General features: G+C 69.7%; 98 protein-coding genes (2 of these 98 running past the window's edge). 41 read left to right on the top strand and 57 right to left on the bottom strand.

Annotation, left to right across the window (positions count from 1 at the left end; genetic code table 11):
- The 5 genes from ACG00Y_RS09470 to ACG00Y_RS09450 form a co-directional block, all read left to right on the top strand.
- On the top strand, window positions 1-93 hold the end of the coding sequence (locus ACG00Y_RS09470; RefSeq protein ID WP_394478188.1) for a hypothetical protein. It extends 333 nt beyond the left edge of the window; only the last 93 of its 426 coding nucleotides appear in the window; its start codon lies beyond the left edge, outside the window; its stop codon occupies window positions 91-93.
- A 116-nt stretch (window positions 94-209) separates the two neighbouring features.
- Window positions 210-2,600 (top strand): glycoside hydrolase family 3 N-terminal domain-containing protein, encoded by a 2,391-nt coding sequence (locus ACG00Y_RS09465; protein ID WP_394478186.1) that lies wholly within the window; start codon window positions 210-212, stop codon window positions 2,598-2,600.
- A 5-nt stretch (window positions 2,601-2,605) separates the two neighbouring features.
- Window positions 2,606-5,485 (top strand): TIM-barrel domain-containing protein, encoded by a 2,880-nt coding sequence (locus ACG00Y_RS09460; protein WP_394478184.1) that lies wholly within the window; start codon window positions 2,606-2,608, stop codon window positions 5,483-5,485.
- 127 nt (window positions 5,486-5,612) lie between these two features.
- Window positions 5,613-7,481, top strand: coding sequence for a YncE family protein (locus ACG00Y_RS09455; RefSeq protein WP_394478182.1), 1,869 nt, complete (start codon window positions 5,613-5,615; stop codon window positions 7,479-7,481).
- Between the two features lie 101 nt (window positions 7,482-7,582).
- Window positions 7,583-9,439, top strand: coding sequence for an ABC transporter ATP-binding protein (locus ACG00Y_RS09450; RefSeq protein WP_394478180.1), 1,857 nt, complete (start codon window positions 7,583-7,585; stop codon window positions 9,437-9,439).
- Between the two features lie 82 nt (window positions 9,440-9,521).
- On the opposite strand, the gene ACG00Y_RS09445 is transcribed toward ACG00Y_RS09450, so the two are convergent.
- Both ACG00Y_RS09445 and ACG00Y_RS09440 read right to left on the bottom strand, forming a co-directional pair.
- Window positions 9,522-10,508, bottom strand: a complete 987-nt coding sequence (locus ACG00Y_RS09445; RefSeq protein ID WP_394478178.1) for an alpha/beta hydrolase — start codon at window positions 10,506-10,508, stop codon at window positions 9,522-9,524.
- A 41-nt stretch (window positions 10,509-10,549) separates the two neighbouring features.
- Window positions 10,550-14,041, bottom strand: coding sequence for a beta strand repeat-containing protein (locus ACG00Y_RS09440; RefSeq protein WP_394478176.1), 3,492 nt, complete (start codon window positions 14,039-14,041; stop codon window positions 10,550-10,552).
- A gap of 87 nt (window positions 14,042-14,128) precedes the next feature.
- On the opposite strand from ACG00Y_RS09440, the gene ACG00Y_RS09435 reads away from it, so the two are divergent.
- The 6 genes from ACG00Y_RS09435 (at window position 14,129) to ACG00Y_RS09410 (ending at window position 19,922) form a co-directional block, all read left to right on the top strand.
- Complete coding sequence (locus tag ACG00Y_RS09435; protein WP_394478174.1) at window positions 14,129-15,328, top strand: GGDEF domain-containing protein; 1,200 nt, start codon at window positions 14,129-14,131, stop codon at window positions 15,326-15,328.
- Between the two features lie 28 nt (window positions 15,329-15,356).
- The gene (proC, locus tag ACG00Y_RS09430; protein WP_394478172.1) at window positions 15,357-16,169 is read left to right on the top strand and encodes a pyrroline-5-carboxylate reductase; all 813 of its coding nucleotides are present in this window, start codon (window positions 15,357-15,359) and stop codon (window positions 16,167-16,169) included.
- A gap of 1 nt (window position 16,170) precedes the next feature.
- Complete coding sequence (locus ACG00Y_RS09425) at window positions 16,171-16,710, top strand: chorismate--pyruvate lyase family protein (RefSeq protein ID WP_394478170.1); 540 nt, start codon at window positions 16,171-16,173, stop codon at window positions 16,708-16,710.
- 185 nt (window positions 16,711-16,895) lie between these two features.
- Entirely contained in the window at window positions 16,896-17,444 is a 549-nt protein-coding gene (locus tag ACG00Y_RS09420; RefSeq protein WP_394478168.1) for a hypothetical protein, read from the top strand.
- Window positions 17,445-17,755: 311 nt separating this feature from the next.
- Complete coding sequence (locus ACG00Y_RS09415) at window positions 17,756-18,907, top strand: HPP family protein (protein ID WP_394478166.1); 1,152 nt, start codon at window positions 17,756-17,758, stop codon at window positions 18,905-18,907.
- Window positions 18,897-19,922, top strand: a complete 1,026-nt coding sequence (locus tag ACG00Y_RS09410) for a Gfo/Idh/MocA family protein (RefSeq protein ID WP_394478164.1) — start codon at window positions 18,897-18,899, stop codon at window positions 19,920-19,922. The genes ACG00Y_RS09415 and ACG00Y_RS09410 overlap by 11 nt, the downstream gene beginning before the upstream one ends.
- Before the next feature lie 19 nt (window positions 19,923-19,941).
- On the opposite strand, the gene ACG00Y_RS09405 is transcribed toward ACG00Y_RS09410, so the two are convergent.
- Window positions 19,942-20,358 carry a 4-oxalocrotonate tautomerase gene (locus ACG00Y_RS09405; protein ID WP_394478162.1) on the bottom strand — a complete coding sequence of 139 codons (417 nt, stop codon included), beginning with the start codon at window positions 20,356-20,358 and terminating at the stop codon, window positions 19,942-19,944.
- 120 nt (window positions 20,359-20,478) lie between these two features.
- Between ACG00Y_RS09405 and ACG00Y_RS09400 the strand changes: the two genes are divergently transcribed.
- A complete protein-coding gene (locus ACG00Y_RS09400; RefSeq protein WP_394478160.1) occupies window positions 20,479-21,060 on the top strand; it encodes a TetR/AcrR family transcriptional regulator in 582 nt (193 codons plus the stop codon).
- Between the two features lie 6 nt (window positions 21,061-21,066).
- Here the strand turns inward: ACG00Y_RS09400 and ACG00Y_RS09395 are convergent, their stop codons facing one another.
- Together ACG00Y_RS09395 and ubiA are read right to left on the bottom strand one after the other, a co-directional pair.
- Window positions 21,067-22,668 carry a S41 family peptidase gene (locus ACG00Y_RS09395; protein ID WP_394478158.1) on the bottom strand — a complete coding sequence of 534 codons (1,602 nt, stop codon included), beginning with the start codon at window positions 22,666-22,668 and terminating at the stop codon, window positions 21,067-21,069.
- Window positions 22,669-22,756: 88 nt separating this feature from the next.
- Window positions 22,757-23,662, bottom strand: a complete 906-nt coding sequence (gene ubiA, locus ACG00Y_RS09390) for a 4-hydroxybenzoate octaprenyltransferase (RefSeq protein ID WP_394478156.1) — start codon at window positions 23,660-23,662, stop codon at window positions 22,757-22,759.
- A 39-nt stretch (window positions 23,663-23,701) separates the two neighbouring features.
- On the opposite strand from ubiA, the gene ACG00Y_RS09385 reads away from it, so the two are divergent.
- Both ACG00Y_RS09385 and ACG00Y_RS09380 read left to right on the top strand, forming a co-directional pair.
- On the top strand, window positions 23,702-24,190 hold the full coding sequence (locus ACG00Y_RS09385; RefSeq protein ID WP_394478154.1) for a metal-dependent hydrolase: 489 nt from the start codon (window positions 23,702-23,704) through the stop codon (window positions 24,188-24,190).
- Window positions 24,191-24,261: 71 nt separating this feature from the next.
- Window positions 24,262-24,966 (top strand): glutathione S-transferase N-terminal domain-containing protein, encoded by a 705-nt coding sequence (locus tag ACG00Y_RS09380; RefSeq protein WP_394478152.1) that lies wholly within the window; start codon window positions 24,262-24,264, stop codon window positions 24,964-24,966.
- Window positions 24,967-25,247: 281 nt separating this feature from the next.
- Here the strand turns inward: ACG00Y_RS09380 and ACG00Y_RS09375 are convergent, their stop codons facing one another.
- Window positions 25,248-26,594 (bottom strand): aminotransferase class I/II-fold pyridoxal phosphate-dependent enzyme, encoded by a 1,347-nt coding sequence (locus ACG00Y_RS09375; protein ID WP_394478150.1) that lies wholly within the window; start codon window positions 26,592-26,594, stop codon window positions 25,248-25,250.
- A 160-nt stretch (window positions 26,595-26,754) separates the two neighbouring features.
- Between ACG00Y_RS09375 and ACG00Y_RS09370 the strand changes: the two genes are divergently transcribed.
- A complete protein-coding gene (locus ACG00Y_RS09370) occupies window positions 26,755-28,047 on the top strand; it encodes a DUF1444 domain-containing protein (protein WP_394478148.1) in 1,293 nt (430 codons plus the stop codon).
- 4 nt (window positions 28,048-28,051) lie between these two features.
- On the opposite strand, the gene ACG00Y_RS09365 is transcribed toward ACG00Y_RS09370, so the two are convergent.
- The 9 genes from ACG00Y_RS09365 to pbpC form a co-directional block, all read right to left on the bottom strand.
- The gene (locus ACG00Y_RS09365) at window positions 28,052-28,933 is read right to left on the bottom strand and encodes a DUF2145 domain-containing protein (RefSeq protein WP_394478146.1); all 882 of its coding nucleotides are present in this window, start codon (window positions 28,931-28,933) and stop codon (window positions 28,052-28,054) included.
- Window positions 28,930-29,373 (bottom strand): hypothetical protein, encoded by a 444-nt coding sequence (locus ACG00Y_RS09360; RefSeq protein ID WP_394478144.1) that lies wholly within the window; start codon window positions 29,371-29,373, stop codon window positions 28,930-28,932. Before ACG00Y_RS09360 ends, ACG00Y_RS09365 begins: the two co-directional genes overlap by 4 nt.
- A gap of 119 nt (window positions 29,374-29,492) precedes the next feature.
- On the bottom strand, window positions 29,493-31,157 hold the full coding sequence (locus ACG00Y_RS09355) for a ShlB/FhaC/HecB family hemolysin secretion/activation protein (protein WP_394478142.1): 1,665 nt from the start codon (window positions 31,155-31,157) through the stop codon (window positions 29,493-29,495).
- A 62-nt stretch (window positions 31,158-31,219) separates the two neighbouring features.
- The gene (locus ACG00Y_RS09350) at window positions 31,220-36,910 is read right to left on the bottom strand and encodes an MBG domain-containing protein (RefSeq protein ID WP_394478141.1); all 5,691 of its coding nucleotides are present in this window, start codon (window positions 36,908-36,910) and stop codon (window positions 31,220-31,222) included.
- 252 nt (window positions 36,911-37,162) lie between these two features.
- A complete protein-coding gene (locus ACG00Y_RS09345; RefSeq protein WP_394478139.1) occupies window positions 37,163-37,720 on the bottom strand; it encodes a dihydrofolate reductase family protein in 558 nt (185 codons plus the stop codon).
- A 45-nt stretch (window positions 37,721-37,765) separates the two neighbouring features.
- A complete protein-coding gene (locus tag ACG00Y_RS09340) occupies window positions 37,766-38,200 on the bottom strand; it encodes a hypothetical protein (protein WP_394478137.1) in 435 nt (144 codons plus the stop codon).
- Between the two features lie 60 nt (window positions 38,201-38,260).
- Window positions 38,261-38,791: a tetratricopeptide repeat protein gene (locus tag ACG00Y_RS09335; RefSeq protein WP_394478135.1), complete on the bottom strand. Its 531-nt coding sequence runs from the start codon at window positions 38,789-38,791 to the stop codon at window positions 38,261-38,263.
- Window positions 38,792-38,814: 23 nt separating this feature from the next.
- Entirely contained in the window at window positions 38,815-40,017 is a 1,203-nt protein-coding gene (locus ACG00Y_RS09330) for a response regulator (protein WP_394478133.1), read from the bottom strand.
- A gap of 97 nt (window positions 40,018-40,114) precedes the next feature.
- Entirely contained in the window at window positions 40,115-42,484 is a 2,370-nt protein-coding gene (gene pbpC, locus ACG00Y_RS09325) for a penicillin-binding protein 1C (protein WP_419964749.1), read from the bottom strand.
- A 66-nt stretch (window positions 42,485-42,550) separates the two neighbouring features.
- Here pbpC and ACG00Y_RS09320 point away from each other — a divergent pair, with 66 nt between their 5' ends.
- Window positions 42,551-42,838, top strand: coding sequence for a type II toxin-antitoxin system Phd/YefM family antitoxin (locus tag ACG00Y_RS09320; protein WP_394478129.1), 288 nt, complete (start codon window positions 42,551-42,553; stop codon window positions 42,836-42,838).
- The gene (locus ACG00Y_RS09315) at window positions 42,835-43,254 is read left to right on the top strand and encodes a type II toxin-antitoxin system VapC family toxin (RefSeq protein ID WP_394478127.1); all 420 of its coding nucleotides are present in this window, start codon (window positions 42,835-42,837) and stop codon (window positions 43,252-43,254) included. Before ACG00Y_RS09320 ends, ACG00Y_RS09315 begins: the two co-directional genes overlap by 4 nt.
- Before the next feature lie 22 nt (window positions 43,255-43,276).
- Here ACG00Y_RS09315 and ACG00Y_RS09310 read toward each other — a convergent pair whose 3' ends face one another.
- Complete coding sequence (locus ACG00Y_RS09310; protein ID WP_394478125.1) at window positions 43,277-43,654, bottom strand: YfeK family protein; 378 nt, start codon at window positions 43,652-43,654, stop codon at window positions 43,277-43,279.
- A 270-nt stretch (window positions 43,655-43,924) separates the two neighbouring features.
- Here ACG00Y_RS09310 and ACG00Y_RS09305 point away from each other — a divergent pair, with 270 nt between their 5' ends.
- Both ACG00Y_RS09305 and ACG00Y_RS09300 read left to right on the top strand, forming a co-directional pair.
- Window positions 43,925-45,478 carry a methyl-accepting chemotaxis protein gene (locus tag ACG00Y_RS09305; protein WP_394478123.1) on the top strand — a complete coding sequence of 518 codons (1,554 nt, stop codon included), beginning with the start codon at window positions 43,925-43,927 and terminating at the stop codon, window positions 45,476-45,478.
- 411 nt (window positions 45,479-45,889) lie between these two features.
- Complete coding sequence (locus tag ACG00Y_RS09300) at window positions 45,890-48,253, top strand: hybrid sensor histidine kinase/response regulator (RefSeq protein WP_394478121.1); 2,364 nt, start codon at window positions 45,890-45,892, stop codon at window positions 48,251-48,253.
- Between the two features lie 97 nt (window positions 48,254-48,350).
- Here ACG00Y_RS09300 and ACG00Y_RS09295 read toward each other — a convergent pair whose 3' ends face one another.
- From ACG00Y_RS09295 to ACG00Y_RS09250, 10 genes are all read right to left on the bottom strand, one after another.
- Window positions 48,351-49,910 carry a hypothetical protein gene (locus ACG00Y_RS09295; protein ID WP_394478119.1) on the bottom strand — a complete coding sequence of 520 codons (1,560 nt, stop codon included), beginning with the start codon at window positions 49,908-49,910 and terminating at the stop codon, window positions 48,351-48,353.
- Between the two features lie 134 nt (window positions 49,911-50,044).
- Window positions 50,045-51,340, bottom strand: coding sequence for a chymotrypsin family serine protease (locus ACG00Y_RS09290; RefSeq protein WP_394478117.1), 1,296 nt, complete (start codon window positions 51,338-51,340; stop codon window positions 50,045-50,047).
- A 205-nt stretch (window positions 51,341-51,545) separates the two neighbouring features.
- Window positions 51,546-51,677, bottom strand: a complete 132-nt coding sequence (locus tag ACG00Y_RS09285; RefSeq protein ID WP_394478115.1) for a hypothetical protein — start codon at window positions 51,675-51,677, stop codon at window positions 51,546-51,548.
- The gene (locus ACG00Y_RS09280; RefSeq protein WP_394478114.1) at window positions 51,674-56,752 is read right to left on the bottom strand and encodes an alpha-2-macroglobulin family protein; all 5,079 of its coding nucleotides are present in this window, start codon (window positions 56,750-56,752) and stop codon (window positions 51,674-51,676) included. Before ACG00Y_RS09280 ends, ACG00Y_RS09285 begins: the two co-directional genes overlap by 4 nt.
- Window positions 56,753-56,847: 95 nt before the next feature.
- Window positions 56,848-56,979, bottom strand: a complete 132-nt coding sequence (locus ACG00Y_RS09275; RefSeq protein WP_394478112.1) for a hypothetical protein — start codon at window positions 56,977-56,979, stop codon at window positions 56,848-56,850.
- Window positions 56,980-57,089: 110 nt separating this feature from the next.
- Window positions 57,090-58,067, bottom strand: coding sequence for a branched-chain amino acid ABC transporter permease (locus tag ACG00Y_RS09270; protein ID WP_394478110.1), 978 nt, complete (start codon window positions 58,065-58,067; stop codon window positions 57,090-57,092).
- Complete coding sequence (locus tag ACG00Y_RS09265; RefSeq protein WP_394478108.1) at window positions 58,067-58,954, bottom strand: branched-chain amino acid ABC transporter permease; 888 nt, start codon at window positions 58,952-58,954, stop codon at window positions 58,067-58,069. The genes ACG00Y_RS09270 and ACG00Y_RS09265 overlap by 1 nt, the downstream gene beginning before the upstream one ends.
- An 18-nt stretch (window positions 58,955-58,972) precedes the next feature.
- Window positions 58,973-60,181 carry an ABC transporter substrate-binding protein gene (locus ACG00Y_RS09260; RefSeq protein WP_394478106.1) on the bottom strand — a complete coding sequence of 403 codons (1,209 nt, stop codon included), beginning with the start codon at window positions 60,179-60,181 and terminating at the stop codon, window positions 58,973-58,975.
- A 28-nt stretch (window positions 60,182-60,209) separates the two neighbouring features.
- Entirely contained in the window at window positions 60,210-60,923 is a 714-nt protein-coding gene (locus ACG00Y_RS09255; RefSeq protein ID WP_394478104.1) for an ABC transporter ATP-binding protein, read from the bottom strand.
- 118 nt (window positions 60,924-61,041) lie between these two features.
- A complete protein-coding gene (locus tag ACG00Y_RS09250; RefSeq protein WP_394478102.1) occupies window positions 61,042-61,812 on the bottom strand; it encodes an ABC transporter ATP-binding protein in 771 nt (256 codons plus the stop codon).
- A 171-nt stretch (window positions 61,813-61,983) separates the two neighbouring features.
- On the opposite strand from ACG00Y_RS09250, the gene ACG00Y_RS09245 reads away from it, so the two are divergent.
- On the top strand, window positions 61,984-62,925 hold the full coding sequence (locus ACG00Y_RS09245; RefSeq protein ID WP_394478100.1) for an MBL fold metallo-hydrolase: 942 nt from the start codon (window positions 61,984-61,986) through the stop codon (window positions 62,923-62,925).
- Between the two features lie 61 nt (window positions 62,926-62,986).
- Window positions 62,987-63,436, top strand: a complete 450-nt coding sequence (locus tag ACG00Y_RS09240) for a hypothetical protein (RefSeq protein WP_394478098.1) — start codon at window positions 62,987-62,989, stop codon at window positions 63,434-63,436.
- A 114-nt stretch (window positions 63,437-63,550) separates the two neighbouring features.
- Here the strand turns inward: ACG00Y_RS09240 and ACG00Y_RS09235 are convergent, their stop codons facing one another.
- Window positions 63,551-64,048, bottom strand: coding sequence for a YgjV family protein (locus ACG00Y_RS09235; RefSeq protein WP_394478097.1), 498 nt, complete (start codon window positions 64,046-64,048; stop codon window positions 63,551-63,553).
- Window positions 64,049-64,085: 37 nt separating this feature from the next.
- Window positions 64,086-65,261, bottom strand: coding sequence for an AI-2E family transporter (locus ACG00Y_RS09230; protein ID WP_394478095.1), 1,176 nt, complete (start codon window positions 65,259-65,261; stop codon window positions 64,086-64,088).
- A gap of 190 nt (window positions 65,262-65,451) precedes the next feature.
- On the opposite strand from ACG00Y_RS09230, the gene ACG00Y_RS09225 reads away from it, so the two are divergent.
- A complete protein-coding gene (locus tag ACG00Y_RS09225) occupies window positions 65,452-66,420 on the top strand; it encodes a DnaJ C-terminal domain-containing protein (protein WP_394478093.1) in 969 nt (322 codons plus the stop codon).
- Entirely contained in the window at window positions 66,417-66,707 is a 291-nt protein-coding gene (locus ACG00Y_RS09220) for a chaperone modulator CbpM (protein WP_394478091.1), read from the top strand. The genes ACG00Y_RS09225 and ACG00Y_RS09220 overlap by 4 nt, the downstream gene beginning before the upstream one ends.
- Window positions 66,708-66,751: 44 nt before the next feature.
- Here the strand turns inward: ACG00Y_RS09220 and ACG00Y_RS09215 are convergent, their stop codons facing one another.
- The 4 genes from ACG00Y_RS09215 to ACG00Y_RS09200 all read right to left on the bottom strand — a co-directional run bounded on the left by ACG00Y_RS09215 (window position 66,752) and on the right by ACG00Y_RS09200 (window position 68,988).
- Window positions 66,752-67,342, bottom strand: coding sequence for a hypothetical protein (locus ACG00Y_RS09215; RefSeq protein ID WP_394478089.1), 591 nt, complete (start codon window positions 67,340-67,342; stop codon window positions 66,752-66,754).
- Window positions 67,343-67,554: 212 nt separating this feature from the next.
- Window positions 67,555-68,040 carry an ASCH domain-containing protein gene (locus ACG00Y_RS09210; RefSeq protein ID WP_394478087.1) on the bottom strand — a complete coding sequence of 162 codons (486 nt, stop codon included), beginning with the start codon at window positions 68,038-68,040 and terminating at the stop codon, window positions 67,555-67,557.
- Between the two features lie 80 nt (window positions 68,041-68,120).
- Window positions 68,121-68,504, bottom strand: a complete 384-nt coding sequence (locus ACG00Y_RS09205) for an STY0301 family protein (protein WP_394478599.1) — start codon at window positions 68,502-68,504, stop codon at window positions 68,121-68,123.
- Between the two features lie 76 nt (window positions 68,505-68,580).
- Window positions 68,581-68,988, bottom strand: a complete 408-nt coding sequence (locus ACG00Y_RS09200; protein WP_394478609.1) for a hypothetical protein — start codon at window positions 68,986-68,988, stop codon at window positions 68,581-68,583.
- Between the two features lie 303 nt (window positions 68,989-69,291).
- Here ACG00Y_RS09200 and ACG00Y_RS09195 point away from each other — a divergent pair, with 303 nt between their 5' ends.
- The gene (locus ACG00Y_RS09195; RefSeq protein WP_394478085.1) at window positions 69,292-70,308 is read left to right on the top strand and encodes an IS110 family RNA-guided transposase; all 1,017 of its coding nucleotides are present in this window, start codon (window positions 69,292-69,294) and stop codon (window positions 70,306-70,308) included.
- Between the two features lie 424 nt (window positions 70,309-70,732).
- Here the strand turns inward: ACG00Y_RS09195 and ACG00Y_RS09190 are convergent, their stop codons facing one another.
- On the bottom strand, window positions 70,733-71,305 hold the full coding sequence (locus tag ACG00Y_RS09190) for a hypothetical protein (RefSeq protein WP_394478083.1): 573 nt from the start codon (window positions 71,303-71,305) through the stop codon (window positions 70,733-70,735).
- A 509-nt stretch (window positions 71,306-71,814) separates the two neighbouring features.
- Here ACG00Y_RS09190 and ACG00Y_RS09185 point away from each other — a divergent pair.
- Window positions 71,815-72,276: a YccF domain-containing protein gene (locus ACG00Y_RS09185; RefSeq protein WP_394478081.1), complete on the top strand. Its 462-nt coding sequence runs from the start codon at window positions 71,815-71,817 to the stop codon at window positions 72,274-72,276.
- Between the two features lie 10 nt (window positions 72,277-72,286).
- On the opposite strand, the gene ACG00Y_RS09180 is transcribed toward ACG00Y_RS09185, so the two are convergent.
- Both ACG00Y_RS09180 and ACG00Y_RS09175 read right to left on the bottom strand, forming a co-directional pair.
- Window positions 72,287-73,534, bottom strand: coding sequence for a glycosyltransferase (locus tag ACG00Y_RS09180; RefSeq protein ID WP_394478079.1), 1,248 nt, complete (start codon window positions 73,532-73,534; stop codon window positions 72,287-72,289).
- 34 nt (window positions 73,535-73,568) lie between these two features.
- Window positions 73,569-77,624, bottom strand: a complete 4,056-nt coding sequence (locus ACG00Y_RS09175; RefSeq protein ID WP_394478077.1) for a hypothetical protein — start codon at window positions 77,622-77,624, stop codon at window positions 73,569-73,571.
- Between the two features lie 137 nt (window positions 77,625-77,761).
- Between ACG00Y_RS09175 and ACG00Y_RS09170 the strand changes: the two genes are divergently transcribed.
- On the top strand, window positions 77,762-78,055 hold the full coding sequence (locus ACG00Y_RS09170) for a nucleotidyltransferase family protein (RefSeq protein WP_394478076.1): 294 nt from the start codon (window positions 77,762-77,764) through the stop codon (window positions 78,053-78,055).
- Window positions 78,024-78,404, top strand: a complete 381-nt coding sequence (locus ACG00Y_RS09165) for a HepT-like ribonuclease domain-containing protein (protein WP_394478074.1) — start codon at window positions 78,024-78,026, stop codon at window positions 78,402-78,404. Before ACG00Y_RS09170 ends, ACG00Y_RS09165 begins: the two co-directional genes overlap by 32 nt.
- A 35-nt stretch (window positions 78,405-78,439) precedes the next feature.
- On the opposite strand, the gene ACG00Y_RS09160 is transcribed toward ACG00Y_RS09165, so the two are convergent.
- From ACG00Y_RS09160 to ACG00Y_RS09150, 3 genes are read right to left on the bottom strand one after another with little or no spacing between them, the layout of a single operon-like run.
- On the bottom strand, window positions 78,440-80,413 hold the full coding sequence (locus ACG00Y_RS09160; protein ID WP_394478072.1) for a TonB-dependent receptor family protein: 1,974 nt from the start codon (window positions 80,411-80,413) through the stop codon (window positions 78,440-78,442).
- Window positions 80,410-81,513: a PQQ-dependent sugar dehydrogenase gene (locus tag ACG00Y_RS09155; protein ID WP_394478070.1), complete on the bottom strand. Its 1,104-nt coding sequence runs from the start codon at window positions 81,511-81,513 to the stop codon at window positions 80,410-80,412. Before ACG00Y_RS09155 ends, ACG00Y_RS09160 begins: the two co-directional genes overlap by 4 nt.
- A gap of 31 nt (window positions 81,514-81,544) precedes the next feature.
- Complete coding sequence (locus tag ACG00Y_RS09150) at window positions 81,545-81,898, bottom strand: hypothetical protein (RefSeq protein WP_394478068.1); 354 nt, start codon at window positions 81,896-81,898, stop codon at window positions 81,545-81,547.
- Between ACG00Y_RS09150 and ACG00Y_RS09145 the strand changes: the two genes are divergently transcribed.
- Entirely contained in the window at window positions 81,897-83,081 is a 1,185-nt protein-coding gene (locus ACG00Y_RS09145; protein WP_394478066.1) for a hypothetical protein, read from the top strand. The genes ACG00Y_RS09150 and ACG00Y_RS09145 overlap by 2 nt on opposite strands.
- A gap of 10 nt (window positions 83,082-83,091) precedes the next feature.
- Here the strand turns inward: ACG00Y_RS09145 and ACG00Y_RS09140 are convergent, their stop codons facing one another.
- The gene (locus ACG00Y_RS09140; RefSeq protein WP_394478064.1) at window positions 83,092-83,823 is read right to left on the bottom strand and encodes a zf-TFIIB domain-containing protein; all 732 of its coding nucleotides are present in this window, start codon (window positions 83,821-83,823) and stop codon (window positions 83,092-83,094) included.
- 95 nt (window positions 83,824-83,918) lie between these two features.
- On the opposite strand from ACG00Y_RS09140, the gene ACG00Y_RS09135 reads away from it, so the two are divergent.
- Together ACG00Y_RS09135 and ACG00Y_RS09130 are read left to right on the top strand one after the other, a co-directional pair.
- Window positions 83,919-84,209 (top strand): nucleotidyltransferase family protein, encoded by a 291-nt coding sequence (locus ACG00Y_RS09135; RefSeq protein ID WP_394478063.1) that lies wholly within the window; start codon window positions 83,919-83,921, stop codon window positions 84,207-84,209.
- Window positions 84,202-84,570, top strand: a complete 369-nt coding sequence (locus ACG00Y_RS09130; protein WP_394478061.1) for a HepT-like ribonuclease domain-containing protein — start codon at window positions 84,202-84,204, stop codon at window positions 84,568-84,570. Before ACG00Y_RS09135 ends, ACG00Y_RS09130 begins: the two co-directional genes overlap by 8 nt.
- Here ACG00Y_RS09130 and ACG00Y_RS09125 read toward each other — a convergent pair whose 3' ends face one another.
- The 11 genes from ACG00Y_RS09125 to ACG00Y_RS09075 all read right to left on the bottom strand — a co-directional run bounded on the left by ACG00Y_RS09125 (window position 84,571) and on the right by ACG00Y_RS09075 (window position 94,985).
- Window positions 84,571-86,223, bottom strand: coding sequence for a peptide chain release factor 3 (locus tag ACG00Y_RS09125; RefSeq protein ID WP_394478059.1), 1,653 nt, complete (start codon window positions 86,221-86,223; stop codon window positions 84,571-84,573).
- A gap of 74 nt (window positions 86,224-86,297) precedes the next feature.
- The gene (locus ACG00Y_RS09120; RefSeq protein WP_394478057.1) at window positions 86,298-87,266 is read right to left on the bottom strand and encodes a hypothetical protein; all 969 of its coding nucleotides are present in this window, start codon (window positions 87,264-87,266) and stop codon (window positions 86,298-86,300) included.
- Between the two features lie 3 nt (window positions 87,267-87,269).
- Window positions 87,270-87,956 carry a hypothetical protein gene (locus ACG00Y_RS09115; RefSeq protein WP_394478054.1) on the bottom strand — a complete coding sequence of 229 codons (687 nt, stop codon included), beginning with the start codon at window positions 87,954-87,956 and terminating at the stop codon, window positions 87,270-87,272.
- A 31-nt stretch (window positions 87,957-87,987) separates the two neighbouring features.
- On the bottom strand, window positions 87,988-88,692 hold the full coding sequence (locus ACG00Y_RS09110) for a hypothetical protein (protein ID WP_394478052.1): 705 nt from the start codon (window positions 88,690-88,692) through the stop codon (window positions 87,988-87,990).
- Window positions 88,693-88,906: 214 nt separating this feature from the next.
- Window positions 88,907-89,602: a LytR/AlgR family response regulator transcription factor gene (locus ACG00Y_RS09105; protein WP_394478051.1), complete on the bottom strand. Its 696-nt coding sequence runs from the start codon at window positions 89,600-89,602 to the stop codon at window positions 88,907-88,909.
- A complete protein-coding gene (locus ACG00Y_RS09100; protein WP_394478049.1) occupies window positions 89,599-90,633 on the bottom strand; it encodes a sensor histidine kinase in 1,035 nt (344 codons plus the stop codon). Before ACG00Y_RS09100 ends, ACG00Y_RS09105 begins: the two co-directional genes overlap by 4 nt.
- Complete coding sequence (locus tag ACG00Y_RS09095; protein WP_394478047.1) at window positions 90,630-91,202, bottom strand: hypothetical protein; 573 nt, start codon at window positions 91,200-91,202, stop codon at window positions 90,630-90,632. Before ACG00Y_RS09095 ends, ACG00Y_RS09100 begins: the two co-directional genes overlap by 4 nt.
- Before the next feature lie 134 nt (window positions 91,203-91,336).
- Entirely contained in the window at window positions 91,337-92,644 is a 1,308-nt protein-coding gene (locus ACG00Y_RS09090; protein ID WP_394478045.1) for a hypothetical protein, read from the bottom strand.
- Window positions 92,645-92,735: 91 nt separating this feature from the next.
- The gene (locus ACG00Y_RS09085; protein WP_394478044.1) at window positions 92,736-93,230 is read right to left on the bottom strand and encodes a Dps family protein; all 495 of its coding nucleotides are present in this window, start codon (window positions 93,228-93,230) and stop codon (window positions 92,736-92,738) included.
- A 36-nt stretch (window positions 93,231-93,266) separates the two neighbouring features.
- Window positions 93,267-93,986, bottom strand: a complete 720-nt coding sequence (locus ACG00Y_RS09080; RefSeq protein WP_394478042.1) for a P-loop NTPase family protein — start codon at window positions 93,984-93,986, stop codon at window positions 93,267-93,269.
- A 75-nt stretch (window positions 93,987-94,061) separates the two neighbouring features.
- Window positions 94,062-94,985, bottom strand: coding sequence for a hydrogen peroxide-inducible genes activator (locus tag ACG00Y_RS09075; protein ID WP_394478040.1), 924 nt, complete (start codon window positions 94,983-94,985; stop codon window positions 94,062-94,064).
- An 86-nt stretch (window positions 94,986-95,071) separates the two neighbouring features.
- Between ACG00Y_RS09075 and panB the strand changes: the two genes are divergently transcribed.
- The 4 genes from panB to ACG00Y_RS09055 all read left to right on the top strand — a co-directional run bounded on the left by panB (window position 95,072) and on the right by ACG00Y_RS09055 (window position 98,137).
- Complete coding sequence (panB, locus tag ACG00Y_RS09070) at window positions 95,072-95,878, top strand: 3-methyl-2-oxobutanoate hydroxymethyltransferase (protein WP_394478038.1); 807 nt, start codon at window positions 95,072-95,074, stop codon at window positions 95,876-95,878.
- A 3-nt stretch (window positions 95,879-95,881) separates the two neighbouring features.
- On the top strand, window positions 95,882-96,715 hold the full coding sequence (panC, locus tag ACG00Y_RS09065; RefSeq protein WP_394478036.1) for a pantoate--beta-alanine ligase: 834 nt from the start codon (window positions 95,882-95,884) through the stop codon (window positions 96,713-96,715).
- A 1-nt stretch (window position 96,716) separates the two neighbouring features.
- Complete coding sequence (locus tag ACG00Y_RS09060) at window positions 96,717-97,361, top strand: peptidylprolyl isomerase (protein ID WP_394478034.1); 645 nt, start codon at window positions 96,717-96,719, stop codon at window positions 97,359-97,361.
- Between the two features lie 95 nt (window positions 97,362-97,456).
- Complete coding sequence (locus ACG00Y_RS09055) at window positions 97,457-98,137, top strand: peptidylprolyl isomerase (RefSeq protein WP_394478032.1); 681 nt, start codon at window positions 97,457-97,459, stop codon at window positions 98,135-98,137.
- On the opposite strand, the gene ACG00Y_RS09050 is transcribed toward ACG00Y_RS09055, so the two are convergent.
- Both ACG00Y_RS09050 and ACG00Y_RS09045 read right to left on the bottom strand, forming a co-directional pair.
- The gene (locus tag ACG00Y_RS09050) at window positions 98,130-98,558 is read right to left on the bottom strand and encodes a type II toxin-antitoxin system VapC family toxin (protein WP_394478030.1); all 429 of its coding nucleotides are present in this window, start codon (window positions 98,556-98,558) and stop codon (window positions 98,130-98,132) included. The genes ACG00Y_RS09055 and ACG00Y_RS09050 overlap by 8 nt on opposite strands.
- Window positions 98,555-98,836 (bottom strand): FitA-like ribbon-helix-helix domain-containing protein, encoded by a 282-nt coding sequence (locus tag ACG00Y_RS09045; RefSeq protein ID WP_394478028.1) that lies wholly within the window; start codon window positions 98,834-98,836, stop codon window positions 98,555-98,557. Before ACG00Y_RS09045 ends, ACG00Y_RS09050 begins: the two co-directional genes overlap by 4 nt.
- A 170-nt stretch (window positions 98,837-99,006) precedes the next feature.
- Between ACG00Y_RS09045 and ACG00Y_RS09040 the strand changes: the two genes are divergently transcribed.
- From ACG00Y_RS09040 to ACG00Y_RS09020, 5 genes are all read left to right on the top strand, one after another.
- Entirely contained in the window at window positions 99,007-99,906 is a 900-nt protein-coding gene (locus tag ACG00Y_RS09040; RefSeq protein WP_394478026.1) for an alpha/beta fold hydrolase, read from the top strand.
- Window positions 99,907-99,922: 16 nt separating this feature from the next.
- Window positions 99,923-100,969: a sensor histidine kinase gene (locus ACG00Y_RS09035; protein WP_394478024.1), complete on the top strand. Its 1,047-nt coding sequence runs from the start codon at window positions 99,923-99,925 to the stop codon at window positions 100,967-100,969.
- Window positions 100,966-101,685, top strand: coding sequence for a LytR/AlgR family response regulator transcription factor (locus ACG00Y_RS09030; RefSeq protein WP_394478022.1), 720 nt, complete (start codon window positions 100,966-100,968; stop codon window positions 101,683-101,685). The genes ACG00Y_RS09035 and ACG00Y_RS09030 overlap by 4 nt, the downstream gene beginning before the upstream one ends.
- A 4-nt stretch (window positions 101,686-101,689) precedes the next feature.
- A complete protein-coding gene (locus tag ACG00Y_RS09025; protein ID WP_394478020.1) occupies window positions 101,690-102,808 on the top strand; it encodes a 6-phosphofructokinase in 1,119 nt (372 codons plus the stop codon).
- 137 nt (window positions 102,809-102,945) lie between these two features.
- Window positions 102,946-103,137 carry a hypothetical protein gene (locus tag ACG00Y_RS09020; protein ID WP_394478019.1) on the top strand — a complete coding sequence of 64 codons (192 nt, stop codon included), beginning with the start codon at window positions 102,946-102,948 and terminating at the stop codon, window positions 103,135-103,137.
- Between the two features lie 9 nt (window positions 103,138-103,146).
- Here ACG00Y_RS09020 and recG read toward each other — a convergent pair whose 3' ends face one another.
- From recG to ACG00Y_RS09005, 3 genes are all read right to left on the bottom strand, one after another.
- Window positions 103,147-105,195, bottom strand: a complete 2,049-nt coding sequence (recG, locus tag ACG00Y_RS09015) for an ATP-dependent DNA helicase RecG (protein ID WP_394478017.1) — start codon at window positions 105,193-105,195, stop codon at window positions 103,147-103,149.
- A gap of 72 nt (window positions 105,196-105,267) precedes the next feature.
- Complete coding sequence (locus ACG00Y_RS09010) at window positions 105,268-105,939, bottom strand: substrate-binding periplasmic protein (protein ID WP_394478015.1); 672 nt, start codon at window positions 105,937-105,939, stop codon at window positions 105,268-105,270.
- A 253-nt stretch (window positions 105,940-106,192) separates the two neighbouring features.
- Window positions 106,193-106,555: a TraR/DksA family transcriptional regulator gene (locus tag ACG00Y_RS09005; protein WP_394478013.1), complete on the bottom strand. Its 363-nt coding sequence runs from the start codon at window positions 106,553-106,555 to the stop codon at window positions 106,193-106,195.
- A gap of 117 nt (window positions 106,556-106,672) precedes the next feature.
- On the opposite strand from ACG00Y_RS09005, the gene queA reads away from it, so the two are divergent.
- On the top strand, window positions 106,673-107,734 hold the full coding sequence (gene queA / locus ACG00Y_RS09000; protein ID WP_394478011.1) for a tRNA preQ1(34) S-adenosylmethionine ribosyltransferase-isomerase QueA: 1,062 nt from the start codon (window positions 106,673-106,675) through the stop codon (window positions 107,732-107,734).
- Here the strand turns inward: queA and ACG00Y_RS08995 are convergent.
- Together ACG00Y_RS08995 and ACG00Y_RS08990 are read right to left on the bottom strand one after the other, a co-directional pair.
- Window positions 107,686-108,291, bottom strand: a complete 606-nt coding sequence (locus ACG00Y_RS08995; protein WP_394478009.1) for an IMPACT family protein — start codon at window positions 108,289-108,291, stop codon at window positions 107,686-107,688. The genes queA and ACG00Y_RS08995 overlap by 49 nt on opposite strands.
- A gap of 26 nt (window positions 108,292-108,317) precedes the next feature.
- Entirely contained in the window at window positions 108,318-109,103 is a 786-nt protein-coding gene (locus tag ACG00Y_RS08990; RefSeq protein WP_394478007.1) for a substrate-binding periplasmic protein, read from the bottom strand.
- 71 nt (window positions 109,104-109,174) lie between these two features.
- Here ACG00Y_RS08990 and tgt point away from each other — a divergent pair, with 71 nt between their 5' ends.
- Window positions 109,175-110,003: the 5' portion of a tRNA guanosine(34) transglycosylase Tgt gene (gene tgt / locus ACG00Y_RS08985; protein WP_394478005.1), read on the top strand. Its footprint extends 299 nt past the window's final position; only the first 829 of its 1,128 coding nucleotides appear in the window; its start codon is at window positions 109,175-109,177; its stop codon lies off the right edge, out of view.

Below are 110,003 nucleotides of genomic sequence, written 5' to 3'. Positions count from 1 at the left end.
ACCGGCGTCACGCTGGTGGACGAGATCTCGCTGTCGCCGGGCGTCGTGGTGCCGGTGCCGCCCATGCCGCCGGCGTCGGCGGCCAGCCAGTAGGCGCCACGCCCGGCTGGCGGGTTGCAACGCTCGGCCCCGAGAGGGCAAACCCGCGTCGCCGCTGCCCCGCGACCTGCGTTAGCGTGCGCGCCGAGATTGCCCACGAAAGATCCCCCATGAGTCGAGCCGGTGTGACGCGTCGCAACTTTGTCCAGGGTGTCGGTGCTGCCGGGCTTGCCACGGCAGGCCATGCGGTGGCGGCGCCGGCCGAGCAGCCGCTCTACAAGCAGGCGTCCGCAGCCGTGGAACTGCGCGTCAACGACCTGCTCTCCCGCATGACGCTGCAGGAGAAGGTGGCCCAGATGATGTGCATCTGGATCGCCAAGAACCGCGTGCAGGACGCGCGCGGCAACTTCGACGCCGCGCGCGCCGCGCAGGCGCTGCCGCACGGGCTGGGCATGCTGGGCCGCCCGAGCGACCGCAAGGGCGTGACCAACACCAACGCCGGTGCCGATGCCGCCGTGGCCAACCGCACGGCAGCCGAGACGGCGGCCTACGTCAATGCCGCCCAGGCCTGGGCGGTGCAGGGCACGCGGCTGGGCATTCCGCTGTTCATGCACGAGGAAAGCCTGCACGGCTACGCCGCGCGCGACGCGACCAGCTTCCCGCAGGCCATCGGCCTGGCCTCGTCGTTCGACCCGGCGCTGATCGAGAAAGTCTTTTCGGTCTGCGCGCGGGAGATGCGGGCGCGCGGCGCCCACCTCGCGCTGGCGCCGGTCGTCGATGTCTGCCGCGACCCGCGCTGGGGCCGCGTGGAGGAGACCTTCGGCGAAGACCCCTATCTGATGGGCGTGCTGGGCAAGGCGGCCGTGACCGGCTGCTCCGGCACCGAGCGCAAGCTGGCGCCGGGCAAGGTGCTGGCGACGCTCAAGCACATGACCGGCCACGGCCAGCCCGAGCGCGGCATCAACACCGCGCCGGCGCAGATCTCCGAGCGGGTGCTGCGCGAGGTCTTCTTCCCGCCGTTCGAGAAGATCATCCGCGAGACGCCCATTGCGGCCGTCATGCCGTCGTACAACGAGATCGACGGCGTGCCCTCGCATGCCAACCCCTGGCTGCTGAAGACCATCCTGCGCAATGAGTGGGGCTTCCAGGGCATCACGGTGTCGGACTACTTCGCCATCCGCGAGATGGTGGACCGCCATCGGCTGGTGCCCGACATGACCGAGTCGGCCTACCGCGCCTTCACGGCCGGCGTCGATATCGAGACGCCCGATGAAGGCGGCTTTCCGGCGCTGGTCGGCCTGGTCAAGTCGGGCCGCATCAAGGAGGTGGACATCGACGCCGTGGTGCGTCGCATCCTGGCGCTGAAGTTCCTCGCCGGGCTGTTTGAAGACCCGTATGTCGATGCCGGCAAGGCAGACGCGCTGACCGCCACGCCGGACGCGGTGGCGCTGGCGCGCGAAGCGGCGGTGCGGTCGGTCGTGCTGCTGAAGAACGACGGCGTGCTGCCGCTGAACGCGGGCAAGGTCGGCAGGCTGCTGCTGCTGGGCACGCATGCGAAAGACACGCCCATCGGTGGCTACTCCGACATCCCGCGCCACGTGGTGTCCATTCACGAGGCGCTGGCCGCAGAAGCCAAGGCCCAGGGCTTTGCCTTCGACTACCGCGAGGCGGTGCGCCTGACCGAGAAGCGCGAGTGGGCGACGGACGAGGTGCGCTTCATCGACCCCGCCGTCAACGCCCGCTTGATCGCCGAGGCCGTCGAGGCAGCAAAGCAGGCCGACACCATCGTCATGGTGTTGGGCGACAACGAGCAGACCTCGCGCGAGGCCTGGTCGGACACGCATCTGGGCGACCGCGACTCGCTGGACCTCATCGGCCAGCAGAACGACCTGGCGGCCGCCATCTTTGCGTTGAACAAGCCGACGGTCGTCTTCCTGCTCAACGGCAAGCCGCTGTCCATCAACCTGCTGCAGGCCAAGGCCAGCGCCATCATCGAGGGCTGGTACCTCGGGCAGGAGACCGGCCATGCGGCGGCCGACATCCTGTTCGGCCGCGCCAATCCGGGCGGCAAGCTGCCCATCAGCTTCCCCCGCAACGTGGGCCAGCTGCCGGTCTACTACAACGCCAAGCCGACGGCGAATCGCGGCTACCTCGGCAGCGACAACACCCCGCTCTATCCCTTCGGCTTCGGCCTCAGCTACACGACGTTCGCGCTGTCCGCGCCGCGCCTGTCGAAGACGACCATGGCGCCAACCGACAGCGTGACGGTCTCGGTGGACGTCACCAACACGGGCCAGCGCGCGGGCGACGAGGTGGTGCAGCTCTACATCCGCGACGACATTTCCTCGGTGACCCGCCCCGTCAAGGAACTCAAGGGCTTTGCGCGCGTGACGCTGGCGCCGGGCGAGAAGCGCACCGTCACCTTCACCATCACGCCGGCAGAGCTCCAGTTCTACGGCATGGACATGAAGCGCGTCGTCGAGCCCGGCAGCTTCACCTTCATGACCGGGCCCAACAGCGTCGACCTGAAGACCACCACGTTGACGGTCGTTGCGGCCTGAACGACATGACCCGCTCGCTCGCCCTGCTCGCCGCCACGTTGCTGGCCACGACCGCTGCCGTCGCCGGCACCTACCAGCCCACGCCCACGGGCGTGCTGGTGAGGCCAGACACCGGCAGCGTGAAGGAACTGCGTGTCAACGCCATCACCGAGGCCATCATCCAGGTCATCGGCGTCGACGACCCGGCGCGGCCGCAGCTGGCCTCGTTGATGACCGTCGCCAAGCCCAGCGGGCGCTTCACGGTGAAGGCCGGCGGCGACACGGTGACGCTCGATGCCGGCCAGGCGTCGGCCCAGGTGTCGCTGAAGGACGGCCGCGTCACGTTCTTCAACGCCAAGGGCGCTGCCGTGCTGACGACGGCCAGCGCCGGCATCCAGCCGGTCACGGTCGAGGGCAAGTCCTTTGTCGCGCCCTCCGCCCAGTTCAACCGGGGCACGACAGAGGCGTTCTACGGCCTGGGGCAGCACCAGAACGCGCAGATGGACCTGAATGGCGAAGACATCGAGCTGCGCCAGCACAACATGGACATCGCCATTCCCTTCGTCGTCTCCGACAGCAACTACGGCGTGCTCTGGGACAACGCCGCCGTCACACGCTTCGGCAACCCGCGGCGCTTCGGGCTGGCCAGCCGTGACCTGAAGCTCACGGCCCTGGACGGCAGCAGCGGCCTGACGGCGAAGTACTACGTCGACGACCAGTTGATGCTGACCCGCGTCGAGCCCGACATCCGCTATCAGTTCCTCAGCGATGTCAGCAAACACTGGCCCGCCGACCCAGCGCTGAGCCGTGCGGCCACGCGCGGCAAGAAGGTCAAGGTCGTCTGGGAGGGCACGGCCGCGTCCGACAAGCCGGGGCTGCACAAGATGCGCCTGTTCGCGTCCGACTATGTGACGCTGAAGGTCGACGGCAAGACGCTGTTCGACCACGGCGTCTGGCGCATGGGCTGGAACGGCTGGTACAACAACTTCGAGCAAGCGTTCAGCAAGGGCAAGCCGGTCAGCCTGCATGTCGAGTGGCTGCCGACGAGCGGCCTGATCTCGCTGCACCACTCCGACCCCGAACCCGCCGCCGACAAGCACTCGCTGCGCTTCGCGTCCGAAGCCGGCACGGCCCTGAACTACTACTTCATCGGCGCCGAGTCGATGCAAGGCGTCATCCGCGGCTACCACCACGTCACCGGCATCCCGCCGCTGATGCCGAAATGGGCCTACGGCTTCTGGCAGTCCCGGCAGCGCTACCGCACGCAGGCCGAGTTGCTGGACGTGCTCAAGACCTACCGTGCCAACCGCTGGCCCATCGACGCCATCGTGCAGGACTGGTTCTACTGGCCGGAAGACCAATGGGGCAGCCATACCTTCGACGCGGCGCGCTTCCCGGACCCCAAGGGCATGGTCGATGAGGTCCATCGCCAGAACGCCCGCATCATGATTTCGATCTGGGGCAAGTTCTACCCCAACACCGCCCACTACCAGGAGCTGGACGCCAAGGGCCACATGTGGCGCCGCAATGTCGAGCTCGGCATGAAGGATTGGGTGGGCCCCGGCTACCTCAACAGCCACTTCTCGCCCTACAGCCAGGAAGCGCGAGACATCTACTACCGCCAGTTGAAGAAGCCGCTGGTCGACCTCGGCTTCGACGCCTGGTGGATGGACAACACCGAGCCGGATGTGCGCTCCAACGTCAGCCCCGAGGAACTCGCCGAGCTGATCACGCCGACGCAGATGGGCCCCGGCGCGTTGGTGACCAACGCCTACGCCACCATGGCCACCCAGGCCGTGCACGACGGCCTGAAGCGCGACCGCCCGGACGCCCGCCATTTCATCCTGACCCGCTCCGGTTTCGCGGGCGTGCAGCGAAACGCGGCGGCGCTGTGGTCGGGCGATGTCGTCGGCACCTGGGACAACCTGCACAAGCAGATCTCGGCGGGTGTGCAGACCGGCTTCTCCGGCGTGCCCAACTGGACGCACGACATCGGCGGCTATGCGCAGGAAGCCCGCTTCCAGGACAAGTCCGTCGCGGGGCTGCAGGAGAACCGCGCCGGCGGCGGCACGCGCACCGCCGCAGACCTGAAGGAGTGGCAGGAGCTGAACCAGCGCTGGTGGCAGTTCGGCGCCTTCTCGCCCCTGATGCGCAGCCATGGCGAAGGCGTGAAGCGCGAGATCCACGAGATCTCACCCGAGGGCTCCGCCATGCGGGCCAACCTGGTGTGGTTCCTGGAGCTGCGCTACCGGCTGATGCCGTATATCTACACGGCCGCTGCGGACAGCCACTACGAGGGCGCGCCCATCATGCGCGGCCTGGCGCTGGACTTCCCGGCAGACGCTGCGGCCAGGAAGATTGCCGACCAATACCTGTTCGGCAAGTCCATCCTGGTGGCGCCGGTGACGCGGTATGGCGCGACGTCCCGCACGGTCTATTTCCCTGGTACGCCCGGCACGGCAACCTGGTTCGACGCCTGGACGGGTGAGATGGTCAAAGGCGGCGAGACGCGCACCGTGGCCGCCCCGATGGAGCAGCTGCCCCTGTTCGTCAAGGCGGGCGCCATCCTGCCCATGGGCCCCGTCACGCAATACGTGGACGAGAAGCCCGACGCGCCGCTGACCATCAACGTCTACACCGGCGCCGACGGAAGCTACAGCCTCTACGAAGACGACGGCGTCTCGAACTCGTACAAGGCCGGCCAATCCACGCGTATTCCTTTCGCCTATGACGACAAGCGCGCGGAACTCACCATAGCGCCGCGCGCCGGGGGCTATGCGGGCATGGTGACGAAGCGGACCTTCAACATCCGCTTCCTCAAGCCCGGCGACCGCACCGTCGACTTCGATGCGCCAGCGATGGCCGTGAGCTATTCGGGAGACCGCATCGTCGTCAGGGCGCGGTGAGGCGGCGCGGCGCCAGGCCGTCGGCCAGGCGCTAACCCTTGGTTCAGGGGGCGCACTGGGGCCGCGCCCACGCCGCCTGGTGACAATCACGGCGAGGGAGACCGCGTTCAGGCGGCAAGGAGAACCCATGAAGACATGGACAGGGATGGCCGCGCAGCGCTGCGTGGCCCGGTGGTACGTCGTCATCGCCTTGGCGATGCTTTCCGCCTGCGGCGGCGGCGGCGGCGGCGGCGGTAGTGGCGGCGGTGGCAGCAACAGCGGGGCCGTGACGCCACCCGTGACGCCCGCGCCCGTCGTCCCTGCGGGCAGCCGCCCGCCACCGGCCACGGTGCGCAGCGACAACAACCCCTCAGGCGCGCGCTTGGATCGGCGTGCCGACAACTATTTCCCCATGGCGGTCGGTGACAACTGGACGTATGAGCGCACCAACGGCGCGGGCGGCAGCACCCGCACGGTGACCGTGCGCATCGTCGCCGGCACGGCCGCAGGCACTGTCGGCTGGCAGGAAACCGACCCGGTCGACGGTGAAGGGACCAGCGGCTACCGGCGCACCGCCGAGGGTCTCGAAGTGGTCGGCCCGTTCACGGGCGGCCTGCCCGACGCTGCCGCGAAGCTGGTGGGTGATCCGCTGGAGTACGCCGACCCCTTCTACGCCGTGGGCAGCGTGCGCCGCGTGCTGCGCCAGGGCAGCTACGGCCAGGATGTCGACGGCGACGGCGTGAACGAGGGCTTCTCGTTCGAGCTGACGCAGACCTTCCTCGGCTTCGAGGACTACCGCATCGGCGCACGCACCGTGCAGGCGGCGCGCTTTCTAACGGCCTACCGCATCACGGCCATGTATTCGAAGCCGCTGGCCGGCGGCGGTTATCCGGCCGACTACGTGTTCAAGGGCAGCGATGAAACCTGGTGGGGCCCAGGCATCGGCCTGCTGCGTGCGGACCGCCAGTACGAAGACTCCACGCGCGGCGCGGTGGAGCCGTTGCACACGCTGCGGCTCGTGCAGGGCACGGTCGCCGGCCAGGCTGTCGTCGTCGACGACGTGTTCACCCGCAGCGTCGCGCTGCGGCACAACGCGCTGCTGTTCGACGCCCGGCGCGGCGTCTACTACGCCAGCGTGCCGGGCGCGGTCGTGGGCACGGGCAATCGCATCGCCACCATCGACCCGGCCAGCGGCGCCGTCGCGCACTCGCTACCCGTCGGCTCGGAGCCCGGTGCGATGGCGATCGCTGCCGATGGGGCTTCGATCTACGTCGGCCTGGACGGCAGCGGCGAGGTCGTGCGGCTGGCCCTGCCCGGCTTTGCCGAGATCGGCCGCGTGCGGCTGCCGTCGAGTCAGTTCTACGGCCAGTTCGTGACCGAGACGCTGGCCGCCTCGCCAGTGGATGCCAATGTCTTCGCGGTGGCGTTGGCGCGCCCCGGCGTCAGCCCCAAGCATGGCGGCGTCGCCCTGGTGCGCGCCATGCAGGTGCAGCCCCGGCAGTCCCAGGATCACACCGGCTCCAACCTCATCGTCTTCGGTGCCGACGGTCAGTCGGTCTACGGCTACAACAACGAGACCACCGAGTTCGGCCTGCGTCGGCTGGAGGTGCTGGCCGATGGTCTGGCCGAGCGCCAGGTGATCGGCTTCGGCGGTGGGTTCTACCAGCGCACGATCGACCGCATGGGGGAGCGCCTGCTCGTCAACAACCGGGTGGCCCGCACGCCGGGCCTCGAACTGGACGGCCAGTTCAGCTCCGGCAGCGGCTGTCGCTTCGCGGCAGCAGGCCGAATCCTGTGCCTGGACGCCAACGCTGGCGCCAAGACCCGCCTGCTCGTCGCAGACATGGCCAGCTACGCCTTGCTGGACACGCTGTCGTTACCGGCCAGCTCGGGACTCGACTTCGGGGCGCTGGTGCCAGGGCCTGACGGCATGGTGGCGATCCGCACGGGGATCTCGCACCCGGCCCAAGCCGAAGCGACCGGCATCCTGCTCGTCAGCAGCGTGCGGCTGCGCTGAGTGCCGGGGGGCTGGTGTTGGGCAGGAAGCGGCCGGTCGGCCGCCCTCCTGCGTCACGCTGATGCCACGCCCTGACAACGGTGTCCGGCGACACTAGCCGGATGCCCCTGTTTCAAGCCCTGGCCACGCGCTTCGAGCGCCTCGTCGACCCCTACCCCGAACCCGCCGGCACGCCGCCGCCGACCCAGTTCTTCCCCTTCCTGTGGCGCTGCGCCGATGGCGTGCGGCCACATCTGTTGGTCGTCATGCTGTTCACGGCCGGCATCGCGGCCGCCGAGGCCTTGCTGTTCAGCCTGATGGCCTCGCTGGTCGACTGGCTCTCCAACATGAAGCCCGCCGAGCTGTGGGCCAAGCCGCAGCCCGTCGTGCTGATGCTGCTCGGCGTGCTGGGCGTCAGCGTGCTGCTGGCGGGCGTGCAGGCGCTGATGAAGTACCAGGGCGTGTTCGGCAACTTCCCGATGCGCATGCGCTGGCTGTTTCACCGCCGCATGCTGAATCAGAGCCTGGCCTTCTTCGGCGACGAGTTCGCCGGCCGCATCGCCACCAAGGTCATGCAGACGGCGCTGGCCGTGCGCGACACCTGGCTCATCGTCGTCGACATCCTCGTCTACGTGGCCGTCTACTTCGGCACCATGGTCGCCATCGTCGCCAGCTTCGACGCCTGGCTGATGGCGCCCTTTGCCGTCTGGCTGGCGCTCTACCTCGTGGCGCTGCGCTTCTTCGTGCCGCGCCTGGGCAAGATCGCGCAGGCGCAGGCCGACGCGCGCAGCCTGATGACCGGCCGCATCACCGACGCCTACACCAACATCGCCACCGTCAAGCTGTTCGCCCACGGCCGCCGCGAGTCCAGCTATGCCAAGTCGGCGATGCAGGACTTCATGACCACGGCCTATGCGCAGATGCGCCTGGTCACCGGCTTCGAGGTCGTCAACGCCATCCTGTCGGCGCTGCTGGTCGGCAGCACGGCGCTGCTGTCGCTGTGGCTGTGGGGCGTGTCGGCCATCGGTGTCGGCGCCGTCGCGGCGGCCACGGCGATGGCGATGCGACTGAACGGCATCTCGCACTGGGTGATGTGGGAGATGGCGTCGCTGTTCGAGCACATCGGCACCGTGCAGGACGGCCTGGCCACGCTGTCCAAGCCGCAGTCGATCGCCGATGCTAATGGCGCCACCGAGCTGACCGTGCCGCGCGGCGAGGTGCGCTTCGAGAAGATGCGTTTTGCCTACCCGAACGGCAAGGTCGTCGTGGAAGGGCTGGACCTGACCATCAAGCCCGGCGAGAAGATCGGCCTGGTGGGCCGCAGTGGCGCGGGCAAGAGCACGCTGGTCAACCTGCTGCTGCGCCTGTACGACCTGCCGGCAGACGGCGGTCGCATCCTCATCGACGGCCAGGACATTGCCAAGGTGACGCAGGACTCGCTGCGCCGCCATATCGGCATGGTCACGCAGGACACCTCGCTACTGCACCGCTCGGTGGCCGAGAACATCCTCTACGGCCGCCCCGATGCTGCTGCCTCCGACATGCAGCGTGCCGCCGAGCGGGCGCATGCCGACGAGTTCATCGCCACGCTGTCCGACCCCAAGGGCCGCACCGGCTTCGAGGCCTTCGTCGGCGAGCGCGGCGTCAAGCTCTCGGGCGGCCAGCGCCAGCGCATCGCCATTGCCCGCGTGATGCTGAAGGACGCGCCCATCCTGCTGCTGGACGAGGCCACCAGCGCGCTGGACAGCGAGGTCGAGGCCGCCATCCAGCAGTCGCTCTACACGCTGATGGAGGGCAAGACGGTGGTGGCCATCGCGCACCGGCTGTCGACGATTGCCGCGCTGGACCGCCTCATCGTCATGGACGCCGGCCGCGTCGTCGAGCAGGGCACGCATGCCGAGCTGCTGGCGATGAACGGCATCTATGCGCGGCTGTGGGCGCACCAGAGCGGCGGGTTCCTGGGGCTGGACGCCGACTGAGGACAGGCGGCCCAACTGCTTGGGCCGACTCGCCTCAGGAGGGGCCCGAGCTCTGCGAGGGCGCGCCCTGCAAGGGGACTGATCAGCGGGCGAGCAGCGCCGCGCTGGCCGGCATCGCCGCCCCGCGCAGTTGCGCGTCCAGGAAGGCGCGGCTCAGGCGCAAGCCCTCGCCCACGTCGATCTGCGCCGCCTCCGTCGCGCTGCCGCTGCGCGGGCCGCGCCCGCCGCCGCCGGCCGGGCCTGTCGGCCCGCCACTGCCGCGCTCGGCCATGACGCTGCCGGACTTTTGGCGGTGCTGGTCCTGCGCATGCCAGCCCTCGGGCGCCAGCGTGCCCGCCAGCGCCGCATGCGTCACGCTGCCGAGGTTGAGCAGCCAGCCGCCGCCGGGGGCCAGCGTGTCGAACGCCTGGCGCCGCTCGGCGGGCTGGCGCAGCAGGCCCAGCGGGTCGTGGTCGATGTCGCTGGTGACCAGCAGCGTCGCGGCGCCCACGCTCGGCGCCTGCATGGCCGGCGGGCTGATGGCGATGACGGCCTGCCAGCCGGCGTCGCCGCGCGCGTCCAACGCGGTCTGCGCGCCGGTCTCATAGCCGGCCAGCGCGGCGCGGCCCCAGTCCAGCGCCGGTTGCGCCGCGCGCAGGGCCGGCAGCAGGCGGCGCAGCGCGGCCAGGCGCTCGGCGCGCAGCGCATCGCCGTAATGCAGCAGGCCCAGCGCGCGGAACTCGCCGGTGCGCGACAGCTCGGACCGCCATGCCGCCGCATCGGCCTCCAGTGGCTGCACGGCCAGCACCGTGTTGCCGGCCAGCGCCCAGGCGGCGGCCCAGCGTTGGCCCGCGTCGCTGCCCTGGCCCAGGCCGGGCAGGTAGACGACCACGGGTGTGGCCGCCGGAGCGCCGGCGCTGCGCGTGACGGTCACGCGCCGGCCCAGCGCCTCGAAGCTGGTCAGCGACAGCCCCAGCTCGCGCGTGGCCGTCTCGGCCCAGGGCCTGGGCGTAGGCGGGCCGCCGGCACAGCCGGCGAGGGCGAGGGTGCAGAGCAGCAGCGTGCGGCGGTCAGGGCGATGAAGGCGCATGGGCCGCGACCATACCCGCGTCGCGTCGCTGCTTTGTTTCGCTACTCGGCGCGGCGCCGCCGCCAGGCCAGCAGCCCGGCGCCCGCCAGCAGCAGTGCCCAGCTGCCCGGCTCGGGCACGGCCGCTGCGCTGAAGTCGCTCAGCACCAAGCCCTGCCCATCGCCGTAATGCACGATGAAGCTGCCAGCGCCGTCCACCGTCAGCAGCCGGCCGCCGTCGGCCACGTTGGCGAACTCGCCGAACAGCCCGCCGCCCGCGTTGATGAGCTGGAACTGCTGACCCGCCAGCGCCGTGAAGCCGCCGATGAAGCTCAAGCGCAGCACGGTGTCGCCGCCTAGGTCGACGCTGCCGCCCACGTCCAGCGCGTCGTAGCCGCTGCCGCGCGCCAGGCCGCCCAGCTCCATGTCCAGCAGCGCGCCGCCGCTGAAGCTCAGGTCGCCGCGCACGCCGAACAGGCCCGCGCTCTCGCCCGGCGCCAGCGTGGCGGCCTGCACGGCCAGCCGCTGCACCTCGCCGTGGCCGCCCAGCGTGCCGGCGTCGACGACGGTGTCGCCGCTGTAGCCCTGTTGGCCATTCAGCACCAGCGTGCCGGCGCCCGTCTTCAGCAGGCCCAGCCCCGAGGCCAGCTCGTCGATGGCACCCGCCACCACCACGGTGTGACCGTTGGTGTCGATGAAGCCGGCCCGGCTGTCCGACTCGCCGTCCAGCAGCACGCTGCGCGTGGGGCCAAGAGTGAGCGAGTCCCAGGCGCGCAGGCCGCCTTGTGCAGAGCGGGTGGATTCGCCGTCGTAGAAGCTCTTGCCGAGGATGAGCCGGTTGCCCGCCGCGCCCAGCGAGCCGTCGGCCGTGATGCCCAGCACGGCGCTGCCGAAGCCCTGCGGGTCGCCCAGCACCAGGTCGCCGGTGAAGCTGTTGGCGCGGTGGGCCAGGCGCACGTCGAACTTGTCGCCGCCGTCACCCGGCATGCTGCCGCCCTGGATGCGCAGCGGCGCGCTGCCGGTCATGGCGCTCTCCACGATGATGGACTGGCCATTGGCCACAAAGCCCGCGCCGCCGGTGCCGATCTGCAGCTGGGTGGCCGCCGTGATGACCAGCGGCGCGGCGAGCCGGTTGGTGACCTCCAGCGCGCCGTTGTCCAGCAGGATCAGGTTGCCGGCCGCGCCCAGCGCCTGTGCGTGGCCCAGCGTCAGGCGGCTGCCGTGCATGACCTCCACCGTGCCGGTGAAGCCATTCGCACCGTTCAGCGTCACGGCGCCGGCCGAGAAGCCCGCGCGGCCGACGACCAGGCTGCCCTGGCCGGTGAGTTCGCCGTCCAGCGTGCCGAACAGCGGGCGCAAGGTGCCGCCCGTGCCCAGGTCCACCACGCTGCCGGCCGCGCTGTTCAGCGTGGTGACGCTGAGCGCATGTCCACCCAGCGCCAGCCGCGCGTCGGCAGCCACCTCCACCGTGCTGCGCCTGCCAAGCGCCTCGTCCACGCCCAGGGCCAGCGTGCCTTGCTGCACGTTGACGTGGTTGTCGCCGCTGGTGTTGGGGTTGGCGGTGTTCAGCGTCCAGGTGCCGGCGCCGGCCTTGATCATGCCGAGGCCGTTGATGGGCTGGTTGAAGACGACGTCAAAGCCGTTCGTGTCCACCGTCATGTCGCGAAAGCTGGTGCTGCGCGTGGCGGCGATGCTCAGGTCGGCCGTGGCGCGCAGCGTGGCAGGCAGGTTGCGCAGGCCGTTGGCGCGGCCCAGGTCCAGCACGCCCGTAGCGGCGCCCAGGCGGGCGTCGCTGTCCAGCTCCAGCGTGGCGCTGGCCAGCTTGACGCCGCCGCTGTGGCTGGCGCTGCCCGCCAGCACGAAGACGCTGGCCGCGTTGTTGCCGCCGAGGTTCAGCGTGCCGTTGCCGGTGATGGGGCCGGTGAGGCGGTGCGTGCCCGCTGCAGCCGCGCTGAGGCTGGCGCTGGCGCCCGAGACTTCCAGTGGCCGGTCCAGCGTGAAGCCGCCCGGCAGCGCCAGGATGCCGCCCAGCGTGATGCCGCCGCCGGCCGCGCCGAGGTTGGCGTCGCGGTCGAACAGCATCAGGATGCCGCTGCCGATGGCCAGGCCGCCCTCGAAGGTGTTGGTGGCCGTCAGCGTCAGCCCGCTGCGCACGCCGAAGTTGGCGAAGGCGATGCCGCCGCTGCCGCTGATGACCGAGCTGATCGTGCCCGTCGTGTTGCCGGCCACCAGCACGGTGCCCATGCCGCCGGTGGTGAGCACGGCGCGGCTCAGCGAGGCGCTGCCGGTGAGTTCCAGCACGCCGCCCTGGTCGAACAGCAGCGTGTTGGCGGCGGCGCCGAGGTGGCTCTCATGCGTCGCCGTGACCTGGCCGCTGCCGGTCATCTGCACGGTGCCGACAAAGCTGTGCGCCTGGCTGCCGAGGTTCAGCGTGCCGCCGCTGACGCGCAGCGGGCGGGCGCCGCTGATGGCGCCGGTGCTCGTGACCTGGCCGAAGTGGCCCTCGTCAAAGGCCACGTCGAAGGCGCCGTCGCCGCTGACGGCGCCCAGGCTGACCCCGCCGCCGGCGCCCGTCGCGCGCACGGCGCCGTCACCGGCCACGGTGCCGACGACGATCTGCCCGCCGGCCGGCTTGAGCAGCAGGTCGCCGTTGCCCGTGATGTCGCCGCTGACGCGCAGCAGGTTGTTGGCGCCCCCGGTCTGCAGCGTCAGCGCATGGCCGGCGCGCTGCACCGCCCCGCTGACGATCAGCTCGGTCGCCTGCAGGCCGGCGCCACTGGCGCCGAAGGCCAGCACGCGGGCATTGCCCGCCAGCGTGACCGGCCCTTCCACGCTGGCGCCCGACACGGGCTGGCCGAGGAAGTTGCTGACCTTCCTGGCGCTGCTGGACAGCAGGCCCGCCAGCTGCAGTGGCGCGCCGACGCGGGTGCCGCTGCCGCCGGCCCCCACCAGCTGCAGCTCGGCGCCTGCGGCCACCTGCACGGCCGTGTGGCTGCCGAGGCTGGTGCCGGCGGCGCCCACCGTCGCCCCTGCGGCGATGGTGGTGGTGCCGGTGTAGCTGTTGGCGCCGCTGAGCACGACGCGACCGCTGAGCAGCGCGAGGCCGCCGCTGCCGCTGATGCCGCCTTGCAGGAACAGCTGGCTGGTCAGGCTGGGCCCGCCGGCGACCTGCAGCGTGCTGTCCAGCACCAGGTCGGCCTGCACGCGGCCGTGGCCGCCGTCGGACTGCAGGCGCAGGAAGGCGCCCTCGCCCTGGAAGCGCAGCGCCTGGCCGCCGAGCGTGGGCGCGGGGGCGTTGGCACCCAGCGTCAGGCCGCGCAGTGCGAAGCCGCCGGCGATGTCGTTGAACGTCGCGGCCCGGGCCGCGCTGTCCAGCACCAGCTCGGTCTCGCTGCCGGCCGGCGGCAGGCCGTCGACCCAGTTGGCGGCGTCGCTCCAGTTGGCGCTGGCCGTGCCAGTCCACAGGTGCACCGCCGCGCCGCCGGGGGCGGGCAGCAGGCTGATCAGGGCAAGGGCGGCGGGCAGGGCGCGCAGGGCGGGGTGGCGGTGGCTCATGGTCGGTCCTTCAGGTTGCGGCCATGCTGCCGGGCCCGCGTCTCACGAGCGTCTCAGCGGCGTCTCAAGCGGGTGGGCGCGGTTAGCATGGCCCGACCCCGTATGCCGCTGGACCTGACCACCACCTTCACCATCAGCACCATCGTCCATCTGCTGATGGCCGTGTTGCTGGGCCTGTTCTGGCGCAGCGCGCGCCGCCGCGGCGCGGTGGGCTTTGGCTGGTGGGTGGTCAACGAGGCGGTGCTGACCGGCGGGGCGTTGATGCTGCTGGCCAGCAGCACATCGCTGGGCTGGCTGGCGGTGCCGGCCAGCAACGCGGCCTTCCTGGCCGGCATGCCGACGCTGGAGCTGGGCCTGCGCATCTGGTTCCGCCGCCGTATCTGGCCGGGCATGGCGTGGCGCTGGGGCCTGGCCTTGGTGGGCTTCGCGATCTGGTTCGTCGTCTGGCGCCAGGGCCACGACTACGCCACCCGTTCCGTCATCTTCACGGCGCTCACCACCCTGCAGGCGCTGCTGTTTGGCCACTATGTGCTGACCCAGCTGCGCTCGGTCGACCGGCCGTCGCGCCTGGGCCTGGGACTGATCGGCCTGGGCGCGGCCCTGATCATCGTCATGAGCCTGTGGCGTTCGGTGCAGACCTGGCCCTACGTGGGCAGCGGCCTGCCGGCGCCGGGGCATCTGCTGGCGGTGCTGATGGTGGTCAACATCGCCGTGGCGGTGACGCGCGTGTCGGCCATGCTGCTGATGCTTCACGGCCGGGTGGAGGCGCGGCTGCAGGCGGTGGGCATGGAGCTGGAGCGGCGCGCCAACACCGACGCGCTGACCGGCGTGGCCAGCCGCGCCCACTTCGAGGCGGCCAGCGGCGTGCTGCTGAACCAGGCGCGGGCGAGCCGCCTGCCGGCCTGCCTGATGGTCTGCGACATGGACGGCTTCAAGGCCATCAACGACCAGCTCGGCCACCCCGAGGGCGACGCGGTGCTGACCCGTTTCGCGGCGCTGCTGCGCGACTCGCTGCGCCAGGGCGACCTGGCCGGCCGGCTGGGCGGTGACGAGTTTGCGGTGCTGCTGTTCAACTGCTCGCCGGCCACGGCTCGGGGCATCGGTGAGCGGCTTTGCCAGGCGGCGGGCGCGGTGCGCGCCAGCGACGGCCGCGCCATCAGCCTGAGCGCCGGCCTGGCGGTGGCGGTGCCGGGCGAGGCCTTCGAGGCCCTCTACCGCCGCGCCGATCGCGCGCTCTACGCGGCCAAGGCGGCGGGGCGCAACCGCATCGTGGCAGACCCGGCTTGAAGCTCATCGGACCGTAGACTCGCGCCCCATGAATCCAGAAGTGATTGCCTTCATCGGCGGCGGCAACATGGCCAGCGCCGTCATCGGCGGGCTGCTGCGCGCCGGCCTGAGCGCCCGCCAGATCCTCGTCGTCGAACCGTATGAGCCGCAGAGGCACAAGCTCGCGGCCGAGTTCGGCCTTCAGCCGCTGGCCGCCGGTGACGCCACGCTGGCCGCCGCCGGCACTGTCGTCTGGGCGGTCAAGCCGCAGCTCTTCGCCGAGGCCGCCGCGCCGCTGAAGGCCTGGGTGGGCGGCGCGCTGCAGCTGTCGGTGATGGCCGGCATCCGCACCGATTCGCTGGTCGCGGCCACCGGCGCCGAGCGCATCGTGCGGTCCATGCCCAACACGCCGGCGCTGATCGGCCAGGGCATCGCCGGCCTGTATGCGCGGCCGGCCGTGTCGGCCGATGAACGCGTCGCCGTCGACAAGCTGCTCGCGCCGACCGGGCAGACGCTGTGGGTGGCCCGCGAGGACGACCTCGACGCCGTGACCGCGCTGTCGGGCTCGGGCCCGGCCTATTTCTTCTTCTTCGTCGAGGCCATGATGGCCGCCGCCGTCGACATGGGCCTGACCGCCGAGCAGGGCCGCCGGCTGGCGCTGGCTACCTGCGCCGGTGCGGCCGCGCTGGGCCTGGCGTCGGACGAGTCGCCCACGACGCTGCGCGAGCGCGTGACGAGCAAGGGCGGCACGACCTACGCGGCCGTCACGTCGCTGCAGGCCGACGCCGTCGACGCCGCCATCCGCCGAGCGGTGCTGGCGGCGCAACAGCGCGCGGCAGAGCTGGGCAAAGAGTTCGGCTGAAGTGGGCATCGCCACCCGCGACAGCCTGCGCGACTGGCTGCGGGCGCCCGGCTCGCTGAGCCGCCGCCTGGCCCGGCTGGGTGAGCGCTTCAGCGTGCAGCTGCTGCGCCAACGCGTCGCGCCGTTCCGCGCCCAGGAGCGCGCTGCGTTGGGCCTGCCGCCGCGCGGGCTCACCGTGGTGCGCGAGGTCATCCTGCGTGTCGACGATGAGCCGCTGGTCTGGGCCCGCTCGGCCGTGCACCAGCGCGCCACCACCGGCCCCTGGCGCGCGCTGAAGGGCCTGGGCACCAGGCCGCTGGCGCACCTCCTCTACGACGACGACCGCATCCACCGCAGCGAGCTGCAGCCGCGCCGACTCTCGCGCCACGGCCATACGCGCCGCCATGCCGCGCGCCAGTGGCTGGCGGCCACGGGCCAGGTCATGCCGGCGCAGATGCTGTGGTCGCGCAACTCCGTGTTCAGCCGCAGCGGCGCGCAACTGCGTGTGATGGAGCTGTTTGCACCGGCACTGCAGCGCCAGCGGCCCGGTCGCCCTAGATAGTCACCCGCCCCCCCCAGTTGAGTGTTTAGCTGTCCGCCAACTGACTTTATGGCGATGGAAATGTTTTCATGGCGTCATAAATTCGCGGCAGCCCTGCTGACACTCCTAAACTCCCGCCGTAGCAGAGGGGCGTTAGACGACTTGCCGCGCACGACGACGGTGGGCATGACAAATTGGGGCAGAACATGAAAACGCGGGACGTCGTGATCTTTACCGGCGAGCGCATGCTGGTGCCGCAGTGCATCCAGCGCATCGACCATCTTTCGACGCACGGCTGGCAGCTCCGCTACGGCGGCACCAAGCTGTTCTCCGACCACAGCCAGGACGGCAGCGGCGCGAAACGCGCACTGGCCCTGGCCACCAAGGAATTGCTCAAGCGCATCGCGACGCTGCCGGCGCCGTCGCGCCTGCGCCGCACGCCCAGCCGCAAGAAGCAGAGTGACCTGCCCTCGGGCATCTCCGGCCCCATCGTTCGCCAGCGTGCGGGAAGTCGTGTCCGTGATTGCAGCTTCGCGGTAACCCTACCCCGCTTCGGCGACACGCCGTTGGCGCGCAGCGTCTACATCGGCACCGAGAACACCTACACCATCGAGCGCTACCAGGAGGCGCTGGAGCGCGCCGTCGCGCTGCGCGAGAAGGCCGAGACCGCCTACCAGCGCGCCGCCACCAAGGACCGCCGCGCCCAGGCGCTGGTGCTGAAGGCGCAGATGAGCGGCGTGCTCGGCAAGGGTTGAATTGAGCCCCTCGCCCGGTCTTGCGCCGCTGAACGCGGGCCCGCCCAGTCGGTCTTGCAGACCGCGCAGCCGACGGAGCGACTGCTCTTCGGCAGGGACGACAAGTCCACAGGACTTGCCGTGTCCGGCCTCAGCCCCCGAGGGGACGGCGATGCTCGCGGGGGAAGCCCCGCTCGCACATCGCCTACCGGGCCGGCTTGGGAGCGGCCCGGCGCTCGGCCCAGCGACGCAGCCGTAACCCCGCGTACCGCTGCGGGTCGCACAATCGGCGCCCGTCCCGGGTTCAACCCCCCGGGGTGCTGCCGCCGAACATGCTTCCTGCTGCCACCTTTTCCGCGCGGGCGCTGAGCCTGCTGAACGCGCTGCGGCCCGCGCCGCAGGCCGTCAATGCGCGCGAGCGCCTGCGCGTGCTGCTGGGTGCGGGGCTGGGCATCCTGCTGGCCGGTGCGCTCAGTCAGGCCGCCATGGCGCCGGGCCTGCCGTGGCTGGTGGCGCCGCTGGGTGCCAGCGCCGTGCTCGTCTTCGGCCTGCCGTCCAGCCCGTTGGCCCAGCCCTGGGCCGTGGTGGGCGGCAACACCGTGTCGGCCCTCGTGGGCATCGCCTGTCTGCGCTGGCTGCCGCTGCCGGCGCTGGCGACGGCGGCCGTCGCCGTGGCGCTGGCCATCGGCCTGATGTTCATGCTGCGCTGCCTGCACCCGCCCGGCGGCGCGGCCAGCCTGCTGATGGTGACGACGGCCACGACCGACTGGCAGTTCGCGCTGCTGCCCGTGGCGCTCAATTCGCTGCTGCTGGTGCTGGCCGGCATGGCCTACAACACGCTGACCGGCCGCCGCTACCCGCATGCGCAGCACGTGCAGGCGCCCGTGGCCGCGCCCGGCGCGCAGGTGGCGCCGCCGCGCTTTGGCGACGCCGAACTGGACGCCGTGCTGGCCCGCTACAACCAGGTGCTGGATGTGCCGCGCGACGACCTCGCCGGCCTGCTGCACGAGGCCGAGCTGCTCAGCTACCGCAACCGGCTGGGCGGCCTGCGCTGCGCGGACATCATGTCCACCCCCGTCATCACCACCGAGTTCGGCACGCCGCTGGCCGAGGCCTGGGCGCTGCTGCAGCAGCACCGCATCAAGGCGCTGCCGGTGGTGGACCGCGTGCAGCGCATCGTCGGCATCGTCACGCGCGCCGACTTCATGCGCGCGGCTGAAGCCGAGCAGCGCGACGGCCTGGCCGGCCGGCTGCAGACGCTGCTGAAACCGTCGCCCCACTCGCACTCGACCAAGCCCGAAGTCGTCGGCCAGATCATGAGCCGCCAGGTGCGCGTGGCCAGCGCCGAGCGCGCCATCGCCGAGCTGGTGCCACTGTTCTCGGCCACCGGCCACCACCACATTCCCATCGTCGGCGAGCAGGCTCGGCTCGTCGGCATCCTCACGCAATCCGACCTTGTGAAAGCACTCAGCCATGGCCCATGACATCTTCAACTGGGGCGTGATCGGCCCCGGCGGCATCGCCAACCGTTTTGCCGGCGCGCTCGCCGCCGTGCCGGGCGCCCGCCTGGGCGCCGTGTTCGCACGCGATGCGGCCAAGGGCCAGGCCTATGCCGAACAGTGGAAACGCGACGGCGAGCCGGCGCGCGTGACGACCGACCTGGCCGACCTGCTGGCCGACACGTCGGTGCACGCCGTCTACATCGCCACGCCGCACTCCAATCACGGCGAGTACATCCGTGCCGCGCTGCTGGCCGGCAAGGCCGTGCTGTGCGAGAAGCCGCTGGTCACGTCGCTGGAAGAAGGCCAGGAACTGATCAATCTGGCGCGCGAGCAGGGCGTGTTCCTGATGGAGGCGCTGTGGACGCGCTTCCTGCCGGCCTACGACACGGCCAGCCGCCTGCTGCGCGAAGGCGCCATCGGCGAGCTGCGCGCGATGGTGTCGAGCTTCTGCTTCACTGGCCCCACCGATCTGACGCACCGCTGCTGGAACCCGGCGCTGGCCGGCGGCTCGCTGTGGGACATCGGCATCTACAACCTGGCCGTGACGCGCTGGGTGCTGCAGCAGATGAACGACGGCGCCTGCCCCGAGCCGCTGTCCATCGATGTGGCCGCCACGCTGGCGGCCACCGGCGTGGACGCGTCCGTCACGGCAACCTTCCACTTCCCCGGCGGCGTGACCTCGCAGTTCCGCTGCGGTTTCGATGCGTCGTCGGTGAACGCCTTCGAGGTTATCGGCAGCCAGGCCGGGCTGCGCTTCCCGATGGACTTCTGGGGCTCCGAAGCCGTCGAGCTGGTCACGCGCAAGGCGCCGGCCCAGCGCTTCGAGGCGCCCTACGTCATCAACGGCTTCGAGGGCGAAGTCGCCGAGGCGCAGGCCTGCATCCGCGCCGGCCTGCTGGAGAGCCCGCGCATGCCGCACAGCGAGACGCTGGGGCTTCTTGCTTGGACGGACGCCATCCGCGCGAAGTTCCCCGGCGGCGTCAACAAGAAGGGTTGATGACGGCGGGCCGTGCTCGCTATCCCTGGCTGATGGCCTCGCCCAGCTCCGTATTGGACAGCGCCTGGCCGGCGATGCCCCAGGTGCCGTCGACGGCGTGCACGCCGTTCGTCCAGATGTTCGCAGCGGGCAGGCGACCGTTCGAGAGGCGCCGCAGGATCGCGGTCGCTTCGGCGAAGAACGCCTGCTGCACCTGGCGATCGGCGAGCGCAAAGCTGGGCGTCTTGGTCTCCACCCAGGCGCCTTCCACCTCTTCACCCGCCGCGAAGGTGTGACCCTTGGGCAGCAGGTGCAGGTGGGCGGTGACATTCGGCGTCATGACCTGGTTGCCGGTCAGGCCGTGGCTCGCGAGCAGCGCGCGGGTCAGTTCGGCAATGGCCTGCTTCTCCGTGCCGGCGGGCAGGACGCCTTCCGTGAGCGTGAGGGTGATGGGCATGGGAACTCCTTCAGTGGGCAGTGGACGGATGTTGGAATAACGACCGTTATCCAAGAATAGATAACGATCGTTATCTGGTCAACTAGAATCGTCCGTCGTCACAGCAGTCGAGGGAAGTCCATGTCGAGACAGGAGCAGAAGGCCCAGACCCGGGAGCGCATCCTGGACGCTGCGGGGCGCAGCTTCCGGCGCAGCGGCTTTGGCGGTGTGGGTGTGGACGGCCTGGCCAAGGCCGCCGGCGTGACGTCGGGCGCCTTCTACGTGCATTTCGGGTCGAAGCAGGAGGCGTTCAAGGCCGCCGTCGCGCACGGCCTGGCGGACCTTGATGCGGGCGTGCGCTACTTCCAGCAGACTTTCGCGGGCGAGTGGTGGGAGCGCTTCGTCCGCTTCTACCTGACGGACAAGCGCCGATGCGAGCTGGGCGAAAGCTGCAGCCTGCAAAGCCTGGCGCCCGAGGTGGCGCGGGCCGGCGAGGAAGACCGTGCGGTCTTCGAGGCGGGCCTCCATGTCGTGGCGCAGACCGTGGTCGAAGGCCCGGCGTCACCGGCCAAGCCGCAGGACCGTGAAGCGGCCCTGGCGGCGCTGGCCATGTTGGTGGGTGCGGTGTCGCTGGGCCGGGCCATGGCGACCGAGGCCGCAGCGCATCAGGTGGCCAGTGCCGTCGCGCGCGTGCTGCTCGAAGGCCGCGAACTCGACGCCTGAGCCCGCTCAGCGGGGCAGGAGCAGCCGGTTGCTGCGCGCGGGGTGGCGCTGCAGCTGCAATGCCGCCGCGCCTTCGCCGGCCGCGCTGCTCAGCGCCCGCGCGCTGGCCGAGACGCCCGTGCTGATCGGGCATTGCCCGGTGGCCGCGTGGTTCAGCGCGGCGGCCAGCATGGCCTCCTGCGTGTCGCCCAGCGGTCGGCCGAAGTCGTCGGCCACGGTGCAGCCGGGCACGTAGCGCGCCGTCGGCCCGCTGCCGGGCACGAAGCCGTCCGAGTAGTCGCCGAAGCCCTTGGCGTTGACGCCCGCGAACTCCATCGGGAAATAGGAGATGCCGCAGTTGTCCCGGCCCACGTAGCCATAGGGCTTGCCGCAGGTCTTGCCGCCGATCAGCACGACGTCCACGTTCACGCCGCGCAGGCCGTTGATGATGGCCTCGCTGGCCGAGCAGGTGCCCGCCTGCGCCAGCACGTAGACGCGGCTCAGATTCAGCGTGGGCAGGGGTTGCGAGCTGGTGCAGCGGCTGTTGACCAGCGCGCACGAGGTGCTGCGGAAGGGCTCCGTCTCGTTGTCGGCGCTGCGGCGCGCGTTGAAGCGCAGCGACTCGAAGGCCTGGCCGGCTGTGCGCGTGGTGCCCGCGATCATCGTCGCCAGCTGGCTGGCGATGAAGACATAGCCGCCGCCGTTGTAGCGCAGGTCCAGCACCAGTTCGCTGATGCCCTGGGTGCGGAAGTCGTTGACGGCGCTGATCAGCAGGTTCTCCGACGGCACGTTGTGGTCGTTGAACAGCAGGTAGCCGGTGCGCGCGCCGCCGGGCAGCGTCAGCACGCGGGCCTGCGGCACCGGGTTGCGCGTGAGGCGCGTCGCCGTGAGGCTGCGCGACAGCTGCACGCCGCCGCGCTGCACGACGAACGCATGCGTCGAACCGCTGGCCGGGTAGAGCCCGGCGTTCAGCGCGTCGACGCCGGCATCCGAGGTCACGTCGGCGGCGGTGCCATCGACGCTGACCAGCTCGTCGCCGCGCTGCAGGCCGGCCGTGGCGGCCGGCGAGCCGGCCTCGACATAGGCGATGCGCACGCGCCGGGGCGGGGTTTCACTGGCGATGTTCCATTCGATGCCGTAGCTGACCTCGCTGCCGCCTTCCAGCAGCGCGTTCCACTCGGCCGTCGGGTAGCTGAAGCTGAACTTGTCGCGGCGCGCGCCGGAGTCGGTCAGCTGCGGCGTCTTCAGCGCCTCCAGGTAGCTGTCCATCGCGGCATAGATGTCGCTGCCGCCGAAGCGCGGCTCGTTCGGGTCCACGCGCGGCACCTCGTCGCGCCACAGGTAGGCCTCGTCGACATAGGCGCGCAGCCACTTCTTCTCGGTGTCCAGCGAGGAATTGCGCTGGCTGGCGCTGGCGAGCGTGTTGGCGGGCGCGCATTGCTGGGCGAAGCTGGCCGACGGGCCGGCCGGGTCGGGGGAAAGGCCGCCGGTGCTGCCCGAGGAGCCGGGCGGGACGGGCGTTCCGCCCACTATCGACGTGCCGCCACCCCCACCACCGCCACCGCAACCGGCCAGCGCCAGGCCCATCACCAACGCCAGCGCGCTGCCGTGGCGCATCACATTCGTCATCGCTTCACTCCCCGCCATTTCGCGGGGCAATGTAAGCGCGTGCCTGGGTGGCCGGGCACTGAATGCCGTTGCGATGCGACGTTATTTTTCACCTCAGCGCCAAGTCCAGCGCGGTGCCCGCAAACACCGCAAAGCCCAGCCAGTGGTTGGCGCGGAAGGCGCGGAAGCACTCCGCGCGGCTGCGCTGGCGGATCAGCGTGTAGTGCCACAGCGCCTGCGCGGCCGCCACGACGATGCCGGCCAGGAACCAGCGGCCCAGGCCCAGCCGCAGCCCCAGGCCGGCCCACATCGCCAGGTAGGTGGCGTAGAAGAACATGATGCCGGCCACATCCCAGCGCCCCAGCGCGATGGCCGAGGAGCGCACACCGATGCGCAGGTCATCGTCGCGGTCCACCATCGCGTACTCGGTGTCGTAGGCCAGCACCCAGAACAGGTTGGCCAGCAGCAGCCCCCAGGCCGACAGCGGCACCGAGCGGAGGTTCCACTCCGCGCCGCCCAGCGCCGCCGCAAACGCCATCGGGATGCCGAACGAGAACGCCACGCCCAGCACCGCCTGCGGCATGGCCAGCACGCGCTTGGCGAACGGGTACGCGATGGCCACGGCCAGCGCGGCGAAGCTCAGCAGGATGGCCGGCGGGTTGGTCGTCAGCACCAGGCCGAAGGACACCAGCGCCAGCGCCGCGCCCAGGAGCAACGCCTCCTTCACCGACACCGCGCCCGTCGTCACCGGCCGTTGCGCGGTGCGCTTCACGTGCCTGTCGAAGTCGCGGTCGGCCACGTCGTTGACGCAGCAGCCGGCCGAGCGCATCAGCACCGTGCCGAGCGTGAAGACGGCCAGCAGATGCCAGCCGGGGAAACCATCCGCCGCGATCCACAGCGCGGCCAGCGTCGGCCACAGCAGCAGCAGCCAGCCGGCGGGGCGGTCCCACCGGATCAGCTGCAGGTAGAGCGCAAGCCGCGAGGGCTGCGCGGGGGCGGGGGCGGTGGTGGGCATGCGGGCATTTTCGCGCCGGCGCAGTTATCGTCGTGCGCCATGCCCATCACCCCCTTCCACTTCGGCCCCGGCGCCGCGCTGCAGGCCATCGCGCCGCGCCATGTCAGCTTCCTGGCCTTCTGCGCGGCCAATGTGCTGATCGACGTGGAGTCGCTCTACAACCTCGTGCACCGCCGCCACCCGGTGCACGCCTTCTTCCACACCTACGTCGGCGCGACGCTGGTGGCGCTGGCCATCGTGGCGGCCTTCTGGCTGCTGCGCCGGGCGGGTGTGAAGCGGCTGCTGCCGGCGCTGACGCTGCGCCAGGTGGCCATCGGCGCAGCGCTGGGGGCCTGGAGCCATGTGCTGCTGGACAGCGTCATGCATGCCGACATCCAGCCTTTGCAACCGCTGTCGGCGGCCAACGGGCTGTTGCGGATCGTGCCGCTGTCGGTGCTGCACTGGGGTTGTCTGGCCTGTGGCGTGGTGGCGATCGCCATTGCCGGCATCCGCTACCTGCTGAAAAAGCCCGGCTCCGCAAAGCCCTGACCCACCCACGGCCAATACAGGCTGTTGCCCGCGCCTCTACAGTCGCGCCGACTTCATCTCCGGCCCCTGCCATGACCCAGCTCAGCGACTTCCCCATCACCCACAAGTGGCCCGCCGCCCACCCGGACCGCCTGCAGCTGTACTCGCTGCCCACGCCCAACGGCGTCAAGGTGTCCATCGCGCTGGAGGAGCTGGGCCTGGAGTACGAACCCCACCTCGTCAAGTTCGACACCAACGACCAGCTCACGCCCGAGTTCCTGTCGCTGAACCCGAACAACAAGATCCCCGCCATCATCGACCCGCGCGGCCCGGGCGGTGTGCCGCTGCCGCTGTTCGAGAGCGGCGCCATCCTGATCTACCTGGCCGACAAGACCGGCCAGTTGCTACCCCAGGACGGCGCGCGACGCTACGAGGCGCTGCAGTGGTTGATGTTCCAGATGGGCGGCGTTGGGCCCATGTTTGGCCAGCTCGGCTTCTTCCATAAGTTCGCCGGCAAGGACTATGAAGACAAGCGCCCGCGTGACCGCTATGCCGCCGAGTCGCGTCGCCTGCTGGGCGTGTTGGACAAGCATCTGCAGGGCAAGGCCTGGCTGCTGGGCGACGAGTACACGGTGGCCGACATCGCCGTCTTCCCGTGGGTCAACAACCTGGTCGGCTTCTACGGCGCGGGCGACCTGGTCGGCTACGGCGACTTCGCCGAGGTGGACCGCGTGCTGCAGGCCTTCCTCGCGCGGCCGGCCGTGCAGCGCGGGCTCAAGATCCCTTCACGCGACTGATATGCCCCTCGCCCAGTCTCGCCGCTGAACGCGCGCGAGCCTGGTCGGTCTTGCAGACCGCGCAGCCGACGGAGCGGCTGCTCTTCGGCAGGCACGACAAGTCCACAGGACTTGTCATTGCCGGCCTCAGCCCCCGGGGGGACGGCGATGCTTGCGGCATCGAGCCGCCAGCACATCGCCAAGTGGACCGGCTTGGTGAACTGGAGTCGGACACAAGCAGTCCCTGCGGACTGCTTGTGCCTACGGAAGGCCATGGCAGGCCCGGCGCTCGGCCCGAATACTCAGTGCACCTCGCCCGTTAGCACCCGCGCCCGCTGCAGTGCATCGGCCACGATGCGCGCCGCCGTCTGGCACAGCGCCGGCGTGTGGTCGGCCATCACCTGCATGCGCAGCCGCGCGCTGTTCAGCGACACCGCCGGGTACTCCACCAGGTTGGCCAGCAAGCCGGCCTGGCCCATCTCGCGGCTGGCCACGCGGGCCAGCGCGTCGTGCCCCAGCATGACCGGCACGATGGGCGAGGGATGGCCCAGCACGGTGATGCCTTGCTCGGTCAGCGCACCGCGCAGCGCCAGGATGGCTTGCATCAGCCGCCCGCGCCGCGCGGCGCCCTCGGCGGAACGCACGATGGCCACGCAGGCGCGGATGATGGCCACCTGCACCGGCGACAGCGCATTGGAGAAGGTGTTGGGCGCGGCGTAGAAGCGCAGGTATTCCTTGATCGCCGGGTCGTGGCTGGCGACGAAGCCGCCGTTGGACGCGAAGGTCTTGGAGAACGAGCCCATCACCAGGTCCACCTGGCCCAGCTGGCCCTGCAGCTCCAGCTGGCCGCCGCCCCCCGCGCCCAGGCTGCCGAGGTCGTGGGCCACGTCCACCATCAGCAGCGCGCCATGCTCGCGCGCCAGCGCCTGCAGCCGCGCGATGTCGGGCGAGTCGGCGTCCATCGAGAAGCAACCCTCGGTGACGACCAGGATGCCGTTGCGCGGGTCGCGCTGGCGCACGCGCTTGAGCAGGCGCTCGACGTGATCCGCGTCCAGGTGCCGGTGCAGGTGGACATTGGGCGTGGCCGCGCGGGCGCCTTCGTGCAGGCAGTTGTGGGCCAGCTGGTCGATGATGACGTGGTCGGTCTCACGCACCAGGCCCTTGATGGCGCCGAAGCCGGCGGCCCAGCCGGTCGGAAACAGCAGCACCTCGGGCATGCGCAGCAGCTCGCCCAGCTCGGCCTCCAACGCCGTGGTCTCCTCGACATTGCCGGCCAGCGCCGTGGAGCCGGCGCTGTGCACGCCGTAGCGCTCCATCGCCGCCTGCGCCGCCGCGCATACGGCGGGGTGGCGGGCCAGCGACAGGTATTCCTGCGACGAGAAGTTCAGCCCCGCATGGCGCTGGCCGTCCAGCATCGTCAGCTCCGCTGTCGCGCCCGGCCGGCCGCCCAGGCGCTTGGCGTAGGGAAATACGCCGTGCGTGACCCGCGTCTGCGCCCAGGCATGGAAGGCCTGCGCCTTGGCAGCGAGGTCGGTGCCAGGTCTTGTCAGGTAGTCGAACGACGAGCCCTGCAGCTCGGCGCCGTCGTTGGTGGTGGTGGCGGTGACCTCCGGCGTCGCGTCTGCGACCCGGTCCAGCAATTCGTCCATGTGAGCCCCCGAGAGAGAAAGTGATCTTGTGGGGGCGGACTGTGCGCAGCGGCGGTGCACTTGCCATCCGCAGAACTGTCGAGTCGGGTGCCTCAATTGAGGCCATCGCATGGATTGGGCATAGTGCGGCGCTTCCACTGACTTTGCCTTCAGGGTGCGCATGCGTTCGACGACTCTCCTCGTGGCCGGGCTGTTGGCCCTCGCCGCTGGCCTGGCGCAGGCGGCCGAGATCCGCCTCGGTTCCCTGTCGCTGGACTGGCCGGCCGGCTATGCCCTCAAGTCCACGCAGTCGCCTTTCGAGCTGGCCGGCCCGAGCGGCGCCAAGGTGCTGGTGACGGTGATGCGCCTTGGCCCGTCGGCCAGCAATGGCCCCGAGGCGAGGGCCAAGATGGAGGATTCCGTTGACCGCATGGTGACGGCGCAGGCGCAGCAGGCCGGCAAGGTCGTGCTGCCGCTGGGCCGGCAGGCGCTGCCGGACGGCACGCAGCTGCGCTTCATCGGCAGCGAGGTCAGCCGGCTGCTGCGCGGCAACGGCTATTTCCTGCAGTACGTGCTGCTGGCGCCCAGCGGCCAGCTCGCCCTGATGACGTTCGAGGGCAGTGGCGAGGCGCTGCGCGAGCATGAGGCCATGCAGGGCCTGTTCCAGACGGTGCAATGGAATACCGGCGAGGGCAGCACCGCCGAGCGGGCCACCTTCACTGACAAGTTCGCGGCGCTGCTGCGCGCGCGACTGACGGACACGGCCATCACCATCGCCGCCGAGCCGTTGACGCTGAAGGTGGGCGAGCTGCAGGTCAACCTGGACCGCGTGTTCGGCTTCTGCCGTGCCAATGTCCAGGCCTGCGACGATGAACAACGGCGTTTTGTTCAGGCCGTGGTTGACGTGAGCAACAAGGCCATGGCGCCGGTGACCAAGGAAGCCCTGCGGCTCACCGTGCGCCCCGCCGACTTCGGCCGCGCCGCCGCGCCGGCCGCCGCCGCCGCCAAGGCCGCGCCGCTGCGCCGCGCCTTCGTCGCCGGGCTGGTGGCCGTGCCGGTGCTGGACAGCGAGCGCAGCGCGCGGCTGCTGAACGAGAGCGACTGCGAGACGCTCGGCCTGTCGCCAGAGCAGGCCCACGAACTCGCGCTGGCCAACGTGCGCGCGACGTTGAAGCCGCTGGCCGATGTGGCCAAACCCGTCAAGCCCGGCGCCATCCGCACGCTGGGCGGCGACTTCTACGAGTCCAGCCGCGTGCTGTCGCCCAACGACTGGGCGCCGCTGGCCAAGGCCCAGGGCGGCGTGCTCATCGTCGCGCTGCCGGCCAAGGACGCCGTGCTCTACAGCGCCGACGACTCGCCGGCCGGGCTGGACGCGTTGCGCACCTACGCGCGTGACGTCGCCCGGCGCTCACCCGCTCAGCTGACCGACATCCTGCTGCGCTGGACGCCCATCGGTTGGCAGGCCGTGCCCTGACGCGTCAGTCGAGCGGCAGCACGCGGTCGCCTGTCTGTGGCACGCAGCCCTGCGCCAGCGGCTGGCCGTCCTCGCGCATCACCACGCCCTGCGGCCCATGGCAGAACTCGATGCGCCGCGCCGCCGGCCAGCGCTTCAGCGCAAACGCCTCGACGCTCGTCGGCAGGCTGGTCTGCACCGCGCCGGCATTGAGCTGCTCGACAGGGTGGTCGCTGAAATGCAGCCAGGGCACGAAGCGCCCGGCCAGCATCAGCCAGGGCGAGGCGTGCACCGGCTCGGGCGCATAGCCTTCGCGCTTGAGCCAGGTCTGGGCATCGGCACGGGTGGTCGTGCCGGCGGTGGACGCGGCGAGCAGCTCGGCCACCCACTGGTTGCAGTTCTGGAAATCGGTGCTGAAGGGGTAGGCGTTGGCGCTGTAGCGCGCGTGCAGCAGGCCCAGCGCGACGCCCTTGTCCCGCGCGGCGGCGGCCAGTGGCGCGGCGGCCTCGGGTGGCAGCAGCAGCAAGCTGACGTAGCCGACCTCGGCGTCGTCGCTGCCGGTCACGAAGCCGGCCAGGCCCTGGTCGAACAGGCGCGCCTGACCCTCGGCGCAGGCGTAGTAGAGCTGGCGCACGGCCCACGGTGTGTCCAGGCCGTCAGCCAACGCGACAGCGGCATGCGAATAGCGCAGGCCGAAGCGCGACAGGTCGGTGCCCGAGCGGGCGATCAGCGCCGCCTTGGCGCCCGAGGCGGCAAGCGTCTCGCGGATGACGGCGGCGAAGCGCAGCAGGCGGTCCTGCTGCGTGGCGGTGACGGTGACGGGGCGGTCGCAGCCCTGGGGCAGCGAGCCGGCCTGGGCTGCGCCGGCAGCGGCCAGCAGCGCCGCCGCCAGGGAGTGACGAATCAAGGCTTGACGACGCGCGCGGCCAGCTCCCGATGCCAGGCGTCTTCCAGCACCAGGAAGAAGGCCTGGCCCGTATCGGCATGCGCGAAGGCGGTGCCATAGGGCTGAGGCGTGGCCTGCACCGAGTCGCCCACGTTGACGGCGCGGGCGGCCAGGGCTTGCTGGGGCAGGGTCAGCTCGACGGTGTCGTTCGCGTTGGCGGCGCCGTCGCGGGCCAGCGTCAGCCGCAGCTTGCCGGCTTCGGCCTGGGCCACGTCGGTGACGCGGTAGCGGCCTTCGGCGCGCTTGTCGCCGCCGGCGCTGCTGCCGGACGAGGCCTTGAAGGAGTCGGACACGCTGCCCGAGGAGGCAGACCCGCCGGCGGCGGCCGACGAGGCGAAGGAGGTGGCCTGGGCGGCGCTGGCGGCGGCCAGGGTCAGGGCGGCAAGGAGGACGAGGCGCATCGGGGGGGGCTCGTGTTGGAGGGGAGGTCGTAACGATAGCGCGGATGGCCTGCCGCTCTTTCAACTCGACCCACGCTTGGGCGTGTCGGGCCGGGCGCGGCCCGTCCGGCTGTCGCCGATCAGATCTCCTTGCTGAGCTGAATCCAGGCGCGTGAACGCGCGGCGGTGTCGAGCAGTGGCGTCAGCTTGCCCAGGCGTTGCGCGATGTTCGCCTTCACGGCCCAGCCCTCGGGGTTGCTCCATTCGAGGCCGAGGCCGGCGCCGTACAAGCGGGCGCGGTTCGGCTGGCTGGCGTCCCAGGGCTTGCGGTTGACCGTGACCTGGGCGGCGTCCACGAAGGCCTGGACTTGCCAGGCCGCGCCCAGGCGCCGTCGCAGCTCGGCCGTGGCGGTGTAGCCGCTGTCGGCGCTGAGGCTGCCCATGTCGTAGGCGCGCACGTTGTAGGCGCCGCCCACGCTCATCTTCTGCGACGGGTCGAGGTTGTCCTGCGTCCATTGGCCCGCCACGTTGAGCAGCACCGAGGTGTTGGCGTCCAGCCCTTGCAGGCGGGCGAGGCTGAGGTTCAGTTTGTGGAAGCCGCCCCGGGTCCGGGTGGTCACGGCATCTGCCTGCTGCGCCACGGCGTTGTTGAAGCGGACCTGTCCGCCGGTGAGCGCGAGGCGCCAGAAGTTCAAGCCGTTCACGTCGCGGCTGTCGCCCGACAGGCTGGCGCTCAGGGTCTCGACGCGGCGGGCCGACTGGATGCCGGCACTGTCAACCTGGTCGCGCAGGTTCAGCCGCTCGGCCTGGACCTGGCCATGGAGGTTGAAGGTGCGGCTGCGGGCCAGGGGTTGCCGGGCGCGCAGGCTCCAGGTGTCGGCCGTGCCATGGCCACCGAGGGCCTTGAAGTCGCCGCCCAGCTTGTAGCGCAGCGTGGAATAGGACGCCCCCAGGCGGGTGCCCGAGCCGGTGACGACGGACTCGTAGTCGAGCATGCCGATGCGCATGTCCGACCCGGAGGTCAGCGCGAATAGGCTGAGCGCGTCGCCCAGGCCCAGCGGCGTGTTGATGGTGACGTTGGCGCCCAGCCGCGCCCGGCCGGTGACCGGGTTGCCCAGGTTGTCGGCCTGCACGCTGCCGCTCACGGCGGGCCGGGGTTGGACCGTGGCCACGAGATCGGAGGTGGCCACCTGTTCGCCGGGCTTGAGCACGGCGTTGACGGTCAGGCCGGAGATGTCGGAGATCAGCAGCAGCGCGTGCTCGATGCGCTCCTGCTCGACGGCGCCGCCGGCCTGCAGCGTGGCCAGCGTGGCTTGCAGCAGCGACGTGGCGGCACGGCTTTGGTTGTCGAGCACCACCTTGCCAAGGCGGGCCTCGACCACCTGGAGGGTGACGATGCCGTCCTTGATGGTTTGCGCGGGCACGATGGCCTGGGACACCAGGTAGCCCCGGGCCTGGTAGTGGGCGGTGATATGGCGCGCCAGGTCTTCGAGCTGCTGCAGCGTGAGGCTGCGGCCTTCCGCAGCGGCGACGAGTGCGTGCAGCGTGGCCGTGTCGACGAGCGTGTTGCCGATGATGCGCACCTGCCGCACCGCGAAGGGCTGGCTGGCCGGCAGGGATTCGGCGCTGCCTTGCTGAACCCGCAGGCCGGTGTTGGCCGGGGCCGGCATGGGCGGCTGGGCGGGCTTGAGCTGTTGCAGGAGATCGCCGGAGCCGGGAGGTGTGCCGGCGGGCGCGGCCGCCTGGGCGGTGCCGGGCAGCGCGAGCAGGGAGGCCAGCGCGGCCGCGAGAAGGGTTTGGGTCATGGTCGATCCGGTGAGGTCGGGCCGCGCGTGAGCGGCCGTTCCGGTGCTCTGTTCTGGTGCTGTTACTTGCCGGCGTCGCCGGGGGCGGGCCGCTTGAACTGGTTGACGTTGACACCGCCGTCGCTGATCTGCAGCGTCGAGAGCCCGTTCAAGGCGAGCGGCGCGCTGACGATCGTGCCGCCGGCTGCCGCAGCCGGGTTCCCGGCGCTGGCCCCACCGCTGCCGGCACCCGAGGCCGTTGGCGGGAGGAGGCTGCCCGGGTTGGCGCCAGGGGGCATTGCCGTCGAGCTCTGGGTCGTCGTGTAGACCGCCACGGCATTCACGACCGGGGACGGCAGAACGCCTGGCTGGACCACCAGCGCCGTCGCGTTGCCGGCCGCCTGCGTGAAGACGTAGTTCGCGGCGGCCAGGCCACCGCCCTGGACCGCGTAGGCGGCGGGAGCGCCGGTCTGGCCGGCGCTGCTGCTCCAGACCAGCGAGCCAGTGGTGGCGTTGGCCAGCGTGTCGCCGCCGACGAAGCCGGTGACCGTGCCGCTCAGGCTCGGGGTGCTGGTGCCGGCAATCATGCTGGCGGGGGCCGCCACATAGCTCAGCACGGCGGGTGCGATGCTCGCCGTGGCCGTGCTCGTGCTGACGGTGTAGTTGCGGCCACCGTTGCCGTCGTTGACGGTGTAGCCGCTGTTGACCGTGAGCGTGGTCGCGCTGGCCACGTCCTTGCTGTTGTAGACCTGGCTGATGCCGCTGATGCTGTCGCTGCCCTGCAGGCCGGTGACGGTGACCGCGCCGCTGGACGTGAGCGTGCCGTCGTAGGTCTTGCTGGCGCTGGAGGCGGCCAGCGTCAGCGCGGCGGGCGTGATGGCCAGCGTGCCGCTGGTGTAGCTGATGGCGTAGTTGCTGCTGCTCAGGCCTTGCGGCGTGAGGCTGTAGCTGCCGACGTTGCGCGCGCCCTGGGCGCTGCCGCCGTAGCCGAGTGCGCCGCCGAGCACCGCTGCGCTCTCGCCGTTGACGAAGCCGCTGTAGCTCACGCCGTTGCCGCCGCTGTAGCTGCTGGCGTTGTAGCTGGGGCTGGCATTCAGCGCCGTCACGGTCAGCGTGGCGGGTGTGATGCTGCCGGCTGCGCCCGCCGTGCTGACGGTGTAGTTGCCGCCGCCATTGCCGTCGTTGACGGTGTAGCCGCTGTTGACCGTGAGCGTGCTGGCTCCCACCACGTCCTTGCTGTTGTAGCTCTGGCTGGCGCCGCTGACGCTGTCGCTGCCTTGCAGACCCGTGACGGTGACCGCGCCGCTGGACGCGAGCGTGCCGTCGTAGGTCTTGCCGGCGCTGGCGGCGGCCAGCGTCAGCGCGGCGGGCGTGATGGCCAGCGTGCCGCTGGTGTAGCTGATGGCGTAGTTGCTGCTGCTCAGGCCTTGTGGCGTGAGGCTGTAGCTGCCGACGTTGCGCGCGCCCTGGGCGCTGCCGCCGTAGCCGAGCGTGCCACCCAGCACCGCTGCGCTCTCGCCGTTGACGAAGCCGCTGTAGCTCACGCCATTGCCGCCGCTGTAGCTGCTGGCGTTGTAGCTCGGGCTGGCATTCAGCGCCGTCACTGTCAGCGTGGCGGGCGTGATGCTGCCGGCTGCGCCCGCCGTGCTGACGGTGTAGTTGCCGCCGCCGTTGCCGTCGTTGACGGTGTAGCCGCTGTTGACGCTGAGGGTGCTCGCACCCGCCACGTCCTTGCTGTTGTAGGCCTGGCTGATGCCGCTGATGCTGTCGCTGCCCTGCAGGCCGGTGACGGTGACCGCGCCGCTGGACGCGAGCGTGCCGTCGTAGGTCTTGCTGGCGCTGGTGGCGGCCAGCGTCAGCGCGGCGGGCGTGATGGCCAGCGTACCGCTGGTGTAGCTGATGGCGTAGTTGCTGCTGCTCAGGCCCTGCGGCGTGAGGGCGTAGCTGCCGACGTTGCGCGCGCCTTGCGCGCTGCCGCCGTAGCCGAGCGTGCCGCCGAGCACGGCCGCCGTCTCGCCGTTCACGAAGCCGCTGTAGGCCACGCCATTGCCACCGCCGTAGGTGCTGGCGTTGTAGGCCTGGCTGGCGTTCTGGGCGGTGACGGATAGGGCTGCGGCGGTGATGCTGCCGGCTGCGCCCGTCGTGCTGACGGTGTAGTTGCCGCCGCCATTGCCGTCGTTGACGGTGTAGCCGCTGTTGACCGTGAGCGTGGTCGCGCTTGCCACGTCCTTGCTGTTGTAGGCCTGGCTGATGCCGCTGATGCTGTCGCTGCCCTGCAGGCCGGTGACGGTGACCGCGCCGCTGGACGCGAGCGTGCCGTCGTAGGTCTTGCTGGCGCTGGCGGCGGCCAGCGTCAGCGCAGCGGGCGTGATGGCCAGTGTGCCGCTGGTGTAGCTGATGGCGTAGTTGCTGCTGCTCAAGCCCTGCGGCGTGACGCTGTAGCTGCCGACGTTGCGCGCGCCCTGGGCACTGCCGGCGTAGCCGAGCGCGCCACCCAGCACGGCCGCCGTCTCGCCGTTGACGAAGCCGCTGTAGCTGATGCCGTTGCCGCCGCTGTAGCTGCTGGCGTTGTAGGCCCGGCTGGCACCCAGCGCGGTGACGGTGAGCGGCGCCCGGGTGACCGTCCAGGCGGTGGGCAGGCTGTAGGCGCTCAGCACGTACTGGCTGGCGCCCGAGCCGCTTAGGCTCAGGCCGCTGTCGTAGCTGAAGCTGTAGCTGCCGGCCCCGGTGCTGCTGCTCGGCAGGATGGGGCTGCCCACGTAGAGGGCCGTGCCCGTGACGGAGGCGTTGGTCAGCGAGTAGGGGCTGCCGCTCGCATCGACGAGGCTGTAGCTGAAGAGGGGCGCGCTGCCGTAGACGTTGGAGCCGGTGACGGGCGCGACATAGACCCGGATGGTCAGCACGCAGGTGATGAAGGCGCAGGGCACGGGCATGTCGTTGTTCCGGCCCGCCTCGTAGCCCCAGATGGGGGTGGTGTCGAAGTCCCAGCCGGGGTTGACGTTGCCGTTGGCGCCGGTCGCCGACGTGAGGTTGAGCTTGGCCCGCAGGGCGGCCAGGCTCATGCCGTGCGTGATGCCCGCCACGTCGGCGATGCCGGCATTCGAGCTGCCGCCCGTGCGCAATGAGCCGGCGCTGCCCAGGCCGGTCACCGCACCGTTGACGCCGGACAGGTAGAAGGTGTTGTTCACGAGGCCGGTGTCCAACCGGCCCAGGACCGCGCCGACATAGCTGCCGCCGGTCACGGCGCCGGTGGCGTAGCTGTTGGTGATCAAGGGGCCGCGGTTGCCGTCGGTTTGGCCGACCAGGCCGCCGACGTAGTCGGCATTGCCGGTGCCGCCGTCGCCGACATTGCCGGTGGCGTATGAATTCGTGATCGTGCGCAGGTTTCTGCCCGCCAGGCCGCCTTGGTAGTTGCCTTGGGAGCTGACGTTGCCGGTGGCATAACTGCTGTCCACCGTGGCGCCGATGTCGTTGCGGCCGATCAGGCCGCCCAGTTCGCCGCCGTTGGCGCTGGTGACAGCGCCCGTGGCATAGCTGCCGCTGATGTCTGCGCCGTTGTGCCCGACGAGGCCGCCAATCCTGCCGCCGGGCGCCGTGACATTGCCCGTGGCATAACTCTTCGACACCGTGCCGCCCATGTAGCCAACCAGGCCACCCACGGTGTCCAGAGAGCCGGTGACGTTGCCCGTGGCGTAGCTGTTGCTAACGGTGGAATCGGTGGAGGTGTTGGCGCTGCTCATGGCGCCGACCAGGCCGCCCACGACGTTGGTGCTGTTCACCGTCATCGCTGAGTAGCTGTTGTCGATCAAGCCCCCGCCCTCCATCGCGCCGAGCATGCCGCCGACATTGCCGCCGCCCGTGCTGGTCAAGCTGCCTGCGGTGAAGCTCTCGCTGACCGTGGTGCCGGCCAGCGCGCCGATCAGGCCACCCACCGAGCCCAGGCCGCCTCCCGAGGTGACCGTGCCGCTGGCGTAGGCGCGGTTGATCGTCGAGTTGGTGGCGTAGCCCACCAACTGGCCGATGTTGCCGGCGCCCGCCACGGTGGCGGCGCTCAGGCCGACATTCCTGACGCTGGCGCCGTTGAGCCGGCTGAACAAGCCCACTTCGGTGTTGCCCGCGCGGCTGATGGTCAGGCCGTCGATGCTGTGCCCCAGCCCATTGAAAGCGCCGGTGAAGCTGCCCGAGCCCAGGCCGATGGGGTTGAAGCCGGCGCCGGCGTTCCAGCCAGCGGTCGCCGTGGCGTCGATGTTGCTGCCCAGCACGTAGCGGCCGCTCAGATTGCCGTGGATGCCCTGCAGGTCCGTGCCCGTCGTGCTGCCGGCGCTGCCGAGGCTGTTGATGACGGTGTAGGTGTTGCCGCTGATGCTCAGCGTGCCCGCGCTGTTGAAGTTGACCTGGCCGGTGAAGGCGTTGCCCGTGCCGGCGTTGACGCTGCCGGCCGTGCCCAGGCCCATCTTGACGGCACCGCCCGCGACGGCGGCATCGCTGCCATTGGCCGTGGCCGGGTTCAGCGCGAGCGAGGCGCTGCCGGTGCCGGTCATCACGGCATTGACGACGATGTCCTTGGCGGCGGTGAGCGTCAGCAGGTTGGCGCCCCAGGACACCGTGTCGTTCACATAGATGTTGCCCGCGCCGCTGCTGCCGGCACCTGCGCTGGAAAGGATGGTGACATTGCCCGAACCCAGCGACGCGCTCAGCGTAGCGCCGGAGATGCTGCCGCCGCTGCCGATGGTGAAGTCGGTCGGGTCGATGAGCCAGCTGCCGTTCTGGCCCGTGCTGGACAGCGTGGTGACCTGGGCGTCGCTCGTCACCTTGACATGCGCCGCGCTGGTGTCGATGGCGCCGCCAGTGCCGCCCGCAGGCGCGGAGGCATCCAGCGTGCCGCCCACCTGCACCGTGCCGGCGGCCATGCCGCCCAGCAACACGATCTCGCCGCCGCGCTGGTCCACCGTGCGGGCACGCACGATGCCGGTGTTGTTCACCACGCTGGCGAGCAGATCGTCCTTGGCCCCCGCGCTCAGCAGCACCCGGCCGCCGTCGGCCTGCATCAACCCGCCGTTGCGCGCCAGCGCATTCAGCACGCCCGTGTCCACCTGCAGGCCCACCAGATCGCTACCCGCGAAGCTCAGCGTCACGGCGCTGCCCGCGCCCAGGGCCGCTGTGCCGTTGGGCGTGTTGATCGTGCCATCGTTGGCCACCGTGTTGCCGACCAGCGCCACATAGCGGCCCTCGATCTGCCCCTGGTTCACCACGCTGCCCTGGCCCGCGCCGCTTAGGCTGACCGAACTGCCATGGAGCTGCAGGGAATCCAGCGTCGAGGCCACGAGGCCGCCCACATTGACCTGCGCACCCTGGCCGAACAGGATGCCATTGGGGTTGATGAGGTAGACCTGACCATTGGCGTTCAGCCGACCGAGGATCTGGCTGCCGGCGGTGTCGAAGATGCGGTTCACCGCAATCGACGAGGCGCTGGGCTGGATGAACTGCACCGTCTCGTGGGCGCCGATATTGAAGCTGGCCCAGTTCAGCGACAGCGTCGCGGAGCCCTGGTTGATCGTCGTCGTGGCACCTTGCTGCGTGATGGCGCCGGAGCCGGAGGTCACCACCCCGGCCGTAGGCGCGGCAAAGGCCATCGATGGTGCCAGCGCCAGCAGGAGCGTTGCGGTCGCGAGCGCACGGCTGGAGCCGCTCTTGCCACCGGCCCGGGTCGCCTCGGCGGCTGCGACATAGGTGCCGGACTTGGCGTTCCAGATGGATTTGTAGACGCGGTTCAAGAGCATTCCCCAGGTTTGACCTATGGCAATGCTCAACAAGCCCCTCGCGCGCAGCCCACCTCAAACCAGGGCGCGCTGCATCGTGGGGGCTTGGTCAGCGTCGCCCTAACGAAACGAGTTTAGGGACGACAAGTCGCGTCTTCCCTCTGAAGAGGGTGCAGCAAATCACGCCCTTTCTATTTAAGTTGATCTGCCTTGCTCCGCCCGGCTGCGGCCCGGCACGACTTCCCGCCGCGTGGCGCGTGTCGAGAGTCAGCGCGCGCGCCGGTAGTGCATGGCGACCGCGCCGCAGCGCAGCGGCCTGGCCGAGACCAGCTCAAGTCGTCGCGTGCTGGGCAGCCCGCTCTCGTACAGGGTCGGGCCGTGGCCGGCGATCCTGGGGTGGACGAGCAACTGGTACTCGTCGATCAGGTCCAGCCGGTCCAGCTCGGCCGCGAGCTTGCCGCTACCGAGCAGCACGCCGTCCGGGGTCGCGTCCTTGAGCTGCTGCACGCCCGCGCGCAGATCGCCGGCGAGGTGGTGGCTGTGGGTCCACGGGAAGTCCTTTCGCGTCGAGGACACCACGTACTTCGGCTTGGCCTCCAGCTTGACCGCCCACTCGCGCAGCGCTGGCGGTGCATCCGTGTCACCGCTGGCGACCGCCGGCCAGTAGCTCTCCATCATTTCGTAGGTGACGCGGCCCCACAGCATCGCTCCGCTCTCGTCCATGAGACGCGTGAAGAAGGTGTGGGTCTCGTCGTCGGCAATGCCTTCCTGGTGGTCGACGCAGCCGTCCAGCGTGACGTTGATGCTGAAGGTCAGGAGTCCCATGGTGTGCTCCGTTCGAGAGGGGCGACGAGGCGCGCGTCTTTCTGCCTACGAGTCGATGGTGTTGGACACGAGACACTCACCCTCGAACTGCATGCCGATGTACAGCCACCTGTGTGGCTTGATGGTCTCGAAGCAGACTTCCCAGTAGCCCTTGTAGAGCGAGAGCGCTGCGACTCGAAACAGAGACTCCGGCGCAGCGTCGCTGGGCAAGGAGGAGTAGCAGCCAGCGATGTAGCGCAGGTCACTCTCGCAAGCGCGCCAGTACTGGGCAAGGTTCGACATGCGTTGAAGAACTTCGGCAAGCTTCGCGGGATCAGGCTCTATTGCAGAGCCAGAGAGTCCACCGTGATAGACCGGCGCAGAGTCGACGGTCTCCCACTCCTGTGTGGTCGCGTCGTACTTGAAGGAGCCAAGAACCGGGTGCTCAAACAGGGGCACCTCCGGTGGCTTCGATCTGAACAGTCGTGTGAGCAGGCCCATGGGAGGCGGCGAAGTTGTTGAAGGCGCGCGGACCGGGCGCCGTGATGGGGAATGTATGTTTCAAATCCCCGCCGTGCCCGCCCGCAACCCGGCCAGCCCGGCCAGCGCCTTCTCGGTGGTGGCTGTGCGTGGGTCGCTCAGCTGCTGACGAATGGCCAGCGCCTCCTCGAACTTGAGCTGCGCTTCGTCGAGGCTGCCTTGCTCGACCAAGCTGCGCCCCCAATGCTGCAGCACGAAGGCCTGCAGGCGCCGCCAGCCGCCCGCCCGTGACAGCGCCAGTGCCCGTGCGAACGCCGGGTTGGCGTCGTCGCGCCGGCCGTTGTACTGCAGTGCCGTGGCATAGGCGTTCCAGAACCAGCCGGACACCTCCGAGGCCGAGAACCGCTCGATGCGGCCCAACTGCGCCTCCAGCAAGGCCAGTGCCTCGGCCTCGCGGCGGGCCGTCGTCAGCAGGCCGGCCAGGTCGGCCGTGCAGTCGACCTGGGCCAGCTCGTTGCCGGCCTGCAGCGCTGAAGCCAGCATTGCCCTGTGCTCGGCGATGGCAGCCTCGTGTGCCACCGCGTCGGCGGCCGTGAAGCGCTGGAATTCCATGGGGCCTCAGCCGACCGGGGGCATCAAGCCGGCACGCGCACCTCAAGGCGCGCGCGCTCGATGGCGGCCAGCAGCGAATCCTCCGAGAAAGGCTTGCCCAGCAGCTGCGTCACGCCCACGGCGGCGGCGGCCTCGTGCTTGTCGTCGGAGGACGTGATCATCAGCACCGGCAGCGCGGCCGTGTCCGGCGCCGAGCGCACCTGGCGGGTCAGCTCGAAGCCGTCGATGCCGGGCATCTCGACGTCGGTGATCAGCACATGCGGCCGCTCGGCGGCGATCAGCGCCAGCGCCTGCTCGCCGCTTTCGGCCAGCGCGACGCGGTAGCTCTGCGCGGCCAGCAGGCGGCTGAGCTTGACGCGCACGATCTTGGAGTCGTCGGCGACGACGACCAGCGTTTCATCGGCGCGCAGCTCGCGTGTGGCGGCGGCGGCTGCGGCCCGGGCAGCGGCTTGTTCCGCTTCCTCTTCGGCGCGGCGAGTGGCCTCGGCTTCGGCAGCCAGACGCTCGCGCTCGGCCTGGGCCGCTGCGGCGGCCTCTGCCGCTGCTGCCGCTTCGCGCTCTGCCTGCTCGCGGGCCAGGCGGGCTTCGGTCTCTGCGCGCACGCGGGCTTCGGCGGCCAGGCGGGCGGCTTCGGCGGCCTCGCGTTCGGCACGCTCGGCCTCGGCTGCGAGGCGGGCCGCCTCTGCGGCTTCTGCGGCTCGTGCAGCTTCCGCAGCTTCGGCCGCCTCACGCGCGGCCTGTTCGCGGGCGGCGGCTTCGGCGGCCTCGCGGGCGCGGGCTTCCTCGGCGATGCGTGTGGCTTCGGCCTCCTCGGCGCGGCGTGCTGAGGCTGCTTCGGCGGCCTCACGCTCTGCCTGCTGTGCAGCTCGGTCGGCGTCGTGCCGTGCCTGGTCGCGCTGCTGGCGGGCGGCCTCGTCGCCGGCGATGCGGCGCGTGATGTCGCCGGCCTCGCGCTCGACATCGGCCTGGCGCAGCCCTTCGTCGACGAGGCGGCGCGCCTCGACCGCGCCGGCCTGCACGTCGTTCTCGCCGGGTGGCGGTGCGGTGGCCTGCTCACGCTCGGTGGCCAGGCGCTGCGCGCGCGCGGCGTGCGCGGCCTGCTCCAGCGCGACGCGCTCGGCCTCGCGGCGGGCGGCGGCGTCGCGGGCACGCTGCTGGCGACGCTGCCCCAGCCACAGCAGCAACACGACAACCACCGCGAGCGCGGCAGCGAGGGTCCAAGTCAACAGCTCATTCATCATTCGACAGGCCGCTAGCGCACAGGCGCCACATCATGGGGGCGAAGCATGGCAGATTAACGAAGGTCGGCGGGGCAGGCGGTCGTCATGGCCCCGCGTGCGGGAGTTTTGCTCGCCCGGCCGGCGGCGCTGCGTCGGCCTGCAGCTCGAAGGCCACGCGCGCCCAGCGGCCACGGCCGTCCAGCGCCGTCAGCGCATGGCGGCCGGGCTGGCTCAGTGTCAGCGTCTGTGTGCTGCCGGCGGCCTCGCTGCTGCCGGCGAGCTGGCCGTCCAGCAGCCAGTTGACGCCTTGCTGGGCGCCGATGGCCTGCAGTCTCAGCGTCACGTCGCGCCGCCCGGGCGCCGGGCGAAGCACGGTGCCGGGCTCCAGGCCGGCGATGCGCAGTGCCTGGGCCGGGGCACGCGGTGCGCAGCCGGGCGCCCAGGGCAGGCGCTCGGTGGGGTGCAGCAGGGCGGCGTCCAGGAAGGGGCCGAGCAGCGTGGGCCAGCGCACCGCCTCGGCCTTGATCGCCTCCGGTGCGCAGTCGGGGCGCACGCGCTGGCCGCCCTGCGTCCACACGGCCTGCACGAGGCTGGTGGGCTGCAGCCGGTCCGGCAGCGTGGGCGGCACGGCGCCGTCCAGCGTCCAGGCGGTGCGGCGCTGCAGGCAGTGCTCGGGCGGTGTGGCGGCCTCGGCCGTGCCCAGCGGCCAGCAGATGGCGACGGCGCCGACGCTGGCGGGCTGGTGGCGTGGGGCCAGTTGTTGCCTGGCCTCTGACGGGCCGAGCGCGGCGGCGATATCGCGCAGCAGCGGCGCCGACGTGTTGGCGCCGAAGTGGCCGGGGTTGGGCGTGCCGTCGGGCCGGCCGACCCAGACGCCGAAGGTGTAGCGGTCGGTCACGCCCAGTGCCCAGGCGTCGCGAAAGCCAAAGCTGGTGCCCGTCTTCCACGCCACGCGCTGGTTGCCCTCGCGGAAGGGGCTGCCGGGCCGGCCGCCGTTCTCCAGGATCTCGCGCACGATGAAGGCGGCGCCCTCGCTCATCAGCCGCGTGTCCTGCAGCGGCTCCTGCGGCGTCAGGCGCGGCTTGCCGGCCACGCCACTCCGGGCCAGCGCGGCGTAGGCGCCGACCAGCTCCTCCAGCGATGTGCTGCCGCCGCCCAGGATGAGGCTGAGGTTGGGCGCCGCGTTGGCCGGCAGCCGCAGCCTCAAGCCCGCGTGGCGCAGCCGGCCGGCAAAGCGCTCGGCGCCCAGGCGCTCCAGCAGGTCGACGGCGGGCACGTTGAGCGAGCGCTGCAAGGCCTCGCTCACGCTGACGGGCCCGGAGAAGTCCGCCTGGAAGTTGCCCGGCGCATAGCCGCCGAAGTTCTGCGGCGCGTCGATGAGCAGGCTCTCGGAGTGGATGAGGCCGTCGTCCAGCGCCAGCCCGTACAGGAAAGGCTTGAGCGTGGAGCCGGGCGAGCGGTGGGCGCGCACCATGTCGACATGGGCGCTGCGGCGGGCGTCGCTGAAGTCGGCCGAGCCGGCATAACCGCGCACTTCTAGGGTGCGGTTGTCGACGACGAGGGCGGCCATGGAGACGGCGTCGGGCAGCGTGTTGAGGCGGTCGGCCAGCAGTTGCTCCAGGCGGGCCTGCAGGCCGGCGTCGAGGGTGGTCTGGATGACGGCTTCGGAGCGTCCTGCGCGTTTTGCCTGCTGGCGCAGGCGCTCCGCTGCCAACGGCGCCAGCCAGCGGGCGCGCAGCGGCGGCGCGAAGACGCGCTCCAGCTTGGCGTCGGCGACATCGGCAGCCGTCCAGATGCCTAACGTCGCCATGCGCGTCAACACCTTGTCGCGCGCGGCCTGGGCGGCGGCCACGGCGCGGTCGGGCCGCAGCCGCGTGGGCGACTGCGGCAGCGCGACGAGCAGCGCGGCCTCGGCCTGCGACAGGTCCGCCGCGCTCTTGCCCAGATAGGCGCGGCTGGCCGTCTCCACGCCCTCCAGCGGGCCGCCCATGGGCGCGAGGTTGAGGTAGAGCGACAGGATCTCGCGCTTGCTGAAACGCAGCTCCAGCTGCAGCGCGCGGGTGATCTGGCGCAGCTTGGCCGGGATGCTTCTGCCCGCCGCCTTGTCGTCCACCAGCCGGGCGACCTGCATCGTCAACGTCGACCCGCCCGACACGATGCGCCCATGCCGCGCCCACTGCCAGGCGGCTCGTGCCAGCGCGGCGGGGTTGACGCCCGGGTGCCAGTGGAACCAGCGGTCCTCGTAGTGCAGCAAGGCTTCCAGATAGCGCGGTGACACCGCCTCGGGCGTCGTCGGCTGGCGCTGCGCGCCGTCGGCGCTGGCCCAGCTGCGCAGCGGCGTGCCGTCGGCGGCCAGCACCGTCAGCGTGGAGGAGGTAGCGGTGGGGTCGGGGAGGGGAAAGGCGAAGTCCAGCACCAGCGCGCTGGTCAGCAGCGCGGCCAGGGCCAGCTCGGCGAGGCGCCGGCGGGTCAGGCGCATGGATTGAGCTTTCGCGCTTGTCGCGATATTCTGGTCAACCTGACCAGAAATGGAACCCCTATGAGCCAAGCGAAATCAGAACGACCGGCCGGGCCGGGGCGCTGGGTGCTGCAGGACGCCAAGGCCCGTTTCAGCGAGCTGGTGCGGCGTGTCCACGCCGAGGGGCCGCAGCATGTCACGGTGCATGGCCGTGACGAGGTGGTCGTCATCACGCTGGAGGACTTTCGCCGTCTGAAGGGCGAACGCACGGGGAGGGACCTGATCGACGCCGTGCAGGCCTCGCCCTGGCGCGACATCGACCTCGAAGTGAGCCGCTCGCCCATGCCGGTGCGCGACGTGGAGCTGTGAGCGGCTATCTGCTGGACACCAACGTCATTTCCGAGCTGCGCAAGCCTCGCCCTGAGCCACGCGTGCTGGCGTTCGTCGCGGCGCAGTCGCTGGACAGCTTGCACATCAGCACGGTGACGTTGGCCGAGATCCGCTATGGCATCGAGCGCATGCCCGACGCCGGTCGCCGCGCCGAGCTGAGCGCATGGCTGACGCACAAGGTGAGGCCCATGTTCGAGCAGCGTGTGCTGCCGGTGTCCGAGGACGTGATGCTGGTCTGGCGGCTGCTGGTGGACGCGGGGCGCAAGGCCGGCCACACCTTCTCGCAGCCCGACCTGATCATTGCCGCCACCGCCGCGCACCATGGGCTCACGGTGGTGACGCGTGATGTTTCGGAGTTCGAGCACGCCAAGGTTCCCGTGCTCAATCCCTGGTGACGGCGCCAAGCAGAGGATGGGGCTAGCGGGGCGCCGACGCTGCCCGTGCCGCCCGCACCTGCTGCAGCTCCGCCGCCAGCCACTTGGCGCTCTCCACCGGCGCCTTGCCCGGGCAGCGCACCAGATACGCCTTGCCGCTCATGCTGCTGGCCGACGCGCCTTGTGCGATGAACTGCTCGGCGGTCTTCACCAGGCCCTTGCCTTCCAGGTAGTCCAGCTTTTTCAGCAGATGCGCCCGGGCGGCCGTGCCGGCATGCCAGCTGCCGTTGCGGTTGAACTCGCAGCCGGAGGAATGCAGTCGGGCCAGCAGCGCGTCGACCTCGGCACGCGCCGCGGGTGAGAGGGGCGCCGCAGATGCGGTGACGCCAAGGGCGAGCAGGAGTACACAGAGGACGCGCATGGCGCGGATGTTAGAGAAAGACGCCGTGGTGCTGACAAGCCCTAGGCACGATGGGCCGAAGCATCACTTGCAGGCGTCTAAAACGCCATCTTCGGGACGAATGCACGTGATCGGGCAGCGGGCGATGGGCGCGATAGCGCCGCTCCATGCCTGTAACTAGGCTGGCAGCCCGCCTGACGACGTCCCCACGCCGTTTCACCGTCGCATGTCCTTGCGCGCCCGGCAGGCGTTCACGCCTGCGGCCCCTTTTCCGCTCACAGGAGCACCGAGATGTTCGACCAATGGTCATTGAAGAAGAAGCTCACCGTCACCTTCGGTGTGATCCTCGTGTTTGCCGGCGCTCTGTTCACGCTCGCCGTCGTCAACGTCGCCAAGCTGCGCGAAACCACCGCCTGGAACACGCACACGTACAAGGTGCTGGCCGAGGGTCAGGGCATGCTGCTGAACATGGTGAACATCGAGACCGGCTTGCGCGGTTTCGTGGCCAGCGGCAATGAGAACTTCCTCGACCCGCTGAAGGCCGGTCGCAGCGATTTCAAGAAGCATTTCGACGCCGCCAAGTCACTGACCGCCGACAACGCCCAGCAGCAGGCCCGCCTGGCCAAGCTGATGGAGAACCACGAGCAGTTCAACGCCGTGGCCGAGCAGCTGATGAAGCTGCGCCGCGACGTGACGGGAGGCTCGGCCCAGGCCGACGAGATGCTGACCGAGTTCTCCGCCGGCCGCGACAAGGCGGCGATGGATGCCTTCCGCCAGGGGGTGGCCGAGTTCATGAAGGTCGAGTCCGATCTGCTGGGCGACCGCTCCGCGACGCTGGACGCCACCAGCACCGTCACCAGCCGCACGCTGATCATCGGCGGCCTGCTGATGTGCGCGCTGGCCGCCGCGCTGGGCGTGATGCTGACCCGCAGCGTCTTCAAGCAGCTGGGTGCCGAGCCTTTGGTGGCCCTGCGCTCGGTGGCTGCGGTGGCCGATGGCGACCTGGCCTCGCGCATCGAGGTGATGCCCGGCGACACCACCAGCCTGGTCGCCAAGCTCGAAGACATGCGTGCCAACCTGGCCCGCGTCGTTGCGGACGTGCGCAACAACTCGGAGACCGTGGCGACGGCCAGTTCGCAGATCGCCCAGGGCAACCAGGACCTGAGCCAGCGCACCGAAGAGCAGGCCAGCGCGCTGCAGCAGACCGCCGCGACCATGGACGAACTGGGCGCCACCGTGCGCAACAACGCCGACAACGCGCTGCAGGCCAACCAGCTCGCGAAGGGCGCCAGCAACGTCGCCAACGAGGGCGGCAAGGTGGTCAGCGATGTCGTCGACACGATGCGCTCGATCAACGACAGCAGCCGCAAGATCGCCGACATCATCGGCACCATCGACGGCATCGCCTTCCAGACCAACATCCTGGCGCTGAATGCGGCCGTCGAGGCTGCTCGCGCCGGCGAGCAAGGCCGGGGCTTTGCCGTGGTGGCGGGTGAGGTGCGCACGCTGGCCCAGCGCAGCGCTCAGGCCGCGCGCGAGATCAAGACGCTCATCGGCAGCAGCGTCGAGCAGGTCGACCAGGGCACGGCCCTGGTCGACAAGGCCGGCGTGACGATGACCAACATCGTCCAGGCCATTCAGCGCGTGACGGACATCGTGGCGGAGATCTCGTCGGCCAGCAGCGAGCAGAGCCGCGGCGTGAGCCAGGTCGGCCAGGCCGTCACACAGATGGACCAGGCCACGCAGCAGAACGCCGCGCTGGTGGAGGAAAGCGCTGCCGCCGCCGAAAGCCTGCGCACGCAGGCGCACGCGCTGGTGCAGGTGGTGTCGGTGTTCCGCGTGTAAGGGCCGGCCGGCATGAGCCGGCACAAGCACTCCGCCAGCCGCCAATTGCTCCTGCATTGGCGGCTGTTCCTTTTGCGCCAGTCGCGACCTGCTGCCGTAGTGTTGGCTGGCCCTGGTTGGGCGATCTCGCCCTTGCCGCGCATGGTCAGGTTTCACAATGGCCGCAAGGACGGGCCGCCTCATGACCGCACCGCAGCGCCACACGGGACTTCTGCACCGGCCGGGCATGAACAGCCGGCAGCTGCCGTTGCGTTGTGCCGGGGCTGCTGAGCTTCCTATCATTGAGACGACCCGGCGCACGGCGAGGCACAGGGACAAGGAAGCCATAGCGTGCCCAGAACATCCACCGGCACACTGCATCGTGCTGTTGTGTAGCGCGGTTCAAAGCTAGACCTGCCTGGGGAGGCACCCATGTTCAAGACGCTTCGTTCATCGCTGTACTTCATCGGCCTCATCGCCGGCAGCGCCGCGCTGGCCGTGCTGGCCTGCTCGCTGTGGAGCTTCAACGCGCTGGCGCGCAATGCCACGGCGGCGCAGACCTCATCGGCGGTGCTGGCCGACGCGATGCCGCCGCCGCTCTACCTGATCGAGACGCGGCTGCTGCTGTCGCAGGTGGCCGAAGGCTCGGTGCCTGTGGCCGCAGCGCAGGCGGCGCTGCAGCGGCTGGAGGACGAGAACCGGCGCCAGAGCGAGCACTGGGCGCAGCACGGCCCCGAGGCGCTGAAGCCGCTGCTGGCCGGTGACCTGGCGCGCACCAGCGAGCAGATCTTCTCGGCCGCCCACCGCGTGCTGGCGGCCGTCGCAGCGCGGGACGACGTGGCCGCACAGCAGGCCTTGGGCAGCGCGCAGCAGGCCTACGAGACGCATCGCCTGGCCGTCGACGCGACGGTGAACGTCAGCCGCGAGCTGGCGGGCGCGGCGATGGCCTCGTTCGAGCAAACGCGAAGCACCGGCGGCAAGACGCTGATGGCCATCGCCGCGCTTGCCATCGTCGGCGCCGCCATCGGCTACGCGCTGGCGCTGCGCTCCATCCTCGCGCCGGTGGGCGCATGCCTGGCGCTGGCGACCCGCGTGGCGGGCGGTGACCTGTCCGCCGCGCCGGCCTCGGCGCGCGACGACGAGCTGGGCACGCTGCAGAACGCGCTGCGCGCCATGACCGCCAAGCTGTCGGCCAGCCACAACCACCTCGTGCAGGCCAGGCAGGCGGCCGAGGAGGCTGCGCAGGCCAAGGCCGACTTCCTGGCCAACATGAGCCACGAGATCCGCACGCCGATGAACGCCATCCTCGGGCTGTCGCACATCGTGTTGCGCACCGACCTGAGCGGCCGCCAGCGCGACTACATCGAGAAGCTGCAGTCTTCGGCCAAGTCGCTGCTGCGCCTGCTCAACGACGTGCTGGACCTGTCCAAGGTCGAGGCCGGCAAGATGGAGCTGGAGGCCGCGCCCTTCGAGCTGGACCGCCTGCTCGACGAGGTCGCCACCGTGCTGAACGTGCAGGTGGCCGACAAGCCCGTGGAGATCATCATCGACCGCGACGAAGCCATCCCGCGCCTGCTGCGCGGCGACGCGCTGCGGCTCAGGCAGGTGCTGCTCAACCTGGGCAGCAACGCGGTCAAGTTCACTGCAAGCGGCGAGGTCTGCATCCGCGCCAGTGTGACGGCCGAGGGCAGCATCGCCTTCGCGGTGGAGGACACCGGCATCGGCATGACGGCGCAAGTGCGCGACAAGCTCTTCAGCGCCTTCACGCAGGCTGACTCGTCGATCAGCCGCAAGTACGGCGGCTCGGGCCTGGGCCTGGTCATCAGCCAGCGCATCGTGCAGCTGATGGGCGGCACGCTGCAGGCGCAGGGTGAGGAGGGCAAGGGCAGCCGCTTCAGCTTCACCGTCGCGCTGCCCGCCGACAGCCAGCAGGACCAGCCGCGCGCCCGGAAGATGCGCGATGCACGCGTGTCGCTGCGCGGCCAGAAGGCGCTGGTGGTGGACGACAACTTCACCGCCCGCCTGACGATGGCGGCGATGTTGCGCTCCTTCGGGCTGGACGTGCACGAGGCGGACTCCGGCCGCAAGGCGCTGGACATCGCGCAGGCCGTGCAGGCCGCCGGCGAGAAGTTCAAGGTCGCCGTCGTCGACTGGCGCATGCCGGACCTGGACGGCTTCCAGGTCATCGACGCACTGCGTGCCGCCGAGCCGCTGTCCGATGCCGTCTTCATCATGGTCTCGGCCTACGACCGCGAGACCGTCGAGGCGGCCATGGACGGGCATGCGCTGGACGGCCTGCTGCAGAAGCCGGTGACGCCCTCCACGCTGCTGGACGCGCTGCACGACGCCCTCATCCATGCGCAGCCCGGCGGCCCGCTTGAAGCCGGCGCCGGCGGCGAGCTGGCGCAGTTCGACGGCACGGTGCTGGTGGTGGAAGACAACGAGATCAACCAGCTCGTCGCCGCCGAGCTGCTGCGCGCGCACGGCGTGGAATGCATGGTGGCGGACGACGCCGAGCAGGCCTTGTTGCAGCTCGGCAAGCGCCAGTTCGACGCCATCTTCATGGACGTGCAGATGCCCGCCATGGACGGCCTGCAGGCCACGCGCCTGGTGCGCAAGCTGCCCGGCTACGTGACCGTGCCCATCATTGCGCTGACGGCCAACTCGCTGCCCGGCGAGCGGGAGAAGTGCATGGCGGCGGGGATGACGGACTACTTGGCCAAGCCGATTGAGCCGGAGATGCTGGAGGTTTGTTTGGGGAAGTGGTTGAAGAAGGCAAGGGTGATGGTGAGCTGACGCTTGTTTGTTCAAGTCGCTCTGTCGACGGCCGCGATGTCTCCGTCTTCTCACCGTTGAGCGTCACCACCGGGGACGCTCCGATACCCGTCGCCCCTCAGGGTTCAAGGCTTGCGCCGCTGGAGGCCGACCATGGAGGGCGCGGTGTGCACAAGGTCACAAACTTGATCAGGTTTTCAGCCGTAGGCGAGGGATAGAAGCTGGGCTGCGGCGCAGAGAATAAATCCAGATATCCCTGTGCCGGACCCGAGTAGGGGCCAAGGCAGGCATCGAGAAAATACAACTCCCCTTCGATCTGGACGCCACCTATATTGTGGCCCTGGAATGCCGGTGGTGGATTGAGTGGGTTTACTGGCCACCAGAAATTGACACAACTGCCCGGGCCCGGCATTGGCGTTTTGGTTTGCTGCGTATAGAACGGATATTGCCCTTGAACCAGGCCCAGCGGGCTGTCCTGCGCAATGAACTGGCAATCGATCGTCTGGTACATATAGCACTCGATGCCCAGCGCCGACAATGCACAAGCGACGAAATTTGCTTGGTCCACGCAATCCAATGTGGGGCCTAGACGAGAGCAAAGCTGCGTGTAGCTGTTCGACAGCAAGTCGGCAAGGGCAAAGTTGCCGCTGTCGCCATAATTGTGGAGCGCGTAGTAGGTGTATTTATATTGTCCATTGAAGCCGTTATAGCAAAGTGTGACGACGTTCTGGCAGGCCTGTGCCGCAGTGGCCGGCCATGTCACACCGCTGGCGCCGAACAGCGCGCGCAAAAACAATACCCAGACGCCCGTTGGCCAGCAATTGGCGGGTGATGCCAGCGGGTAATAGATTTCCACCGCACAAGCCGCCTCCGCGAGCGAGTTTTCTTTTGCGTCCAGCAGGCTGACATTCAAGATGTCGTTGACGTTGAATGCCACGCCGTCAAACTGCAGTTGCGGCGTGAAGACCAGATCGACGGAAGTGACGTGATTGGCACTCGCCGGTACGGGCTCGCTGGTGTAGTTGATCTGCGCATCCTGGCTCGCCTTTGCCATGACGCTGTAGCCGCCCTGCGTCAACACGTCGTTCATGATGACCATCGCAAACACGGACGTCTGCGCCGGCGTGATGAACATGGCGGGGTTCTGCACCGCCGGCGTCACGGTGCCACTGCTGCTCACCGAGGGCGCGCTGTACATCACAGTCGGCACCATGGTGACGCCGTCGGTGTCGATCAGCGGGTAAGCGCCCGAGATGGCGATGAGCGATTGAATCCGGTAGCCGATCGTGTAGTTGACGGTCAGCGGGCGACCTTGCGATGGGCAGGAATTGACATAGCTGATGCCGTCCACCACGGTCGTGAACGGGATCGCCAAGCCTGCCGATTGGGTGCTGTAGCCAGCTTCATTGCTGTGCGTCTTCGGGCACTGGAAGGTGAACGTGATCGGGTGGGTCGGGTCGCTGGCTCGGCAATAGGTGACCCACCCGTAAGTGCCACTGCTGTCATCCGTGGGCACCAGCAGCCCGGTGCCGGAGGCGCCAGGCGCGATGCTCGTTGGCATCTGCACCTGCCAGATGCCGCGGTCTGCGGGGTTCGTGCCACTCCAGCCGACGAGAGTGATCGTCTCGGCCAGTTGGTTGGTCACGACGACGGAGCAACTTCTCGTTTGGGCAGACATGGGGTGTCCCTCAGTTGATAACGGCCCACCTTAGGTGACATCACCCCGGTCGGCATCAGCAAGCGGAAGGAGCCTGCGCCTCGCGGGCGTTGTGCACCCCGAGTCCGCTCATGGCGTCCGTCTTTGCCCTCGCGTCACGCCGCAGCGGCGCACGCGCCGACGGCCGTGAGGGCGTGCCGCCACGGGCGACCGATGTTGCCGGCGATCATGGCGTGCAGCGCCTCGACCTGCTCTAGCAAATCCGGTTCTGAGAAGTAGCGTCGCATGACGTCACGCAGCCGCCCGATGACCTCCAGGGTGTCTTCACCCCCGAGCGTCGAGGGAATGGTCGAGTCGAGGTTGCGGATTGCGGCCGTGATCGCATCGGCGATGGCTTGCTGAGGCATCTGCTGCCAGGTCACCAGCAGGCGCGGCGTCACATGGAACTGATGGCGGATGCGCGCGCTGGACCGGCGGATGGTGCGCCACAGCTTGCCGCCCGACTCGGTCGTGCGCAAGGCGGCCTCGAGTTGGCCCGTCTGCGTCTCGCGGTATGGGACCACTTCCGCCTTGACGCCGGTGGCGACCTCGATGTTCAGCTCGGACATGACGTCTGCGATCGGCGAGGCGCAGCCATTGGGCGTGGAGGCGCCCCAGAGCAGCCCGACGACCCGCTGTTGCGCATCCACGACCGCCGACCCGGAATCGCCGGGTTCCGAGAAGTTCAGCGCCGGGTCGCTGGTGGCGATGTACTGCTGCCCCTGGAACTTCCAGCCATCGCTGCGGGTGCCCTGCAAGTAGAGGGAAGTGATGTTCCCTTGGCGCAGGCCCGTGGTCCTGCCGCGCTTGCGCACCGGGTAGGGCAGGTCGCTGAGCTGCACGTTGTAGACGCCGGCCACCTCGCCGATCTCGACAATCGAGGAGATGCCGCTGGCACCATGGGCATTGATGGAGCAGTAGGCGCCATCGACCTTGGTGGACAGGACCGACTTCACCGTGTCGCCGATCTGATCGCAGACCGGGTCCATCTTGGGCTGGGCCACCCGGTTGCCTTGGCCGCCCATCACGTGCTGGTTGGACAGGGCGCAGAGGTTCTGCGTCTGCAGGTCGCGGACGAGGCATCCGAGGGTCCCGTAGCTTCCGCCCACCTGGACCTGTATGCCCCCCTGCAACGGGCGGTACTTGCCGCTGTCCTCGTTGGGTTCCGGGGCCGAGTCTTCGATCACATCGACAGGGAAGCCGTCGACGGTCTTGGGAAGCACCTCGCCGGCGGGGAGGGCATGTTCCGGCCGCTTGTGGTCGAGGTGCACCAGGAGCGCAAGGGTCCTGGTCAGCGACCCGCCCGTGGATTTCAGCCCGATGCTGGTGGCGTGGATGCCTGGCATGTTCTCCACTTGCGCATGCAGCTTGGCGCGCGCGGCCTGCATCGCGTTCAACGTCTTGTCGTCCATGGTTCTACTCCCTGACTGGTCTCGGGTGAATGGCGGTCACCCATCGCAACGGCAACGAGTGCCGATCAGGGGATTCAATCCAGCAGGCGGGGCCCCCACAAGCTAGGCGTTCGCCTAAGCGGTGTTTGGGGACGGCTAAACGTGGATGGCCATTGGGCGAAAATCACCATGGTTCTTCGCTAGGCGCACGATGGTGGGCGGCTGATCAGCCGCCTTGCTGGCTGCGGCGTTCGGCGCGCTCTTCGCGCGCGGCGAGGAAGTCGACGAAGGCCACTACCCCGGCCGCGCGGTTCGGTGGCAGCTTCTTCAGCTGCGCGATCAGTCGGGCTTCGATCACTTCTTGTCGACCACCACGATCTCCCCTTCTGCCTTCCCCACCCCACGAATCTCCGCCCGATACATATCCTCCGCAAACGTCGCCGGCACCACGTACCGGCCCGGCGTCACCGCCCGCACCAGGTAGAACAGATCCAACTGCGACCCCAACCGTGCCGCAGCGACAAAGCGGTCGTCGCGGTACTCGGTGTGGACGATGCGCTCGTTCGCATTCGCCTGCGCCACGTTGACGCCCTCCACCGTGAACTCGCCCGCCTGCGGCCCTTGGCTCAAATTCAGGTTCTCGATCTCGAAGCCGGCCGGGATGCGGTCCACCACCAGGCCGTCCTTGATGGCCTGCGCCGCCTTCACGCGCAGGCGAACGATGAACATCTCGCCGGTCGTGAACTGCCGCGCCGTCACGGGCTTGCCGTCGGTCGTGAACATCGCGCGCTCGACCGAGATGCGTTCGCTGCTTGGCGCCAGCGGCTTGACCGGGTAGCCCTGGGCCGTGACGTCGAGATACAGCGGCGCCGTGCCGTCGTTCTTCAGCGTCAGGCCGGACTTGAGCTGGGCCAGCTCGAAGCTCTGCTGGCCGGTGCCAGTGCCCGCCCACGCGTCCGACTTGGTGCCCACGGCCAGCGTCGTCTTCCAGGCGTCGTCCTTGCCGGCGCCGTTGGTGGCGGCCTGCACGGCGAGGAAGAGGGCCAGGCGCTCCTGCGTGGAGTAGTAGTTGCGCTTGCCGAAGTCGTCGGCCAGGTCGAACAGCAGGTTCTCGCGCTTGTCGTGTTGCACCTTGTGGCGCAGCAGCAGCGCGTAGGCGAGGGCCCGGTCGCGGATGCGGGAGCCGTAGTCGCCCAGCCACTGACCCCAGATGCCGTCGTCAACCTGGTAGCCGTAGCCGCGCGCCATGGCGTCGTCCAGGGCGACCTTGGCGCGGGCCTCGTCGCCCATGGCCTTCAGCGCCAGCGACAGGTGCACCAGCGGCAGTGGCGACAGCGCGTTGGCGCGGTGCTGGTCGTGCAGCGTGCGCAGCGTGGCCAGGGGCGCCTTCTGCTCGCGGCCCAGCATGTAGCCGGCGTGCGCGGCCTCGGCGAAGCGCTGGTGGGCGATGCGCAGCAGCTCTGCGTCGCGGTAGTCGGCAATCGCGCCGGCAGGGTTGCGGCGCGGCTCCTTGGGCGGCGTGGTCTGCTGGCCGGGGCTGCGCTGGAATTGCTCGGTCAGGTTCTCCAGCGACTTCTTCAGCTGCCCTTCCGGCACCGCAAAGCCGGCGTCCCGGGCGTCCTGCAGGAAGCCGGTGACGTAGGCGCTCAGCCAGCCTTCATACGGGTTGCTGGCCGCCCACAGGCCGTAGCCGCCGCGCGCCTGCTGCATGCCGGCCAGGCGGGCGAAGGCGCCCTCCAGCCGCTTGGCGCGCTCCTCGCGGGGCACGGGCGTCATGCCCCAGCGCTTGGCCGCCTCGTCGTCGATGAAGACCAGCGGGTAGGCGCTGGACGTCGTCTGCTCCAGGCAGCCATACGGGTACATCAGCAGGCCCTTGACCTGCTCCTTGATGTCGATGGGCGGCGTGTTGCTGACGCTCAAGGCCAGCGTGGCAGAACCGCTCCAGTAGGCGTCCAGCAGCGCCTTGTCCACAACCTGCGTGGCGCCGGCCTCCAGCCGGATGCGCCGGCTCTCGCGCGTCAACGGCGTGACGGGCTGAACCTGCAGCGCGGCCTCGCGCACGAGGCTCAGCGTGCCGGCGCTGACGGTCAGCTTGATCGGCGCCAGGCCGTAGGCGTCCAGCGCCTCGGCCTGGAAGCGCAGGATCTGGCGCTGCTTGTCGGCGAGCTTGACCGACGACGCCTCGCCGGTGATGCGCACAGGCCCTGTCGCGCTCAAGGCCACCCGCACCTCCTGCGGTGACCCGCTGAGGTTGGTCACGTCCAGCGCGATGGTCGCCTTGTCGCCGGGCGCGATGAAGCGCGGCATGTTCAGTTCGGCCACCAGCGGCGCGGCGACGACAGTGTCCGCCTGCGTCGAGCCATAGCTGTCCGCACTCGACACGACCGCCATCAGCCGCAGCGTGCCGTTGAAGTCCGGCAGCTTGACGCTCACCGTCGCCTCGCCCTTGGCATCCAGCGCCACCGGGCCGCTGAACAAGTCCACCAGCAGCACCTTGCGCGGCATGCTTTGCGTGTCGCGTTTGCCGGCGTCGCCGCCGAAGCGCTGCTGCGCGACGTTGCCGTCCATCTTCTCGATGAGGCGGCCGTAGAGGTCGAGGATGTCCGCGCCGTAGCGGTGCTTGCCGAAGAAGAAGTCGGCCGGGTCGGGCGTCTTGAAGTTGGTGATGTTGAGAATGCCCACGTCCACGGCGGAGAGCGTGACGATGGCCTGCTTGCCCGCCAGCTGCGGCACCTTGATCTTGATGGGCAGCGCCACCGATGGCACCGTCTTGGCCGGCGCCTCCAGCACCACCTTCAGCTTGCGGTCCTCCCGATTCATCGGCAGGTGCACCAGGCCCAGCGCCCGGGCCGGCGTCACGCGGTCGCCCTGGCTGCCGGGGCGGAAGGCGGCGACGGTGACGTACAAGTCCTGCCGCTGCCAGCCGGCGTCGGCGCTGACGGGGATGTCGATGTCCGTGCCCGAGGCCTTCACGCCGACGCGCTTGCTCCACAGCACGCGGTCGCCCTCGACGGTGACGACGGCCTCGCCGTCATGCGGCGGCTTGATGGTCAGCTTGGCCGTGTCACCCGGTTTGAAGGGCGAGCCCTTGAGCTGCAGCTGCACGCGGTCGGGGCGGTTGCCGATGTCGTCGGCGTCCTGCGCGCCATAGCCGGCGTAGAAGCCGTAGCGCAGCGTCTGCTGCGTCTCCGGGTCTTCGATCTCCAGGCGGTAGCGGCCCCATTTCACCGGCAGGCTGACGGTGGTCTTGGCGGCCAGCTTCAGCGAGCGCGCCTCGACCAGTTCGTCCGTCGTGTTGAAGCCGGAATGCCAGCCGCGCCCGTCGTCATAACGCCAGTACCACTGGCGCTCCTCGTAGGTGAGCGTGAGCTTCAGGTCCTTGGCCGGCTTGAAGGCGCCGGCCGCGTCCACGCGCACCACCTCGAAGCCGGCCAGGCCGCCCTCGGGCGCCACGTTGCGGTCGAACAGCGGGCGCACGGCGACCAGCACGGGCGCCGGCCACCAGGTGCGCTCGATGCTGCGCACCACCGGCCGGCCGCCGCTTTCCAGCAGGCTGAAGGCGCCGCGCACGCGCATGGGCGAGCCGCGCTCCGACAGGTTGGCGGTCAGCGCGACTTCGGCCTTGCCTTCGGCGTCCAGCTCCTGCTCGGGCACGTCCTGGCGGGATTTGGCCTTGTCGTCGGCAAAGTCGCCAAAGAGGTAGCCGGGCAGCTTCTGCCCCAGCGGGTTGGTGACGCGCTCGGTGGAGACGGTCGCCTGCAGCCGGTTGCCGGCGGCGGGTGCGCCGTAGAGGTAGTCGCCCTGCACCTGCACGGGCAGGTTGACCTCGCCCGTGAGCGCCGCGTCGGGCGCGGTTAGCGTGAGCTTCATGCGCTCGGGCAGGAACTCCTCGACCTTGAAGGCCCATTGCGCGTCGGGCTGCTTGGCGGCGGGGTCGACACGGGCCTGGACTGTCCAGCCGCCCGTGGGCGCATCCGCCGGAAGCGTGATCGCCTGCTGGAAGTAGCCCTGACCCGCCTTGCCCGGCTGCACCAATGTCTCGACCAGCTTGCTGCCGTCCGGCTTCTTGACGGTGAGCGTCAGCGGCAGCAGCTTGGCCGGCACCCGGCCATCGGCGTCGCGCGACAGCACGGAGACGTTGAAGCTCTCGCCCGGCCGATACAGGTCGCGCCCCGCATAGACGAACAGCTTGTTGCTGCGCGACGGGTGGCCGGTGGCGTCGAACTCCGACAGGTCCAGTGCCGCATCGCGCAGCGACAGGATGGACATCTCGCTGCCCTTCTTCGCCAGCACCGCGCGGGCCTTGTCACTGCTGCCGGTGAACACCGCATGGCCGTCCCCGTCCGTCTGCGCCTGGGCCAGCGCCTTGCCGGCTTCGTCGACGAGGCTCAGCTCGATGCCGCTCTGCGCCTTGCCGCTCTTCAGCGAGGTCGTGAACACGTCGAGCTGGTTGGCGTGGCGGCGCAGGTGCAGGCCGATGTCGGTGACGTAGTAGTGCGTGACCTGGTAGTCCCAGCCGAAGCGGCCGGGCTGGCTCATCACGGCGATGTAGATGCCGGGCTCCTGCAGCGCCTTGATCTTCTCGACCGGCAGGAAGCTGACGTTGCGGCGGTTGGGCCGCTCATCCGTCTTGAAGCGGGTGATGAAGACGCTGTCGGTCATCGCGCGCAGCTCGTCCAGCGCCCAGCCGCCGACGGTGCCCTTCAGGCGGCGTTGGTTGTCGCCGTAACCGTCGTAGTAATACTCGCCGTCCTCGTTGTTGGCGTCGGAGTTCCCACGGTCGCGCCGGCCGCCCACCTGCTCCAGGAAGGCGGGCAGGGATTCGGGCTTCACGCGCAGGAACTGCACGTCCACCTCGGGCGTGTTGATGCTGACGACCGGCAGGCCGCCGTTCTGGCCGGCCGGCAGCACCAGGCCCTTGCTGGCGAAGTAGAAGCTCGGCGGCATGGCTTCGCTGGTGGCCTCGCAGGTCTGGGCGGCGGGGAGCTTGTTGCCCGAGTGCGAGGCCAGGCCCGCGTTCATCGTGATGCGGTAGGCGCGGTCCGGCGTGGCGAAGGGCAGGTAGAGCACGCGTGGGTTGTCGCCCAGCACCCACCGGGCGGCCAGCGGCTTGAAGCTCGCCGGGTCGGCGGGCGTGGCCTTGGACGAGGGATCGTTCGGGTCGGCCTTGGCGCCAGGCGTGCCCTCGGCCGCCGTCAGCAACGCGCTGAAATCCTGCCGGCGGTCCAGCGCCTGCGTGAACATGACGGCGATGGCCGGCGAGCCGTCCAGCAGCCGCGCCTTGCATTCGCTGAACGCAAAGGCCGCTTCCTCGGCGCCGATCTCGGCGCTGCTGGGCATGGCCGGCGTGCGATGAGTGGCCCACCAACCGGCGGCTGCCGCGCCCGCCACGACGACGGCCGCAATTGCGCCCTGAACAAGCCTGGATGCCATCCCGTTTCTCCGCTGAGTGCGCGGCGAGTGTAGGGAGGCTCAGTGGCGAAGTTGGGAGGAGAAATTCCCCAAGTTGGGGAGGCGCGGTGGCTGAATCAGCGCTGGGGCACCTGCATCGTCAGCGGCGCCTCCTGCAGATGGCCCACCGGCGCGTCCAGTGTCAGCACGAAGCCCAGCACCGACACAATCAGCGTGACGATGAAGCGAAGGCGGGGCGACTTGAACAACATGAGACCGATAGTGGGCCACGCCGCCGATCGGCGCGCCCCCTAACTCACCAGTGAATGCTGACGGCGTGTTGGCAGCAGTCAACATCCGGCGCCCTGCGTGCCGGGGCTCAGGCAGCCCGCTGCCTTTTTTCCCACAACGCCATCGCCTCCCCCACCAGCCCGCGCCTGAAGGCCAGCACGCAGACGATGAAGATCAGCCCGGTGACGAGGCTGACCGATTCGCCCAGACCGTTGAACCAGGCGATGCCGGTGGTGTCGGCCAGCAGCTTGCCGAAGTCGCCGATCTTGTTCTCCAGCGCAATGATGACGAGCGCGCCCACCATCGGGCCCACCAGCGTGCCCATGCCGCCCACCAGCGTCATCAGTATGACCAAGCCGGAGGTCGTCCAGATCGCGTCGGTTAGCGTCGCGAAGCCCAGCACCAGCGTCTTGGTGGCGCCGGCCAGGCCCGCCAAGCCGGCGGACAGCACGAAGGCCAGCAGCTTGAAATGAGCGGTGTCGTAGCCCAGGGAGGTGGCGCGCGCCTCGTTCTCGCGGATGGAGGTCAGCACCTGGCCGAAGGGCGAGTGGACGATGCGGTAGATCAGCCAGAAAGCGGCAATGAAGATGCCCAGCACGACGTAGTACAGCGTCATGTCCTGGGTCAGGTCAAGGCCGAGGAAGCTGCCGCGCGGCACCGACTGCAGGCCGTCCTCGCCGCCGGTGAACGGGGCCTGCAGGAAGACGAAGTACAGCATCTGCGACAGCGCCAGCGTGATCATCGAGAAGTAGATGCCCGAGCGGCGGATGGCCAGCAGCCCGAAGACCAGGCCGACACCGGCTGCGGCGCCCGCGCCCACCAGCAGGCCCATGGGCGCCGGCAGCCCCCAGACCTTCAGCGCATGCCCGCAGGTGTAGGCCGCCGTGCCGAGGAAGGCCGCATGGCCGAAGGACAGCAGGCCGGTGAAGCCCACCAGCAGGTTGAAGGCGCAGGCGAAGAGGGCGTAGCACAGCACCTTCATGACGAAGATGGGATAGACGCCCAGCGCCGGCAGCAGCGCGATGCCGCCGAACAGGGCCACATACCCGAGCAGCTTCTTGTTCATCACTTCTCTTTTCCGAACAAGCCGGCGGGGCGCACGAGCAGCACGATGGCCATGACGACAAAGACAACGGTGTTGGACGCCTCGGGGTAAAAGACCTTGGTCAGCCCCTCGACGATGCCCAGGCCCAGGCCGGTGACGATGGAGCCCAGGATGGAGCCCATGCCGCCGATGACGACGACGGCGAACACCACGATGATGAGGTTGGAGCCCATCAGCGCCGACACCTGCAGGATTGGCGCGGCCAGCACGCCGGCAAATGCCGCCAGCGCCACGCCGCCGGCATAGGTCAGCGTCACCATCAGCGGCACGTTGATGCCGAAGGCCTGCACGAGCTTGGGGTTCTCGGTGCCGGCGCGCAGCTTGGCGCCCAGCGAGGTCTTCTCGATCAGCGCCCACACGGCCAGGCAGACGGTGATGGACGCGACGACCACCCAGGCCCGGTAGTTGGGCAGGATCATGAAGCCGAGGTTGGTGGCGCCCTGCAACTGCTCGGGCACCGAATAGGGCTGGCCCGACACGCCGTAGAAGCTGCGGAACACGCCCTCGATGACCAGTGTGATGCCGAAGGTCAACAGCAGGCCGTAGAGGTGGTCCAGCTTGTAGAGCCACTGCAACATCGTCCGTTCGATGACGATGCCCAACAGCCCGACGAGCAGGGGCGCCAGTCCCAGCATGACCCAGTAGTTCAGCCCCAGCAGGTCCATGCCCATCCACGCCAGGAAGGCGCCCATCATGTACAGCGCCCCGTGGGCGAAGTTGATGATGTTGAGCATGCCGAAGATGACCGCCAGGCCCAGCGACAGCATCGCGTAGAACGAGCCGTTCACCAGGCCGAGCAGCAGCTGCCCCAGCAGGGCGGGCAGCGGGATACCGAACAACTCTGTCATGTCGGGTCTGGCTTCAGATCACTTCTTCACCAGCGGGCACTTCGAGTCGGCGAGCTTGGTGTACGCCTCGTTGGCGGGAATCTTCTGCACGACCTTGTAGTAGTCCCAGGGCTCGATGGACTCCTTGGCCGACTTCACCTGCATCAGGTACATGTCGTAGCGGTGGCGGCCGTCGGGGCCGATCTCGCCGTTCCTGGCGAAGAAGTCGTTGACCTTGGTGGCCTTCATCCGGGCGATGACCTTGTCAGCGTCGTCGGTCTTGCCGGCGTCGACGGCCTTCAGATAGTGCGTCACGGCCGAGTAGTCCGCCGCCTGCAGCATGGACGGCATGCGCTTCATCTTGGCGAAGAAGGCGCGCGCCCAGGCTCGCGACTCGGGGCTCTGGTTCCAGTACCAGCCGTCGGTCAAGTACATGCCCTCGGTGGCCTTCAGGCCCAGCGAGTGCACGTCGTTGATGAACATCAGAAGGCCGGCCAGCTTCATCGTCTTGGTGACGCCGAATTCGTTGGCCGCCTTGATCGAGTTGATCGTGTCGCCACCCGCATTGGCCAGGCCGAGGATCTGCGCGCCGGAGCCCTGCGCCTGCAGCAGGAAGCTGGAGAAGTCGCTCGCCGACAGCGGGTGCTTGACGCTGCCGACGACCTTGCCGCCGGCCTTCTGCACGACGGCCGTCGTGTCGGCCTGCAGGCTGGCGCCGAAGGCGTAGTCGGCGGTCAGGAAGTACCAGTTCTTGCCGCCGCTCTTGACGACCGCGTTGCCGGTGCCGTTGGCCAGCGCGACCGTGTCGTAGGCGTAGTGCACGGTGTAGGGCGTGCAGTCTTCGTTGGTCAGGCGGGCGGATGCGGCGCCGATGGAGATGAAGAGGCGCTTCTTCTCGGCGGCGACCTTGGCCATGGCCAGGTTGGCGCCGGAGTTGGTGCCGCCGATCAGCAGGTCCAGCCCCTGCGTGTCCATCCACTCGCGGGCCTTGCTGGCGGCCACGTCGGCCTTGTTCTGGTGGTCGGCAAAGATCAGCTCGACCTTCTTGCCGGCCGCCATGCCCTTCATGTCGGCGATGGCCATCTTGATGGCCTCCACGCCGCCCTGGCCGTCGATGTCGGCATACAGGCCGGACATGTCCGTGATGATGCCGATCTTGATGGTGTCGCCCGAGATCTGGGCCTGTGCATTCATGGACACGGCGAGGCCGTAAGTGGCGAGGGTGGCGGCGATGAGAGTCTTCTTCATGGTTGTCTCCGGTGTGAGTCTTGTGGGTTCAAACGCTGAGCAGCTCGTCCATGCGGGCCTGATGGGCCGGCAGGTCGGCTGCGGGGAAAGACAGCACCACTTCGCCGTGCTCGATGACGATGAAGTGGTCCGCCAGGGGTGCGGCGAAGCGGAAGTTCTGCTCCACCATGACGATGGTGAAGCCCTGGCTCTTGAGCGTGCGGATCATGCGGGCCAGGGCCTGGACGATGACGGGCGCGAGGCCTTCGGAGATCTCGTCCAGCAAGAGGATGTCGGCGCCGGTGCGCAGGATGCGCGCGACGGCCAGCATCTGCTGCTCGCCGCCCGAGAGGCGCGTGCCGGGGCTGTTCTTGCGCTCGGCGAGGTTGGGGAACATGGCGTAGATGTCTGCCTCGCTCATGACCTTGCCGCGCTTGGATTTGAGCGGGGGCGGCAGGCGCAGGTTCTCTTCGGCGGTGAGGCTGGCGAAGATGCCGCGCTCTTCGGGGCAGTAGCCGATGCCTAACTGGGCGATGCGGTGGGTGGCGAGGTGGATGGTCTCTTCGCCGTGGATCTTGATGGAGCCTTTGCGTGCGCCTGTCAGGCCGAGGATGGCGCGGAGCGTGGTCGTGCGGCCGGCGCCGTTGCGGCCTAACAGCGTGACGACTTGACCGGGCTGCACGGACAGGTTGATGCCGTGGAGGATGTGGCTTTCGCCGTACCAGGCGTGGAGGTCTTGGATTTCGAGTGCGGGCGTGGCCATTGGTATCAGCTCGCTCGGTACTTCAGGTTGGTGGCGAGTGTGGTGCCGGGAGTCCCGCCCGGCCGCCGGGACGGACTCCCGGCACCGTGGCGCCAAGCCGGAGCAACGAAAAGCATGCTCAATGCGCCCCCACCAACTCAGTCGCCTCAGTGCCCATGTAGGCCTCAAGAACAGCCGGATGCCGAGACACCGTCCCGTAATCCCCCTCCGCCAAAACCGCCCCGCGCGCCAACACCGTGATCCGATCCGCGATGCTCGCCACGACCTTCATGTTGTGCTCCACCATCAACACCGTCCGCCCCTCCGCCACGCGCTTGATCAACGCCGTCACGCGGTCCACGTCCTCGTGCCCCATGCCTTGCGTCGGCTCATCCAGCAACATCAGCTGCGGCTCCATGGCCATCGTCGTGGCGATCTCCAGCGCACGCTTGCGGCCGTAGGGCAGGTCCGCCGCCTTCAGCGACGCCATGTCGCGCAAATCCACCAGCTCCAGCAACGACAACACCTTGGCATCCAGCGTCTTCAACCCGGTCAAGCCACGCCAGAAATGGAAGCTCGTGCCCGTGAACCGCTGCAAGCCGATGCGCACGTTCTCCAACACCGTCAGATGCGGGAACACGGCCGAGATCTGAAACGACCGGATGACCCCCCGCCGCGCAATCTGCGCCGAGGTCTCGCCCGTGATGTCGACCCCCGCGAAGACGATGCGCCCGCGCGTCGGCGTGAGGAACTTGGTGAGCAGGTTGAAGCAGGTCGTCTTGCCCGCGCCGTTCGGGCCCAGCAGCGCGTGGATGTGGCCGCGCTGCACCTGCAGGTTCACCGAGTCCACGGCGGTGAAGCCCTTGAACTCCTTGGTCAGGTCCTGCGTTTCGAGAATGAATTCGCTCATGGACTTCCGGCAGTTGGCTGAGCGACTCTAGGGCCTCAGGCATGACGCCGGCTTACGGGCATTCACGGGGTTCATCAGCGGGCAAACGAGGCGCCTAACCCTGGGGGCTGCTGTGCTTTGAGGCCGCCGATATGCTCCGCCGCTGCTTTGCCACACCCCCGGAGACCCACGATGACCCTGCGCCTGCTTCCCGCCGCTCTCGCCACGGCGCTTGCCCTGGCTTGCACTGCCACCGCCTTCGCCGCCGGCCCGCAACTCAAGGGCCAGGCCCCGGGCTGGTACCGCCTGCAACTGGGTGACTTCGAGATCACCGCGCTGTCCGACGGCGTGCTGCACCTGCCCGTCGACAAGCTGCTGCAGCAGCCACCCGCCAACACGCTGCGCGCGCTGCAGAACGCCTACCTCGGCGTGCCGCTGGAGACCTCGGTCAACGCCTACCTCGTCAACACCGGGCCTAAGCTCGTGCTGGTGGACACCGGCACCGCCGGCCTGTTCGGCCCGACCGCCGGCAGCGTGCTGGCCAACCTCAAGGCCTCGGGCTACACGCCGGAGCAGGTCGACGAGATCGTCATCACCCACATGCACGGCGACCACATCGGTGGGGCCTCGGCCACGGCCTTCCCGAACGCGACGCTGCGCGTCGACAAGCGCGACAGCGACCACTGGCTGGCACCCGAGCAGCAGGCCAAGGGCGGCGCGGGTGCCCAGGCCATCGCGGCGCTGGTCAAGGGCTTTGCGGACGCGGGCCGCTTCAAGCCCTTCGAGGGCAGCGCCGCCGGCCTTGAGATCGTCCCCGGCGTGAAGGCCGTGCCCGCTTATGGCCACACGCCCGGCCACAGCAACTACGTGGCCGAGAGCAAGGGCCAGAAGATGATGTTCTGGGGCGACCTGATGCACGTCGCCGCCGTGCAGTTCCCCGAGCCGGGCGTGACCATCCAGTTCGACTCCGACCCCAAGGCCGCCGCCCCCGCCCGCGAGAGGGCCTACGCGGCGGCCGCCAAGGACGGCTACTACGTGGCCGTGACGCACGTGTCCTTCCCCGGCATCGGCCGGCTGCGGGCGGACGGCAAGGGCTATGACTGGCTGCCGGTGAATTACTCCGCGAATCGCTGATCGCGGGCGGGCAGCGGCGCTCACAATCGCCGGCCCGCCACCTTTCATGGATTCCGACGCGATGAAGTTTCCGCTGCCCATCCTGCTGCTGTCCCTGGTTGCTGCACTGCCGCTGTCGGCCCAGGCCGGCCCCAAGGCCGAGGCACTCGCCGCCTGCCTGGGCGACAGCACCACCGGCAAGGACCGCAAGGACTTGGCGCGCTGGATCTTCATTGCCATGGCCTCGCATCCCGAGAACAAGGACCTATCCAACGTGACCCAGCCGGCCCGCGACGGCGCCGACGAGGCGGCGGCCAGGCTCTTCACGGCGCTGCTGGCCGAGCGCTGCACGGTGCAGGCCCGCGAGGCCATCCAGGCGGAAGGCCAGGCCGGCATGGTGACCGCCTTCCAGACACTGGGCGCGCTGGCCATGCAGGAGCTGATGTCCAACCCCGAGGTCGCCGCAGCCGTCGGTGGCTTTGAGCGCCGCATCGACCGCGCCAAGATGGACGCGGCGCTGGGCGGCAAGTAAGGGGCGAGCGCCACAGCTTGGCATGGGGGCGGTCGCGCAGGCGCGCAGCACCGCGTCACCCGTGCCCTGGTCGTGGTCCCTGGCAGGTGGTGGCGGGTCCCGCATGGCCCGGCGTCACCGGCGCGCGCGCATCATGCGGCCGATGGTCGCCAGGTTGATCGCCGCGATGACGATCTCCAGTGCCGTGCCGCCGATGGAGCCGACGATGACGTTGTTGGCGATCCACAGCCCCGTGCCGCACAGCATCAGCAGCCGCATCGGCACGCCCTCCAGCGTGAACAGCGCGATGGTGCCCAGGCACGACGCCGTCAGCGGCAGCCAGTCGCTGGGCTTCTCGGCAATGGCCAAGCCGAAGCCCACATTGGCCGCGATCACCACCACCGCCACCCACTTCGAGCGGGTGCGCAGCGACAGCAGCGAGCGAGCCATGGAGATCGCCGAACTCGCCACCGCCGTCGGGTTGCCCAGCAGCGTGAAGTGCACGACATAGGCGAGGCATTCGCCCGTCATGAACCACTTGAAGCGGCGGTCGTTGGTTTGCAGGAAACAGGCGACGCCCAGCACGAAGGCGGCGTAGCCAAAGAGTTGGGCGGGGGAGAACCAGTCGGGCATCGGCCGGATTGTCCGGGCCGTGCAGAGCCTCAGCCGCTCAAGTGCTCATCAGCTCCCCGACCGGCTTCAGTTCCTCCACCCGGTCGCACACCGCCTTCACGCTGGCCAGGATGGGCACGCCCAGCAGCAGCCCCCACAGGCCCCACAGCCAGCCGAAGGCCAGCACGCCGACGAACACGGTGACGGCGTTCATGCGGCTGGTGCGGCTGCTCAGCCAGGGCATCAGCAGGTTGCCCGACAGGATGTGCAGGCCCAGCGAGATGCCCGTCACCAGCAGCACCATGTCGACGCTGCCGAACTGCACGAAGGCCATCAGGCCGCAGGCGAACAGCAGCGCGATGGCGCCGACGTAGGGGATGAAGTTCAGCACGAAGGCCACCACGCCCCAGACGGCGGCATGGTCCATCCCCACGGCCAGGAAGGCCAGCCAGGTGGCCACGCCCACCACGACGCTGGTGATGACCTGCACCAGCAGATAGCGCTGCACCTGCGTGCCGATCTCGTCCAGCGTCTGCACCGTCAGCCGCCGCTCGGCGAACGTGGGGCCGGCCAGGTGCACGAGCTTGCGCCGGAAGTGGTTGCCCGAGGCCAGCAGGAAGAAGGCGATGAACACCACGACCGTGGCCTGGCCCAGCGAGGCCAGCAGGCCCATGGTGCCGGTCCAGAGGTAGTCGTGCAGGTTGAAATGAGGCCGCTCGATGACCACCCGCGTGGCGCCGCGCGGCACGGTGGTCGCCGCCGGCCCGCCCGCCGTGGCCGCCTGCTCCAGCTGCGTGGCGGCCTTCTGCACCTGGGCCAGCGGGCTGTTGCTGCCGGGGCGGTTCGCCGCCATGGCGGCGCGCACCTTCGCGGTCGCTGCCGGCAGCGCGTCCAGCAGCTCGGTGGCGTCGTCGCTCAGCGAATACGCCGTCCAGCCGAAACCGCCCACCAGGCTCATCAGCAACACCGCAGCACCCAGCGCGCGCGGCAGCCGCAGCCGCTCCAGGCGGTCCACCAGCGGCCCCAGGGCGTGGCTCAGCATCAGGCCGAGCAGCACCGGCACGATGACGGCGCTGGCCCAGCGCATCGTGTACAGCACCGCCAACAGGGCCAGCACCACCAGCGCCAGGCTGCGCACCTGCAGCGGCACGTGCAGGCGGGGCGCCTCGGCCGGCGGCGGGCCGGCCACCGTGTCGGTGGGCGGGGGCGGGGCTTTGACGGGCGTGATGTCCATCTGAAAAGCGTAACGCTCTGCGAGTGCGTCGCCGCGGGTCGCAGCGCGCTCGCGGCGCTTGCCGACAGGTCGGCGGTGTGTTGTCCGACAAGGGCGCGAGCGCAGCGTCGCCGCGCCAAGCCGGCTTCGTCCCACTGCGCGGCCACGCCGGGATTTCATACTGGTGCTTCAACAGCCGGGGACAGTCGCGATGCGCTTCGAGGACTACTACGAGCTCCTGGACGTCGCTGCCGACGCAGATGCCGCAGCCATCAAGCAGGCCTACCGCCGGCAGGCCCGCCTGCTGCACCCGGACATCAACACCGCCACCGACGCGCATGCCGCGATGGCCCGGATCAACGAGGCCTACGAAGCGCTGTCGGACCCGCAGCGCCGCGTGGCCTATGACGGCGTGCGGCGTCGCCAGCGCGCGCTGCAGGCGGCCACCAAGCCGGTGGACGGCGGCACGGCGCGCGAGGTGCCCAGCGACTGGCAGCAGGGCTTCCAGTACGACGGCGCGCCCACCGCCGGGCGCAGCGGCGAGGGCTTCAGCGACTTCTTCACCAGCATGTTCGGCCGCGCCGCCAAGCCCGAGCCCGCCGATGTGAAACCTGCGCGCGGCGCCGATGAGCATGTGAAGCTGGCGATTGCCGCTGCCGAAGCGGAGGCCGGTGCGGTGCGCTCGGTCACCGTGCGCACGCTGGCGCCGGACACCCAGGGCCACCGCGCCGTCGTCACCCGCACCGTGCAGGTCCGCATTCCCAAGGGCGTGCGCGCCGGCCAGCACATCCGCGTGGCCGGTCAGGGCGCGGCGGGCCAGGGCGGCGCGCCGGCCGGGGACCTCTACCTGGAGATCCAGTTCAAGGACAGCCCGCAGCCGCAGCGGCGCGACGTGCACGAGGCGCTGCCGCTCGCGCCCTGGGAGGCCGCGCTGGGCGGCGACGTGACGGCCGGCACGCCCGCCGGGCCGGTGAGCGTGACCGTGCCGCCGGACACGCCGCACGGCAAGCGCCTGCGCCTGAAGGGGCGCGGCCTGGCGGGCGAGCCGGCCGGCGACATGGTGCTGGAGGTCGCGGTGATGCTGCCGCCGTCCACGCTGCCCGGCGCCCGCGCGGTCTACGAAACCATGGCCGCCGCGCTGGGCCGCGAGTTCCAGCCTCGTGCCGAGGGTGCAGCGTGAGCGACGACCCGGTGCTGGTGGGCGTCGTCATCGACGAGCAGACGCTGACGCTGGACGAGCTCGCCTGCGCGTGCGGGGTCGACGCGCAGTGGCTGAGCCAGCGGCTGGACGCCGGCCTGCTTGGCTGCTGCGGCGAAGGCAAGGAGGACCGCCGCTTCGCCAGCCTGCACCTGAGCCGCGCCCGCCGGCTGCTGGCCATCGAGCGGGACTTCGACGCCAACCCGGAGCTGGCGGCCTTGGTGGTGGACCTGCTGGAGGAGATTTACAGGTTGCGCGCCGGTCGATAGCGGCGGTGCAGCGGGTCATCAAGCCTCGCGGAAAGTGATCCGCCTCAACGGGGTGTCTGCTCCGGCCTGGTCGGCGCCGCCGGCTTCACCAGCCGCGTGATCTCACCGCCGCATGCGCTGAAGTTCTTGGCGTACTCCTCGGGGCTGTCGAACCGCACCTGGGCTTGCATCAGGCGGTCGAGTTCCAGCTTTGCGTAGGCCAGGATGGCGGCGCTATTGCTGCCCGTGCTCCAGGGATAGGTCAGCTCGCGGAATTGGCGCGCGATGTCGCGGTGAATGCGCACATGCGTCTGCTCGTGGTTCATCACCCGCGCATAGGCACAACTGCCTGGCGGGAACTCGCTGGCCACGCGCAGCACCGGTTTGATGTAGTCAAGCCGCACCACGACGCCTTGGCACATGGTCTGCGGCGTCACGGCCAGCTTGGTCTCGACAACGACGTGGCCGAGTTGCGTACCGCTGTGGCTGACGCCCGCGCCGATCTTCGTCAGTTCGGCGGCCGGCTTGGTGGTGTCGACTTCCGGGTCGGCGAACCAGGCCGCAGTGAAGCGCACTGCCTTGTCGCAGGGCGGCAGGTCGGCGGCCCGCGCGTGGAAGCAGGCGCTGGCCAGCATCAGCGCGAGCATGCTTTTCATCGTCACCTGCGGGTTATCGGCAGGGGCGTGCTCGCCTTGAAGCGGTGACCGCTGTCGGGGTGAACCAGCCCGCCAAGAAGTCTGGCCGCCGTTCACCGCGCCAACGCGCCGCGAATGTCTGGTGCCCGGAGGGGCGAACGGGTGCTCTCGACTCAACGCGCAACCACCACAGGGACCGATGAGGCGCCGTCAAGCTGACGATCAACGACGGGTTATGCCGCACTTGGCGCGGGCGGAGCGTAGACGACTTTGAACCGTTCACACGCGATCGCCATGCTGGAGCTGAAGTTCCTCCCTGAGCGTTCACATTCCCTGGTGAAGTAGGCGAGGTGGGCCTCTCGCCAGTAGGCGAGCGACCCATCGCCTTCGCCCTCTGTGGCGGCGAACTCTGCGCAGACCTGATCAAACGCCATGACATCGACTTGCATGGTTTCGATGATGCAAAGTGCTCGTCCCTTTGAATCCATGACAACGCTGAGATCACCTCGCTTGGGAATGGCTTTCCCTGACGATTCATACGACCAGACAGAACCTGCTGTGGCTCGCTTGACACCTGCGAGCACCAGTTGCCCAAGTTCGTCCGCCATGGCGTCGGAATCTCCGAAGCTGAAGGCCTCGTAGAAGCGGGCTTCATCGATGCCACCTTGTGCAGTCGAGTATGCAGACCAGATGTATTGCGCATTTTCTGGAATCGCCACGGCGTATCTCCTGTGTGGCAAAACGTTTGAATTCAGCGGACCAGCCAGCGTAGCTGGCGCAGGGCCGCTGTAATTAAAGGTTATGGCTCATGAACTTCGCACCGAAGCAGCCCAGTCTTCTTCACCGTGCACTTCTTAATACCTTTTGGAAGCGACCTAATGAAGCCTACTCTAGTAAGGTGATAGTCGCACATAACATAGAGAGGCTTTGCGTTTGGTGGCGCCTTTAAAAAACTCCAAATCTGCTCCTTTGCCATTTCGTCATCTGGCTTCAGTCGCACCATGTCATTTGGATGGCCGTCATATATTGAAATCCCGGAAACATACGCATGCGATGGACCCGGATCAAATCCAGCCCAACCATTTTCGCGTCCAGCGAGTTTTTGTGTCGTAAGGATTTTCTCTGGACATGCGACGTCAAATGCAGCCGCCGACAGAGGCGCCATCGCACAGACAAAAACCATCATCACGCCACGGAGCATTTTTGAGCCATAACGTCGAAGTTCAGCGGGCGGCGAAGCCGTCCGCTGCAATGCCAGGTTAGACCGCATTCTTTGGCAACCCCGACTCTTCGTCCATGGTCGCAAAGTAGCCGAACTCCGGAGGTCTAGCCTTTAACGACTTAGCGCGCTCACGCTCAGCCGAAAGGAAAAACAGCATCCAAGTGGCCGCTTCAAGAAACTGAGCTTGCAAACTTGGCTGCCCTGTACTTGCGACCCACTTTGGACTGCGCTCAAAGAGCCCGTGCGACTTTGATAGGGCTAGCACTCTGTCGCGCGCGCTCGCGTCTTCAAATTTGAATCCCTGCGGTTTATGGGCCACATCGTTCCGGATACGTCGAATCAGGTGCAAGTCGCGGCAAAACTTGTCGCTTACAAGGCCGAAGCGATACGCGGCATCGATCTTTGCACTGAACGCGCCGGCCAAGAGGCGCGGTTGCCCCGTCAAGGATCGTGTCAGTCGATGAGGCATTGGGGACAAGAAATCCAGCCAGCAATTCGCGTAGTGCTTCTTCCAGCATCGCGGCCGAGATCAATACGATGCCGCGAGGTGATTCAGACTTCAGTTCCGTCTGAAGCCGTAGCACTGCCTCGAAATCTGGACTTGGCTCGTACGGTGATGTCATTGGTTTGCGGTTTAACGAATGAAAGGGACTTCCCCGTCCCGAACTAGCCGCGTTGCGGCAACCGGCAACCAAGTGCCACGATGGGAAGTGCGATCTCTCATCAACTCTTTCGGAAAGGGAAGTCCATGACGATTCTGACCGTAGGTATTGACCTCGCCAAGAACGTTTTTGCGGTGCACGGCGTCAATGAGGCCGGCAAGGCCGAGCTGGTTCGGCCGGCCGTGCCGCGCGACAAGCTCCATGAGCTCATCGCCAGCCTGCCGCCCTGCGTCGTCGGCATGGAGGCCTGCTCTGGCGCCCACCACTGGGCGCGGCTGTTCCAGGCCTCAGGCCACACCGTGCGTCTGATCGCGCCGAAGTTCGTCGCGCCCTACCGCCTGACGGGCAAGCGCGGCAAGAACGATGCGGCCGACGCCGCCGCGATCTGCGAGGCCATCCAGCGCCCGCACATGCGCTTCGTGCCGCTCAAGAACCTCGAACAGCAGTCGCGCCTGATGGTGCACCGCACCCGCCAGGGGTTCGTCGAGCAGCGCACCGCCACGCTCAACCGCATCCGCGGCCTGCTCAGCGAGTTCGGCATCGTGCTGCCGCTCAAGGCCGCCACAGTGCGCCGCCGGGCCTGCGAATGCCTGGAAGACCTGCCGGGCTACGCCAACACCGTCATCGGCGACCTGCTCAGCGAGGTCACCCGGCTGGACGAGTGCATTGCGCAGTACGACGCGCACATCCAGGCCATGGCCAAGGACGACGAGCGAGCCAAGCGGCTGATGCAGCTCGGCGGTGTGGGTCCCACCACCGCCACCTGCCTGCTGGCCATGATTGGCAATGGGCACGACTTCGATTGCGGGCGCCAGTTCGCAGCCTGGCTGGGCCTGGCGCCGGGGCAGTACAGCTCGGGTGGCAAGACCCGGCTCGGCCGCATCACCAAGGCCGGTGACGCCTACCTGCGCAGCCTGCTGGTGCTGGGTGCCAAGGCGTTGCTGGCGGCGGCCAAGAAGAAGGACGATCCGATCAGCCGCTGGGCCGTGGCGCTGGCCGAGCGGCGAGGCTATTGGCGTGCGGTGGTGGCGATTGCGGCCAAGAACGCGCGCATGGCCTGGGCCGTGTTGCGGCGCGACGAGGCGTTTGCGTTGCCTGCCTGAGGCGGCATCTATTCCACCCATTGACCCGAAGGAACACAGAACCACCGCCGTGTGACGGCAAGCGTTGATGACAACAGGTTTGGACCTGCGCGGGGCGTGACCGATGAGCTCAAGGGCTGCGCAAGACTTGCCGGCTAACGAATGGGTCCCCCGCGTGCGTCCTTCATCAGGGTCCGCGGCAAACAAGCGCCGCATCAATGACCGTTTGTAGTTTGGCCAGTCCGCACCTTGTTGTTCTCGCCAGCGCTCGCCGCGCCCACGGTTGAAGTCTTGAATGGAAAAGCAGAAGAAAGAGTGGCCCGCAAGGCGGGCCATCCGGGATTCGTTTGGCTTGAATTACTGGGGAAGCCCTTGTAGTTGGAATTCACCGGACTTGCGCGGCTTTATGCGCAAGGTCCGGTGGAATGATGGGATGGGCATCGGGCTACCATTTTGGGAAGCGAAGTTTTCCAAATCGAGCGCGGGGAAATGCGTAGTCCGGTGCGAAATCGCTATACCAAAGCACCTGCTTGCGACAGTGCTCCACAAAATCCTCGTCGTTCCAGAGCACCTTCATTTCAGCTTTGGTTAAGCGACAGGATGCATCTTCATCATGCATGTCAGCAAAAACTCGGCCCGTATATGGATTTAGCTTTGGCCACTCATTCGTCTTTCGATGAAGGTGTCCGTGGGGCACTGACGGGTAACAGTCCCGATCTCCAACCGTGAACATCCACTTATTGAACGCGAGGAACCGCGGCCATCGGTCGCTCGGATCTTCGTCTGGGGCGTTACCTGAACCGGAATCTCCTTGGCCCTGTGCGCCACCGTTTTCGCGTCTTTCGTCATTTTCACGCGGACGTTTCGGCTCTTCATGCTGGCCAGTTCGGGGATCGGGCTTGCCATCTCCGTTCGTAGATAGCCAATACGCTATTTCAAGACGCTCTTCGTACTCCGCAATGCCGATAAGGCCAAGTTGATAGCTAAGGTCCGACAGTAGGACGATGTAATGATGCATGGGAGTCCTATTGAGATGCCCAACTACTAGTTTATCCGGCACATCTTGCTTCATAACTCCACCGGCTGCTGCTTAACCAAGTCCACTTGATTCGCGCCAAGACCATGTGCAGCATAGGAAATTCGTCCGGCAGACCGAGCGGGGTGTCATTAAATTGATGTGGAAAGCGGCGTTCGTCGGCGCGACTCTGCCAGCCGTGCGAACCCGGCGCAACGGTGGAATTTCCCTCACGGCTGTGGCAACCCAACCTGTCCCGAGCGGCCATGTTTGCCTTCGCAAACCAGCTGGGCGCTGATGACTGCTCCTGGCCGGTAGCGCTTGCCGTCCTGCCCGCGATGGACATATCGCTTGCGACACAAGGGTTTGACCGTCTCGGACGGCTACCCTTGCGCAACTGCAATCGTCGGCGACGCCGCCCGCAGCTGAAAGACTGTCGGCACTCGTGATCGGATTGAATGCAGGCCGGGCAGACCAGGCCCGCAAGCATGTTTCACAGGGAGAGAACTGCAATGAGCGCGATCGGCAATGTGTTGTGGCTGCTGTTGGGTGGGTTCTTCATGGGCCTGGGCTGGTGGCTGGCCGGGCTGGTCGCCTTTGTCACCATCGTCGGCATTCCCTGGGGCAAGGCCTGCTTTGTCATTGGCCAGTTCGCGTTCCTGCCCTTTGGCAAGGAGGCGATCAGCCGCCAGGCCTTGACCGGTCAGGAAGACATCGGCACCGGCGGCCTGGGTCTGCTCGGCAACATCGTCTGGTTCATCTTTGCGGGGCTCTGGTTGGCGCTCGGCCATGTGGGGTCGGCGCTGGTCTGCTTCATCACGATCATCGGCATTCCCTTCGGCATCCAGCATCTGAAGCTGGCCGGCCTGGCCTTGGCCCCGATCGGCCAGACCATCGTGACGAAGGAAGTGGCGCAGGCGGCTCGGCAGCAGTCGGCTGAGGCCGTGGTCGCCGGTCTGCGTTCTGGCCGGTAAGCACAGCCTCCTAGCCGCGCCGGGCGAGGGCTAACACTGCGTCGCACGCCATCGCCAGCGCATCCACATCCGCTCTGCACAACGACGCCACCTCGGCGCAGCGCCTTTGCAGTGTGCGGTCTTGGGTCAAGCGGTCCAGGTCCCGCGCGACGGTGGCCGGCGCGTAATCCGCCGGCCGCCGCCGCTGCCCGACGCCGAGCCGCTGCACATGGTGCGCGTTGTCGAACTGGTCATACGCCATCGGCCGCACGAGCTGCGGCACGCCGGCGCGCAGGGCCTGGCTCGTGGTGCCGATGCCGCCGTGGTGGACGAACGCCGCCAGGCGCGGCAGCAGCTGGCTGAAGGGCGCGTAGGGCACATGCAGCACCCCGGGCGGCAACGTCGCCGGCAACTGCGCGCCCACCTTCGTGATCAGCAGTCCGCGCCGGCCGCTGAGCGCGCACGCGGCGGCGGACGCCGCGAAGAAGCCGTGCGACGTCGCGTTGGCCGTGCCCGACGTGAAGCCGACAGGCGGCTCGCCCGCCGCGAGGAAGGCCTCCAGCGCCGCCGGCAGCGGGTGCGCCTCGCCGTTGTCGTACAGCGGAAATCCCGTGCAGACCAGACCGGCGGGCCAGTCGACCTGCGGTGGGGCGAGCCAGGGCGGGAACATGCCCAGCGTGGCGTCGGCCTGGTGCAGCCAGGCGCCGAACATGCGGTCCACGGGGCCGAGGCCGAGCTGGCGGCGGTAGTCGTTGAACGGCTTCGTGAACAAGCGGTCCAGCACCAGGCGGTCGATCAGCCACCACGCGGCGCGCTGCAGGCCGGCGGGCAGCTTGTCGAGCGTGCCGTTCGGGCCCAGGCGGGGCGGCTGCTGGACCGACCGCAGCACCGCCGGCGCCAGGTGCACCGTGGCGGTCGGCACGCCCAGTGCGTCCTTCAGCAGCCGGGTCGCGAAGGCCAGCGTGCTGCCCACGGCCAGCGTCTGCCCGGGCACGACCTCGGCGCGCATCGCCTCGAAGGCGCGCGGCAGGCCGGCGGCGAAGGCTTCGCCGATCAGCGCCATGCCGCGCCGTGGGTCGGTCACGCGCGGGTCGCGCAGCAGCGCGTCGGTCTCGGCCACGCTCGCCACCGCCGTGAACGGCAGCCCGGCGGCATGGCCCGCATAGCTCTCGCTGGCGAACAAGTGCACCTGATGGCCGCGCTGCTGCAGCGCCAGGCCCAGCGCCACGAAGGGCAGCGTGTCGCCGAGGCTGCCCGCGGCGCCGATCAGGATCTTCACGAGCGCGCCGTTGAGAACCGGCAGCCGGCAGATGTCATGCAGCCGGCTTCGCTGCTTCCGCCTCAGCGGCAATCACCTCGCGTGGCTTCTCCGGCCACGCACCACCCGCACTGAACGCGGCCCAGGCCCACGTCACCCACCTCAGCAGCGACGCCGCCAGCCACAGCGCCCAGCCCAGCATCAGCGCGCGGTACAGCCACACCGGCGCGCTGACGACCCAGGCACTGGCCGTGTGCTCGGTGAAGCGGTCGGACACCCAGCTCAGCAGATGGCTGCTCGACCCCGGCCCGGCGACGAGCAGGTTGGGGTAGCCCAGCAGGCCGGTGCGCAGCACGTCCAGCAGTGCGCCGATGGCGAAGCAGGTCCACAGCACCAGCAACAGTTGCACAACGATGCGCAGCCAGCGCCGGCCGCCCACGGGCCAGCGACGCCGCGCCTCCAGTGCGCCGAACCAGCCTGCCAGCAGGCCGAGAGCCCACAGCGACACCGGCGCCACGCCCAGCGCGAGGACCAGCCACGCCGGCCGGCCCATCACGCCCGGCAGCCCACGCGGCGCAAACCAGGCCAGCACCAGCACGACGACCAGCATGCCCCAGATCAGCACGGCCGGGCCGATCAGCGGGCCGCCGACGGCCAGCACGATGCGGTCTTCGGGCACTTCGAGTTGCAGTGCATCGTTGACGCCGGGCAGCCCCAGCGCCAGGCCCTCGTGGCGCCACAGCGCGCCCATGCCCTGGGGCTCGCGCCAGCGGATGTCCACGCTCTGCGCGCCCGGCGTCAGCGGCAGGCTGAGCACGCCATCGCGCAGCTGCAGCGCCAGCTTCTGGCCGTTGATCTGCACGCTCAACAGTTCGGCGCCGGCCGGCAGCTTGAGCGTGTGCGGGCCGCCGAGGCTGGCCCGCAGCTTCATCTCCAGGTGCACGGCGGTGCTGCGCTCGCCGGGTTCCAGCGCCGTCTTCACGCTGTCCAGCGTCAGCGTCTGGCCGGCCACGCCGGCGGGCTTCTTCACGGCCAGCTTCAGCGTCTCGCCGGGCCAGGGCCGCCATTCGGGCAGCCATTGGCCGTCCTGCTGCAGCGCCGTCGCGGCCAGGCCGCTGGCATCGACATGCCATTGCGGCGACGCGGCCAGCGTCCAGCGCTCGACCTGGTTGGGCTCCTTGCCGGCCACCAGCGTCAGCGCCTCGGCGGGCGGCAGGCTGCTGGCCACTTCCACGGCCTCGTCGCCGCCGAGCTGCAGGCTGGCGACGCCATCGGCGACGGTGACGCCCGCGTCACTCACCGCCTCGCCGGGCAGCAGCGCCCAGCGCACGCGCAGTGGCGCGCGGCTGGGGGCGATGCGCTCGATGCGCGTCACCACCTGCCAGCGCAGGCCCAGCTCCAGGCGACGGTCCACGCGCACCAGCGGCGCCAGCGCGTCGCGCTGCGTGCCGGCGTCCTCGGTGCGGCTGCTGCCGGCCGTGGCTTCGCGGCTCAGCGAGATGGCACCGGTGCTCTGGCCGCGCGGGTCCAGGCCGGCCAGCGTCCAGCCCTTCAGCTCGGTCTGCAGCACACGTGGCGGCAGCGGCAGCGCAATGTCCAGGCCGCTGGCGTTGCCCACGTCGGCGGCCAGCACCAACTGGTGCACGCCGGCCGGCACGGCGGCCCACAGGCGTCCTTCGTCATCGCGGCGCGTGGCGGCGGGCTGGCCATCGAGCGTGATGCTGCCCGGCTGCCAGCCCGTGCCCTGGCCGGGCAGCGGCACGGCGACGAGCGCCTGTGCGTGGATCTCGGCGCGCAGCTGGACCGATGAACCCGAGGCGCTGACGAGCAGGCGGGCCAGGTCCGCGCAGTGGGGCAGGCAGTCGGGCGGCGCAGCGAGCTTGTCGCGCAGGGCCTTGAGCTGTTCCTCGCTGGGCGCAGGGATCTGGGCTTCGCTCGGTTGGGGCGTCAGGGAAAGCGCCATCAGCAGGGCCGCAGCGGCGCTCGCCGCCGGGCGGGGCATGCGGGGCAGGCGCAGCTTCCAGCCGGCCACGGCCGCCAGTGCCGACGCAAGCAAGGCCAGGCCCGCGAGCTTGAGCAGCGCTGTCGCCCACGGCGGCAGCAGCCACAGGTTGAGCGTCTGCTCGGGCGTGACGGGGCCGCTCCAGGACAGGTGGTGGGCGCTCCAGCGCCAGGTCGGCAGGCCGGGGCCGGTCTGCACGCGGGCGCCGGGGTCCACGCGGGCGAGGTCATTGCGGACGTAGGGGCTCTTGGCCACTCGGCTTCCCGCCACGGTGACGGACTCCAGCGTGTGGTCCGCGTCTTCGCGTCGCTGCTTCATTGCTTCATGGGGCGCTGGCGGTGCCATTGCCGGCGCCGCGCGTTCTTCGATCACACTGATTTCGCGCGCCATGCCTGTGTCCGTGATGCTGTGACGCTCCAGGCTCGGATAGATGGCTTGCCGGATCTCATCCACCGCGAACGGCAGCAGCACGAGAACGAGCAGGCCGACCACCACCAACCGGCTGCGCGCAAAGATGCGCTGCCCGCGCCCCGCCGGCATCACCCGCGCCAGCGCCGTCAGCGCCAGCAGCCCGAACCACAGCACGGCAGGCGGACTGCCCGGCGTGTGCCAGGTCAGCGCCAACGCCACGCCCAGCAGCACGCCCACGCGCCAGCCCAGCAGCCGGAAGGCGGCCAGCGCGGCCAGCAGCACGAAGAAGAAGTCCCACAGCGTCCACATGGCCACCCAGGCGCCGTCTGCGTGGCTCGGGCCTTGGGCGTGCAGCAGGCGCCAGCCGGGCGGCAGCTGCAGCGTGGCGCTGAGCTGGTCCACGCTCGTGCTCCAGCCGCTGGCGGGCAAGGCGCCGTCGCGCGGCCAGCGGCTGTCTGCTTCGATGGCGGCGTTGCTGTCGCGCACCTCAAAGCCGGCTGGACCTTCGGCGGCAAGGCGGGTGATGGGCTGGTCGGCGCCGGCCAGCGCCGCGCGGCCGAGCTGGCCGGGTGCTGCCATCACGAGGCGCGAGCTGGCCGACAGCTGGCCCTTGAACGCGTCGCTCGCCGTCAGACCGCGGCCGTCGAAGTCCAGCCACAGCCGGCGCGTCAGCGTCAGCGCATCCGGTGCCGGCTTGGCATTGCCGCGCTGCAGCTCGGTCAGCTTCAGCGTCTCGCCGGGCTTCAAGCGAAAAGCCGGCAGCGCGCGCCAGGCCTCGGGCATCTCGACCTGGCGCGGGTCCACGCTGGTCGCGCCTTCGGGGCGGATCAGCCGCAGCCCGGGCTGGGCCTGGACCACCCAGACCTCCTCGTCTGCCGCGCCCTCGGGCAGCGTCAGCGCCTGCACCGGCGCATTCAGCCGCGCGCGCAGCTCGATGCGCCAGGCCCCGGGCCGCGCCTGCACGATGAGGCGGCCGTCTTCGGCCAGGCGCGCGGGCAGCGGGCTGTCCAGCTGCATGGCGCGCAGGCCCGGCAGCAGCGCGGCGGGCAGCTCGACGGCGCGCGAGCGGCCGGCCACGCGCAGCTCGAAGGCGGTGGTGACGGTCAGCGGCAGGTCGTCGTCGACGAGGCGCACGGTCTGCACGGTGACGCTGTCGCTGGCCTCGGCCGGGCTGGCCACGGCGCGCAGCCACAGCCGCCCTTCGCCGTCAGGCGCGCGCGCCTGCGTGGCGCCGTCGCTGGTCACGACGATGGCGCCCAGGCCGCCCGGCACGGCCAGGTTCTGCGGCATCTGCGTCCAGGTGATGCGCCCTTCGACGACATGCATCCCCGGCGCCAGCCACACGGCCGGCTGGCCGTCGGCCTCGGTGACGGGGAGCGGCCTGCCGCCGACCTTCACGTCCTGCGGCCAGGCGCCGGCCTCGCCGGGCAGCGCCACGCGGGCGGCGGCGCCGAAGACGTGCACGTCCAGCCGGAACGTCGCCTCGCGCGCGCCGGCGCTGAGCTGCAGCCGCCCGGGCCAGACGCAGTGCGAGGCCTCGCCCTCGGCCTGCGCCGGGCAGCCCAGCGGCGGCTGGCCTTGCTGGGCCCAGGGCAGCCAGTCGCGCAGCGCGGCTGGCAACTCGGCGGGGGTCAGCGGTGCGGCATGGGCCGTCAATGCGGCCAGGCCCAGGCTGGCGGCAAGGTGGCGGAGTTTCATGACGAGCATCGGCGGGGTCTCCCTTTTCGGGCGCCGATGGTCGCAGACTCAAACGCGATTCACCATGGTGGCTAGCCTGCGTGATGCGCGTGGCAAGGCGGCTTGGCGCTGTCCTGTGGCTGGGGCATCATCCGCCCATGAATCGCGAAGCCGTCCTGACCTTGTTGCTGGAGCAGCTGCCGCTGCTGCGCGAGCGTTTCGGCGTGCGGCATCTGCGTCTGTTTGGCAGCGTCGCCCGTGGCACGGCGCGGCAAGGCAGTGACGTGGACCTGCTGGTGGATTTCGGCGGCCCGGCCACGCCTGAGGCCTTGTTCGGTGCGCAGTTCTACCTGGAGGACCTGCTGGGGTGCGCGGTCGATCTGGTCACGGAACGCGCCCTGCGGCCGCAATTCAGACCCTATGTCGAACGTGACGCCGTCGCCATTGCCTGAGCGCGACTGGCGCCTTTTCGTGCACGACATGGTCGAGTTCTGCGACCAGGTTCTGCTGTACACCCATGGCCACGATCTGGCGAGCCTGAGCGCCGACCGCATGCAGTTTGACGCCACCATGCGCAACCTTGAACTGATCGGCGAGGCCGCCACGCATGTGCCCGCTGAAGTGCGGGAGTGCGCGCCGGACATTCCCTGGCGGCTGATCGTCGGGCTGCGCAACCGGTTGATCCACGCCTATTTGTCGATTGAGCCGGAGACGGTCTGGTTGGTCATCACGCAGCATGTCTCGCCTCTGCGCCAGCGCCAGCGCCTGGCCGAGCTGGCTGCTGACGAACACAAGGCCTGAGCTGCCGCCACCTGGACAGCCGCTCCGATGGCGCATCAGCGCGGCTGCCAGCTCAGCGACATGGCCCAGCCGCGCGGCGCCGCCGGCTCGAAGAAGCGCCGGTTGGCATCGTTGACGATGACGCTGGCCGCCGTCGCGCGGTTCAGCAGGTTGTCAGCGCGCAGCCGCCAGCGCCAGTCGGGCGCCAACTGGCCGCCGATGTTGAAGCCCCACAAGCCGCCGCCCGCTGCCGAAGCGGTACCGGCGTCATCGGCCGGCAGTCGCGCGCGGGCCTGCAGGCTCAGCCCCGCATCAAGACCTGACCCCTGCCAGCGCAGCTCGGCGCTGGCGTGGGTGGCGGGCACGCCGGGCAGCGGCTGGCCGGTGGCGAGCACGCGGGTGGACAGGCGCGTGGCGGCCAGGTCCAGCTGCCAGTCGCGCGCCAGCGGGAGTTGTGCTGCCGCCTCCAGCCCGCTGCGGCGGGTCTGCGCGGCGTTGGTGAACACGGTGCGGCCGCCGCTGCTGGCCAGCACGCTGATCTCGTCGCGCGTCTCGGCGTGGAAGGCGGTCAGCGCCAGGCGGCGGGCGCCCACGCGCTGCTCCCAGCCCAGCTCCACCTGCTTGCTGCGCTGCGCGCGCAGCTCGGTGTTGAAGCCGCTGCCGGCGCTGCGGTAAGCCAGTTCCGTCAACGTGGGCGACTCGGCCGCCCGGCCCAGCGCCAGGCGCAAGACCTGGCCCTCCGTGGGTCGCCACGCGACACCCACGACCGGCTGCACGCCGCTGAAGGTCCTTGCGCCGCTGTCGTCGCCGTTGGACAGATAGCGGTCCTCGCTGTCGAAGCGCAAGTTGCTGGCGCGCAGGCCGGCCAGCAGCTCCCAGGCCGGCGTGGGCGTCCAGCGCCACTGCGCATAGGGCTCGCTGCTGCGGGCGCGGTTGGTCTCGTCGCGCTTGAGGGCGCCAGTGACGCCGGCATTGCTGAGGTAGCCGCGCCGTGCATCGCGCTGGGTCTCGGCGGCCCAGCCCAAGGTCAGTTCATGGTCGGGGGCTAATGCCCAGTTCAGGCGGGCATCGACACCGCCAAAGCGCCGGCGCAGCTCGATGACGCCTCCCGGGTGGGTGGGCGTGCTCTGCACGTTCAGCGGGATGGACTGCCATTGGTCCACCGCGCGATGGCCCAGCCAGCCGGCGACTTGCACACGCAGGTGTTCGTCCACGTCGCGCTGCCAGCGCAGGCCCAGTTGCTGCTGCTCGGCCGTCTTGCGGGTGTTGAAGGCCGTGGCCTGCGGCGCCGTCTGGCGCGGGTCGTAGGCGAACTGCTCGGCCGTCAGGCCCAGCGGGTCGTCGGCGGGCTGGCTCTGCACCTGCAGCACGGCCATGAACTGCTGCCCGGGCGTGCGCAGCTGCCAGCGTGCCTGCGCCAGGCGGCGCTCGCTGGCACTGTGCGCACGCCAGCCGTCACGCTGCGTGACCTGCGCCGCCAGGCTCAAGGCCTGACCCTCGGCGGGCAGGCGGTCCAGGCTGACGCTGGCCTGGCGCAGGCCGAAGGCGCCCAGCGTCAGCGCGGCCTGCGTGCGGTCCTCGGTCGGCCAGCGGCTTTGCAGCGCGATGACGCCGCCGCTGGCGCTGCCGTACAGCGCCGAGAACGGGCCGCGCAGCACTTCCAGCGAGGCGGCGTCGGCGATCAGCCAGTGGCCCAGCTGGCCCTGGCCGTCGGGCGTGCTGGCCGGGATGCCGTCGGCCACCAGCCGCAGGCCGCGCACGCCGAAGCTGGCGCGCGCGCCGTAGCCGCGGCTGGACAACTGCAGGTCTTGCGCGTCGTTGCCGCGGTTGGCGGCGTAGATGCCGGGCAGGCGCGCCAGTGTTCTTGCCAGCGCCTGGGCGGGGTCTTGCGCCTCGGCGTCGCGGGTCAGCGTGGCGGCGTCGATGCGCTCCACGGCCAGCGTGGGGGCGGTGGCGCGGCCGTGCAGCACGACGGTGTCGAGCTGCTGCGCGGGCGCGCCGGCCAGCGCCAGCGCGGCGAGCAGGCTCAAGGCTTGACCCGCACGATGCGGCCTGCGCCCTCCAGCACCAGATACAGCAGCCCATCCGGCCCTTCCCTCACATCCCGCATCCGCCCTGCCTCCGGGAACAGCTTCTCCTGCTCCGTCACCCGGTCGTCAGCCCCCAGCTTCACACGCTCCAGGTGGCCGAACTTCAGCGAGCCGAGGAAGAAGCTGCCCTGCCAGACCGGGCCGTACTTGGCGCTCTTGAGCTTGACCAGCCCCGCCGGCGCGATCGACGGCACCCATTTCACGATGGGCTGCTCCATGCCCGCCTTCGCGGCGATGCCGTCGCCGATGCGGCCGCCGCCGTAGTTCTCGCCATAGGTGATGACGGGCCAGCCATAGTTGAGCTTGGGCTGCACCAGGTTCAGCTCGTCGCCGCCTTGTGGGCCATGCTCCTGCTCCCACAGGCGGCCCTTCTCGTCCAGCGTCAGGCCCTGGGAATTGCGGTGGCCGTAGCTCCAGATCTCGGGCAGGGCGCCGGGCGTCTTCACGAAGGGGTTGTCGGCCGGCGCGCTGCCGTCCTTGCCGATGCGCACGATCTTGCCGATGTGGTTGTCCAGCGTCTGCGCGCTCTGCATGCCCTTGCCGCGCTCGCCCAGGCTCAGGAAGAGCTTGCCGTCCGGCGCCTCGACGATGCGGCAGCCGAAGTGCAGCCGGCTGTCCATCTTGGGTTGCTGGCTGAAGAGGACCTTCACGTCGGTCAGGCGCTTGAGGTCGGCGCTGAGCTTGGCGCTGGCCAGCGCGGTGCCGTTGGTCTTCTTGTCGGCGCTGGGCTCGGCGTAGCAGAGGTAGATGGTGCGGTTGCTGGCGAAATCGCTGTCGAGCTGCACGTCCAGCAGGCCGCCCTGGCCGACGGCGTCCACGGCCGGCACGCCCTGGATGGGCGCGCTGGGCTTGCCGCCGGCCTTGGCGGTGCGCAGCGTGCCGCCACGCTCGGTGACGAGGAATTCGCCGCCGGGCAGGAAGGCCACCGCCCAGGGGGTCTTGAGGCCGTCGACGACGGTTTCGAGGCTGGGGGACTGGGCCTGGGCAGAGGTGCCCGCAACGGCGAGGACGAGGGTGGGCAGCAGGGTGCGCGCGGTCATGGCAGGTGGGGATTGGCTCAGGGGGCAGACATCATCGCAGCGCCTTCAAGGCGTCGCGCCAGTGAGGGATTGCGATGCCCTGCACACGCTGGTTGCCCGGCACGGCGCTGATCAGCAGCGGCGTCAGCCAGGCGGGCTGGAAGGTCGCCCGACTAGGACTCCATCGGCCAGAGCACGCCGTTCTTCTCGATCCAGGATTTGCTATTTCAGCTTTGCAGACTGAAATCGTAAAGAGCGGCGGCAGGCTTGCGTTCAGCGGCGCGGCATGTTGGTGTTGGCTAGCATCCAGCCCCACAACAACAGGGAGGCGACGGATGGTTTTGCGTTGCATGGAATGGTTGGCGGCCTTGCTTGCCTGTTGCGTGGCCTTGCCAAGCTGGGCCATGACGCCGGCGCCCGACGTCGTCGTTGCCCGCGCCGATGCGGATGCCAGCGGCGGCTGGCCGGTGGCGCTGTGGGTCATCGGTGCCGGGCGCAGCCACTTCATCGTCCGTGCGCCGCGTGAGCAACTGGGCCGGCTGGCGTGGCGGCGGGCGGATGCGCGGGCATTGATGGCGCTGGAGCGATTTGGCGCGCCCACGCTGACCCGGTCGCTTGACAGCCATCCCTGCCCGACCGGGCTGAACTGGGGCTACATCGTGCAGGAGTACCCGGCTCTCGACGATCCGGGCGAGAGCGGCTCACTCGCCCAGGCCGACTGTGGTGGGCGCAGTTGTGGCGGTGCGGCATGGCGCGTCGACCTGCCGGCACGGGACGGCCAAACGCTGCCAGTGGCCAGGATGCTGCCGGGTCTGGCTGCCACGCGCCCGGAGTGGCTGGTGCTCTACATCGTCAGCCCGCTGCAGAGCCTGCCCTTGAAAGGTGTCCCGCAGTTGCACCTGGCCGATGCGCTGCGGGGGCCGCGCAGCATGGCGCAGTGGAGCCAGCTCCGCCTGCCCGCCGACGCGGCAGCGCGGTTTCCCGCCATCCACACGGCGCTGCTGGAGCGGGCGGCTGAGGATCAGGGATTGGCGCAGGCATCGGTGTTGATGCGCGCCGACATGTTGTCCGGCGGCAGGCGGGCAGGGCGCTTGCACGATTGGGAGGCCGACGAGGCGCAGCGTCGCGCCCTGGGTTTGGACGGCAAGGCCTTGAGCGGCCACGCGATCGTGCGCTTGCTGCTGCGGCTGGCGCCGGGCGACCGGCCAGCCGTGCTGGAACCACACGGCGCACCGTGGCAGGCGGCGGCCGAGTACTCCGAAAAGCTGAAGGCCTTGGTGCCTTGGCCCGAGACGCCGGCGTCCTGCCGCAGCCGGTTGTCGGCGATGAACTGCGAGGCCGCCTGTGAGCGCAAGGTGGCGTCCATGGCTCAGGCGCCGAGCGGCGGCTTCTATGCCGACCCGGCCCTCGACACGATGGCGCCGGCCCAGCGCCTGCCCGCCTGCCTGCAGTCCTGCCTCAGCCAAAAAGGCGCGGCGGAGGTGTCACTGCAACAGCGCTTCGACGCCATCGCCGAGCGCCAGCAGCAGGCCTGGCGCTGGGTCGAGCAGATGACGGGGCGGCCGGCGGCCGAGTGGCACGCGCGCTGACGCGCCTGGCTCAGGCGCTGCTCCACAGCTCCGCCACCAGCGCCAGCCCCGCGCTGAACAAGTCCACGCCCAGCACGCCCGCCGCCGGTCCGGTGATCGTCGTGCCGGCGGCTTGCCGCTGTGCGCGCGACTGCTCCCGGGCGATGGCGACGAGGGCATCGCCCACGTCCGTCGGGCTGCCCCAGCCCTGACGCGACGGCGCGTGCGCGTAGTTCTGCAAGGCCTTTTCGACGGCCTGCGGGTCCAGCAGCGACAAGGCCGAGCGGCAGTGCGAGCACGCGTCTTCTTTGCGCAGGTCCACCGGCGCGCCGCAGTTGCTGCAGTTGATGACGCCCACCTTGGCGGCAATATCGGCGATCTCGGGCCGGGTCAGCTGCCGCACGAAGCCCTTCTCGATCATGAACGACGAGAAGCTGCTGAAGCGGCCATGCCGGCTGGCGCAGCGGTGCGTGATGTAGCGGCCGCTGCGCACGATGTCGAAGCCTTGCGCAAGCGGGCCGCTGCACTGCGGGCAGTTCAGCCGCTCGGCCAGCGGCTGGTGCCGCGCATCGCGGTGCTGGTGCATGGCCTTGAACATCGTCACGATGGCCTCGGGCGCCAGCTTCAGGTTCTCCATGTGGTCGAACCACAGGCCCTGGCAGCCGAAGCAGAAGTCGATCTCCACCTCGCCGCTGTACTGGCCCGGCAGCACGTGCACCTCCATGGCGTCGTGGCAGGAAGGGCAGGGTCTGGAGTCGGGCATCTGCATCGTGAAATGTTAGACCGCGGTTCCGGCGAGGCAGGCGGCCCCGGCTGGCCGATTGGGCCACTGGGCGTCTTTCGTAGCATCATTCAGCCATGAACCGCGACACGCTTCTGAAGCTGCTGACCGAACACAAGCCTGTGCTGGCGGAGCGCTTCGGTGTGCGTCGGCTGGCGTTGTTTGGCAGCATGGCACGCGGGACGGCGCGGGCCGACAGCGACGTGGATGTGCTTGTGGCCTTCGACGGCCCCGCGACGTCCAAGCGATTCTTCGGCGTGCAGTTCTATCTGGAAGACATGCTTCACCGCCCAGTCGACCTGGTCACCGAAACGGCCTTGCGGGAGCGCCTGCGGCCCTTCGTCGAGCGCGACGCCATCCATGTCTGAGCGCGACACTCGCCTCTACATCGAGGACATGCTTGAGTTTTGCGGCAAGGCGCTGGCTTATTCCAGCGCCCTGACCGAGGCAACGCTGACCGCTGAGGCGATGCGCTACGACGCCATCCTGCGCAACCTGGAACTCATTGGCGAAGCGGCCACCCATGTGCCCGAGGCGCTTCGTGCCATGGCACCGGACGTGCCTTGGCGGCAAATCGTGGCCACGCGCAATCGTGTCGCTCATGCCTACCTGGGCATCTCTGCCGACACGGTCTGGAGCATCCTGCACGACGACTTGCCCGCGCTGGATCTGGCGCTGCGCGCATTGCTGACGCGGATGAACGAGGGGCCGCCCGCCACTGGGCGTTGATCAGCCCTCCATCCGCTGCTGGAACACCAGCCCCGCGTGCTCCCGCAGCGCGTGGAACTTGATGCGCGGCCAGTTCTCCTGCATCGCGCGCAGCTCGCCGGCGTACTCCAGCAGCACCGTGGGCGCATTGACGGCGTCCCACGCCACGCGGTGCGCGTTGTGGTCGATGAAGCGGCGCAGCTCCTTCTCGCCGCTGCCCAGCTGGCCGTCCAGGTCGTCGCACGTCACCCAGCGCGCCACGTTGTAGCGGGCCGGCATCACGCGGGCCTTGCAGCCGTATTCATGCTCCAGCCGGTGCGCCACCACCTCGAACTGCAGCTGGCCCACGGCGCCCAGCAGCAGCATGCTGCCGGCCTCGGGGCGGAACACCTGGATGGCGCCCTCCTCACCCAGCTGGCGCAGGCCCTCGCGCAGCTGCTTGGTGCGCAGCGGGTCGGCCACCTCGACAGAGCGGAACATCTCCGGCGCGAAGAACGGCAGGCCGGTGTACTGCAGCGCCTCGCCCTCGGTGATGGTGTCGCCCAGCTGCAGCACGCCGTGGTTGGGGATGCCGATGATGTCGCCGGCGAAGGCCTCGTCCAGCAGCTCGCGCTTCTGGCTCATGAAGGTCACGACGCTGTTGGGCCGTAGGCTCTTGCCCGAGCGCACCACCTTCAGGTTCATGCCGCGCTCGAAACGGCCCGAGGCCACGCGCACGAAGGCGATGCGGTCGCGGTGCGCCGGGTCCATGTTGGCCTGGATCTTGAACACGACGCCGGTGAACTTGGGTTCCTCGGGCTTGACGGTGCGTTGCATGGCCTGGCGCACGTCGGGCGGCGGGGCCAGCTCGACGAGGGCGTCCAGCACCTCCTGCACGCCGAAGTTGTTGACGGCCGAGCCGAAGAACATCGGCGTCTGCTTGCCGGTCAGGAACTCGTCGCGGTCGAAGGCCGGTGCGGCGTCGGTCACCAGCTCGATCTCGCCCTGGGCCTGCTCGTACTGCATGCCGAAGCGCTCGGCATAGGCGGGGTTGTCCAGGCCTTCCAGCACTTCCTCGGTGCCGGCCGCGCGGTCCTCGCCGGGAGCGAACACGCGCATGCGCTGCAGGCGCAGGTCCATGACGCCGTGGAAGGCCTTGCCCATGCCCACCGGCCAGGTGAAGGGCACGACCGTCATGCCCAGCTCGCGCTCGATCTCGTCCATCAGCGCCAGCGGGTCCTGCACCTCGCGGTCCATCTTGTTGACGAAGGTCAGGATGGGTGTGTTGCGGGCGCGGCAGACCTGCAGCAGGCGGCGCGTCTGCGGCTCCACGCCGTTGGCCGCGTCGATGACCATCAGCGCCGCGTCCACGGCGGTCAGCACGCGGTAGGTGTCTTCCGAGAAGTCCTGGTGGCCCGGCGTGTCCAGCAGGTTGATGACGCAGTCGCGGTACTCCATCTGCATGACCGACGAGGCCACCGAGATGCCGCGCTGCTTCTCGATCTCCATCCAGTCCGACGTCGCATGCCGCGTGGCCTTGCGTGCCTTCACCGAGCCGGCGATCTGGATCGCGCCGGAGAACAGCAGCAGCTTCTCGGTCAGCGTGGTCTTGCCGGCGTCGGGGTGGCTGATGATGGCGAAGGTGCGACGGCGGCGGACCTCGGTCTCGATGCGGCTGGCGGTGGGTTCGGACATGGGCGGGACCTGGGGGCTAACCCGCGATTATCCGTGGCGCCGCGGGCCCGACCATCCCGCGCTGGCAGCGCGGCTCACTGCGCGCCCGACGAACCGCTCCAGCCGTAGATCGTCACGCGGCACAGGCCGTCGTGGCCGTTCGGTTCCTCGCTTTCAATCGAGAACGTGCCGTTCTTGCCGACCCAGGTCTGCGCACCGGCGCGCGCGTCGGCGCAGCTCTTGCCCAGGAACATGCGCGTGACGCGCGTCGGCGCGGTGTTCTGTGGCGGCTTGGGCGCGGGCGTGGCAGCGGGCAGGTCCGGTGCCCTGGGTTTTTCGGTGATCGTCAGGGAACCGCCGGAGCTCGCGGCCTGCTGACGCGCCGCCTGGCGTTCGCGTTCGGCGGCCACATCGCGCCGCAGTTGCTCGTCGCGCCGGCGCTGCGTCTCTGCGCGTTCGGCGGCCTGTGCATCGGCGCGCGCCTGCTCGGACTGCTGGCGCTGCGCGGCCAGGCGCGCGGCCTCCTGGTCCTGGCGCTGGTTGGCCTGGTTGATCAACTGCACCTGGCGCTGCCGCTCCGCACGCTGCGCCGCGTCGGCCTGCTCGCGCTGGCGTTCGGCCTGCTGCGCCTGCTGGGCCTGCACCTGATTGACGGTGTTGTTCAGCCGTCCGAGAGATTGGGCCAGCGCGCGTTCGCTGGCCGCCCTTGAGGCATTGAATTGCGCGGCGCGCCGCGCCCGGTCCGCCTCGTCGGCGGCGTCGGCCCTCGCATCCTCCTGCGCCTGGCGGGCTGCCGCCGCTTCGTTGATGCGGCGCTGCAGTTCGGCTTGTCGCGCCTGCTCCTGCCGCTGCAGCTCGGCCTGGCGCGCGTCTTCGGCTGCGCGGAGCTTGCTGTTCTGCACGCTGCGGCGCAGCCGGGCGAGATCCTGCTCGCTCAGCTGGCGTGGCGCCTCGACGGCCGGTGCCGACGCAGCCTCGGGCGTGGTCGTCTGCGCGGCAGCGGACAGCGGCAGGGACAACAGCGCCAGCAGGGCGCCTGAGAAAAGGGGCAGTTCCTTGCGCATCGTTCAGAACCCGGTTGCGGTGGTCTTGTCGCAGCTCGCCTTGAGGAACTTCATCGCGTACTCGACGCGGTCCGCCATCTCCTGGTCCTTGATCTTGAAGAAGAGGTGGGCGTTGAACCGGCTGTCCTGCGTGCTCGCGGCGATCCAGCCGGTGCTGCGGCTGATGACGGCCTTGCCCCAGGCGACGTAATAGGGACCGGCGTACTTGACGTTGGGATCCTCGAACCTGGTGGTGACGGTCTCGCGATAGGGCAGCGTGTCGTAGCCGAAGAAGGTCTCCTTCACCGCGCTGGCGTCGCTGACGTGCTCACGGTCGGGCTTCTCCTTTGTGGAGGTCTCCAGCCGGGTGGTGCAGGGGTCCACATTCGCCTGCGGGTCCAGGCCTTCCGCCTTCTTGACGTCCAGCATCTGCGAGAGATTGAATGCGGTGGGGCTCGTGCTCACGCCACCATAGGGCCCGTCGTTCTGCGGCACGCCGTTCTTCAGCCAGCGGCGGACGAAGGTCTGGGTGCCCTGCACCGTCATGGCGTTGGTGGTCTTGTCCAGCGCCTGCACGAACAGCGCGCCGTCGCCGGCCAGCATGCCCAGGAACTGCTGGGCGCCGGCCGCTGTTTGCTGCTGGGCGGAGGCGGGGAGGAGGGCGGCGGCCAGCGCGCAGGCGCAGGCGCAGGGCAGGAGTCGGGGCCGCATCGGAGGGCTCGGTGGAAGCTGTGGGGAAGGTTCAGAAACCGGTGGCGGCGGCCTTGTCGCAGCTCGCCTTCAGGAACTTCATCGCGTACTCGACGCGGTCGGCCAACTCGGGGTCCTTGACCCTGTCTCCGGGGAAGACGAGCTCGGTGTTGAACTTCGCGCCCGGCGCACGCGCGGTGACGCGCCCATTGGCGGCGCGGGTGATCACCGCCCGGCCCCAGGCGAGGTGGTGGGGGCCGGCGTACTTGACGGCCGGGTCTTCGTATTCATCCGTGATCGTCGTCTGGTACCAGAGCCGCTCAATGCTGAAGAAGGTCTCTTTCGTCAACCAGTGGCTGTCGCTGGACGTGCTCCCCAGCTTCTCGGTGGTGGTGGTGTCGACGCGGGTCGTGCAGGCATCGGCGTTGGCGTTCTCGTCCATGCCCTCCAGCTTGCGGACGACCAACAGCCATTTCAGCGGCGCCGTGACCGGCGCGCTGGCGTCGTCGTGAGGGCCCGGCCGGCTGTTGTCCACGACGCCCTTGTCCTGCCAGCGATGGGTGGTCTTGCGCGTGCCCTTGACCCACATCGGTGAGCCGTTCTTGTCGGGCAAGCTGACGTTGAGATGGCCATCCTTGGCCAGCAGCGCCAGGAAGCGCTGCGCGCCCTCGGCGGTCTGCTGCGGCTGCGCGGCAGCGGCTGAAACGAAGCCTGTCATCGCGCAAGCCAGCGCGAACGGCGTGATCCGGTTGAACATGGATTCCCTCTTCAAGAAACTGGGAGGTCGACCGGCTGCCGTCGTCCGTCGGCGGCATCTCGCGACCCGATGCGCGTGCTCGGCGCGCATCCCCCGAATTTTGCTGACGGAGCGGCGCCCTCCGGCTGCGGTGGTCAGCGCAAGCCGGCCACTAGCGCGAACTTGTTCGCGCCCGCAGTGTTGGCCTGCACCATGGCGCCAGTCACGCTGACGACTACATGCTGCGGAAACGCCCGCGGTGCGCGCGACTCACGGGCAGCGGCTGGGCCAGCCCGCGCAGGTGTACCCACAGCTCGCCGTCGTCGCGCCGCTCGATGCGCTCGATGGCCCGCGCGTTGACGACCGAGCCGCGGTGGATTTGCCAGAAGAGCTGCGGGTCTAGCTGATGCATCAGCTCGCCCAGCGACGTGCGCAGCAGCAACTGCTCGCCACCCTGGCTCAGTGCCCGCGTGTGGCGCAGCTCCGAGCGCAGCGCGGCGAGCTGGTCCACCTCCAGCAGCTTCATCGTGTTGCCGGTCCAGGCCTGCAGGAAGCGCAGCTTCTCGGCGGCCGCCGGGCCCTGCTGTTGCAGCCGCTGCACGGTGGCAGCCAGGCGCGCTGGCGTCAGCGGCTTGCGCAGATAGTCCACGGCGCCATGTTCGAAGGCGTCCAGCGCATGCTCGGGGTGGGCCGTGACGAACACCAGCCGCGTGCCGGCCGGTGCCAGGCTGGCCAGCGACAGCCCGTCGATGCCCGGCATGCGGATGTCCAGGAAGGCGATGTCCGGCCGCAGCTCGTCCAGCAGCCTGCGTGCCTCGGTGCCGCTCTTCGCGCGGGCCACGATGGCGAGATCGGGCCAGGCCTCGGTGAGCAGCTGGTGCAGCTCGTCCAGCAGCTGCGGTTCGTCGTCGGCGATGAGGGCGGTGGTCATGGCAGAGGCAGTGTCAGCGTCGCCTCGGTGAGACCGGCGGCGTTGGTGGCGAGGGTCAGCGTTGCGTCGTCGCCGTGCAGTGCGCGCAGGCGCTGGCGCAGGTTGGCCAGCGCCACGCCGTGGCCCGCTTGCCCGGCAGGTTCGGCGCCGGGTTGCAGCGGGCAGCCGCCGTTGCTGACACTCAGCCGCAGCCCTGCGCCGTCGCGACGCGCCTGCAGCAACACCTCGCCGCCGGCCTCGCTGGGCTCGATGCCGTGCTGGATGGCGTTCTCCACCAGCGGCTGCAGCATCAGCGGGGGCAGCGGCAGGTCCAGCAGCGCGTCGTCGACATCGAGCCGCCAGCGCAGCCGCTCGCCCAGGCGCAGCGCCATGATGGCCAGGTAGTGCTCGACGATCTGGCACTCCTGGCCTAGCGTGGACTCGGCCTGGCGCGCCCGTGTCAGCGCGATGTCGAACAGGCTGCTGACGGCGTCCAGCAGCGGCAGCGACTGGTCCGAGCCCTGGCGGATGAAGCTTCGCAGCGTGGCCAGCGTGTTGAACAGGAAGTGGGGCTCGATCTGCGCCTGCAGCATCTGCAACTCGGCGCGCAGCCGGGCACGGTCCTGCTCCACGCGGCGCAGCGCGCGCAGGCGGCGCAGGCCTTGCAGCAGCGGCAGGCCCAGCATGACGGCCCCGAAGCCCAGGTGCAGCCACGCGCGTGTGAGGCGGTCGGCTGCAGTCATGGCCTGGGTCGCCAGCGCCTGCTCGGCGGCCCAGCCCACCGTGGCGCCCAGCAGCAGCGCGATCAACAGCAGTTCGAGGGCCGTGCGGCGACGGCGGGCGAGCAGGCCGCAGAGCCCGTCGGTCGTGGCATGGCCCAGCAGCAGGCCCACGGTCAGCGGCACTGCCTGCGGCCAGCGCTGCAGGCTCAGCGCCAGCGCCAGCAGGGCCAGCGCGCCCACCAGCAGGCGGCGGGGTCGGTGCCAGCCCACGCCCTCCTCCCGCAGGGCCTGGGCCAGTTCATGGCCCAGTGTCAGCTCGGTGTGGCTCAAGGCGGCGTCAGGTGGTTGGGCCGGGTCGGCAGCACCTGGATCGGCCCCTTGCCGGTGGTGGGCGTGGCCGCCGGCACCACCTCCAGGTTGAAGGCGGTGGCCTGCAGCTGGCCGCCGCCTTCGAGCAGGAAGCCGAAGCTCAGCGTCGTCGCGTCGGCCGGGATGTCCAGCACCACCTGCGCCGGCTGCCAGCCGAAGCTGCCGCGCAGCGGCCGGTCGTTCATGTTGTCGAAGGCGGTGCCGGGGCGCTGGCCGCTGTCGGCGCGCATCCACAGGCCGCCCCAGGCGGCGAGCTGGTCGCCGCGCACCTGGGCGGTCAGCTGCACGCGCTTGCCGGCGTAGTCGCCGCTGCCGATCTGCTGCATCAGCGTGGAAAAGCCCTCGGTACCCGGTTTGCAGTCGAGGCTGAAGACCCGGGGGCTGGGCGCGCCACTGGCCGGCACGACCTGACCCTCGCAGGTCTTGGCCGGGCCGGTCTGCAGCCAGCCGTTGGGCAGGCCGGCCGGCTTGGCCAGCGCGGTGGCGAGCACGCCGACCCCGATGGCGGCAACGATGGCAGAGGCTTTCATCAGTCAATCTCCCGTGACGAGCCAGGATCGGCCCGCACGCAGACTAGATTTGCGAGGCCAGGCTTGCTGCGCGACGGGGCGAACGGCTTCGGCGCGCGCAGCAAGGGTCGCAAACCCGACATCAGTGAAGACGCTCAGGGCGCGCGCAGCAGCGGCAGCGCGTCCAGCCGCCGCTCGATGTCGGCCAGCATGCGGCGGTAGGCCGGCGCGTCCACGCCGCCGTAGGTGGCGAGGAACTCCCTGCGGCCGAGGAATTCCGGCAGGTCGGCCACATCGGGCATGAAGTCGCTCTCACGCGCGCCGCGCGCCAGGCGGTCTTGCAGCGCCCGTGGGTCGCGCCGGGCCAGCAGGCCCAGCCGCGTACCGGCGCGGTCGGCGGCGATGTCGTTGAAGCTGAAGCCGCTACCACTGCGCAGGTCCGCCACTTCCTTGTAAACGCCGATGGCGTCGGCCAGCGGGCCGCCGCCTTCCAGTGCCACCACGGCGGAGATCAGGAAGTGCTGGGCGAAGTCGTCGCGGCCGGCCAGCGTCACCGTCACCCGCTGCGGCTGAGGGGCGGCCTGGATGGCAGGCACCAGGTCGGACAGCCGCCGGCCGGTGGCCTGCAGCGCCAGCGTCAACAGCGCCGCACGGTTTTCCGCCAGCGCATCTCCACCGACGCTGCGCTGGCTGGCGAGCGTGAACAGCGGCGGCAGCAGGCGCTCCAGCGGCAGGCCCGCGCCGCCACCCGCCGAGGCGTGCGCCTGCAGCGCGCCGGCCAGGGCCTGGGCATAGGCGGTCAGGCGCGCTTGCTCAGACGGCGGCAGCAGCGTGCCGAGCACGCGCTGCAGGCCGTGGTCGCCCCACTCATAGACCACCTCCAGCCGTGCCGGCATCAGGCGCACGCGCCGCACCATGTCCAGTGCCAGCGCGCCCTCGGGGGTGGCGTGCAGGCGCTCGACCAGTCGCGGCAGCAGCCACTTGGCCAGCCAGGCTGGCAATGGCAGCCGCCCCAGCTGCAGGTCGTCGAGGGTGGGCAGCCCGGGGGTCTCGTGCAGCGTCGCGCTGATGTTCAGCCAGGCCGTGACGGGGCTGCGCGGCACCGGCAGGCTGGCCTGCAGCCGCGCGCTACCGCCGCTCAACAGCAACTGCGCCGAAGCGCCCGGTGTACCCGGCGCCAGGCGGCGCACCAGCTGGTCCAGCATGAGGTTGGCTTCACGTTCGGTCGCCACCATCGTGCGCAGCGGGCCCGGTGCCGGCCGGCGCGGGTCGTTGCGCTGCAGGAAGCTGCGCGCCCGGGCGACGTCCACCGCCGACACCTCGGCCGGCCCCGGCCAGCGTGGCGAGCCCTGGACCGCCAGCGCCAGGGCCACCACGCTGGCGACCACCAGGGCCAGCGCCGCCCAGGCGCAGGTCTTCAGCGTCAGCCGCAACGCGGCGCGCAGGCGAGCGGGCGCGCTCACTCCTCCAGCAGGCTACGCAGCATCCACGCGGTCTGTTGGCTGCGCCGACAGCCCGCAGGCGCTGCGCGCCGGTCCGCTTCGCGTCCCATGGCTACTCCTCCAGCAAGCTACGGAGCATCCACGCGGTCTGTTCATGCACCGTGATGCGCTGCGTCAGCAGGTCGGCGCTGGGCTCGTCGCTGGCCTTCTCGACGGCCGGAAAGATGGCTCGCGCGGTGCGCGCAACGGCCTCGTGGCCTTCCTTCAGGATGCGCACCATCTCCAGAGCCTTGGGCGGTGTGGCGGGCGCGTCGGGCAGGCCGCTGAGCTTGGCGAACTGGGCGTAGCTGCCGGGCGCCGGGTGGCCCAGCGAGCGGATGCGTTCGGCGATCGGGTCCACCGCCGTCCACAGCTCGGTGTACTGGGCCATGAACATCGCGTGCAGGCTGTTGAACATCGGCCCGGTGACGTTCCAGTGGAAGTTGTGCGTGGTCAGGTACAGCGTGTAGGTCTCGGCCAGCAGCTTGGACAGGCCGGCGACGATGGCCGCGCGGTCCTTGTCGCTGATGCCGATGCTGATGGCGGGGGCGGCGGGTTTCTTGGCCATGGGGGGGCTCCAAAAATGAGTTGGGGCGAGCCTAACCTAGACGCCCAGCCGATCGAACTCGCTCTCCACCTGCGCCAGCCACACGCGCAGGCGCTGGCGCTCCAGCAGGCCCAGCTTGGCGCCTTCGCTGCCGGGCGCGGTGCGGGCCGACCAGAAGCTCGCGTTCGCCGCGTCGATCTTGCGCAGCACCGCGTCCTGCAGATGCTTGAGCGGCATCGTGCGCGCGCCAAGTTCTTGCGCGCGGGCCAGCTGGCCGGAGCGCTCCAGCTGCGAGAAGTCGTCGCCGCGCAACTGGTTGAGCACCAGCACGTAGTTCAGCCGGCTGCCGAAGCGGTCCAGCAGGCGGGTCAGCAGGTCCACCGAGTCGCGGCCGCTGTCCATCACGTGCCAGTAGTTCACGGCCAGGCCGGACTCGGCGGCCACGTCCAGCACGCCGGACTCGTCCATCCAGCGGGCCAGCGGGTCGTGCGTCTGCGCGGCCAGGTCCACCAGCACGCGCCGGCCGGGGTCGGCCACGGCACTCTCGACGATCGCGTCCAGCGCCTCGAAGCTGTCCACCAGCGCAGCCGACGCGTAGCCGGCATAAAAGCGCAGCAGCGCGCCGTGCGAGCGGTCGGTGTCGAAGCCGGTGAACGGGATGTTCCGGTCGATCATGTACTGCGCCAGCAGGCGCGACACGAGCGACTTGCCGACGCCGCCCTTTTCACCGCCGACGAAATGGATGGCGCCGTTGAAGAGGTCGGAAGCTTGACTCATGGCATGGGGCGCCTGCGGCGCGTTCGTTGCGAAGTTCCGTGCATTGTGCAGCGCAGCATGACGACCAGATGTTGGCTATTGCGACAAGCGCGCCACACCTTCCAGCTCGCAGGCATAGATGGCATTGCGCAGCGCCGCGATGGCCTCGTAGCGCGTGAAGCTGCGTCGCCAGGCGAGCACGACGCGGCGCGTGGGCACCGGGTCGCTGAAGGGCACGAAGCGCAGGTGGGGTGACGGGTCGCTCTTGACCGACAGCCAGGGCACGACGGTCACGCCCATTCCCGAGGCGACCATGTGCTTGATGGTCTCCAGCGACGAGCCCTCGAAGCTGCGGCGTATGCCCTCGGCGTCGCTGGAGAAGCGCGCGTACTCGGGGCAGACCTCCAGCACATGGTCGCGGAAGCAGTGCCCCGTGCCCAGCAGCAGCATGGTCTCGCGCTTGAGTTCCTCGGCCGAGATGGTCTCGCGCGTGGCCAGCGGGTGGGCGGCGGGCAGCGCGACGACGAAGGGCTCGTCGTAGAGGGCCGCCGTCGCCAGGCCGGTGTCGGGGAAGGGCTCGGCCATGATGGCGCAGTCCAGCTCGCCGGTGCGCAGCATCTCCAGCAGCTTCACGGTGAAGTTCTCCTGCAGCATCAGCGGCATCTGCGGGTACTGGGCGATGGTGTGCTTGACCAGCTCGGGCAGCAGGTAGGGGCCGATGGTGTAGATGATGCCCAGGCGGAGTGCGCCGGCCAGCGGGTCCTTGCCGCGCTTGGCGATCTCCTTGATGGCGCCGGCCTGGTCCAGAACCGTCTGCGCCTGGCGCACGATCTCGTCGCCCAGCAGCGTCACGCTGACCTCGCTGCCGCCGCGCTCGAAGATCTTCAGGTCCAGCTCTTCTTCCAGCTTCTTGATGGCGACGGACAGCGTCGGCTGCGACACGAAGCAGGCCTCGGCCGCGCGGCCGAAGTGGCGCTCGCGGGCGACGGCGACGATGTAGCGCAACTCGGTCAGGGTCATGGCGGGCAGGAACTTCTAGGCAAGGAGGCGAACGCTACACTGCCGCCGCCCCACAAGGGTTCCAAGGGTTTACACCGGGGTATCTCATGACTGATCGCAAGCCCATGACCTTGCCGCGCCTGGCGCAGATGCATGCCAGCGGCGAGAAGATCGCCATGCTGACCTGCTACGACGCGGCCTTCGCGAGCCTGCTGGACGAGGCGGGCGTCGACATCCTGCTGATCGGCGATTCCCTGGGCAATGTGCTGCAGGGCCGCGGCTCGACGGCGCCGGTGAGCCTGGAGGACATGGTGTATCACACGTTCTGCGTGTCGCGCGGTCACAAGTGGGCCTGGATCGTGGCCGACCTGCCCTTCGACAGCTATCACGTCAGCAAGGAAGAGGCCTGGAAGAGTGCCGCCGCGCTGGTCAAGGCCGGCGCCCACATGGTGAAGCTGGAGGGCGGCGGCTGGACGGCCGAGACCGTGCGCTTCATCAGCGAGCGCGGCATCCCGGTCTGCGCGCACCTGGGCTTCACGCCGCAGACGGTGAATGCGTTGGGCGGCTTCAAGGTGCAGGGCCGTGACGAGGCGGGCGCGGCGCGCATGAAGCGTGAGTCGATGGAACTCGTCGACGCGGGCGCCGCCATGCTGCTCTACGAAATGGTGCCGGCCGCGCTGGCCGCCGAGATCACCGCCGCATCGCCCGTGCCCGTCATCGGCATCGGCGCGGGCGTGGGCACCTCGGGCCAGGTGCTGGTGCTGCACGACATGCTCAACATCACGCCGGGCCGCAAGCCGCGCTTCGTCAAGGACTTCATGGCCGGCAAGGACTCGGTGCTGGCGGCGGTGAAGGGGTATGTGGACGAGGTGAAGGCGGGGACATTCCCGGTGAACGAGGTTCACGGCTTCTAGAGCATGCAAGTCATCCACACGATCAGCGAACTGCGCGACGCGCTGGCCATCCACCGCCAGCGCGGCTTCGTGCCCACCATGGGCAACCTGCACGACGGTCACCTGCAGCTGGTGAGGCAGGCGCGCGAGCTGGTCGGCCCGGCGGGTGCGGTCGTCGCCAGCATCTTCGTCAACCGGCTGCAGTTCGCGCCGCACGAGGACTTCGACACCTACCCGCGCACGCTGGCCCGCGACTGCGAGCTGCTGGAAGGCGCCGGCTGCGACATCGTCTTCGCGCCGTCCGAGAAAGCGCTGTACCCGGAACCGCAGGGCTACAAGGTGCTGCCGCCGCCCGAGCTGGCCGACATCCTGGAAGGCCACTTCCGCCCCGGCTTCTTCACCGGCGTCTGCACCGTCGTGCACAAGCTGTTCAACATCGTGCAGCCGACGCTGGCCGTGTTCGGCAAGAAGGACTATCAGCAGCTGATGGTGTTGCGCCGCATGACGGCGCAGATGGCGCTGCCCATCGAAATCGTTGGCAGCGAGACACGTCGCAGCAACGAAGGCCTGGCACTGTCCTCACGTAACGGCTACCTCAGCGATGCCGAGAAGGCCGAGGCGCTGCGGCTGTCGCGCACGCTGAAAGCCCTGATTGCCCGCTGGCAGGCCGGTGATCGCGAACTCGCGGTTATGGAAGCCGACGCCATGCAATCGCTGCGCGACGCCGGCTGGTTGCCGGATTACGTCACACTTCGGGTCCGCCACGACCTCAGTGGCGCTGTGGAGGGCCAGCCGCTCGTCGCGCTGGCCGCCGCCAAACTGGGTACCACCCGCTTGATTGACAACCTTGAAGTCTGAGATGAGCACGAACCGAATTCCTCGCCGCGCACTGCTGGCACTCGCAACCTCCCTGGCCCTGACCGCCTGCGGTGGCGGCGGTGGTGGTGACGGCGGCAGCAGCACGCCCACCCCCACGCCCCCGGCGCCCGTCGTGCTGACGGTCACGCACAAGGTGCGCCTCACCACCAACCAGGGCGTCATTGAACTGGGCCTGGACCGCACCCACGCGCCCCTGTCGGTGGACAACTTCCTGAAGTACGTCAACGACGGCTATTACAACGGCACGGTGTTCCACCGCGTCATCAGCAACTTCGTCATCCAGGGCGGTGGCGTGGCCCGCAACGGCGCCGGCGCGCTGCAGGAGAAGACGCCCACCTACGGCCCCATCGCGCTGGAGAGCATGAACGGCCTGTCCAACGTGCGCGGCACGCTCGCGATGGCCCGCACCAACGTGGCCGACAGCGCGACCAGCCAGTTCTATATCAACGTGGTCGACAACACGAGCCTGAACTACCAGAACTCGGCCAACCCGGGCTATGCCGTCTTCGGCACGGTGACGCTGGGCCTGGATGTGGTGGACAAGATCAAGGCGGTGTCCACGAATGCCTCGGACGTGCCGCTGGTCGACGTGACGGTCACCGAAGCCAAGGTGATTCCGCTCTGAGCTGCGGGCGGATTTCGGTAACCACTTGATTCAGCCTGTCGGCGGTGTTAGCCGCCGGCCCGTTGGGCAGGCCCAGCCACTCCACGGGTCCTGCCATGCTGCGCCGCCTTGCCGCCCTGCTGTTCACTCTGAGCCTGGTCGCCTGCGGCGGCGGCGGGCATCACGACCATGACGGTGGCGGCAGTGGCGGCACGCCCTACCCGCAGCCCAACCCCACGCCCAACGCACCCACGCTGTCCTGCAGCCCGGCCGGCCTCGCCGCGTCGGCGGCCTCCACCTGGGGCACGGTCTGCATGCTGACCAGCAGTGGCGAGATCGTTGTCGAGCTGTACGACAGCTACTCGCCGCAGACCGTCGCCAACTTCTACAAGTACGTCGCGGCCGGCTTCTACACGAAGACGCTGATCCACCGCGTCGACCGCGACTTCGTTGTGCAGGGCGGCGGCTATACCAGCGGCATGGTGACCAAGACCCAGCTGTACGCGCCCATCAAGCTGGAAAGCAACAACGGCCTGTCCAACCTGCGCGGCACCATCGCCATGGCCCGCCGCAGCGATGCCGACTCGGCGACGAGTCAGTTCTTCTTCAACGTGGTGGACAACACCAGCCTGGACTATCAGAGCGCCGCCAACCCCGGCTATGCCGTCTTCGGCCGCATCATCTCGGGCCTGGCCACGCTGGACGCGATCAACGTCGTGCCGACCTACACCTACAGCCAGACGGACATCCAGCCGCGCACGGAGGTGCTGGTGTATTGGGCGCAACGCCTCAAGTGAGCTGGGTCCAAGGGTTCAGCAGCGTCAGCCCGCAGTCCTCGAAGTCCTCGACATTGCGCGTGACGAGGCCGGCGCGCTGGGCCAGGGCGATGGCCGCGATCTGCGCGTCGAACTGCGAGATGGGCCGCCCCGCCTGCCGCCGGCCGGACACCACGCCGGCGTAGATGCGTGCCGCATCGCTGTCGAAGGGCAGCACGCGGCGCGCGAAGTCCTCGTCGAACATGGCGTGCAACTGCTGCTCCAGTTGAGCGCGGCGGCGGCCACCGGGCAGCAGCGAGGCACCGAACAGCATCTCGGCCTGCGTGACGGCGCTGACGAACAGGGCCTCTGCATGCTGGGCCGCGAACCAGGCGGTCACATTCGCGTCCGGGCTGGCTCGCAGCAGTTCCGACAGCACGTTGGTGTCCAGCAGCAGCTTCATGGCCGGCGCTTCTTCGTGGCCTTTGTGGCGGGGGCATCGAGTTCAGGCGGTGCCCTGACAGCCTCGCGGGGCGCCAGCGGCAGATCGAACCCTCCCAGCGGCGAGAAGCGGGCCCGGATGCGCTGGCCCAGATCGACAGCCGGCGTCGGCTTGTCGGCCAGCGCCTCGCGCAGGATCTGCCGCGCCTCTTCCTCCATGGAGCGGTTGAGGTGGGCGGCACGGATGCGCAGGCGCTGCTTCAGGCTCTCGTCCAGGTCTCGGATCGTCAGGCTGGCCATGAATGCCTCCGTTTGCAATCAATGATTGCATTGTAGGCATTGACGCCTGAGGCCATTGGCCTTCGTGGGTCGCCACTCATCCGCGCAGCTCGCCGCTCGTCATCCTGCCTCTGCCGGCAGCGGGCGGCCTGGGCAATATGCCGTTCATCGCAACCTTGATGGAGTTCGCCATGTCCCGCAGCACCCGTTCCTGGGCCGGCCTGTTCGGCGCCGCAGTCGGCATCCTGACGGCTCTGTACGTCAGCAACAGCCAGGCCGCGCCGGTCGAGTTCCGCGACCTGCGCGTCGAGGTCGTCGGCGAGGGCCGGCCGGTGCTGATGATCCCGGGCCTGAACAGCGCCGCCAGTACCTGGACGGAGACCTGCGCCGCACTGCAGCCCGGCGTGCAATGCCACATCGTGCAGCTGCCCGGCTTTGCCGGTGCGCCGGCGGTGGCGACCGACAACTTCCTGAACGGCATGCGCGACCGCCTGCTGGCCTACCTGGACGATCGCAAGCTCGACAAGCCTGTCGTCATGGGCCACAGCTTGGGCGGCGTGCTGGCGCTGCAGATGGCGGCCGAGAAGCCGGGCCGCATCGAGCGCCTGGTCATCGTCGACAGCCTGCCCTTCCTGGCCGGCCTGCGCGGCATGACGCCCGAGGCCGCGCGCGGCATGGCGGCCGGCATGCGGCAGCAGATGCTGGCCGGGACGAAGGAGCAGTGGGAGGCGGGCACCCGCCAGGGCGCGGCCGGCATGAGCCGCAGCCCGGCCAACGTCGAGCGCGTCGTCGCCTGGGGCCTGGCCAGTGACCGCGCGACGACGGCGCAAGCCATGTCGGAGCTGTGGGGCGAGGACCTGCGCCCGCTGCTGCCGCGCATTACCACGCCAACGTTGGTGCTCGGCGCCTGGGCCGCCTACGAGCCGATGGGCGCGACGCTGGACAGCACGCGCGGCATCTTCGAGGCGCAGTACGCCGGGCTGAAGGGCGCCAAGGTGAGCATGAGCCAGCGCGGCCACCACTTCCTCATGTGGGACGATGCCGACTGGCTGGTGGGCGAGGTCAGGGGCTTCCTGGCTGCCGGCAGATAACAGGAGCTTCAAGGGCATGAACACACGCCGGCGTAGCGCGATCCAGGCGCTGCTGTGGGGTGGCTATGTCGCCATCTCGCTCGTCATGATGGCGAGCTTCCAGCCGCTCAGCGGCGCCCTGGTGTTCGTCATGGTCTGCGTGGGTCTCGGTCTGTGGGCCTGCAGCGAGGCCCTGCGGGCGCTGACGCTGCGCTGCGGCTGGCTCGACGGCGCGCCCCGCGCGTTGCTGCTGCGCCTGCTGCTGCTGACGCCGCTGTTCTCCGTGCTGTTGCAGGCGGTCATCTTCGTTATCAGCCGGGGCGGCGCTGCGCTGGGGCTGCTGCACTTCCCGCCGCAGATGCCGCAGGGCTGGCTGGTGCTGCTGAGCTACGCCGTCAACTGCAGCATCCTGCTCTGGCTGTGGCTGGCCGTCTGGGTCGGCGTGACCATGGTCAGCCGCTGGCGCTTGGGCGAGATCGCCAAATGGAAGGCCGAGACCGCCGCACGCGAGCTGGAGCTGCAGGTGCTGCGCGCCCAGATCAACCCGCACTTCCTGTTCAATGCGCTGAACAACCTGCGCGCCCTCATCAACGAAGACCCGACCCGCGCCCGCGAGATGCTGAGCCGCCTGTCCAACACGCTGCGCCACACGCTGCAGCACAGCGCCAAGGAGCGCGTGCCGCTGGCCGACGAACTCGCCGTCGTGCGCGACTATGTGGCGCTGGAGCAGCTGCACCACGAGGAGCGGCTGCGCGTGGACTGGCAGGTCGACCCCGCCACGGCCGGTGCCAGCGTGCCGCCGATGCTGCTGCAGCTGCTGGTGGAGAACGCGATCAAGCACGGCATCGCGTGCACGGCGGGCGGTGGCGTGGTCGACATCCGCATCGCGCGGGCCGGCGATAAGCTGCAGATCGCCGTCGACAACCCGGGCCAGTGGAAGCCCGAGCCCGGTGCGCCGGACAGCACCGGCGTCGGCCTCGTGCACCTTCGCGAGCGCCTGGCGCGGGCGGGCGGCACCGGGGCCGGCTGTCGCATTGACGCCGCCGACGGCCGCGTCAACGTCACCGTGGAGCTGGCCGCATGAGGATCTACATCGTCGAGGACTCGCGTCTGGCCCGCCAGGAGCTGCGCACGCTGCTGGCGGCCATCCCCGATGCCGACATCGTCGGTGAAGCCGCCGAGCTGGCACCGGCGCGCGAGGCCATCGACACGCTGCAGCCCGAGCTGCTGCTGTTGGACGTGGAGCTGCCCGGGGCGACCGGCTTTGACCTGCTGGACCAGATCGAGCATGTGCCGCTGGTCGTTTTCACGACCGCCTACGACCAGCACGCGCTGGCCGCCTTCGAGCGCAACGCGCTGGACTACCTGCTCAAGCCCATCGACGCCGACCGGCTGGCCGCCGCGCTGGCCAAGGCCCGCGAGCGGCTGCGGCCCGCGCCGGTGGCCGCATCGGCAGCGGCACTCAAGGGCGCGGACGACATGGTCTTTCTGCGTGACGGCGAGCGCTGCTGGTTCGTGCGCCTGGGCGACATCGCCGGCTTCGAGGCCTGCGGCAACTACGCCCAGGCCTGGTTCGACGGCCAGCGCCCGCTGCTGGCGCGCACGCTCACCAGCCTGGAGGAGCGGCTGGACCCGCAGCTGTTCTTCCGCACCAGCCGCAGCCACCTCATCAACCTGCGCTGGATCCAGGGCATCGCCCCCTGGAGCAACGACGGCTACCGCGTGACGCTGAAGGACGGCCACCAGGTCGAGGTGTCGCGGCGGCAGGCCAAGCTGCTGCGCGAGAAGCTGGAGCTATGACCCCATGAACTCGCCAAACACACCCATCCGCCGCATCGCCATCACCACCGGCGGCGGCGACGCGCCCGGGCTGAACGCGGTGACCTGCGCCGTGACGCTGGCGGCATTGCGGCAGGGCTGGGCCTGCGTCGGCATCCGCGACGGCTATGACGGCCTGCTGCGCCCGGAGCGCTATCCGGCGGGCGGCCTGCTGCCGTTGACGCGCGAGCGCGTCGAAGGCATCGCCGCGCTCGGCGGCACGCTGCTCGGCTCCACCAACAAGGGCGACCCCTTTGCCTTCCCGGCCACGCAGGACGATGGTCGCGTGGTGCTCGTCGACCGCTCGCAGGACCTGCTGGATGCGCTCGCCCGCGAGGGCATCGACGCGCTGGTGGCCGTGGGCGGCGATGGCTCGCTGGCCATCGCGCACCGGCTGGCCCAACGTGGGCTGAAGGTGGTGGGCGTGCCCAAGACCATCGACAACGACCTGGACCGCACCGTCACCACCTTCGGCTTCGACACTGCCGTCGGTTTTGCCACCGACTGCATCGACCGGCTGCACACCACGGCGGCCAGCCACCACCGCGTGCTGGTGGTGGAGGTCATGGGGCGCTATGCCGGCTGGATCGCGCTGCATGCGGGCCTGGCCGGCGGGGCGCATGCCATCCTGCTGCCGGAGCTGCCCTTCGACCTCGCACCCGTGGCCGAGATGATCCGCCAGCGTGACGCGCGCGGCCTGGCCTACTCCATCGTCGTGGTGGCCGAGGGCGCGTTTGCGCGCGACGGCGTGCGCGCGCTGCAAGGGCCTGCCGAGGCCGGCCATGCCGAGCGCCTGGGCGGCATGGGCGAACAGGTCGCGCAGGCACTGGCGCGGCTGACGGGCAAGGACGCGCGCTGCGTGGTGCTGGGCCACCTGCTGCGCGGCGGCAGCCCCACGGCCTTCGACCGCGTCGCCGCGTTGCGCTTCGGCGCCGCCGCCGTGCGGGCGCTGGTCGGCGGGCAGAGCGGCGTCATGGTGGCGCTGGACGGCAGCGACGTGCGCACCGTGCCGCTGGCCGAGGTGGCGGGCCGCATGAAGGCCGTGCCGCTGGACGGCGACACGCTGGCCACCGCGCGCGACCTCGGCGTCTGTCTGGGCGCCTGACCGCAGCCGCCCGGCACCGCGCGTCAGCCACTGCCGCAGCCTGTGCCCGCCAGGCTGCGGCTCGTCGCGTCGCGCGTGACGCCGCCGGGACAGTTGCCTACGCTGCGGGCGTTTTCACTTTCCAACCCGGATATCTCATGACGCGCATCGCCTCCTTCTCCTTCGCCCTGACCGCCGCCTTGGTGCTGAGCGCCTGCGTCTTCGCGCCGCCCGTCGGTTCCATCCCGGCCGACTCGAATGCCATCACCAAGATGAGCGAACAAGCCCTGGCCACCTGCGGCGCGGGCAACGTCAAGGAAGTGAACGCGAAGAGCTTCAGCTGCAAATAGGCAGCTGCCTCAGGCTTTGAGGAATTCCGCCTTCGTCCCCAGCCATCGCGCCACCTGCCGGCGCGCGGCCTCTGGATGCTCGTCCAGCAGCTGCGGTGCCAGCGCGCGCGCGGCGACGAGCAGCGGTGCGTCTTCCTGCAGGTCCGCAAACCGCAGCAGCTCGGCGCCGCTCTGGCGTGAGCCCATGAATTCGCCGGGCCCGCGGATGTCCAGGTCGCGCCGAGCGATCTCGAAGCCGTCGGTCGTCTCGGCCATGGCCTTGAGCCGCGCCTTGCCGGTGTCCGACAGCGGCGGGCTGTAGATCAGCACGCAGACGCTGGCCTTGCTGCCGCGCCCCACGCGGCCGCGCAGCTGGTGCAGCTGCGCCAGGCCAAAGCGCTCGGCATGCTCGATGACCATCAGGCTGGCATTGGGCACGTCCACGCCGACCTCGATGACGGTCGTGGCCACCAGCACACTCGTCGCGCCGCTGGAGAACTGCGCCATCACCGCCGCCTTGTCGGCGGGCGACATGCGCCCGTGCAGCAGGCCCACGCTCGTGCCGGCCAGCGTCTCGCTCAGCTCGGCGTGCGTCTCGGTGGCGTTGCGCAGGTCCACCGCCTCGCTCTCCTCCACCAGCGGGCAGACCCAGTAGACCTGGGCGCCGTCCGCCACCGCCATGCGGATCTTGTCGACCACGTCGTGGCGCTTGGCCTCGGTGAACACCTTGGTGACGATGGGGCTGCGGCCGGGCGGCAACTCGTCGATGGTGGAGACATCCAGGTCGGCGAAATAGGTCATCGCCAGCGTGCGCGGGATGGGCGTGGCGCTCATCATCAGCATGTGCGGCTCCAGGTCCATGGCTTTCAGCTTGTTCCTCAGCGCCAGCCGCTGCGCGACGCCGAAGCGATGCTGCTCGTCGATGACGGCCAGGCCCAGCTTCGCGAACTTCACCTTGTCCTCGATGACGGCATGCGTGCCGACGATGAGCTGGGCCTCGCCGGACGCGGCGGCATCGAGCATCTTCTGCCGCGTCTTGCCCTTGACGCTGCCGGTGAGCCACGCCACCTTCAGCCCCAGCGGCTCCAGCCAGCCAATCAGCTTTCGGAAGTGCTGCTCGGCCAGGATCTCCGTCGGCGCCATCAGCGCGCACTGCCAGCCGGCGTCGATGGCGACGGCGGCGGCCAGCGCGGCCACCACCGTCTTGCCCGAGCCGACGTCGCCCTGCAGCAGCCGGTGCATGGGCTGGGGCCGTGCCAGGTCTTGCGCGATCTCCTCCGCCACGCGCTGCTGCGCGGCGGTCAGCTGGAAGGGCAGCGCCGCCAGCAGCTTTTCATGCAGGCCGCCCGGCTGGCCGCGCAGCGCGGGCGCCACCAGCAGCGCCCGCTCGCGCTGCGCCTGCAGCTGCGACAGCTGCTGGGCCAGCAGCTCCTCGAACTTGAGCCGGTGCCAGGCCGGGTGGTGGTGCTCGTGCAGCGCCTCCTGCGACGCGCTGGGCGGCGGGTGGTGCAGGTAGTTCAGCGCATCCTTCAGGCTGGGCAGCCCGCGCGGCACGACGCCGGCCGGCAGGATCTCGCGCAGGTCGGCCCGCGCCAGCCCCGAAGCGACGGCCTTGCGCAGATAGGCTTGCGGCAGCTGGGCGGACGCCGGGTAGACAGGGGTCAGGCTTTGCGCCAGCGGCGTGTCCTCGTCCACCACCTTGACGACCGGGTGCACCATCTCGCGGCCGAAGAAGCCGATGCGCGCCTCGCCGCGGATGCGCAGCCGGGTCGCAGCCGACATCTGCTTCTGCTGCGCCGGGTAGAAGTTCAGGAAGCGCAGCAGCAGCGTGCCGGACTCGTCCTTCACCCGCACCAGCAGCTGGCGGCGCGAGCGCATCTCCACCTGGCAGTCGATGACGACGCCCTCCACCTGCGCCGGCTCGTTGTCGCGCAGCGCGGCGATGGGCGTGATGCGCGTCTCGTCCTCATAACGCAGCGGCAGGTGCAAGGCCAGGTCGATGTCGCGCAGCAGGCCCAGTTTCTCCATCGCCTTCTGGGGCGCGGATTTGGGCTTGTCCTGGGGCAGCGGCGCGGTCATGGCCGGCATTCTGTCTGCACGGCACCCGGTGTCGCCGGCAAGGCCGCATGGCCAGCGCCGTCTGCAGCGCCGCTAGCGGAAGTACCGCAGCCGCAGCCGCTCGTAACGCCCATCGCGCCTGAGCCGCTCAAGCGCCGCCTGCAGGCTCTGTACCAGCGCCGGGTCGGCGTCGGGCCGCAGGCCGTAGAAGTAGCTGCGCGCCGCGTCCTGCTCCATGACGGCGCGCAGCGTGTCGTAGGGCAGCTGCAGCTGGCGCAGGTTCCACGCGGCGGCCCAGTCCAGCAGGGTGATGTACTCCATGCGACCGGCCAGCAGCTTGCGCATGTTGGTGGCGTCGTCCAGCCCCTGCTCCAGCTCGATGCCCGGGCGCAGGCCGGCGGCCTGCAGGTTGCGGTCGGCGGCCGAGTCGCGCACCACGCCGATGCGTGCGCCGCCCAGCTCGTCGAGGTGCTGCAGCTGCAGGTCGCTGCGGCTGGCCAGCCTGTAGATGAGGATGCGGCGCCGGGCGATGGGCCCCACCCACTGGAACTGCGCCTCGCGCTCGGGCGTTCGTGTCAGCGAGAACAGCACGCTGTTGGCGCTGGCCTCGGCCATCTGCACGGCTCGCGCCCAGGGCAGCACCTGCAGCTCCAGGTTCAGCCCGGCTTGTGCCGCCATCAGGCGCAGCAGCTCCACGCTGAAGCCCTGCGGGCCCTGGTCGTCCTGGTAGTTCAGCGGCGGCAGGTTCTCCGTGATCCCCAGCAAGGTGCTCGGAGGTCGTGACGCTTGTGCCGGCGCCCTCGTGCTGGCGAGCAGGGCTGGCAAGGCGAGACAGGCGCGGCGCTTCACGGAGCTGGGGGTGGCAATGTTGGGGGGCAGGCGGCGACTGCGTATCCCACCATTGCTGCGTGAACCTTCCCTGACAACACCCACCCTGTCTGCCGCCGGATCGTGCAATACCGCACGACCGGTGTCGGCACTCCGGCCCTGCGGTCGCCGGCGACGAAGAACTGCCTGGTCAGCGGCCGGCTTCGGCGCCGGCCTGGCAGTCGACGCAGCGCAGCGCCTGTGGCAGGCGTTGCAGGCGGTCGAAGGGGATGACGGCGCTGCAGTCGACACAACGACCATATCCGGGTGTCTTCAGGCGCAGCAACGCGTCGTCAATCGCCTGCAGCTCGGCCAGCAGAAGCGAGTCGCGGGCCTGGTCCAGCTCGCGCTCGGGCTCGTGCTCCTGCGGGTCGTCCTCCAGCAGCGTGGCAGCGTGCGCAAGGCGGTCGCTGCCGCCGCGCTGGGCCTGCAGCGCGGCCAGCGCCTTCTGACGCGCGAGCTGCAACTCGCTTTCAAGCAGCGCATGTTGTCCGGGTGTCAAGGCTGTGCTCATGGAACCTCCTGGTACCCATGCTTGCATCGGCCGCGCGGTGCCGCCTTGCGCTGCGTCAAGCGGGCGATGGGAGAATCCCGCTCCCTTTGGCACGGGTCCGTCCGGCCCTCAAACCCCATGCGCCCTGATGCAAGCGCCTACACGGTCGCCGACTTCGATTTCGACCTGCCGCCCGAGCTGATTGCCCAGCATCCGGCCGCCGAACGCAGCGCCTCGCGGCTGCTCGACGCCACCGGCGCGGAGCCCGTGGACCGCGTGTTCCGCGAGCTGCCCGATCTGCTCGCGCCCGGTGACCTGCTGGTCTTCAACAACACGCGCGTCATCAAGGCGCGGTTGTTTGGCGTCAAGGCGACCGGCGGCTCGGTGGAGGCCTTGGTCGAGCGCGTGCTGCCCGGCACGCAGGAAGTCTGGATGCACTTGCGCGCCAGCAAGTCCCCCAAGCCCGGCAGCCGTGTGCGCTTTGCCGACGCCTTCGACGCTGAGGTGCTGGGCCGCTGCGGGCCCGACAACGGGCTCTTCCACCTGCGCTTTGCCGGCGACCCCTTCGCGCTGCTGGAGGCCCACGGCCATGTGCCGCTGCCGCCCTACATCGCCCATGCGGACGACGCGGAGGACGAGCGCCGCTACCAGACCGTCTTCGCCAAGGAGCCCGGTGCTGTCGCCGCGCCGACCGCCGCGCTGCACTTCGACGAGGCGCTGCTGGCCCGACTGACGGAGCGCGGTGTGAGCCAGGCGCATGTGACGCTGCACGTCGGCGCCGGCACCTTCCAGCCGGTGCGCGTCGACACGCTGGCGGAGCACAAGATGCACAGCGAGTGGTTCGAGGTGCCGCAGTCGACGGTGGCGGCAATAGCCGCCTGCAAAGCCCGTGGCGGCCGCGTCGTCGCCGTCGGTACGACGACGCTGCGCGCGCTGGAGTCCGCCGCCCGGGGTGGCGAGCTGCTGGCCGGCGCCCGCGAGACGGACATCTTCATCACGCCGGGCTTCGAGTTCCGCGTCGTTGACCGCCTCGTCACCAACTTCCACCTGCCCAAGAGCACGCTGATGATGCTGGTCAGCGCGCTGGCCGGGCATGCACAGGTGATGGCGCTGTACCGCCACGCCATTCGCGAGCGCTACCGCTTCTTCAGCTACGGCGACGCGATGCTGCTCTCGCGGGCCCAGGCGATTCGCCCCTGAGCGGCCTCATCCACGGCGGCCGTGAAGGCGGCCCGTCCCGTGACGGCCAGCGACCAGCGCATATGCACGCGCGTCTCGTGCCGCACGTCCACGAGTGCCGCCCCGTGCTGCTCCGCCAGCCGCCGCAACCGCCCCTCCAGCTCGTAGGGCAGCTCGCAGCCCAGTTCCACCTGGGCCACGCGCGCTATCTTGTCGGCCGTCAGCAGCGCCTGCGCGATGCAGTCGGTGTAGGCCCGCACCAGGCCGCCGGCGCCGAGCTTGACGCCGCCCCAGTAGCGCACGGCCGTGGCCAGCACGCCGTCCAGGCCCTGGTGGCGCAGCACGTCCAGCATGGGCCGGCCGGCCGTGCCGCCGGGTTCGCCGTCATCGTTGGCGGCGGAGTGGCCGCCGGCCAGCAGCGCCCAGCAGACATGGGCGGCGCCGGGGTGCTGCTCGCGCAGCTGTGCCACGCGGGCCAGCGCCGCCGTGCGGTCGGTGCAGGGCTCCACGCAGCCGAGGAAGCGGCTCTTCTTGATGACGAGTTCATGCTGCGCTGCGGCGCTCAGGGTCATGGCCATGCGCAAATTGTCCGTGGCCGGTGCCGTCACTCACCCGTGTACGCAGAAGCCCGGGCGCCCTTGTCGCCGAGGTGGCGACGCATGATGTCGTGCACGGTGCCATCGGCCAGCATGGCCTGCAGCGCGCGGCGCAGGCGCTGCCGGTCTGCTTCGGGCATGGCGTGCGCCATGGCCAGCGACATGACGCTGCGCTCGTTCGGCGTCACGTCCACCGGCACGGGGTTGTCCGGGTGATCGGAACCGTCGATGGCAAAGGCGTAGCTGCTGGGCAGGGACAGCAGCGCGTCCGCCCGCCCGGCACGCAGCATGCGACTGGCGGTCTCGAAGTCGGCGGTCTCGACCAGGCGGCCCTGGCCGCGCAGGCGCTGCAGCCAGGGGTCCAGCGCCGGGCCGTGCACATAGCCGCGCACATGCACCAGCCGCAGCGCCGGGTCGGCTTCGAAAGCCGCGAGGCTCTGCACACGCCCTGCCAGCCCACGCCGCACCAGCAGCTGGAACCTGCCCTGGGCGTAGGGCAGCAGCTCGGCGATCTCGCGCCGCTCAGGGCTGGACAGTGCGGACAGCGTCAGCTGCACGGTGCCGCGCCGCATCTCCTGCCAGATGCGCACCCGCGACTCGACCACCTGGTTCAGCTGGCAGCCCGAGCGGCGGGCCAGCTCGTCGAACATGTCCTTGTCGATGCCGGCCGGCCCGGTCCGGGGATCGTCGTAATAGAAACGGGCGTAGCGGTAGAGCGCCGCCGTGTGCGGGCCGCAGGCCTGTGCCGAGGCCATCGTGGCGGCCAGCAGCATGAGCATCAGCGCGCTGTTCATGGCTGGATAGTGGGGTGCGGCGGCCCGTTCCGTCCACCCCGGAAAAGCCCCCCTGCGACAATCCCGGCCCCATGCTGAAGTTCAACCTCCTCAAGACCGAAGGCCGCGCCCGTCGCGGCACGCTGACGCTCAACCACGGCGTCGTGCAGACGCCCATCTTCATGCCCGTGGGCACCTACGGCACGGTCAAGGGCGTCACGCCGCGTTCGCTGGAGGAGATGGGCGCGCAGATCATCCTCGGCAACACCTTCCACCTGTGGATGCGGCCGGGCCTGGACGTGGTGACGCAGTTCGGTGGCCTGCACCGCTTCGAGAGCTGGAGCAAGCCCATCCTGACGGACTCGGGCGGCTTCCAGGTCTGGAGCCTGGGCGCCATGCGCAAGATCAGCGAGGAGGGCGTCAAGTTCGCCTCGCCCGTCAATGGCGACAAGCTCTTCCTGACCCCCGAGGTCAGCATGCAGATCCAGACGGTGCTCAACAGCGACATCGTCATGCAGTTCGACGAATGCACGCCCTACGAGAGCAAGGGCGTGCTGACGACAGAGCGCGAGGCGAGAACGTCCATGGAGCTGAGCCTGCGCTGGGCCAAGCGCTGCATCACCGAGTTCGGCCGGCTGGAGAACCCCAACGCGCTGTTCGGCATCGTCCAGGGCGGCATGTTCACGAACTTGCGCGACGCTTCGCTGGCGGGTCTCGCCGAGCTGGACCTGCCGGGCTATGCCATCGGCGGCCTGTCGGTGGGCGAGCCCAAGGCCGAGATGCAGCGCATCCTGGGCCACATCGGCCACCAGCTGCCCGCGGACAAGCCGCGCTACCTCATGGGCGTCGGCACGCCGGAGGATCTGGTGGAAGGTGTGTCCCAGGGCATCGACATGTTCGACTGCGTCATGCCGACCCGCA

This window comes from Pelomonas parva, from assembly GCF_043555835.1.
Classification (GTDB): Bacteria; Pseudomonadota; Gammaproteobacteria; order Burkholderiales; family Burkholderiaceae_C; genus Pelomonas; species Pelomonas parva.
Note: the sequence above shows the minus strand (reverse complement) of the source record. Positions and strands in the feature narration are given on the sequence as shown.

What these genes read in the sequence shown, in the direction of transcription:
- ACG00Y_RS09465 (WP_394478186.1), top strand. Translation starts at nt 210, where the DNA reads ATGAGTCGAGCCGGTGTGACGCGTCGCAACTTTGTCCAGGGTGTCGGT.
- ACG00Y_RS09460 (WP_394478184.1), top strand. Translation starts at nt 2,606, where the DNA reads ATGACCCGCTCGCTCGCCCTGCTCGCCGCCACGTTGCTGGCCACGACC.
- ACG00Y_RS09455 (WP_394478182.1), top strand. Translation starts at nt 5,613, where the DNA reads ATGAAGACATGGACAGGGATGGCCGCGCAGCGCTGCGTGGCCCGGTGG.
- ACG00Y_RS09450 (WP_394478180.1), top strand. Translation starts at nt 7,583, where the DNA reads ATGCCCCTGTTTCAAGCCCTGGCCACGCGCTTCGAGCGCCTCGTCGAC.
- ACG00Y_RS09445 (WP_394478178.1), bottom strand. Translation starts at nt 10,508, where the DNA reads ATGCGCCTTCATCGCCCTGACCGCCGCACGCTGCTGCTCTGCACCCTC.
- ACG00Y_RS09440 (WP_394478176.1), bottom strand. Translation starts at nt 14,041, where the DNA reads ATGAGCCACCGCCACCCCGCCCTGCGCGCCCTGCCCGCCGCCCTTGCC.
- ACG00Y_RS09435 (WP_394478174.1), top strand. Translation starts at nt 14,129, where the DNA reads ATGGCCCGACCCCGTATGCCGCTGGACCTGACCACCACCTTCACCATC.
- proC (WP_394478172.1), top strand. Translation starts at nt 15,357, where the DNA reads ATGAATCCAGAAGTGATTGCCTTCATCGGCGGCGGCAACATGGCCAGC.
- ACG00Y_RS09420 (WP_394478168.1), top strand. Translation starts at nt 16,896, where the DNA reads ATGAAAACGCGGGACGTCGTGATCTTTACCGGCGAGCGCATGCTGGTG.
- ACG00Y_RS09415 (WP_394478166.1), top strand. Translation starts at nt 17,756, where the DNA reads ATGCTTCCTGCTGCCACCTTTTCCGCGCGGGCGCTGAGCCTGCTGAAC.
- ACG00Y_RS09410 (WP_394478164.1), top strand. Translation starts at nt 18,897, where the DNA reads ATGGCCCATGACATCTTCAACTGGGGCGTGATCGGCCCCGGCGGCATC.
- ACG00Y_RS09405 (WP_394478162.1), bottom strand. Translation starts at nt 20,358, where the DNA reads ATGCCCATCACCCTCACGCTCACGGAAGGCGTCCTGCCCGCCGGCACG.
- ACG00Y_RS09400 (WP_394478160.1), top strand. Translation starts at nt 20,479, where the DNA reads ATGTCGAGACAGGAGCAGAAGGCCCAGACCCGGGAGCGCATCCTGGAC.
- ACG00Y_RS09395 (WP_394478158.1), bottom strand. Translation starts at nt 22,668, where the DNA reads ATGACGAATGTGATGCGCCACGGCAGCGCGCTGGCGTTGGTGATGGGC.
- ubiA (WP_394478156.1), bottom strand. Translation starts at nt 23,662, where the DNA reads ATGCCCACCACCGCCCCCGCCCCCGCGCAGCCCTCGCGGCTTGCGCTC.
- ACG00Y_RS09385 (WP_394478154.1), top strand. Translation starts at nt 23,702, where the DNA reads ATGCCCATCACCCCCTTCCACTTCGGCCCCGGCGCCGCGCTGCAGGCC.
- ACG00Y_RS09380 (WP_394478152.1), top strand. Translation starts at nt 24,262, where the DNA reads ATGACCCAGCTCAGCGACTTCCCCATCACCCACAAGTGGCCCGCCGCC.
- ACG00Y_RS09375 (WP_394478150.1), bottom strand. Translation starts at nt 26,594, where the DNA reads ATGGACGAATTGCTGGACCGGGTCGCAGACGCGACGCCGGAGGTCACC.
- ACG00Y_RS09370 (WP_394478148.1), top strand. Translation starts at nt 26,755, where the DNA reads ATGCGTTCGACGACTCTCCTCGTGGCCGGGCTGTTGGCCCTCGCCGCT.
- ACG00Y_RS09360 (WP_394478144.1), bottom strand. Translation starts at nt 29,373, where the DNA reads ATGCGCCTCGTCCTCCTTGCCGCCCTGACCCTGGCCGCCGCCAGCGCC.
- ACG00Y_RS09355 (WP_394478142.1), bottom strand. Translation starts at nt 31,157, where the DNA reads ATGACCCAAACCCTTCTCGCGGCCGCGCTGGCCTCCCTGCTCGCGCTG.
- ACG00Y_RS09345 (WP_394478139.1), bottom strand. Translation starts at nt 37,720, where the DNA reads ATGGGACTCCTGACCTTCAGCATCAACGTCACGCTGGACGGCTGCGTC.
- ACG00Y_RS09340 (WP_394478137.1), bottom strand. Translation starts at nt 38,200, where the DNA reads ATGGGCCTGCTCACACGACTGTTCAGATCGAAGCCACCGGAGGTGCCC.
- ACG00Y_RS09335 (WP_394478135.1), bottom strand. Translation starts at nt 38,791, where the DNA reads ATGGAATTCCAGCGCTTCACGGCCGCCGACGCGGTGGCACACGAGGCT.
- ACG00Y_RS09320 (WP_394478129.1), top strand. Translation starts at nt 42,551, where the DNA reads ATGAGCCAAGCGAAATCAGAACGACCGGCCGGGCCGGGGCGCTGGGTG.
- ACG00Y_RS09310 (WP_394478125.1), bottom strand. Translation starts at nt 43,654, where the DNA reads ATGCGCGTCCTCTGTGTACTCCTGCTCGCCCTTGGCGTCACCGCATCT.
- ACG00Y_RS09305 (WP_394478123.1), top strand. Translation starts at nt 43,925, where the DNA reads ATGTTCGACCAATGGTCATTGAAGAAGAAGCTCACCGTCACCTTCGGT.
- ACG00Y_RS09300 (WP_394478121.1), top strand. Translation starts at nt 45,890, where the DNA reads ATGTTCAAGACGCTTCGTTCATCGCTGTACTTCATCGGCCTCATCGCC.
- ACG00Y_RS09295 (WP_394478119.1), bottom strand. Translation starts at nt 49,910, where the DNA reads ATGTCTGCCCAAACGAGAAGTTGCTCCGTCGTCGTGACCAACCAACTG.
- ACG00Y_RS09290 (WP_394478117.1), bottom strand. Translation starts at nt 51,340, where the DNA reads ATGGACGACAAGACGTTGAACGCGATGCAGGCCGCGCGCGCCAAGCTG.
- ACG00Y_RS09280 (WP_394478114.1), bottom strand. Translation starts at nt 56,752, where the DNA reads ATGGCATCCAGGCTTGTTCAGGGCGCAATTGCGGCCGTCGTCGTGGCG.
- ACG00Y_RS09270 (WP_394478110.1), bottom strand. Translation starts at nt 58,067, where the DNA reads ATGAACAAGAAGCTGCTCGGGTATGTGGCCCTGTTCGGCGGCATCGCG.
- ACG00Y_RS09265 (WP_394478108.1), bottom strand. Translation starts at nt 58,954, where the DNA reads ATGACAGAGTTGTTCGGTATCCCGCTGCCCGCCCTGCTGGGGCAGCTG.
- ACG00Y_RS09260 (WP_394478106.1), bottom strand. Translation starts at nt 60,181, where the DNA reads ATGAAGAAGACTCTCATCGCCGCCACCCTCGCCACTTACGGCCTCGCC.
- ACG00Y_RS09255 (WP_394478104.1), bottom strand. Translation starts at nt 60,923, where the DNA reads ATGGCCACGCCCGCACTCGAAATCCAAGACCTCCACGCCTGGTACGGC.
- ACG00Y_RS09250 (WP_394478102.1), bottom strand. Translation starts at nt 61,812, where the DNA reads ATGAGCGAATTCATTCTCGAAACGCAGGACCTGACCAAGGAGTTCAAG.
- ACG00Y_RS09245 (WP_394478100.1), top strand. Translation starts at nt 61,984, where the DNA reads ATGACCCTGCGCCTGCTTCCCGCCGCTCTCGCCACGGCGCTTGCCCTG.
- ACG00Y_RS09240 (WP_394478098.1), top strand. Translation starts at nt 62,987, where the DNA reads ATGAAGTTTCCGCTGCCCATCCTGCTGCTGTCCCTGGTTGCTGCACTG.
- ACG00Y_RS09235 (WP_394478097.1), bottom strand. Translation starts at nt 64,048, where the DNA reads ATGCCCGACTGGTTCTCCCCCGCCCAACTCTTTGGCTACGCCGCCTTC.
- ACG00Y_RS09230 (WP_394478095.1), bottom strand. Translation starts at nt 65,261, where the DNA reads ATGGACATCACGCCCGTCAAAGCCCCGCCCCCGCCCACCGACACGGTG.
- ACG00Y_RS09225 (WP_394478093.1), top strand. Translation starts at nt 65,452, where the DNA reads ATGCGCTTCGAGGACTACTACGAGCTCCTGGACGTCGCTGCCGACGCA.
- ACG00Y_RS09215 (WP_394478089.1), bottom strand. Translation starts at nt 67,342, where the DNA reads ATGAAAAGCATGCTCGCGCTGATGCTGGCCAGCGCCTGCTTCCACGCG.
- ACG00Y_RS09205 (WP_394478599.1), bottom strand. Translation starts at nt 68,504, where the DNA reads ATGGTTTTTGTCTGTGCGATGGCGCCTCTGTCGGCGGCTGCATTTGAC.
- ACG00Y_RS09195 (WP_394478085.1), top strand. Translation starts at nt 69,292, where the DNA reads ATGACGATTCTGACCGTAGGTATTGACCTCGCCAAGAACGTTTTTGCG.
- ACG00Y_RS09190 (WP_394478083.1), bottom strand. Translation starts at nt 71,305, where the DNA reads ATGCATCATTACATCGTCCTACTGTCGGACCTTAGCTATCAACTTGGC.
- ACG00Y_RS09185 (WP_394478081.1), top strand. Translation starts at nt 71,815, where the DNA reads ATGAGCGCGATCGGCAATGTGTTGTGGCTGCTGTTGGGTGGGTTCTTC.
- ACG00Y_RS09175 (WP_394478077.1), bottom strand. Translation starts at nt 77,624, where the DNA reads ATGAAACTCCGCCACCTTGCCGCCAGCCTGGGCCTGGCCGCATTGACG.
- ACG00Y_RS09170 (WP_394478076.1), top strand. Translation starts at nt 77,762, where the DNA reads ATGAATCGCGAAGCCGTCCTGACCTTGTTGCTGGAGCAGCTGCCGCTG.
- ACG00Y_RS09165 (WP_394478074.1), top strand. Translation starts at nt 78,024, where the DNA reads ATGTCGAACGTGACGCCGTCGCCATTGCCTGAGCGCGACTGGCGCCTT.
- ACG00Y_RS09155 (WP_394478070.1), bottom strand. Translation starts at nt 81,513, where the DNA reads ATGACCGCGCGCACCCTGCTGCCCACCCTCGTCCTCGCCGTTGCGGGC.
- ACG00Y_RS09145 (WP_394478066.1), top strand. Translation starts at nt 81,897, where the DNA reads ATGACGCCGGCGCCCGACGTCGTCGTTGCCCGCGCCGATGCGGATGCC.
- ACG00Y_RS09150 (WP_394478068.1), bottom strand. Translation starts at nt 81,898, where the DNA reads ATGGCCCAGCTTGGCAAGGCCACGCAACAGGCAAGCAAGGCCGCCAAC.
- ACG00Y_RS09140 (WP_394478064.1), bottom strand. Translation starts at nt 83,823, where the DNA reads ATGCCCGACTCCAGACCCTGCCCTTCCTGCCACGACGCCATGGAGGTG.
- ACG00Y_RS09135 (WP_394478063.1), top strand. Translation starts at nt 83,919, where the DNA reads ATGAACCGCGACACGCTTCTGAAGCTGCTGACCGAACACAAGCCTGTG.
- ACG00Y_RS09130 (WP_394478061.1), top strand. Translation starts at nt 84,202, where the DNA reads ATGTCTGAGCGCGACACTCGCCTCTACATCGAGGACATGCTTGAGTTT.
- ACG00Y_RS09125 (WP_394478059.1), bottom strand. Translation starts at nt 86,223, where the DNA reads ATGTCCGAACCCACCGCCAGCCGCATCGAGACCGAGGTCCGCCGCCGT.
- ACG00Y_RS09120 (WP_394478057.1), bottom strand. Translation starts at nt 87,266, where the DNA reads ATGCGCAAGGAACTGCCCCTTTTCTCAGGCGCCCTGCTGGCGCTGTTG.
- ACG00Y_RS09115 (WP_394478054.1), bottom strand. Translation starts at nt 87,956, where the DNA reads ATGCGGCCCCGACTCCTGCCCTGCGCCTGCGCCTGCGCGCTGGCCGCC.
- ACG00Y_RS09110 (WP_394478052.1), bottom strand. Translation starts at nt 88,692, where the DNA reads ATGTTCAACCGGATCACGCCGTTCGCGCTGGCTTGCGCGATGACAGGC.
- ACG00Y_RS09105 (WP_394478051.1), bottom strand. Translation starts at nt 89,602, where the DNA reads ATGACCACCGCCCTCATCGCCGACGACGAACCGCAGCTGCTGGACGAG.
- ACG00Y_RS09095 (WP_394478047.1), bottom strand. Translation starts at nt 91,202, where the DNA reads ATGAAAGCCTCTGCCATCGTTGCCGCCATCGGGGTCGGCGTGCTCGCC.
- ACG00Y_RS09085 (WP_394478044.1), bottom strand. Translation starts at nt 93,230, where the DNA reads ATGGCCAAGAAACCCGCCGCCCCCGCCATCAGCATCGGCATCAGCGAC.
- ACG00Y_RS09080 (WP_394478042.1), bottom strand. Translation starts at nt 93,986, where the DNA reads ATGAGTCAAGCTTCCGACCTCTTCAACGGCGCCATCCATTTCGTCGGC.
- ACG00Y_RS09075 (WP_394478040.1), bottom strand. Translation starts at nt 94,985, where the DNA reads ATGACCCTGACCGAGTTGCGCTACATCGTCGCCGTCGCCCGCGAGCGC.
- panB (WP_394478038.1), top strand. Translation starts at nt 95,072, where the DNA reads ATGACTGATCGCAAGCCCATGACCTTGCCGCGCCTGGCGCAGATGCAT.
- panC (WP_394478036.1), top strand. Translation starts at nt 95,882, where the DNA reads ATGCAAGTCATCCACACGATCAGCGAACTGCGCGACGCGCTGGCCATC.
- ACG00Y_RS09060 (WP_394478034.1), top strand. Translation starts at nt 96,717, where the DNA reads ATGAGCACGAACCGAATTCCTCGCCGCGCACTGCTGGCACTCGCAACC.
- ACG00Y_RS09055 (WP_394478032.1), top strand. Translation starts at nt 97,457, where the DNA reads ATGCTGCGCCGCCTTGCCGCCCTGCTGTTCACTCTGAGCCTGGTCGCC.
- ACG00Y_RS09050 (WP_394478030.1), bottom strand. Translation starts at nt 98,558, where the DNA reads ATGAAGCTGCTGCTGGACACCAACGTGCTGTCGGAACTGCTGCGAGCC.
- ACG00Y_RS09045 (WP_394478028.1), bottom strand. Translation starts at nt 98,836, where the DNA reads ATGGCCAGCCTGACGATCCGAGACCTGGACGAGAGCCTGAAGCAGCGC.
- ACG00Y_RS09040 (WP_394478026.1), top strand. Translation starts at nt 99,007, where the DNA reads ATGTCCCGCAGCACCCGTTCCTGGGCCGGCCTGTTCGGCGCCGCAGTC.
- ACG00Y_RS09035 (WP_394478024.1), top strand. Translation starts at nt 99,923, where the DNA reads ATGAACACACGCCGGCGTAGCGCGATCCAGGCGCTGCTGTGGGGTGGC.
- ACG00Y_RS09030 (WP_394478022.1), top strand. Translation starts at nt 100,966, where the DNA reads ATGAGGATCTACATCGTCGAGGACTCGCGTCTGGCCCGCCAGGAGCTG.
- ACG00Y_RS09025 (WP_394478020.1), top strand. Translation starts at nt 101,690, where the DNA reads ATGAACTCGCCAAACACACCCATCCGCCGCATCGCCATCACCACCGGC.
- ACG00Y_RS09020 (WP_394478019.1), top strand. Translation starts at nt 102,946, where the DNA reads ATGACGCGCATCGCCTCCTTCTCCTTCGCCCTGACCGCCGCCTTGGTG.
- recG (WP_394478017.1), bottom strand. Translation starts at nt 105,195, where the DNA reads ATGACCGCGCCGCTGCCCCAGGACAAGCCCAAATCCGCGCCCCAGAAG.
- ACG00Y_RS09005 (WP_394478013.1), bottom strand. Translation starts at nt 106,555, where the DNA reads ATGAGCACAGCCTTGACACCCGGACAACATGCGCTGCTTGAAAGCGAG.
- queA (WP_394478011.1), top strand. Translation starts at nt 106,673, where the DNA reads ATGCGCCCTGATGCAAGCGCCTACACGGTCGCCGACTTCGATTTCGAC.
- ACG00Y_RS08995 (WP_394478009.1), bottom strand. Translation starts at nt 108,291, where the DNA reads ATGGCCATGACCCTGAGCGCCGCAGCGCAGCATGAACTCGTCATCAAG.
- ACG00Y_RS08990 (WP_394478007.1), bottom strand. Translation starts at nt 109,103, where the DNA reads ATGAACAGCGCGCTGATGCTCATGCTGCTGGCCGCCACGATGGCCTCG.